112 protein-coding genes, 2 pseudogenes and 1 riboswitch (2 of these 115 running past the window's edge) are annotated in these 112514 nt (G+C 68.7%); of the genes and pseudogenes, 65 read left to right on the forward strand and 49 right to left on the reverse strand.

Annotated features, from left to right (window positions below; all coding sequences use genetic code 11):
* From NDR87_RS11830 to NDR87_RS11850, 5 genes are all read left to right on the forward strand, one after another.
* Positions 1-157: the final stretch of a CYTH domain-containing protein gene (locus tag NDR87_RS11830; protein ID WP_251911630.1), read on the forward strand. The gene continues 695 nt to the left of window position 1, outside the view; only the last 157 of its 852 coding nucleotides appear in the window; its start codon lies off the left edge, out of view; its stop codon occupies positions 155-157.
* Positions 158-274: 117 nt separating this feature from the next.
* Positions 275-451, forward strand: a complete 177-nt coding sequence (locus NDR87_RS11835; RefSeq protein WP_251911631.1) for a hypothetical protein — start codon at positions 275-277, stop codon at positions 449-451.
* Positions 452-729: 278 nt separating this feature from the next.
* Complete coding sequence (locus tag NDR87_RS11840) at positions 730-1917, forward strand: PP2C family protein-serine/threonine phosphatase (protein ID WP_251911846.1); 1188 nt, start codon at positions 730-732, stop codon at positions 1915-1917.
* Positions 1918-1985: 68 nt separating this feature from the next.
* Positions 1986-3527: a CHASE3 domain-containing protein gene (locus NDR87_RS11845; protein ID WP_251911847.1), complete on the forward strand. Its 1542-nt coding sequence runs from the start codon at positions 1986-1988 to the stop codon at positions 3525-3527.
* The gene (locus tag NDR87_RS11850; protein WP_251911632.1) at positions 3524-3979 is read left to right on the forward strand and encodes a response regulator; all 456 of its coding nucleotides are present in this window, start codon (positions 3524-3526) and stop codon (positions 3977-3979) included. Before NDR87_RS11845 ends, NDR87_RS11850 begins: the two co-directional genes overlap by 4 nt.
* A 60-nt stretch (positions 3980-4039) precedes the next feature.
* Here the strand turns inward: NDR87_RS11850 and NDR87_RS11855 are convergent, their stop codons facing one another.
* Positions 4040-4405, reverse strand: coding sequence for an STAS domain-containing protein (locus NDR87_RS11855; RefSeq protein ID WP_251911634.1), 366 nt, complete (start codon positions 4403-4405; stop codon positions 4040-4042).
* 337 nt (positions 4406-4742) lie between these two features.
* Between NDR87_RS11855 and NDR87_RS11860 the strand changes: the two genes are divergently transcribed.
* Both NDR87_RS11860 and NDR87_RS11865 read left to right on the forward strand, forming a co-directional pair.
* The gene (locus NDR87_RS11860) at positions 4743-5183 is read left to right on the forward strand and encodes an ATP-binding protein (protein ID WP_251911636.1); all 441 of its coding nucleotides are present in this window, start codon (positions 4743-4745) and stop codon (positions 5181-5183) included.
* 53 nt (positions 5184-5236) lie between these two features.
* Complete coding sequence (locus NDR87_RS11865; protein ID WP_251911637.1) at positions 5237-5947, forward strand: PIG-L deacetylase family protein; 711 nt, start codon at positions 5237-5239, stop codon at positions 5945-5947.
* On the opposite strand, the gene NDR87_RS11870 is transcribed toward NDR87_RS11865, so the two are convergent.
* On the reverse strand, positions 5932-6507 hold the full coding sequence (locus tag NDR87_RS11870; RefSeq protein ID WP_251911639.1) for an HD domain-containing protein: 576 nt from the start codon (positions 6505-6507) through the stop codon (positions 5932-5934). The genes NDR87_RS11865 and NDR87_RS11870 overlap by 16 nt on opposite strands.
* Before the next feature lie 84 nt (positions 6508-6591).
* On the opposite strand from NDR87_RS11870, the gene NDR87_RS11875 reads away from it, so the two are divergent.
* From NDR87_RS11875 to NDR87_RS11885, 3 genes are all read left to right on the forward strand, one after another.
* Positions 6592-7755, forward strand: coding sequence for a glycosyltransferase (locus NDR87_RS11875; protein ID WP_251911640.1), 1164 nt, complete (start codon positions 6592-6594; stop codon positions 7753-7755).
* Between the two features lie 125 nt (positions 7756-7880).
* Positions 7881-8075 (forward strand): DUF3046 domain-containing protein, encoded by a 195-nt coding sequence (locus NDR87_RS11880; protein WP_251911641.1) that lies wholly within the window; start codon positions 7881-7883, stop codon positions 8073-8075.
* Positions 8072-8794 (forward strand): aminoglycoside 3'-phosphotransferase, encoded by a 723-nt coding sequence (locus NDR87_RS11885; RefSeq protein WP_251911642.1) that lies wholly within the window; start codon positions 8072-8074, stop codon positions 8792-8794. The genes NDR87_RS11880 and NDR87_RS11885 overlap by 4 nt, the downstream gene beginning before the upstream one ends.
* On the opposite strand, the gene NDR87_RS11890 is transcribed toward NDR87_RS11885, so the two are convergent.
* A complete protein-coding gene (locus tag NDR87_RS11890; RefSeq protein ID WP_251911644.1) occupies positions 8767-10299 on the reverse strand; it encodes an MFS transporter in 1533 nt (510 codons plus the stop codon). The genes NDR87_RS11885 and NDR87_RS11890 overlap by 28 nt on opposite strands.
* A 34-nt stretch (positions 10300-10333) precedes the next feature.
* Between NDR87_RS11890 and NDR87_RS11895 the strand changes: the two genes are divergently transcribed.
* The 5 genes and pseudogenes from NDR87_RS11895 to NDR87_RS11915 all read left to right on the forward strand — a co-directional run bounded on the left by NDR87_RS11895 (position 10334) and on the right by NDR87_RS11915 (position 15188).
* Positions 10334-11368 carry an Lrp/AsnC family transcriptional regulator gene (locus NDR87_RS11895; RefSeq protein WP_251911647.1) on the forward strand — a complete coding sequence of 345 codons (1035 nt, stop codon included), beginning with the start codon at positions 10334-10336 and terminating at the stop codon, positions 11366-11368.
* Positions 11369-11525: 157 nt separating this feature from the next.
* Positions 11526-12569 carry a recombinase RecA gene (recA, locus tag NDR87_RS11900; protein ID WP_251911648.1) on the forward strand — a complete coding sequence of 348 codons (1044 nt, stop codon included), beginning with the start codon at positions 11526-11528 and terminating at the stop codon, positions 12567-12569.
* Positions 12570-12572: 3 nt separating this feature from the next.
* Positions 12573-12977 (forward strand): annotated as a pseudogene (locus tag NDR87_RS37865) (hypothetical protein); the annotation flags it as partial.
* Between the two features lie 462 nt (positions 12978-13439).
* Positions 13440-14009 (forward strand): annotated as a pseudogene (gene recX / locus NDR87_RS11905) (recombination regulator RecX); the annotation flags it as partial.
* 297 nt (positions 14010-14306) lie between these two features.
* On the forward strand, positions 14307-15188 hold the full coding sequence (locus NDR87_RS11915; RefSeq protein ID WP_251911650.1) for a hypothetical protein: 882 nt from the start codon (positions 14307-14309) through the stop codon (positions 15186-15188).
* A gap of 1 nt (position 15189) precedes the next feature.
* Here NDR87_RS11915 and NDR87_RS11920 read toward each other — a convergent pair whose 3' ends face one another.
* Entirely contained in the window at positions 15190-15834 is a 645-nt protein-coding gene (locus NDR87_RS11920) for a TetR/AcrR family transcriptional regulator (protein ID WP_251911651.1), read from the reverse strand.
* Between the two features lie 134 nt (positions 15835-15968).
* Here NDR87_RS11920 and NDR87_RS11925 point away from each other — a divergent pair, with 134 nt between their 5' ends.
* On the forward strand, positions 15969-16850 hold the full coding sequence (locus NDR87_RS11925; RefSeq protein ID WP_251911652.1) for an alpha/beta fold hydrolase: 882 nt from the start codon (positions 15969-15971) through the stop codon (positions 16848-16850).
* A gap of 3 nt (positions 16851-16853) precedes the next feature.
* Here the strand turns inward: NDR87_RS11925 and NDR87_RS11930 are convergent, their stop codons facing one another.
* Positions 16854-18050 (reverse strand): DUF3089 domain-containing protein, encoded by a 1197-nt coding sequence (locus NDR87_RS11930; protein WP_251911654.1) that lies wholly within the window; start codon positions 18048-18050, stop codon positions 16854-16856.
* An 85-nt stretch (positions 18051-18135) separates the two neighbouring features.
* Here NDR87_RS11930 and NDR87_RS11935 point away from each other — a divergent pair, with 85 nt between their 5' ends.
* Positions 18136-19395, forward strand: coding sequence for a hypothetical protein (locus NDR87_RS11935; RefSeq protein ID WP_251911656.1), 1260 nt, complete (start codon positions 18136-18138; stop codon positions 19393-19395).
* 15 nt (positions 19396-19410) lie between these two features.
* Here NDR87_RS11935 and NDR87_RS11940 read toward each other — a convergent pair whose 3' ends face one another.
* The 5 genes from NDR87_RS11940 to NDR87_RS11960 form a co-directional block, all read right to left on the reverse strand.
* The gene (locus NDR87_RS11940; protein ID WP_251911657.1) at positions 19411-19614 is read right to left on the reverse strand and encodes a hypothetical protein; all 204 of its coding nucleotides are present in this window, start codon (positions 19612-19614) and stop codon (positions 19411-19413) included.
* Positions 19615-19810: 196 nt separating this feature from the next.
* Positions 19811-20704: an amino acid ABC transporter permease gene (locus tag NDR87_RS11945; RefSeq protein WP_251911659.1), complete on the reverse strand. Its 894-nt coding sequence runs from the start codon at positions 20702-20704 to the stop codon at positions 19811-19813.
* The gene (locus NDR87_RS11950; RefSeq protein WP_251911848.1) at positions 20701-21327 is read right to left on the reverse strand and encodes an amino acid ABC transporter permease; all 627 of its coding nucleotides are present in this window, start codon (positions 21325-21327) and stop codon (positions 20701-20703) included. The genes NDR87_RS11945 and NDR87_RS11950 overlap by 4 nt, the downstream gene beginning before the upstream one ends.
* A 104-nt stretch (positions 21328-21431) precedes the next feature.
* Entirely contained in the window at positions 21432-22259 is an 828-nt protein-coding gene (locus NDR87_RS11955; protein ID WP_251911660.1) for a glutamate ABC transporter substrate-binding protein, read from the reverse strand.
* 45 nt (positions 22260-22304) lie between these two features.
* Positions 22305-23033 carry an amino acid ABC transporter ATP-binding protein gene (locus NDR87_RS11960; protein ID WP_251911849.1) on the reverse strand — a complete coding sequence of 243 codons (729 nt, stop codon included), beginning with the start codon at positions 23031-23033 and terminating at the stop codon, positions 22305-22307.
* Positions 23034-23285: 252 nt separating this feature from the next.
* Here NDR87_RS11960 and miaB point away from each other — a divergent pair, with 252 nt between their 5' ends.
* Together miaB and NDR87_RS11970 are read left to right on the forward strand one after the other, a co-directional pair.
* Positions 23286-24824 carry a tRNA (N6-isopentenyl adenosine(37)-C2)-methylthiotransferase MiaB gene (gene miaB, locus NDR87_RS11965; RefSeq protein WP_251911850.1) on the forward strand — a complete coding sequence of 513 codons (1539 nt, stop codon included), beginning with the start codon at positions 23286-23288 and terminating at the stop codon, positions 24822-24824.
* 121 nt (positions 24825-24945) lie between these two features.
* Positions 24946-25530 (forward strand): hypothetical protein, encoded by a 585-nt coding sequence (locus NDR87_RS11970; RefSeq protein ID WP_251911851.1) that lies wholly within the window; start codon positions 24946-24948, stop codon positions 25528-25530.
* A 90-nt stretch (positions 25531-25620) separates the two neighbouring features.
* Here the strand turns inward: NDR87_RS11970 and NDR87_RS11975 are convergent, their stop codons facing one another.
* Positions 25621-27057 (reverse strand): DUF349 domain-containing protein, encoded by a 1437-nt coding sequence (locus NDR87_RS11975; RefSeq protein WP_251911661.1) that lies wholly within the window; start codon positions 27055-27057, stop codon positions 25621-25623.
* A gap of 559 nt (positions 27058-27616) precedes the next feature.
* Between NDR87_RS11975 and NDR87_RS11980 the strand changes: the two genes are divergently transcribed.
* From NDR87_RS11980 to NDR87_RS12010, 7 genes are all read left to right on the forward strand, one after another.
* Positions 27617-28402: a hypothetical protein gene (locus tag NDR87_RS11980; protein WP_251911663.1), complete on the forward strand. Its 786-nt coding sequence runs from the start codon at positions 27617-27619 to the stop codon at positions 28400-28402.
* Positions 28399-29337: a tRNA (adenosine(37)-N6)-dimethylallyltransferase MiaA gene (gene miaA, locus NDR87_RS11985; protein WP_251911665.1), complete on the forward strand. Its 939-nt coding sequence runs from the start codon at positions 28399-28401 to the stop codon at positions 29335-29337. The genes NDR87_RS11980 and miaA overlap by 4 nt, the downstream gene beginning before the upstream one ends.
* A complete protein-coding gene (locus NDR87_RS11990; protein WP_251911667.1) occupies positions 29334-30158 on the forward strand; it encodes an RNA methyltransferase in 825 nt (274 codons plus the stop codon). Before miaA ends, NDR87_RS11990 begins: the two co-directional genes overlap by 4 nt.
* A gap of 14 nt (positions 30159-30172) precedes the next feature.
* Positions 30173-31060 (forward strand): diaminopimelate epimerase, encoded by an 888-nt coding sequence (dapF, locus tag NDR87_RS11995; protein ID WP_251911852.1) that lies wholly within the window; start codon positions 30173-30175, stop codon positions 31058-31060.
* Between the two features lie 43 nt (positions 31061-31103).
* Entirely contained in the window at positions 31104-32609 is a 1506-nt protein-coding gene (hflX, locus tag NDR87_RS12000; RefSeq protein ID WP_251911669.1) for a GTPase HflX, read from the forward strand.
* Between the two features lie 64 nt (positions 32610-32673).
* Complete coding sequence (locus tag NDR87_RS12005; protein WP_251911671.1) at positions 32674-33534, forward strand: lysophospholipid acyltransferase family protein; 861 nt, start codon at positions 32674-32676, stop codon at positions 33532-33534.
* A 151-nt stretch (positions 33535-33685) separates the two neighbouring features.
* A complete protein-coding gene (locus tag NDR87_RS12010) occupies positions 33686-34831 on the forward strand; it encodes an acyl-CoA dehydrogenase family protein (RefSeq protein ID WP_251911672.1) in 1146 nt (381 codons plus the stop codon).
* Positions 34832-34833: 2 nt separating this feature from the next.
* Here NDR87_RS12010 and NDR87_RS12015 read toward each other — a convergent pair whose 3' ends face one another.
* Positions 34834-35793: a hypothetical protein gene (locus NDR87_RS12015; RefSeq protein ID WP_251911673.1), complete on the reverse strand. Its 960-nt coding sequence runs from the start codon at positions 35791-35793 to the stop codon at positions 34834-34836.
* An 84-nt stretch (positions 35794-35877) separates the two neighbouring features.
* Here NDR87_RS12015 and NDR87_RS12020 point away from each other — a divergent pair, with 84 nt between their 5' ends.
* From NDR87_RS12020 to NDR87_RS12040, 5 genes are all read left to right on the forward strand, one after another.
* On the forward strand, positions 35878-36198 hold the full coding sequence (locus NDR87_RS12020) for a DUF6412 domain-containing protein (RefSeq protein ID WP_251911675.1): 321 nt from the start codon (positions 35878-35880) through the stop codon (positions 36196-36198).
* A 103-nt stretch (positions 36199-36301) separates the two neighbouring features.
* Positions 36302-37252, forward strand: coding sequence for a membrane protein insertase YidC (gene yidC / locus NDR87_RS12025; RefSeq protein WP_251911677.1), 951 nt, complete (start codon positions 36302-36304; stop codon positions 37250-37252).
* Positions 37253-37429: 177 nt separating this feature from the next.
* Positions 37430-37852, forward strand: a complete 423-nt coding sequence (locus tag NDR87_RS12030) for a hypothetical protein (RefSeq protein WP_251911678.1) — start codon at positions 37430-37432, stop codon at positions 37850-37852.
* Between the two features lie 81 nt (positions 37853-37933).
* Positions 37934-39022, forward strand: coding sequence for a PLP-dependent cysteine synthase family protein (locus NDR87_RS12035; protein ID WP_251911679.1), 1089 nt, complete (start codon positions 37934-37936; stop codon positions 39020-39022).
* Positions 39019-40284 (forward strand): MFS transporter, encoded by a 1266-nt coding sequence (locus NDR87_RS12040; protein WP_251911681.1) that lies wholly within the window; start codon positions 39019-39021, stop codon positions 40282-40284. The genes NDR87_RS12035 and NDR87_RS12040 overlap by 4 nt, the downstream gene beginning before the upstream one ends.
* A gap of 57 nt (positions 40285-40341) precedes the next feature.
* Here NDR87_RS12040 and NDR87_RS12045 read toward each other — a convergent pair whose 3' ends face one another.
* The 5 genes from NDR87_RS12045 to NDR87_RS12065 are packed head-to-tail and all read right to left on the reverse strand — an operon-like array spanning position 40342 to position 45778.
* Complete coding sequence (locus NDR87_RS12045; protein WP_251911682.1) at positions 40342-41235, reverse strand: 3-hydroxyacyl-CoA dehydrogenase family protein; 894 nt, start codon at positions 41233-41235, stop codon at positions 40342-40344.
* 1 nt (position 41236) lies between these two features.
* The gene (locus NDR87_RS12050; RefSeq protein ID WP_251911684.1) at positions 41237-42145 is read right to left on the reverse strand and encodes a hypothetical protein; all 909 of its coding nucleotides are present in this window, start codon (positions 42143-42145) and stop codon (positions 41237-41239) included.
* A 26-nt stretch (positions 42146-42171) separates the two neighbouring features.
* Positions 42172-43347: an acyl-CoA dehydrogenase family protein gene (locus NDR87_RS12055; RefSeq protein WP_251911687.1), complete on the reverse strand. Its 1176-nt coding sequence runs from the start codon at positions 43345-43347 to the stop codon at positions 42172-42174.
* 11 nt (positions 43348-43358) lie between these two features.
* On the reverse strand, positions 43359-44537 hold the full coding sequence (locus NDR87_RS12060; protein WP_251911688.1) for an acyl-CoA dehydrogenase family protein: 1179 nt from the start codon (positions 44535-44537) through the stop codon (positions 43359-43361).
* A 14-nt stretch (positions 44538-44551) separates the two neighbouring features.
* Complete coding sequence (locus tag NDR87_RS12065; RefSeq protein ID WP_251911689.1) at positions 44552-45778, reverse strand: CaiB/BaiF CoA-transferase family protein; 1227 nt, start codon at positions 45776-45778, stop codon at positions 44552-44554.
* 137 nt (positions 45779-45915) lie between these two features.
* Between NDR87_RS12065 and NDR87_RS12075 the strand changes: the two genes are divergently transcribed.
* The gene (locus tag NDR87_RS12075; protein WP_286013365.1) at positions 45916-46788 is read left to right on the forward strand and encodes a LysR family transcriptional regulator; all 873 of its coding nucleotides are present in this window, start codon (positions 45916-45918) and stop codon (positions 46786-46788) included.
* On the opposite strand, the gene NDR87_RS12080 is transcribed toward NDR87_RS12075, so the two are convergent.
* Positions 46769-47551, reverse strand: a complete 783-nt coding sequence (locus NDR87_RS12080; RefSeq protein ID WP_251911691.1) for an AAC(3) family N-acetyltransferase — start codon at positions 47549-47551, stop codon at positions 46769-46771. The genes NDR87_RS12075 and NDR87_RS12080 overlap by 20 nt on opposite strands.
* A gap of 268 nt (positions 47552-47819) precedes the next feature.
* Between NDR87_RS12080 and NDR87_RS12085 the strand changes: the two genes are divergently transcribed.
* From NDR87_RS12085 to NDR87_RS12095, 3 genes are all read left to right on the forward strand, one after another.
* Positions 47820-48788, forward strand: coding sequence for a class A beta-lactamase-related serine hydrolase (locus NDR87_RS12085; RefSeq protein ID WP_251911693.1), 969 nt, complete (start codon positions 47820-47822; stop codon positions 48786-48788).
* A 185-nt stretch (positions 48789-48973) separates the two neighbouring features.
* A complete protein-coding gene (locus tag NDR87_RS12090; protein ID WP_286013451.1) occupies positions 48974-49510 on the forward strand; it encodes a sugar O-acetyltransferase in 537 nt (178 codons plus the stop codon).
* 189 nt (positions 49511-49699) lie between these two features.
* Positions 49700-49888 carry a hypothetical protein gene (locus NDR87_RS12095; protein ID WP_251911695.1) on the forward strand — a complete coding sequence of 63 codons (189 nt, stop codon included), beginning with the start codon at positions 49700-49702 and terminating at the stop codon, positions 49886-49888.
* Here the strand turns inward: NDR87_RS12095 and NDR87_RS12100 are convergent.
* On the reverse strand, positions 49885-50364 hold the full coding sequence (locus NDR87_RS12100; protein ID WP_251911697.1) for a DUF1579 domain-containing protein: 480 nt from the start codon (positions 50362-50364) through the stop codon (positions 49885-49887). The genes NDR87_RS12095 and NDR87_RS12100 overlap by 4 nt on opposite strands.
* A gap of 99 nt (positions 50365-50463) precedes the next feature.
* The gene (locus NDR87_RS12105) at positions 50464-50895 is read right to left on the reverse strand and encodes a pyridoxamine 5'-phosphate oxidase family protein (RefSeq protein ID WP_251911699.1); all 432 of its coding nucleotides are present in this window, start codon (positions 50893-50895) and stop codon (positions 50464-50466) included.
* An 85-nt stretch (positions 50896-50980) separates the two neighbouring features.
* On the opposite strand from NDR87_RS12105, the gene NDR87_RS12110 reads away from it, so the two are divergent.
* Entirely contained in the window at positions 50981-52000 is a 1020-nt protein-coding gene (locus NDR87_RS12110) for an NADP-dependent oxidoreductase (RefSeq protein ID WP_251911700.1), read from the forward strand.
* Here the strand turns inward: NDR87_RS12110 and NDR87_RS12115 are convergent.
* Complete coding sequence (locus tag NDR87_RS12115) at positions 51984-52628, reverse strand: class I SAM-dependent methyltransferase (protein ID WP_251911702.1); 645 nt, start codon at positions 52626-52628, stop codon at positions 51984-51986. The two genes, NDR87_RS12110 and NDR87_RS12115, sit on opposite strands and share 17 nt — an antisense overlap.
* A 160-nt stretch (positions 52629-52788) precedes the next feature.
* Here NDR87_RS12115 and NDR87_RS12120 point away from each other — a divergent pair, with 160 nt between their 5' ends.
* The 6 genes from NDR87_RS12120 to NDR87_RS12145 all read left to right on the forward strand — a co-directional run bounded on the left by NDR87_RS12120 (position 52789) and on the right by NDR87_RS12145 (position 56963).
* Positions 52789-53607, forward strand: a complete 819-nt coding sequence (locus NDR87_RS12120; RefSeq protein ID WP_251911704.1) for an alpha/beta fold hydrolase — start codon at positions 52789-52791, stop codon at positions 53605-53607.
* 77 nt (positions 53608-53684) lie between these two features.
* A complete protein-coding gene (locus NDR87_RS12125) occupies positions 53685-54695 on the forward strand; it encodes an iron-containing redox enzyme family protein (RefSeq protein ID WP_251911706.1) in 1011 nt (336 codons plus the stop codon).
* 28 nt (positions 54696-54723) lie between these two features.
* Positions 54724-55380, forward strand: coding sequence for a HemK2/MTQ2 family protein methyltransferase (locus tag NDR87_RS12130; protein ID WP_251911708.1), 657 nt, complete (start codon positions 54724-54726; stop codon positions 55378-55380).
* Positions 55358-55564 (forward strand): CDGSH iron-sulfur domain-containing protein, encoded by a 207-nt coding sequence (locus NDR87_RS12135; RefSeq protein ID WP_251911709.1) that lies wholly within the window; start codon positions 55358-55360, stop codon positions 55562-55564. The genes NDR87_RS12130 and NDR87_RS12135 overlap by 23 nt, the downstream gene beginning before the upstream one ends.
* 92 nt (positions 55565-55656) lie before the next feature.
* Positions 55657-56118, forward strand: a complete 462-nt coding sequence (locus NDR87_RS12140) for a GNAT family N-acetyltransferase (protein WP_251911710.1) — start codon at positions 55657-55659, stop codon at positions 56116-56118.
* A 23-nt stretch (positions 56119-56141) separates the two neighbouring features.
* Positions 56142-56963, forward strand: a complete 822-nt coding sequence (locus NDR87_RS12145; protein ID WP_251911711.1) for a hypothetical protein — start codon at positions 56142-56144, stop codon at positions 56961-56963.
* Here the strand turns inward: NDR87_RS12145 and NDR87_RS12150 are convergent, their stop codons facing one another.
* From NDR87_RS12150 to NDR87_RS12185, 8 genes are all read right to left on the reverse strand, one after another.
* Positions 56964-57935 carry an SCO2521 family protein gene (locus NDR87_RS12150; RefSeq protein ID WP_251911713.1) on the reverse strand — a complete coding sequence of 324 codons (972 nt, stop codon included), beginning with the start codon at positions 57933-57935 and terminating at the stop codon, positions 56964-56966. It lies immediately after the preceding gene.
* Between the two features lie 2 nt (positions 57936-57937).
* Positions 57938-58948, reverse strand: a complete 1011-nt coding sequence (locus tag NDR87_RS12155; protein WP_251911715.1) for an SCO2522 family protein — start codon at positions 58946-58948, stop codon at positions 57938-57940.
* Positions 58948-59874: an SCO2523 family variant P-loop protein gene (locus tag NDR87_RS12160; RefSeq protein WP_251911716.1), complete on the reverse strand. Its 927-nt coding sequence runs from the start codon at positions 59872-59874 to the stop codon at positions 58948-58950. Before NDR87_RS12160 ends, NDR87_RS12155 begins: the two co-directional genes overlap by 1 nt.
* Entirely contained in the window at positions 59874-61736 is a 1863-nt protein-coding gene (locus tag NDR87_RS12165; protein ID WP_251911718.1) for an SCO2524 family protein, read from the reverse strand. Before NDR87_RS12165 ends, NDR87_RS12160 begins: the two co-directional genes overlap by 1 nt.
* A 296-nt stretch (positions 61737-62032) precedes the next feature.
* A complete protein-coding gene (locus NDR87_RS12170; RefSeq protein ID WP_251911719.1) occupies positions 62033-64093 on the reverse strand; it encodes an acyltransferase family protein in 2061 nt (686 codons plus the stop codon).
* A 195-nt stretch (positions 64094-64288) separates the two neighbouring features.
* Complete coding sequence (locus NDR87_RS12175; RefSeq protein ID WP_251911720.1) at positions 64289-64699, reverse strand: hypothetical protein; 411 nt, start codon at positions 64697-64699, stop codon at positions 64289-64291.
* Positions 64700-64767: 68 nt separating this feature from the next.
* Positions 64768-65589 carry an SAM-dependent methyltransferase gene (locus tag NDR87_RS12180; protein ID WP_251911722.1) on the reverse strand — a complete coding sequence of 274 codons (822 nt, stop codon included), beginning with the start codon at positions 65587-65589 and terminating at the stop codon, positions 64768-64770.
* 43 nt (positions 65590-65632) lie between these two features.
* Complete coding sequence (locus NDR87_RS12185) at positions 65633-66475, reverse strand: helix-turn-helix transcriptional regulator (protein WP_251911723.1); 843 nt, start codon at positions 66473-66475, stop codon at positions 65633-65635.
* 275 nt (positions 66476-66750) lie between these two features.
* On the opposite strand from NDR87_RS12185, the gene NDR87_RS12190 reads away from it, so the two are divergent.
* Together NDR87_RS12190 and NDR87_RS12195 are read left to right on the forward strand one after the other, a co-directional pair.
* Positions 66751-66888 carry a hypothetical protein gene (locus NDR87_RS12190; protein WP_251911725.1) on the forward strand — a complete coding sequence of 46 codons (138 nt, stop codon included), beginning with the start codon at positions 66751-66753 and terminating at the stop codon, positions 66886-66888.
* 2 nt (positions 66889-66890) lie between these two features.
* Positions 66891-67109, forward strand: a complete 219-nt coding sequence (locus tag NDR87_RS12195; protein ID WP_251911727.1) for a hypothetical protein — start codon at positions 66891-66893, stop codon at positions 67107-67109.
* Here the strand turns inward: NDR87_RS12195 and NDR87_RS12200 are convergent, their stop codons facing one another.
* The 4 genes from NDR87_RS12200 to NDR87_RS12215 form a co-directional block, all read right to left on the reverse strand.
* A complete protein-coding gene (locus NDR87_RS12200) occupies positions 67110-68381 on the reverse strand; it encodes a CdaR family transcriptional regulator (RefSeq protein WP_251911729.1) in 1272 nt (423 codons plus the stop codon).
* Positions 68382-68739: 358 nt separating this feature from the next.
* Positions 68740-69099: a hypothetical protein gene (locus tag NDR87_RS12205; RefSeq protein WP_251911731.1), complete on the reverse strand. Its 360-nt coding sequence runs from the start codon at positions 69097-69099 to the stop codon at positions 68740-68742.
* Between the two features lie 73 nt (positions 69100-69172).
* Positions 69173-70066 carry an aromatic prenyltransferase gene (locus NDR87_RS12210; RefSeq protein WP_251911732.1) on the reverse strand — a complete coding sequence of 298 codons (894 nt, stop codon included), beginning with the start codon at positions 70064-70066 and terminating at the stop codon, positions 69173-69175.
* Positions 70067-70130: 64 nt separating this feature from the next.
* Entirely contained in the window at positions 70131-71156 is a 1026-nt protein-coding gene (locus NDR87_RS12215; RefSeq protein ID WP_251911734.1) for an alpha/beta fold hydrolase, read from the reverse strand.
* A 223-nt stretch (positions 71157-71379) separates the two neighbouring features.
* On the opposite strand from NDR87_RS12215, the gene NDR87_RS12220 reads away from it, so the two are divergent.
* Positions 71380-72429: a hypothetical protein gene (locus tag NDR87_RS12220; protein ID WP_251911736.1), complete on the forward strand. Its 1050-nt coding sequence runs from the start codon at positions 71380-71382 to the stop codon at positions 72427-72429.
* Positions 72430-72462: 33 nt separating this feature from the next.
* On the opposite strand, the gene NDR87_RS12225 is transcribed toward NDR87_RS12220, so the two are convergent.
* The 3 genes from NDR87_RS12225 to NDR87_RS12235 all read right to left on the reverse strand — a co-directional run bounded on the left by NDR87_RS12225 (position 72463) and on the right by NDR87_RS12235 (position 75361).
* The gene (locus NDR87_RS12225) at positions 72463-73254 is read right to left on the reverse strand and encodes an SAM-dependent methyltransferase (protein ID WP_251911738.1); all 792 of its coding nucleotides are present in this window, start codon (positions 73252-73254) and stop codon (positions 72463-72465) included.
* 150 nt (positions 73255-73404) lie between these two features.
* Complete coding sequence (locus NDR87_RS12230; RefSeq protein ID WP_251911739.1) at positions 73405-74703, reverse strand: sensor domain-containing diguanylate cyclase; 1299 nt, start codon at positions 74701-74703, stop codon at positions 73405-73407.
* A gap of 322 nt (positions 74704-75025) precedes the next feature.
* Entirely contained in the window at positions 75026-75361 is a 336-nt protein-coding gene (locus tag NDR87_RS12235) for an Lsr2 family protein (RefSeq protein ID WP_251911741.1), read from the reverse strand.
* A 204-nt stretch (positions 75362-75565) separates the two neighbouring features.
* Here NDR87_RS12235 and NDR87_RS12240 point away from each other — a divergent pair, with 204 nt between their 5' ends.
* Together NDR87_RS12240 and NDR87_RS12245 are read left to right on the forward strand one after the other, a co-directional pair.
* Positions 75566-76246 carry a PAS and ANTAR domain-containing protein gene (locus tag NDR87_RS12240; protein ID WP_251911743.1) on the forward strand — a complete coding sequence of 227 codons (681 nt, stop codon included), beginning with the start codon at positions 75566-75568 and terminating at the stop codon, positions 76244-76246.
* Between the two features lie 114 nt (positions 76247-76360).
* A complete protein-coding gene (locus tag NDR87_RS12245) occupies positions 76361-76654 on the forward strand; it encodes a hypothetical protein (RefSeq protein ID WP_251911744.1) in 294 nt (97 codons plus the stop codon).
* 32 nt (positions 76655-76686) lie between these two features.
* On the opposite strand, the gene NDR87_RS12250 is transcribed toward NDR87_RS12245, so the two are convergent.
* Both NDR87_RS12250 and NDR87_RS12255 read right to left on the reverse strand, forming a co-directional pair.
* Entirely contained in the window at positions 76687-78426 is a 1740-nt protein-coding gene (locus NDR87_RS12250; protein WP_251911746.1) for an NRAMP family divalent metal transporter, read from the reverse strand.
* A gap of 220 nt (positions 78427-78646) precedes the next feature.
* Complete coding sequence (locus NDR87_RS12255; protein WP_251911748.1) at positions 78647-78808, reverse strand: hypothetical protein; 162 nt, start codon at positions 78806-78808, stop codon at positions 78647-78649.
* 272 nt (positions 78809-79080) lie between these two features.
* A riboswitch (M-box (ykoK) riboswitch) is annotated at positions 79081-79249 on the reverse strand.
* A 200-nt stretch (positions 79250-79449) separates the two neighbouring features.
* Between NDR87_RS12255 and NDR87_RS12260 the strand changes: the two genes are divergently transcribed.
* Entirely contained in the window at positions 79450-80430 is a 981-nt protein-coding gene (locus NDR87_RS12260; RefSeq protein WP_251911749.1) for a cation diffusion facilitator family transporter, read from the forward strand.
* Positions 80431-80524: 94 nt separating this feature from the next.
* Positions 80525-81469, forward strand: a complete 945-nt coding sequence (locus tag NDR87_RS12265; RefSeq protein WP_251911855.1) for a cytochrome c oxidase assembly protein — start codon at positions 80525-80527, stop codon at positions 81467-81469.
* 113 nt (positions 81470-81582) lie between these two features.
* Here the strand turns inward: NDR87_RS12265 and lexA are convergent, their stop codons facing one another.
* Entirely contained in the window at positions 81583-82332 is a 750-nt protein-coding gene (lexA, locus tag NDR87_RS12270) for a transcriptional repressor LexA (protein ID WP_372494143.1), read from the reverse strand.
* 290 nt (positions 82333-82622) lie between these two features.
* On the opposite strand from lexA, the gene NDR87_RS12275 reads away from it, so the two are divergent.
* The 4 genes from NDR87_RS12275 to NDR87_RS12290 all read left to right on the forward strand — a co-directional run bounded on the left by NDR87_RS12275 (position 82623) and on the right by NDR87_RS12290 (position 86222).
* The gene (locus NDR87_RS12275; protein ID WP_251911750.1) at positions 82623-83135 is read left to right on the forward strand and encodes a LysM peptidoglycan-binding domain-containing protein; all 513 of its coding nucleotides are present in this window, start codon (positions 82623-82625) and stop codon (positions 83133-83135) included.
* 130 nt (positions 83136-83265) lie between these two features.
* Positions 83266-84522: a hypothetical protein gene (locus NDR87_RS12280; RefSeq protein WP_251911751.1), complete on the forward strand. Its 1257-nt coding sequence runs from the start codon at positions 83266-83268 to the stop codon at positions 84520-84522.
* A gap of 158 nt (positions 84523-84680) precedes the next feature.
* The gene (nrdR, locus tag NDR87_RS12285) at positions 84681-85157 is read left to right on the forward strand and encodes a transcriptional regulator NrdR (RefSeq protein ID WP_251911753.1); all 477 of its coding nucleotides are present in this window, start codon (positions 84681-84683) and stop codon (positions 85155-85157) included.
* Between the two features lie 306 nt (positions 85158-85463).
* The gene (locus NDR87_RS12290; protein ID WP_251911755.1) at positions 85464-86222 is read left to right on the forward strand and encodes a class I SAM-dependent methyltransferase; all 759 of its coding nucleotides are present in this window, start codon (positions 85464-85466) and stop codon (positions 86220-86222) included.
* Positions 86223-86231: 9 nt separating this feature from the next.
* Here NDR87_RS12290 and hrpA read toward each other — a convergent pair whose 3' ends face one another.
* A complete protein-coding gene (hrpA, locus tag NDR87_RS12295; RefSeq protein ID WP_251911757.1) occupies positions 86232-90341 on the reverse strand; it encodes an ATP-dependent RNA helicase HrpA in 4110 nt (1369 codons plus the stop codon).
* 93 nt (positions 90342-90434) lie between these two features.
* On the opposite strand from hrpA, the gene NDR87_RS12300 reads away from it, so the two are divergent.
* From NDR87_RS12300 to NDR87_RS12310, 3 genes are all read left to right on the forward strand, one after another.
* The gene (locus NDR87_RS12300; RefSeq protein ID WP_251911759.1) at positions 90435-90641 is read left to right on the forward strand and encodes a hypothetical protein; all 207 of its coding nucleotides are present in this window, start codon (positions 90435-90437) and stop codon (positions 90639-90641) included.
* Between the two features lie 172 nt (positions 90642-90813).
* Entirely contained in the window at positions 90814-91440 is a 627-nt protein-coding gene (locus NDR87_RS12305; protein ID WP_251911760.1) for a Pr6Pr family membrane protein, read from the forward strand.
* A gap of 92 nt (positions 91441-91532) precedes the next feature.
* Positions 91533-92756: an aspartate aminotransferase family protein gene (locus NDR87_RS12310; RefSeq protein WP_251911762.1), complete on the forward strand. Its 1224-nt coding sequence runs from the start codon at positions 91533-91535 to the stop codon at positions 92754-92756.
* A gap of 150 nt (positions 92757-92906) precedes the next feature.
* Here NDR87_RS12310 and NDR87_RS12315 read toward each other — a convergent pair whose 3' ends face one another.
* A complete protein-coding gene (locus tag NDR87_RS12315) occupies positions 92907-93362 on the reverse strand; it encodes a GNAT family N-acetyltransferase (protein ID WP_251911764.1) in 456 nt (151 codons plus the stop codon).
* Positions 93363-93492: 130 nt separating this feature from the next.
* Here NDR87_RS12315 and NDR87_RS12320 point away from each other — a divergent pair, with 130 nt between their 5' ends.
* Positions 93493-94068 carry a DUF5134 domain-containing protein gene (locus NDR87_RS12320; RefSeq protein ID WP_251911766.1) on the forward strand — a complete coding sequence of 192 codons (576 nt, stop codon included), beginning with the start codon at positions 93493-93495 and terminating at the stop codon, positions 94066-94068.
* A gap of 18 nt (positions 94069-94086) precedes the next feature.
* Here the strand turns inward: NDR87_RS12320 and NDR87_RS12325 are convergent, their stop codons facing one another.
* Entirely contained in the window at positions 94087-95028 is a 942-nt protein-coding gene (locus NDR87_RS12325) for a GlxA family transcriptional regulator (RefSeq protein ID WP_251911768.1), read from the reverse strand.
* 130 nt (positions 95029-95158) lie between these two features.
* Here NDR87_RS12325 and NDR87_RS12330 point away from each other — a divergent pair, with 130 nt between their 5' ends.
* Positions 95159-95620, forward strand: a complete 462-nt coding sequence (locus NDR87_RS12330; protein ID WP_251911770.1) for a nuclear transport factor 2 family protein — start codon at positions 95159-95161, stop codon at positions 95618-95620.
* Between the two features lie 3 nt (positions 95621-95623).
* Here NDR87_RS12330 and NDR87_RS12335 read toward each other — a convergent pair whose 3' ends face one another.
* The 3 genes from NDR87_RS12335 to NDR87_RS12345 all read right to left on the reverse strand — a co-directional run bounded on the left by NDR87_RS12335 (position 95624) and on the right by NDR87_RS12345 (position 97564).
* The gene (locus NDR87_RS12335; protein WP_251911771.1) at positions 95624-96319 is read right to left on the reverse strand and encodes a PhzF family phenazine biosynthesis protein; all 696 of its coding nucleotides are present in this window, start codon (positions 96317-96319) and stop codon (positions 95624-95626) included.
* Between the two features lie 102 nt (positions 96320-96421).
* Positions 96422-96961, reverse strand: a complete 540-nt coding sequence (locus NDR87_RS12340) for a carboxymuconolactone decarboxylase family protein (protein WP_251911773.1) — start codon at positions 96959-96961, stop codon at positions 96422-96424.
* Between the two features lie 15 nt (positions 96962-96976).
* A complete protein-coding gene (locus NDR87_RS12345; RefSeq protein ID WP_251911775.1) occupies positions 96977-97564 on the reverse strand; it encodes a peroxiredoxin in 588 nt (195 codons plus the stop codon).
* A 107-nt stretch (positions 97565-97671) separates the two neighbouring features.
* On the opposite strand from NDR87_RS12345, the gene NDR87_RS12350 reads away from it, so the two are divergent.
* From NDR87_RS12350 to NDR87_RS12365, 4 genes are all read left to right on the forward strand, one after another.
* Positions 97672-98580, forward strand: a complete 909-nt coding sequence (locus tag NDR87_RS12350; RefSeq protein ID WP_251911777.1) for a hydrogen peroxide-inducible genes activator — start codon at positions 97672-97674, stop codon at positions 98578-98580.
* Positions 98581-98647: 67 nt separating this feature from the next.
* Positions 98648-99442 (forward strand): MBL fold metallo-hydrolase, encoded by a 795-nt coding sequence (locus NDR87_RS12355; RefSeq protein ID WP_251911779.1) that lies wholly within the window; start codon positions 98648-98650, stop codon positions 99440-99442.
* A gap of 127 nt (positions 99443-99569) precedes the next feature.
* Positions 99570-100073, forward strand: coding sequence for a gamma-glutamylcyclotransferase family protein (locus NDR87_RS12360; protein WP_251911781.1), 504 nt, complete (start codon positions 99570-99572; stop codon positions 100071-100073).
* 219 nt (positions 100074-100292) lie between these two features.
* Complete coding sequence (locus tag NDR87_RS12365) at positions 100293-103766, forward strand: indolepyruvate ferredoxin oxidoreductase family protein (protein WP_251911783.1); 3474 nt, start codon at positions 100293-100295, stop codon at positions 103764-103766.
* Between the two features lie 192 nt (positions 103767-103958).
* Here NDR87_RS12365 and speD read toward each other — a convergent pair whose 3' ends face one another.
* From speD to NDR87_RS12385, 4 genes are all read right to left on the reverse strand, one after another.
* Positions 103959-105176: an adenosylmethionine decarboxylase gene (gene speD / locus NDR87_RS12370; RefSeq protein WP_251911785.1), complete on the reverse strand. Its 1218-nt coding sequence runs from the start codon at positions 105174-105176 to the stop codon at positions 103959-103961.
* Between the two features lie 8 nt (positions 105177-105184).
* Positions 105185-106300, reverse strand: a complete 1116-nt coding sequence (locus NDR87_RS12375; protein ID WP_251911787.1) for a type III PLP-dependent enzyme — start codon at positions 106298-106300, stop codon at positions 105185-105187.
* Positions 106301-106567: 267 nt separating this feature from the next.
* Positions 106568-109075 carry a DEAD/DEAH box helicase gene (locus NDR87_RS12380; protein ID WP_251911789.1) on the reverse strand — a complete coding sequence of 836 codons (2508 nt, stop codon included), beginning with the start codon at positions 109073-109075 and terminating at the stop codon, positions 106568-106570.
* Between the two features lie 58 nt (positions 109076-109133).
* Positions 109134-110075, reverse strand: coding sequence for a proteasome assembly chaperone family protein (locus tag NDR87_RS12385; RefSeq protein ID WP_251911791.1), 942 nt, complete (start codon positions 110073-110075; stop codon positions 109134-109136).
* 196 nt (positions 110076-110271) lie between these two features.
* Here NDR87_RS12385 and NDR87_RS12390 point away from each other — a divergent pair, with 196 nt between their 5' ends.
* The 3 genes from NDR87_RS12390 to NDR87_RS12400 all read left to right on the forward strand — a co-directional run.
* Positions 110272-110979: a DUF5642 family protein gene (locus NDR87_RS12390; protein ID WP_251911793.1), complete on the forward strand. Its 708-nt coding sequence runs from the start codon at positions 110272-110274 to the stop codon at positions 110977-110979.
* Positions 110980-111019: 40 nt separating this feature from the next.
* Positions 111020-111952 carry an aldo/keto reductase gene (locus NDR87_RS12395; RefSeq protein ID WP_251911795.1) on the forward strand — a complete coding sequence of 311 codons (933 nt, stop codon included), beginning with the start codon at positions 111020-111022 and terminating at the stop codon, positions 111950-111952.
* A gap of 105 nt (positions 111953-112057) precedes the next feature.
* Positions 112058-112514, forward strand: partial view of a DUF4192 family protein gene (locus NDR87_RS12400; RefSeq protein ID WP_251911797.1) — the 5' portion only. Its footprint extends 848 nt past the window's final position; only the first 457 of its 1305 coding nucleotides appear in the window; its start codon is at positions 112058-112060; the stop codon falls past the right edge of the window.

The raw sequence follows: 112514 nt of genomic DNA on the forward strand, positions 1-112514 counted from the left end.
GCCGGGCACCGAGACGATCATCGAACTGTCCTTCAAGACCGACACCCTCGACGCGGCGAGACCGTTGCGCGACAAGGCCATCGACACGCTCCGCGCGAATGCTTGGCTCGCCCCCGCCGCCGTGCTGAAGACCGACCTCGTCCTGACCCGGTACTGAGGACCCACCGCCCCTCCGGGACAACCCTGATCTTTCCCCGATATCGCCGCTGACCAGGTGATTTTCCGTCGGTGGGCTGACAGTATCGAGGTGTCGGAGAATTCGGGAGGAATGGACATGTTCTGGAAGATCCTCGGCGTCGTCGCGCTCGCGTGGCTGGCGCTGATCGTGGTCGGGGCGCTGATCAAGGCGCTGTTCCCGATCCTGATGATCAGCCTCGTGGTGTTCGGGCTGTACCTGCTGTACAAGGCGGTGTCGGGATCGAACAACAAGTCGACGGTGGGCAAGATCTAGCCACCTTCGCGCACACGGGCCGTTCGGTAACCTATACCGAACGGCCCGTGCGCATTTCGCTGTCCGGGTACCGCGGTGGTTCGGTCGGTCGGCAAGATCGGCTAGCATCACTGCTGCCTCTCGGTCCAGAAACCGGCCGTGGAGTCAGTCGGCGTGCGCTCGCGCCGCCCACCTATGCGATCGGAGGCCGCGGGATTTGGTCTGTCCGCACGAAGTCGGTGTCGCGCCCTACGGTGGTGGCCGTGCGGCGTGAGAGTTTCGGCGAGCCGAGTCTCGGTATGGACCCTCGCTGGGCCTGGCAGGAGCCCTGGATGCTGCTGGTCGAGGATGACGCCGGTGACGCCCTGCTGGTGCAGGAATTGGTCACCGACGGCGCCCCCGGCCTGCGGTTGGACTGGGTGCGCTCGCTGGCCGAGGCCGGACCACGGCTCGAGACCGAGTCGCCGGACTGTGTCCTGCTGGATCTGCATCTGCCCGACGCGCACGGCCTGGAGGCGCTGGCCCGCATCCGCGAATACACCGATGCCGCCGTGGTGGTGATGACCGGCCTCGACGAACAGGAGACCGGCCTGGCCGCGGTCGCGGCGGGCGCACAGGACTATCTGGTCAAGGGCCGCGTCGAACCGGAGCTGTTCGGTCGCGCCATCCGCTATGCCATCCAGCGCAAACAGGTCGAGCGCACGGCCGCGGCGCTGCAGGCCAGCCAGCTGCGCGCGCAGGAGAACGCCCGCCTCGAGCGCGGCCTGCTCCCGACCCCGCTGCTGCCCGCGGACAGCGGTGTCTCGGTGCAGTCGCGGTATCGGCCCGGCCGGGCGCACGCGCTGCTGGGCGGCGACTTCTATGACGTGGTCCAGGACGGTGACGGCACGGTGCACGCGGTGATCGGCGATGTGTCCGGCCACGGCCCGGACGCCGCGGCCACCGGGGTCGCGCTGCGATTGGCCTGGCGCACATTGGTTTTGAGCGGCGTCACTGGCGCCCGGCAGCTGCGCGTGCTGGAGCAGGTGCTGCTGGCCGAGCGCACCGATCGGCAGACCTTCGCCACCGCGACCAGCCTGATCCTGGAGCCGGATACGCGCACCGTGCGGGTTCAGCGGGCGGGGCATCCGGGTATGGTGCTGCGCTCGGGCACCGAACTGAAGTGGGTCGAGGTGCCCGGCGGCCCGGCCCTGGGCTTCCTGCCCGATTACGCCGAGTGGCCCATCCAGGAACTGAAGCTGCCGATCGACAGCGCCCTGATGCTGTTCACCGACGGCCTGTTCGAGGGCTGTACGGGTGCGGAACGGGAACGACTCGGCGAGGAGGGCATGCTCGACATCGCCCGGGCGGTGGCCACCGAGCAACCGGAGACCTTCATCGACGAATTGATCGGGCGCATCGAGGAATTGGCCGGTGCGGCCGGCGGATTGGACGACGACTTGGCGATTCTGTATCTACGCTGGCGCGACGGGGAGTGGATTCGGTGAGCCCCGCCGATTCGCGCGTGGTCGGCCGGTTGACCGTGCAGTCGTGGTTCCAGATCGTGCTCGCCTCGATGGTTTTGGTGGTGATCATCGGCGCGGTCGCGGGCGCGCAGGTGATCGCGAATACGACCACCATCAGCGACCGCCTGCTCGATCGCACGCTGCCCGCCTCCGCCGAGGCGTATCGGTTGCAGAGCGCCCTGGTCGATCAGGAGACCGGTGTGCGCGGCTACGCCATCACCGCCGATCCCGACTTCCTGCGGCCCTATACCGACGGCCGCCAACTGGAACAGCAGGCCGCGGTCCGGCTGCGCGAACTGCTGTCGGACCGGCCGGAACTGCTGGCCGACCTGGACGCCGTCGAGCAGGCGGCCGAACGTTGGCGGCGCGGCTACGCCGAACCGCTGACCTCGATTCAGGCTCCGGCGCAGGCTCGGATCGCGGGCACCGCGACCGCGGATCGAGGTAAGAACATCTTCGACGAGGTGCGCGCCCAGTTCGGCCCCCAGAACGACGGTCTGTCGGCGGCACTGGCCGCCGACAACGACGCCCTGAATCACGCCCGCACCGTGCGCAACGCGGTGTTGATCGGGCTACTGGTGATCTTCCTGCTGGCCGGAGTGACCTTCACCGTGCTGGTGCGCAGGCTGGTCGCGCGGCCGCTGCGCTCGCTGGCCGACTCCTCGCTGCGGGTCGCCGGCGGTGAATTCGATCACCGGATCACCCCGCACGGACCCGCCGATCTGGCGGCGGTGGCCGAGGCCGTGGAGGATATGCGCCAACGCATCGTCTCCCGGCTGGACTCCTCGCGCGCGCAGGAGGCGGTGCTGCAGGAGCAGCGCGACGTGCTCGACGCCCAAGCGGTCGAATTGCGGCGCTCCAACGCCGAATTGGAGCAATTCGCCTACGTCGCCTCGCACGATCTGCAGGAACCGCTGCGCAAGGTGGCCTCGTTCTGTCAGCTGCTGGAGAAACGCTATGGCGATCAGCTCGACGAGCGCGGTAAGCAGTACATCGATTTCGCCGTCGACGGCGCCAAGCGCATGCAGGTGCTGATCAACGATCTGCTCACCTTCTCCCGGGTGGGCCGAATCACCGGCGACAGCAAGCCGGTCACGCTGACCGACCCGCTGGAGAAGGCCCTCAACAATCTGTCCGTGGCGATCGAGGACACCGGCGCCCGGGTGGAGCGGCCCGACGAACTGCCCGAGATCATCGGCGAGCCGGTGCTACTGACCATGCTGTGGCAGAACCTGATCGGCAACGCGATCAAGTTTCGCCGTCCCGATCAGCCGCCCGAGATCCGCCTCACCTGCGATCCGGATCCCGAGGGCGGCTGGCTGTTCACGCTGTCGGACAACGGAATCGGCATCGCGCCCGAATTCGCCGAGAAGGTGTTCGTCATCTTCCAGCGGCTGCACACCCGCGACGAATACTCCGGAACCGGCATCGGGCTGGCGGTCTGCAAGAAGATCGTGGAATTCCACGGCGGCAGGATTTGGATCGATACCGACTACACCGAGGGCACCCGGTTCTGCTTCACCCTGCTCGGCACCGAAATCGCCAGCCGCAGCGCCGAACTCGCATCCGCAACCCAAGGAGCCACATCATGATCACCCCCGGCCGCCCGATCGACATCCTGCTGGTCGAGGACGATCCCGCCGATGAGCTGATGACGCGGGAAGCGTTCGAGGACAACAAGATCGGCAATACGCTGCACGTGGCCCACGATGGCCAGGAGGCGCTGGACTTCCTCTACCGGCAGGGCGAATTCGCCAACGCGCCACGCCCCGACCTGATCCTGCTGGATCTGAACCTGCCGAAATACGATGGGCGCGAGGTGCTGGGCAAGGTGAAGGCCGATCCGGCCCTGGCCCACATCCCGGTCGTGGTGCTGACCACCTCCGCGGCCGAGGAGGACATCCTGCGCAGCTACCAGCTGCACGCCAACGCCTATGTGACCAAGCCGGTCGATCTGGATCAGTTCATCGCGGCCATCAAGCAGATCGACGAGTTCTTCGTCCAGGTGGTCCGCCTGCCGTCGTATCAGCAGCAGCAGCAGTAGAGCTCGCGCACAAAAATCCCCGCCCCGAACGCTTCTTCCGGGGCGGGGAATTTCCGTATCTCAGTTCGTCGCGCCCAACCCGTCGGCCGCGAGCGCGTCGTCGAGCGTCGGGAACATCGCCAGCAACTTGTCCAAGCCCGTCACCTCGATCGGCCTGCGCACCGCGTCCGACGCCACCACCCGCAGTCGCTGCGGCTTGGCGGCCTCCGAGGCGACCATCAGCGCGCTGAGTCCGGCCGAACCCATGAACCCCACATTGGTCATGTCCACCACCAGGGGGCTGCCATCCTGTCGGCTCTCCTCCAACGCGGACTGCAGATGTGGCACCGACGCGATGTCGATCTCTCCGCTGACGGTGATCACGGTCACGGTGCCCTCGTTGCGCACCTTGACGTCCAGCATCCGAGACGTGCCTTCACCGCTCACAGACCGGCCCTCCGTATACACCACGTTCCACCTCTGGAAGCATCGAAACTTCCGCCGCGCACGCCGCGGCGCCAGGGGACTGTCTCCCTGACTCTACTTACCCGGTGCGCGCGTGGGTAATCATCACCTCGGGCGCGAATCTGCGGTATTCGCCATAGTGTCGAATAGCCCACGGGTCACTGGGTATGGCTATCACCGAGCGTACGAGATCGGCCCACGTCGCGGTCTTGTACCGGAAGACAGGAAGCCAGCGGCAGCGCGATGAGAAGTGGAGCACCCGCCCGGGTGTGTCGCACTCCATTGCCGACCGCGTCGCACAGGAGGAAGGCAGTACAAGGTGACCACCCTTCGCCGGCCCGATCTCGGCAGTACGCCGGATCCGCTCGACCTGAGTTTTCCGGCCATGCCCGACCGGCTCGCCGACGTCCGTCGCCGCCTGCGGGAGTGGTTGCTGCGTTGCGGGATCGACTCCGATCGAGCCTACGACATCGTGCTGGCGGTCAGCGAGGCGTGCAGCAACTCGGTCGAGCACGGCTACCGCGGCGAGGGCGGGCTGGTGCGGCTGCACGCGAGCGCGTCGGCGACCGACTTGCGGATCACCGTCACCGATCGGGGCTCGTGGAAGCCGCGCGACACGCCCTCGGATCCCTGGCGAGGCCGCGGGCTGGAGCTCATCCGCGCCCTGGTTCCGGGTGCCTCGCTCACCCCCGGACCGGACGGAACCGAGGTCGAATTCCGGATCCCGATTGCTGTCCAGCCGCCTCCAGCAACCGTCTAGCGATCAAACTCGGCATTGGCCGCCAGCGCTCCGGCGGATGTTCAATGGGACCCATGGAGCAGGTACCCGAGGACTGGGAGCGCGGCCTGGTGATCGTCGCTCACCCCGACGACATCGAATACGGCGCGGCCGCGGCCGTGGCGCGCTGGACCAAGCAGGGCAAGGATATTCGCTATGTGCTCGTGACCAGCGGTGAGGCCGGGATCGCCGGTCTGCCGCCCGCCCAGGCCGGGCCGCTGCGGGAGGCCGAGGAGATCGCCGCCGCCGCGGTGGTCGGCGTGCGCGAGGTGGAATTTCTCGGATATCCGGACGGCCGCATCCAGGAGGGCCTGGCCCTGCGGCGCGATCTGGCCCGGGTCATCCGTCGGCATCGTCCCGAACTCGTCGTGCTGTCCAATTTCGGCGACACCTGGGGGCCCGGTTACGCCAACAGTGCCGATCATCGCGCGGTGGGCCGGGCCGGTCTGGATGCCATTTCCGACGCGGGCAACGAGTGGATCTTCCCCGAACTGGCCGACCTACCGATCTGGTCGCCGCGCTGGGCCGCGGTGATCGGTCCCACCGCCACCCACGCGGTCGATGTCACCGCCGCCGTCGATGTGGCGCTGGAATCGCTGCTGGCGCACGGTCGCTATCTGGCCGCCCTGAGCCCGGAGCCCATCGCCGACCAGGCCCGCGCCATCGTCGACCGCGCCACCGCCCCGCGGCCCGGCTTCCCGGCCGAGCGGGCCGTGGGTTTCGAGCTGTACTACTTCGCGGGCTGATCCGATCGCGCCGCGGCCACGCGCTCGACGACCGGCCGCCAGCTTTCCAGCGGGGCGACCGCGAGCCCGACGACCTTGCCCGCGTCGTCGGCGCGGCGCAGCGCGACGGCCGCGGCGAAATCGGGATCGGCCTCGAAGGCGGCGATCTCCGCGGCGGTCATCGGGCCGCCCTGGGCGAGCAGGGTGCGCTTGCTGGAGGCGGACAGGTTGTGTGCGTGTATCGAATCCGTCGCCGCCAGATAGCGTTTCGCGACAACGTGCAGTTCGACCAGCCGGGCCACCCGCGGCCCGAGCAACTCGCGCACCGCGGCCGCGCCGTGCCTGCCGTGCCCCGCGTCGTCACCCGGCGCCAGGGTGTGGCCGATATCGTGCACCAGCCCCGCCACCTGCAGCTCCTCATCGTCGGGATGTTCGCGGCGCAACAGCTGCGCGCACTGGCGATCGTGGTCGAGAATGTCGACCGGATCGCCGGTGCGATCGGGGGTGTCCCAGACATCGGCACAGTTCGCCAGCAGGGCCATCAACTCGTCCACCGATGCGAGCGGTCGCGAAATCCTCACGCGGCGACGCTAACCGTCCTCGGTGAACATCCGGTTGAATCCGCTGCGCCGGGCGCGCGGCACGCATATGGCAGGCTGTTCGGCATGCGAGTGGCTGTTGTCGCGGGACCGGATCCGGGGCATGCGTTCCCGGCCATCGCGTTGTGCCTGCGCCTGCTCGCCGCCGGTGACGAGCCCGTGCTGTTCACCGCGCCGCGCTGGTTCGAGGCGGCGCGCGCGGCCGGAATCGGGGTGCGGCGGCTCAAGGGGTTGGCGCCGCGGCCGCAGGACGACGATCGCGATGCCGGGCAGCGCATCCACGAGCGGGCGGCCCACATCTCGACCGAGATCCTGCCCGAGCTGAGCGCCATGCTGCCGGAACTGGTGGTCTCCGATGTGCTGACCGCCGGTGGCGGCATGGCGGCCGAACGGCTCGGCGTGCCGTGGGTGGAGCTGTCGCCGCATCCGCTGTATCTGCCGTCGAAGGCGTTGCCGCCGATCGGCAGCGGGCTGGCGCCGGGCGAGGGCCTGCGCGGCCGGGCCCGCGACGCCGTGCTGCGCGGTATGACCGCCCGCGCCATCGGGCGTGGCGAACGCCAGCGCGCCGCCGCCCGCGCGAGTGTCGGCCTGCCCGAGCGGGATCCGGGACCCGACGCCCGTCTCATCGCGACCCTGCCCGCCCTCGAGCTCCCGCGCCCGGACTGGCCCGCCGCCACCCACCTGGTCGGACCGCTGCTGTGGGAGCCCACCGCCGATGTGCTCCCACTGCCTCCGGGCGATGCGCCGCTGATCATGATCGCGCCCTCGACCGCGCACACCGGTGTATCGGGCATGGCCGAGGATGTCATCGCCGCGCTCGACGGCGCGGGCGTGCGGGTGGCGGTGTCGATGCTCGACACACCCCCGGCCGACCTGCCGTCCTGGGCCACCGCCGGTCTGGGGCGCCAGGACGAACTGCTCCGCCACACGGCCGTGGTGATCGGCGGCGGCGGTCACGGCCTGCTCGCCAAGGCACTGCTGGCCGGGGTGCCGATCGTGACCGTCCCCGGCGGTGGCGACCAGTGGGAACTGGCCAATCGTGCCGCCCGCCAAGGTAGTTCGATCGTCGTGCGGCCGTTCACCGCCGCTGCCGTTCGTGCCGCGGTGGGGCGCATGCTCGACGATCCGTCCTACCGCGCCGCCGCCGAGCAGGCGGCGTCCGGCGCGGCGGAGGTCGCCGATCCGGTCGAGATCTGCCATCGCGTGCTCGATGCCGCGCGGGCGCGCTGATCGGCGCGGGAGTGCACCGGTCGAGCGGGCCTCGGTTCCGAGCGCTGGCGCGCCTGTCCGCGCGACCGTCGCCGGTGGCGGCCCCCTGCGCACCCGGGCGGTAGCGCCCCGGTAGCCTGGGTGTGGTGCGATTGACTGACTTCCGAGAGCTGTTGCACGGCGAGTTCGGGGTGGCTCGCGGAGACGCCCTGCTCAACGACCACACGCTGCCCGCACTGGGCGGCCGGACGGGTGCGCAGGCGATCGAGGCGGGGGTGGATCCACGTGATGTCTGGCGCGCGCTGTGCGCCGAATTCGACGTACCTCGGAGCCGCTGGTGACGCGCGATACCGTTCCGCTGCCCCCGAAAGTGGCCGCGCTGCTGGGTGATTCGCCCACCCGATCGAACGAGCACGAGGGGCTCAGCGGGGGCGTGGAATTCGTCAACGGGGCCTACTGGATGAAGCGGGGCCCCGAGGCGGTGGCGGAATATCAGCGGCTGATCTGGCTGGGCGAGCAGGGCATTCGGGTACCGGCCGTCGCGGTGTTCGAGGACGACGTCCTGGTGCTCGAGGACGCCGGGTCGCCCAGCCTGAGCGAACATCCCGCGCCCGGTGAGTTGCTGGGCCGGGTGCTGCGCCGATTGCACGAGATCCCCATCGCGGCATGTCCGTTCGACGGACGGCTCGAGGTGACGCTGGAGCAGGCCCGGCGCAATGTCGCCGAGGGCCGGGTCGACGCCGAGGATTTCGACGACGACCACGCGACGCTGACCCCCGACCAGGTGCTCCAACGACTGCACGCCCGGCGGCCCCGAACCGAGGATCTTGTTGTCACCCACGGCGATTACACCCCGCCCAATGTGCTGGTCGGCGGAATCGTGATCGACGTCGGCCGGCTGGGTGTGGCCGACCGCCACCGCGATCTCGCCCTGGCCCAGCGTGATCTGCTCGACGATCACGGCCCGGACGAGGTCGACGCCTTCTTCGCCGCGTACGGACGCGCCGATCCCGACCCCGAACTGCTCGAGTACTACCGGACGCTCGACGAATTGTTCTGAGCAGCGGCTTCTTTCGCTGACTGGCTCCGGGGCCGGACCGCCAGCGCGCGATCCTCGGCGACCGCGGAATCCGCGGCGTGCGAGCGCCGGTGGAACAGCGCGAAGGCCAGCAGCCCAAGGATGATGCCGACGCCACCGGCCACCGCGGCCAGGGCGTCGAGCCCGCGCACGAAATCCGGCAGCGCGCTGCGCTGCTCGGCACCGGCCGCGTGGCGAAAGACCGTGCCCAGCACCGCGACTCCCAGGGCCAGCCCGAGCTGTCGCCCGGTATTGACCGCACCGGCGGCGGTCCCGCTCTGCCGCGGTGACACCGCCGCCATCCCCACCGCCACCAGCGACGGCCCCAGCACGCCCACGCCCAGGCCGATCACGACGAAGCCGGGCAGCAGTGCGCGCCAGGACGATTCGGTATCGATGATGGTGAGCAGGGCCGTACCGATCCCGATCACCACCAGCCCACCGCCGATCGTCCACTTCGGCGCCAGATCGTGCGCGAACCGCCCGAACAGCCCCGACGCCACGAATGCCGTGGCCGCCATCGGCAACATGGCCAGCCCCGCCCGCAACGGGGACAGTTGCAGCGGCTGCTGCAACCACAGCGACAGGAACGGACTGCTCGCGAAGGCCGCGAAATTCATCCCCGCCGCCGCGATCAGCGTCGCCCCGAATTCCCGGTTACGCAGCAGTGTCAGCGGGAACATCGGCGCGGCGCCGCGCGATTCGACGATCGCGAACGCCGCCACCGCGGTCACGCCAACGAGCGCCGCGATCAGCGCCCGCGGATCGCTCCAGCCGTGCTCGCCGCCGCGAATGATGCCGTAGGTGAGCGCCGTCGCGGCCGCCGCGAACGCGACCATCCCCGCGGCATCCACCCCGCGCCCCGTCTGCCGCGGCGAGGCGCGAAAGACCCACGCCGACAACGCTGTCGCCACCACCGCGACCGGCAGGTTGACCAGGAAGATCCACCGCCACGACAGCAGTTCGGTCAGTACGCCGCCGACCACCACGCCGATACCGGCCGCCGCGCCCGCCACCGCACCCCACGCGCCGAAGGCGACCCCGCGATCGCGGCCGGTATAGGTGGCGTGCAGCAGCGACAGCGTGGTCGCGAACATGGCCGCGCCGCCGACACCCTGCAGCGCCCGCGCCGCCACCAGTACCGAAACCGACTGCGCCGCACCACAGATCAGCGAGGCCAGCGCGAACACCACCAGCCCGGCCAGATAGGTGGGCTTGGCGCCGATCCGGTCGGCCAGCGATCCCAGGACCAGCAGCAGCGCCGCCAGCGCGAGCGCGTATCCGTCGACGACCCACTGCAAGCCGGACAACCCGGTGCCGAGATCGGTGGCGATGTCGGGCAGCGCCACATTGACGATGGTGACGTCGATGAGCAGCATCAGCGTGCCCAGACACGCCGCGAACAAGGGGAGCCATTTCCGCACGGCGACCTCCGAAAGCGAGTAAAAGATTTCGACGCCCAGCGTGGTGGATGCTTGAATATCCACCTAGCCGTCCCTCGATCAGCGTTGGATTCCCACTATGTCGCGCGAACAGCCTGCCGATTCCTCCATCCTGGATCTGCTGGACAAGCAGATCGTGCACGCGCTGGTCACCGATGCGCGCATTCCGTTCGCCAAGCTCGGCGCGATCCTCGGAGTCTCCGAACAGACCGTGGCGCGGCGCTATCGGTCGATGCGCGAGCGCGGCATCGTTCACGTCTCGGGCCTGGTCAACGCCGTGCCGCTCGGGCACACCCGCTGGCTGCTGCGGCTGCGCTCGACACCGGACAAGGCCCTGCGGCTGGCCGAATCGCTGGCCCGCTTTCCGGATGTGAGCTGGGTGTCGCTGCTGTCGACCGGTTCGGAGGTGAGCTGTGTGAGCCGACCGCAGTCCACCGAACGACGGGATGCGCTACTGCTGCACACCCTTCCGCGCGCGGCGCAGGTGACCGAGATCCGCGCGTACGAGGTGATGCACCGCTTCCCGCTGGAATCGGAGTGGCCGCATTTCGGCGCGCTGCTCACCGCCGAGCAGCGGCGCGCCCTGGGGGAGCGGCGGCCGGTCCGCGACGACGGCCCCGGACACCCCGTGGACCTGTCGGCGGCCGACGAGATCATGCTGACGCTGCTGGCCCGCGACGCGCGTGTCTCCTACGCCCGCATCGCCGAGGAGACCGGTTGGAGCCCAACGCGAGTCGCCCGCCGCATGGACGAGCTGGCCGAGGCCGGGGTGCTGTACTTCGATGTGGATTACGCGATCGAGCGCATGGGCTACGCCGCGCGCGGATTGCTGTGGCTGCGTACCCGTCCCGCCGATCTGCACGCGGTGGGCAGTGTCATCGCGACGCATCCGGAGATCGCCTACGTCGCCGCCACCACGGGGCCCACCAATCTGGTCGCCTCGTTCGCCTGCCACGACACCGCGCACCTGTATCGCTACGTCACCGAGCAACTGGGTCCGCTCGGCGGCATCACCGATATCGAGGTCACCCCGGCGCTGCGCGTGCTGAAACAGGCGCAGGCGCTGATGGGAAACGATCGCGTCACCCTGATTCCGGAGCCGAATCGCAGGTAGCCGGATCGCCGCCGACGGCTTTCGCGTGTCGTGGGGCGCGTCGCTTGCCTCGAACACGTGTTCGTCTAAGCTGGCCGTCGGAACTTGTCGGTGCCGCCCTCTAACGTGGGCGTCAACCACACAACGAGACCCACCCGTCGAGAAGGGGAACCAGACGATGGCACCACAGGCTTACGACCGCGACAAGGCGCTGGAGCTCGCGCTCGCGCAGGTCGAGAAGAGCTTCGGCAAGGGCGCGGTGATGCGCCTGGGGGAGGAGGCACGCCAGCCCATCTCGGTGATCCCGACGGGTTCCATCGCGCTGGACGTCGCCCTGGGCCTGGGCGGCCTGCCGCGCGGCCGCATTGTGGAGATCTACGGTCCGGAGTCCTCCGGTAAGACCACCGTCGCCCTGCACGCCATCGCCAACGCGCAGGCCAACGGCGGCGTGGCGGCGTTCATCGATGCCGAGCACGCGCTGGATCCGGACTACGCCCGCAAGCTCGGCGTCGACACCGACGCGCTGCTGGTCTCCCAGCCCGACACCGGTGAGCAGGCGCTCGAAATCGCCGATATGCTGGTGCGCTCCGGTGCGCTGGACATCATCGTCATCGACTCGGTGGCCGCGCTGGTACCGCGCGCCGAGATCGAGGGCGAGATGGGCGACAGCCATGTCGGTCTGCAGGCCCGACTGATGAGCCAGGCGCTGCGCAAGATGACCAGCGCCCTCAACAACTCCGGCACCACCGCCATCTTCATCAACCAGCTGCGCGAGAAGATCGGCGTGATGTTCGGCTCGCCCGAGACCACCACCGGTGGTAAGGCGCTGAAGTTCTACGCCTCGGTCCGCCTCGATGTGCGCCGGATCGAGACCCTCAAGGACGGCAGCGACGCGGTCGGCAACCGCACTCGCGTCAAGGTCGTCAAGAACAAGGTCTCGCCGCCGTTCAAGCAGGCCGAATTCGACATCCTGTACGGCGTGGGCATCTCCAAGGAGGGCTCGATCATCGATATGGGCGTCGAGCAGGGCTTCATCCGCAAGTCCGGCTCCTGGTTCACCTACGAGGGCGACCAGCTCGGCCAGGGCAAGGAGAACGCGCGCAAGTTCCTCCGGGAGAACACCGACGTGCGCGACGAGATCGAGAAGAAGATCAAGGAAAAGCTCGGCATCGGCGCCGACGTCACCGCAGACGCGGGTGCCGAGGCACCCGTCGACTTCTAGCCGATGCCGCCCCGGGAAGCGTCGGGGCCCATAACCCAGGGCCCCGGCGCGACTCGGCTCGACGCGGTCGACCGTCTCCGCCGCCAACTATCCGAAACGGAAAGCGGTCCCACCGCCCGCCCGCGACGGATCCGCCCGGCGGCGAAACCCGCAGGCCCCAAGGGCAATCCGACCGGCCTGTGGCGCTCCGACGACGGCCCGGTCGACGCCACCTCCGAGGACTCGTACCAGGGAGACGCGGGGTTCCCTGGTACGAGCCCCGAGCAATCGGCGAACTCCTCCGACCGCACCGAAACCCAAGCCAAGAACCTGTGCCTACGGTTACTGAGCAACCGCACGCACAGCCGCTCGGAGCTACTCGACCAGCTGGCGACCGCAGGCTTCACCCTCGAGGTATCCGAACGCGCACTGCACCAGCTCGAGCGGGCCGGTCTACTCGACGGCACCGTTCCCGGCACCCGCCGCGAACCGCCAAGGAGCACAAGTCGATCCGGTTCATCGTCGGCCGAACCTACGCGCGGGCGTTCGAGCCGATCCGGGTCGGCGACGACGAGCCCTCCGTGCAGCGAAGGGTCGGAAGCCGAGGGCGACAGCGGTCGCCGCCGTGGCACACGCCGCGGTGTCGATGTAGGTACCGGCGGCGAATCGCTGGCCGGCGGGACCGAGGCGCAGGCCAAGGATCTGTGTCTGCGGTGGATGAGCGAGCGGCGGTGCTGTCGGTCCGAACTCGCGGACAGGCTGAATGCCGTGGGTTTCGCCCCCGAGATCGTCGAACGGGCGCTGCATCAGCTCGGGCGGCTCGGACTGCTCAGCCGTACGGAAGCCGGCTCGCACCGTGAGATGGCAAGGGGCACAAGTAGCTTCGACACCATGCCACCCGATCTCGCAGAGCCGGAATCGGCGGCGACCGGCCCGGGTCGAGGACGGCGAGGTGCGCGTCGCCGCGCCGACGCGGGGGAAGAGTCACCCGGCGGTGGGACCGAGGCGCAGGCCAAGGATATTTGTTTGCGGTTGCTCACCGATCGGGCGCGCAGTCGGGCCGAGTTGGCGGACAAGTTGGCGGCCAAGGGGTTTGCCGCCGAGGTTGCCGAGCGGGCCCTGGACCGCCTGGCCCAGGTCGGGCTCATCGACGATGCGGCGTTCGCCGAGCAGTGGGTGCATTCCCGCCATACCTATTCGGGTAAGGGGCGTCGTGCGCTGGCCGAAGAACTCCGTCGCAAGGGCGTTGCCCCGGCCGATGCCGAACCGGCCCTCGCCACCGTCACCGGCGCGGACGAACACGCCCGCGCCACCGACCTGGTGCGCCGCAAACTGCAGAGCCTTCCGCGAGATCTGGACCGCGACAAGGCGATCCGCCGCCTGGTGGGCATGCTCGCCCGCCGTGGCTACGATCCCTCGACCGCGCACGCGGTCGTCCTCGCGGAGGTGACAGCGGCCGGTTTCCAGAGCGAGCGAGCGCGGCAATCCGCATCCCCGCGCACCGAACCGTCCCCACCATCGCCTCCCGACGAATCCGCCGCTGCCGACCTGATCCGCCGCAAACTCCGCTCCATCCCACCGAACCTCGACCGCGACAAGACAATCCGCCGCCTGGTGGCCATGCTCGCCCGCCGCGGCTACCACCAATCCGCCGCCTACGCCATCGTGAAGGCCGAACTCGCAGCGGCCGATGAGAGCTGAATTTGCCGTATTCATCACCTTCATCCGTTAAGGTGCGATCCCTCTGAGAGGGAGTAGATGAATACCTGGCGTGACCTGGATCGTGCCACCCGGAAGGCGCTGCTGCGTGGTGAGCCCGCCGCGAATCCCGAGATCGATCGAATCGCGCGGGTTCATGCGGAGAAGACTCTGAAGCGGTTTGATCTCTGGATCTGCGTGCTCCTTGTCGTCGGCGGTGTGATCACAGGGGTGCCGCTGGGGTATTTCTCTGTCAAGGCGGACCTGTCCCCCGGCGCCTTCGGCTCCATTCTGCTGATCGTCATGCTCGGGTGTGCGGTTGTCTGCACTCGTCGCAAGCTGCGACTTGTTCGCCTGCTCAACGCGAGCCAGGGCATGCCTCGGCGGCCGGTCCCGCCGGGCGAGGCGGAGCGCCTGGAGATCAGAACATCAACCTGGGGTGTGCTGCGATTGATGGGGTTCTACCTTTGCGTCGTCGTGCTGCTGTCGGTCACGGGTGCGGTGTGGTCGAGTTGGTGGCTGATCGGCCTCGCCGTGGTCTCGGGCGTCCCGATCGTCGCGTATACCGGCTACCTGCTGTACTCCTCCCTGTCCGGCCATCCGCTGGTGCTCGACGCCGACGGCGTGCATGCACCGCACGGCCGACTGCGACTCGGCTGGGAATCCGTCCGCGAGATCAGGGTCTTTCCGCTCCGCGCGACGGCCAAGGACACCCGGCAGGTAATCGCCTTCCTGTTTCACGACAACCAGACTTACCTCGGCCAGCTCCCGCGCTGGGAGTCCTACCTCGTCCGCTGCGGCGCGAAGACGTTCCTCTCCCCGATGGCCATCATGGACGGCTTGGCGGACAAGCCGGTCGACCAGATCGCCGCGACGGCGGCGGCTCTGTCCGGAATCCCCGTAACGAGATCGCCACACCCGTCCCGGCGAGCCGAGCCGTAGTTCAGGATTCGGCTCGGCGCGGCCGATTCGACTGGCCCTCGGCCGCTTTCCCCAGCACGCGGTCGAGGAGGTGATCCAGAAGTTGGATGGCCGCTTCGGCGGTGGCGTAGCCGGTGAGCATGCCCTGGGCGAGTCCGCCGACGGCCGCGCCGATCAGTTTGGCGTCGAGGTCGGGCTCGGGGGAGGGGGTCGGTTCGTTGCGGTGACGGGCTTTTCGGAGTTGATCGGCGACGAGGGCGACCAGAGCGTTCGGTGCGGTCAGGGTTTCCGCGGCGGTGATGCCCTGACCGCTGATCGCCGCGGTGTTGAAGGCGCCGAGGATGATGGTTTCCTCGCGGCGCTGTTCGTCGAGCGGGAGCACCTCCAATAGCACCGCTCGAATCGCTTCGCGAGGGGTGGCGTCGTCCCCGAGGGCGGTCCACCGTTTCAGGAATCGGTTACCGGCGTCGTCCATCACCGAGCGGTGGGTGGCCAGCAGGAATTCCCGCTTGGTCCCGAAGTAGTACTGGACGAGCCGCACCGAGACCCCGGCCTCCGCGGCCACCGATTGAAAGGTGACGGCGGCCAGGCCGCCGGTGACGATGACACGGCGCACGGCGCCGATGATCTGCTGCCGCCGCACCTCGTGGTCCACCAGCCGTGGCACCTGACCAGCCGCCTCTCTACCGAATCACCGTCACCGAGCTTTTCGATGGTACGCGCATACCGCATTTGTGATACGGTCATATCGCATTAAGCGATACGGACATACCGTAAAGATTTCTGGGAGGGAGGGGGATCGTGCCGAAGATCGGGCGATTCACCAACAAGGAGGCCCAGGCCGCGTTCCTGCGTGCCTACGACACGATTGCCGCGCGCTGGCCGGTCCCGTCGACGCTGCTCGATATCGAAACTTCGTTCGGCACAACGCGAGTGCGCAAATCCGGCAGCGGCGAGGGTGCGCCGATCGTGTTGCTGCCGGGCATCGGGGGCAATGGTCAGGCGTGGTGGCGAATCATCGAGGCCCTGGCGCGCGAACGCGTGGTGTACACGCCCGACGTCATCGGCTGGGCGGGGCGGTGTGTGCAGACCGCACCTTTGCGCGATGCGTCAGACGTTGCGAAGTGGGTGGTCGAGACGTTCGACGGGCTCGGTGCGGGTCGCGTTCATCTGGCGGGAAACTCGCTGGGCGCCTGGATGTCCGGCGCTACCGGGGTATATCACTCCGATCGCCTGGCGAGCCTGACGATGTTCGAACCGAGCGCGGCGACATTCGCCAAGCCGAGCTGGGGGCTGCTGTTCAAATTCCTGAAGGCGGGTATGCGGCCGACTCCCGAGCGGATGCGGAAGTTCAACAAGTGGCTGCTGCCCGGTTTCGAGCTCGACGATGAGGAGTTCGCGCTGGCCATGGCGGCCTTGAAATTCCGGATGGCGATGCCGTGGGACCGGCAGTTCACCGATGACCAACTGGCCCACATCACTACACCGACGCTGGTGCTGTTCGGCGCCGAAACGATCGCCGGCGACCCCGAAATCGCGGCGGCTCGCGCCCGCGAGCACATCCCGTCGGTCGAGACCGAGATCTACCCCGGCATCGGTCACGACCTACTCTGGGCGAATCCGGATCAGGTCATCCCGCGCTTCCTGGATTTCGTTGCCAGTCACGATCCGGTGCGGGCCTGACCCTCACCGGCTGGCCGCCCAGGCGCGCACCTGCTGCGCCGCGATGTCGACCAACCGTTCGTAACCGAGATTGATATCGAGGTAATGGCTTGCCGCATAGGGCAGTTCATTGAAGTGCGGTCCGCCCGGGTCGGCCGGTCGGTAGCGGTAGAAATGGTAGCCGTGCTGCGACTCGCACTGGCCCTGCCAGCGTTGTGCGCTGGTGGTCCAGGTGGACGGGGACTTCGGCATGCCGTGGGGGAAGGTCGTGTACTCGTAGGCCAGGGCCGTCGCCCCCGCCGCGAAGGGGGCGGTGGGGACCGTCAGCCCGACCGGGGCCGGGTCGCCGCTGAGCGGTGCGGGGTCGGTGCAGGCGACCTCGTAGGCCGGTCCGCTCGGCGCGCCGATCATGGGCGACAACGGGTCCAGCAGAGAATTGCCGTAGATCGACAGCGCCAGCAGTGGATCGATTGCCGCCGTGGAATAGGCGATGACACAACCGAATTCGCCGCGCGCGGTGCAGAGCGGAATGGTGTCGAAGTCGCCGCCGATCGCGCTGCCGCGTGCGGTCAGCACGTTCCCGCCCAGCAGGAAAGCCCCGACCAGCCGCGAGCGCACCCGCGGATCGTGATCGACGCGTTCACGAATCAGCTTGCGTAACAAAAGACTTCCCTGCGAATGGCCGATCAGCACGACGCCGCGGCCGTTGTTGTCCTGCGCCAGATACCGATCCCAGGCGGCGAGCACGTCGTCGTAGGAACGCTGGATCAGCGGCAGGCCGGTCAGCAGTTGCAGGGATAGGCCCGGCGGGGTGGTGAGCTGGCGGTAGAGCGGCGCGAATATCCGGCAGTGCGGGGCGAATCGGGCCGCCTGCATGGTGGCGATGGACGCCACCGAGGGCTCGTAGGGTGGGTCGGCGTAGACGGCGGGACGGGTGCTGACGGTGGGGTAGACGTAGAAGCAGTCCACCGGCTTGTCCTGCTCGGCAGGGACGAGCGACGCGGTGGCGGTCCCGGTGCGCAGGTCGGTGATGTCCAGCGGAACGTCACACGGGTCGGTCGCCAGCGCGGGACCGCACAGCCATTCGATCGGTGTCGCCTGCGCCGCGGCCTGCGGTCCCGCCGTCACACCGCAGCAGACGAGGGCGAGTACCGTCACGAATCGCCAGATACCCATCCCGCCCCCCGTCTCCGCTCCCAGATCGTCTCTGTATAGCAGCACCCCGGACAACGGTGACCCGATCCGTGCGAAAAATTCCGTTCGAATCGCTTGCGATGCTTGCGGCCCTGTCGCGACGATCGATGAGGTGACCACCGCGTTGGAGCAGGTTTGGCAACTATTGGACGATGGCGAGATGGCCGCCGCCTTCCTGGCGCTGCGTCGGGTGGCCGAGGAATGCGAGCTGATCGACGTCATGCGCGTGATCGAACGTTCCGCGCGCATGATGGATTTCGAGGATCTGGCCGCCACGGCACAGGCCGCCCGGCTCGAGCCCGAAAATCCCGTCGCACTCTATGAATTCGGCATCGGCTGTAGGCAGCATGGCGTCGCCTACGCCGCGATTCCCGCCCTGCGGGAGTGCGTGCGAATCGCGCCCGGTCAGCCCGCGCCGCTGGCCGCGCTGATCGACGCGCTGGAGTTGGAGTACCACCATGGCGAGGCGGTGGCCCAACTGCGCGCCCAACCCGCTGTGCTCGGCTGGTGGGGAGAGTTCCTGCTGGCCCACAATCTGCTGCTCACCGGCGATATCGATACCGCGCGTAGCGAATTCGAGGCGATGGCGCGTCCGGTGGAATCGAATGCCGAGTGGGCGCACGGCCGATTGCGTAGGATGCTGGCCCGTGCCGAACTCGCCACGCCCGGCGAACGGGATCTGCGGGGCTGGCATTTCGTCCTGCAGGGTGGCTACCTCACCTATCTCTCTCCGCACGGTTTCGACGAGGGCATGAACGGTCGTTTCGCCTACACCCAGGGATCGAACCAGCAGGTGCGGCTGGGCCTGCGGCGGCTGGCCATGATCCTCGAACTCACCGGCCACCGCCCCACTTCGGTTTCCGCGCTGCCAGGTCGACATTCGGCCGTGCTCGGACACGCGGCCGCCGCGTTCCTCGACCTCCCCCTCGAACCGTTCCGCCCGGACCGGACCGACACCGTCCTCGTGGCCTACGACCTCACCGAGTTCGAGCAGGAATTGGTGGGTGCGCTCCGCGAACGGGCAACGGGTCAAATACTTTTCGAGCACGCCACCTGCTGGGTCGGTGGGCCCGCCGTACCCGCGGACATATCGACCTGTCTGGTGCAGTTGAATGTCCCACCCTGGGCGGGACGCAACAGAGTAGTCGACGGCGAACTCGTGCAGGACCCCGCCGACGACCGGCCCGCCGCCGAAATCGCCGCAGATATCCTCGCCGGGGCCGACCCCGGCGAATCGAATATCGAGGCGGATCCGCATGATTCGGAAGCCGACCTGCGGAATTTCGTTGTCGCCACCGCCGCTCGCTGGGGCTGCGACCCGCGCGATTTTCTGGACTCACCGGGCCCGGTGCGAAGCTCGCGCTTCGGATGATCGCCCTCGCAGCGACTACCCCTCGGGCGGCGGTATCAGTTCCAGATGTTCAGCGGGCGCCGCCGCGCTCGCGCAGGCACTGCGCGCGGCCACCACGCTCACCCCGCCCCGATGCGCCACCAGCCACCGCCCGCACACGCAGCGCAAGTACCGAACGGAGCCGTGCGCCGAGACGACCATCGGCGATGACCAGGAGCAGGCGGGACAGGTGGCAGACATAGCAGCCAAGCCTGAAGACCCATCGGTGCGATTGCAATCACCGCGACGGCGTGGCGACCAGATCGTTGGACAACCGCCCCCGGCCGCCGGTAGTGGCGAGACCGGCGACCGGGAGCAGTGCCCGATCAGAATGCCCCAATCCCCGTGCTGTTCACGAGGGTTGGACTCACGGCGATACAAAGGCCTTGTGCTGCGTTTACCGCGCCCCGGTGAGATCCATGCCGGGTGCCGCGTCGGTGAGCGCGGTGTCCGCGGTGATCACTGTCCGGCCGCGGCGGCGAGAGCGGAGGCGTCGCTCCAGCCAGGTCGCGAAGCGCGTCAGCATCCAGTTCAGCGCGATCATGATGGCCGCGATGACGATCAGGGCTGGCACCGAGTTGCCCTGAGCCGCGCCGAGTTGCTGGCCCTGACGCACGATCTCCTGATAGGTGATCTGGTAGCCCAGCGCCGAATCCTTCAGGGCCACCACCATCTGCGAGACGATGGCGGGCAGCATGGCGGTGATCGCCTGCGGTAGCAGAATGATCCGCATCAACTGGCCCTTGCGCATGCCCAGCGCGGTCGCGGCCTCGGTCTGCCCCTTGGGCAGGGCGCGGATGCCCGAGCGCACGATTTCGGCGATGACCGATCCGTTGTAGATGGTCAGTGCGATCACGACCGCGGCGAGCGCCAGCTGGTCCGAGGGGAACAGCGATTCCTGCGCGAAGAGCTGGAACAGGAAGATCATCATCACCAGTACGGGGATGGCGCGGGCGAATTCGACGATCACACCCGCGACCACTCGAACCGAGCGATGGTCGGACAGTCGCGCGACGCCGAAGATCATGCCGAGTACGAGCGCGAACACGATCGACAACACCGCGGCCTGGATTGTTCCCTGCAGGCCGGGCAACAAGTATGTCTGCCAAACCTCGGAATCGAGGAAAGGTTTCCACTTCTCGGCGGTGAGCTGCCCCTTACTCTCGAAACCGCGATACACGAACCAGAGAGCGGCTGCGGCCAGGACCGCCACCACCACCGAGTAGACGTTGTGCCGCACCCGGGCCTTCGGGCCCGGTGCGTCGTAGAGGACCGAAGGCTCCGTACTCATCGAGCCACCTCGAATCGCTTGGCCAGCCAACCGAACAGCAGGCCGGTCGGCAGGGTGAGAAGGACGAAGCCGAACGCGAAGATCGCGCCGATCACCAGAAGTTGCGCCTCGGATTCGATCATTTCCGACATCAAGAACGAGGCCTCGTGTACGCCGATGGCCGACGCGATCGTCGAATTCTTGGTCAGCGCGATCAGCACGCTGCCCAGCGGGGCGATGACCGATCGGAACGCCTGCGGCAGCACGATCAACCGCAGATTCGCGCCGAAGGTGAGGCCCAGCGAGCGCCCCGCTTCGGACTGGCCCAGCGGGACGGTGTTGATGCCCGAGCGCAGCGATTCGCAGACGAAGGCGCCCGTGTAGATGCTCAGGCCGATCACCGCCCAGCGAAAGGCGTTGTCGGGCAGCGAGTTCTGGCCGTGCGCCAGCTCGATGCGCATCGTGTTGAGCAGGCCGATCGAGCAAAACACCAGGATGAGGGTGAGTGGGGTGTTGCGGAAGACGGTCACGTACGCCGTGCCGACCCAGCGTGCCACCGGCACCGGTGACACCCGCATGGCGGCGACGATGGTGCCGAGGACCAGCGCACCGATCGCCGACAGCACCGTCAGTTTGATTGTCATCCAGAACGCGTCGAGTAGTTGGGAGTCGTATCTGGAAATCAGGTCGAACACGGCGGACGTGCTCCTCGCGGTATCAGGAAACGGAAGTCGAACTCACCACCGGCTCAGTACCGGTCGACGGCCGGGGGCTGCGGCACCTGGAAACCGGTTCCGGCGAAGTTCTTCTCCAGGGCCGTCTTCCAGGTCCCGTCGCTGATCATTGCCTCGATGGCGTCGTTGATCTTGTCGCGGGTCTCCTTGTCGCCCTTCTTGACTCCGATGCCGTACTTTTCCGTGGTGAAGGGCTTGTTGACCAGCTTGAGCTGACCCGGGGACTGCGAGGCGTAACCGGCGAGGATAGCGTTGTCAGTCGTCACGGCGTCCATCGCGCCCGATTTGAGCGCCTCGACGCACAGCGAATACGTGTCGTAGGTCTGCAGTTGCGCTTCCTTGTAGTTCTTGTCGATGTTCTGCGCCGGTGTCGAACCCTTCACCGAGCACACCTTCTTGCCCTTCAGCGCATCCGGGCCGGTGATGTCGGTGTTGTCCGCGCGCACCAGCAGGTCCTGGCCCGCGACGTAGTACGGGCCCGCGAAGTCGACCTTCTCCTTGCGCTGGTCGGTGATCGAGTAGGTGCCGACCACGTAATCGACCTGCCCGTTCTGAATCAGCGTCTCGCGCTGCGCCGTCGGCGCCTCCTTCCAGGTGATGTTCTCCGGCTTCACGCCCAGCTTGCCCGCCACGTAGGTGGCGACATCGACGTCGAACCCCGAGAACGACCCGTCCTTGTTGCGCAGCCCCAGCCCCGGCTGGTCGTACTTGATGCCGACGGTCAGCTTGCCGTCCGCGGCGTTCTGGGCCGCGGTCTTCGAGCCGCCGCCGCCGCAGCCGCTGGCTACCGCCGCGATGGCCAGGGCGCCTATGCCGAAGCGCAGTGCACGAGTGATCCTCATCGAATTCCTTCTCTCTGGTGAGGTGTGGGTGGTGATTGTCACCGTTCAGTGGCTCAAGATCTTGCCCAAGAAATCCTTGGCACGGTCGGATCTCGGTGCGGTGAAGAAGGTTTCGGGATCGGTGTCCTCGACGATCTGACCGTCGGCCATGAACAGCACCCGGTCGCCCGCGCGGCGGGCGAAGCCCATCTCGTGGGTGACCACGAGCATGGTCATGCCGTCCTTGGCCAGCTGGACCATCACCTCGAGAACCTCGTTGACCATCTCCGGGTCCAGCGCGGAGGTGGGCTCGTCGAACAGCATGACCTTCGGATTCATCGCCAGCGCCCGCGCGATCGCCACGCGCTGCTGCTGGCCGCCGGACAGCTGGGCCGGATACTTCTCGGCCTGGTCGGCGATGCCGACGCGCTCCAGCAGCTTCATCGCGGTCTCGCGCGCCTGCTTCTTGTCGATGCGGCGCACCTTGACCGGCGCCAGCATGACGTTCTCCACGATCGTCTTGTGCGCGAACAGGTTGAACTGCTGAAACACCATGCCCACATCGGCGCGCAGCTTGGCCAGCGCCCGACCCTCGGCGGGCAATTGCACGCCGTCGATCGCGATATCGCCGGAGTCGATCGGCTCGAGGCGGTTGATGGTGCGGCAGAGCGTCGATTTGCCCGAACCGGAGGGACCCAGGACGATCACCACCTGCCCCTTGGGCACCTCGAGGTTGATGTCCCGCAATACATGCAGAGCGCCGAAGTGCTTGTCCACCTTGCGCATCGCGATCATGGGCGGGGCGGCGGCGGTCGTGTTCGGGTCGGTTGCAGTGCCGGGTGTTGCTTCGGCAGCGTCGGTCATGGCTCAGACCTTAAGTTGAAATTGCGGGAAATGCGCAACTTTGCGAAACGCGTCGATGCTGCTCGGATCACGATCAACCGAATCGTGATATCGGTGATCGGTATCACCCCTGCTCGCGGGGTGGGCAGGCGGGGTGGGTAAGGGCGCGGGGCCAACCGATACCCTGGACGGGTGAATTCGTCGATGCAGCTCGAGGCAGGTTCGGTGGCGGCTACGGAGCCGTCGCGAACCTATGAGGTCCGTACCTACGGCTGTCAGATGAACGTCCACGACTCCGAGCGCCTGTCGGGCCTGCTCGAGGACGCCGGTTACGTGAGGGCCGCGCCCGGCGCGACCGCCGATCTGGTCGTGTTCAACACCTGCGCGGTGCGCGAGAACGCCGACAACAAGCTCTACGGGACGCTGGGGCATCTGGCCCCCGTCAAGGCCGAGCGGCCGGGTATGCAGATCGCCGTCGGCGGCTGCCTGGCGCAGAAGGACCGCGACACCGTCGTGCGCCGCGCGCCGTGGGTGGACGTGGTATTCGGGACGCACAACATCGGCTCGCTGCCGGTGCTGCTCGAGCGCGCCCGGCACAACGAGCAGGCGCAGGTGGAGATCCTCGAATCGCTCGAGGCCTTCCCCTCCACGCTGCCCGCCCGGCGCGAATCCTCGTATGCCAGCTGGGTGTCGATCTCGGTGGGCTGCAACAACACCTGCACCTTCTGCATCGTGCCGTCGCTGCGCGGCAAGGAGATCGACCGCCGCCCCGGCGATGTGCTGGCCGAGGTGCAGGCGCTGGTCGATCAGGGGGTGTTGGAGGTGACGCTGCTCGGGCAGAACGTCAACTCCTACGGCGTGAACTTCGCCGATCCCGGCGAGGCCCGCGATCGCAGCGCCTTCGCCAAACTGCTGCGCGCCTGCGGCGGGATCGAGGGGCTGGAGCGGGTGCGGTTCACCTCGCCGCATCCGGCCGAGTTCACCGACGACGTGATCGAGGCGATGGCCGAGACGCCGAATGTGTGCCCGCAGCTGCACATGCCGCTGCAGTCCGGTTCGGATCGGGTCCTCAAGGCGATGCGCCGGTCCTATCGCAAGGCCCGCTACCTGGGCATCATCGAAAAGGTGCGGGCGGCGATGCCGCATGCGGCCATCACCACCGACATCATCGTCGGCTTTCCGGGCGAGACCGAGGAGGACTTCCAGGAGACCCTCGACGTCGTGCGGCAGGCGCGGTTCACCAGCGCGTTCACCTTCCAGTACTCGATTCGGCCCGGCACGCCGGCCGCGACCATGGCCGATCAGGTGCCCAAGGCGGTCGTGCGGGAGCGCTACGACCGGCTCATCGCGCTACAGGAGCAGATCTCGCTGGAGGGCAATCGGGCGCTGCTGGGCAGTGAGGTGGAGCTGCTGGTCGCCGAGGGCGCGGGCAAGAAGAACGCGGCGACCGCGCGGATGAGCGGGCGGGCGCGCGACGGGCGGCTCGTGCACTTCCGGCCGACGGCCGAGGCGGCGATCCGGCCCGGCGATATCGTGACCGTCGAGATCACCGATGCCGCCCCGCACCACCTGATCGCCGACGGCCCGATCCGCGCCCATCGCCGCACCCGCGCGGGGGACGCGCACGAGCGCGGCGTGACGCCCAAGACCGCGCCCATCGGTGTGGGACTGGGCATTCCGCGCATCGGCGCGCCGGAACCGGTGCCCGCGGCGGCGGGCTGCGGCAGCGGCTGCGGCGCATGATCGCGACGACCGATACGACGAGGCGGTGACGGCTGTGGCCGATCGGGACAACGACCAAGGGGCGCAGGACGATCCGACACCGCCGGACAACCAGCGGGCGGGCCAGCCAGACGAGGAGAATATGAATCCGGCCGAGGCCAAGACGTTCGAGCAGTACCACGACGAGCTCGAGGAGGTCGAACGCAAGATCGCCGGGGAGATCGATCCGGGCACCCGGGCGATGGTGGTGGCGACGGCGGTGTTCGTGCTGCTGCTGTCGCTGGTGCTACCGCACGCCGGATCCGCGCGCGGGCTGGACGTGGTGCTGTTCGACCACACCGCGCAGGTCGAGCACATCGGGCTGCCGTCGCGGGTGTTCGAGTGGTTCGTGGTGATCTTCGGGATCGGGTTCTCCTCGCTGGCGCTGGTCACCCGCCGGTGGGCGCTGGCGTGGATCGCGGTCGCCGGTTCGGCCGTCGGCAGCGTCTTCGGTGTGCTGTCGATCTGGCACCGGCAGACGCCGGGCCTCGGCGACTATCGCGGCGCCGGACCGGGCATCGGCCTGATTTTGGCGACGCTGGCGATCATCGTGCTCACCTTCCACTGGATCAGGGTGGTGTGGAGCCGCACCGCCATGCAGCTCGAGGCCGAGGAGCGCCGCCGGGCCGCCGCGGCCCAGCAGGAGGAGCAACACCGCCGCTGGCTGCTCGGCGACGACCAGCCCTAGCGGACCTTCGCACCGTTTCCCGCGCTTCGCACTCGCTGTGTATGGCCGCAGGGGGTGCGAAGCGCGGGAAACGGTGCGGCGCCGGAGGTGTCAGCGCTGGCTGACGGCCCCCTCGGCGGCCTCGGCCCATTCGCGCCACTGCTTGGCCTGTTCGAGGGCCTTTTCGGCGTCGCGGGTGCGGCCCGCGGCCTGGGCCTTGGCGGCCTGTTCCTCGAACTGGGCGACGCGTTCGCGGAATTGGGCCGCGCGGGCCATGGCCTCGGGGTCGGTGCGGCGCCACTGGGCGTCGACAGCCTCGCGGACCCGCTTCTCGATCGTGCGCAGGCGGCCCTCGAGTTCCTGCAGGCGCTCGCGGGGGACCTTGCCGATGGCGTCCCACTTCTCCTGCAGTTCGCGCAGTGCGGCGCGGGCGGCGTCGAGGCCCGCGGCCGGGTCGATTCGGTCCTCGTAGGTGCGCAGCAGCTCCTCCTTGGCCGCGGCGTTGTGCTCGAATTCGGCATCGCGCTCCGAGGCCGCGGCATTGCGGGCGGCGAAGAACACGTCCTGCGCGCTCTTGAACCGCCGCCACAGCTGCTCGTCGGCCTCGCGCGGAGCGCGTCCAGCGGCCTTCCACTCGGCCAGCATGTCGCGGAAGATCGCGGCGGTGCCGACCCAGTCGGTCGAACTCGACAGCTCCTCCGCGCGCACGCACAGCTCCTCCTTGCGCGCCTTGGCGGCCGCGCGCTCGCGGTCCAGCTCGGCGAAGTGCGCGCCGCGGCGGCGATTGAACGATTCGCGGGCCTTGGAGAAGCGCCGCCACAGCGCGTCGTCGACCTTGCGGTCCACCCCGCGAATGGTCTTCCACTCGTCGAGGATCTCGCGCAGCCGATCGCCCGCGGCCTTCCATTGCGTGGATTCGGCCGCGATCTGCTCGGCCTCCGCGCAGAGCGCCTCCTTGCGCTCGGTCTGCTCGTGGCGGGTGCGCTCCTTCTCCTCCCTGGCATGTGCCGCGGCCTCGTCGGAGTGCTCGATGATGGCCTGCAGCCGCTTGGCCAGACCGTCGATATCGCCGATCACCGCGGCGGTCGGCAGCGATTCGGCCAGGGCGGTGGCGGTGGCCTTGGTCTTGCGGGCATCGGTCCCGGCGGCCAGCCGAGCCTCGAGCAGCGCGACCTCGGTGGCCAGATCGTCGAAGCGCCGCCCGAAGTGGGCCAGCCCCTCGGCGGCGTCACCGGCCTGCCAGGATCCCACCATCCGCTCGCCGTCGGCGGTCCTGACCCAGGCGGTGCCGTCCTCGTCGACGCGGCCCCACTTGCTCGGATCGCTCACGGTCGGCACGACGACCGGATGCGGATGTTCCGGGGCCGCACCGGGAACGGGCTTGATCGCATGCGGCTTGGGGGATTCCGGTTTACGGGCACCCGGTTTCGGGGTACCGGGCTTGAGGGCATCGGCGGGCGTGGGTGGGGTCGCGGCGGAGTTGCTGGACCGCTGTGCCGTGCCGGTGTCCGAATGGGTGGCCTTCTCGGTTCCGCTGTTCTCGGTCATCGCTCCTCGTCCCTGCCGCGCGTCACGGCTGCCTGGTTACGCCCTAGCTCATCCCATTCAACCAGCCAAGAGGCAGATTTGCCGTGTCTTGTTGCCGGTGCCGCCGGGGTCGAGGTTGCCGGGAGGTGCGAATAGGGGTCCCAAGTGCGATGTTCGAGGTTGCCGGTACAACGGTCGGCGGACCCTTCCGGCCGGGTTCGGCCCGGGTCGCGGCCGGGGAAAACTGATCGGTTGACCATCTTGCTGGGCGCGCGGCGGCGGGTTTGCCGAACTGTTACCGGAATTGTTGCCGAGGGGTGTCCGAAATGCCGATCCCGGCCCGGCCAATTGGCGATGCGTTCGGTGAGGAGCGATTTTTCGAGGGCTAACCACCGCGTTGCCTCTCGGTCGTTCGGTCGCCGATTCCGCTCGATCATCCGCCGCGCACGCCAATCTCCCGAACCCTCCGCGTCGGGGCTGCGGTCGCGTTGCTCGCACCGGCCGCGGCCGCCCGCGAGCTCGCCGGCTGCCCGCCAGCTGAGCGTCCGGCCCGTCCGGCCCGCCAGCTACGGTTGAGCCTGTGTTTCGTGTCGCCGTGCTGATCCCGTCGCCGCCCGTGCTGGTACCCGAATTGTGTGGTGGGCGGCCGCTGGTGGATGCGGCGCATCCGGCCGCGCGGGTGCCCGCGCTGCGGGAGGCCGTGCTGGCGGCCGGACGCGCGCTGGCCGAGCGGGCCGGGCGATGGGTCGTGATCGGGGTGGGTGAACGGCCGCGGCAGGTCGGGCCCGAGGCCGCGGGCACCTTCCGCGGATTCGGGGCCGATGTGCGGGTCGGGCTGTCCGATGCCGCGTCGAGCGGCGAGGTCGCCGACGCCAATCTGCCGCTGGCCGTGCTGGGCGGCCGCGCCGCCGATCCGATGCTGCCGCTGCCCGCGCTGATCGGCGGCTGGCTGCGCGGGCAGGTCGCGCCCGCGGCGGTGGCCGAGGCCCGAATCGTGGCGGCCGACGCGCCCGCCGCGCGGTGTCTGGAGCTTGGCGCGAAGCTGCGGGCGGAGCTGGACGAGCGCGAGGGGGCGGACGGGGTGCTGGTCGTCGCCGACGGTGCGGCCACGCTGTCGGTCGCCGCGCCCGGATATCTGGACCCGCGGGCCGCGCAGGTCCAGGACGGCCTCGATCGGGCACTGGCGGCGGGGGATCGGGAGGCGTTGGCGCGCTTGGACTCCGGATTGTGCGCCGAGCTCGAGGTGTCCGGCCGGGCCGCCTTCCAGGTGCTCGCGGGACTGTTCGACACCGCACCCGAGGTCGAAACCCATTATCGGGACGCACCCTTCGGGGTCGGCTATCAGGTCAGCGTGTGGCTGCCGTGAGGACCCCGATCGCGGTCATCGGGCCCACCGCCACCGGGAAATCCGATTTGGCGCTGGAATTGGCGCGGCGGCTGGACGGCGAGATCGTGAACATCGACGCCATGCAGCTGTACCGGGGCATGGACATCGGCACCGCGAAGCTGCCGGTCGCCGAGCGGCGCGGCATCGCGCACCATCAGCTCGACGTCCTCGAGGTCACCGAGACCGCCACCGTCGCCGCGTATCAGACCGCGGCCCGCGCGGACGTCGAGGACATCATGGCGCGCGGGCGCACCCCGGTGATCGTCGGCGGCTCGATGATGTATGTCCAAGCGCTGCTGGACGATTGGGATTTTCCGGCCACCGATCCCCAGGTGCGCGCGAAATGGGAGACGGTGCTGGCCGAAAGCGGTGTCGAGGCCGTGCACGCGGCCCTGCGCGCGGCCGATCCGGTGGCCGCCGACACCATCCTGCCCACCGACGGCCGCCGCATGGTCCGCGCGCTCGAGGTGGTGGAGCTGACCGGCCGCCCGTTCGCCGCCTCGCAGCCGCGGATCGGCGAACCCCGCTGGGGCACATTGATTCTCGGCGTCGATCGGGAGACCGCCGAGCTCGACGCCCGGATCGAGGCGCGCACCGCGAAGATGTTCGCCGACGGACTCGTCGACGAGGTGCGCGGACTGCTCGACCGCGGACTGCGCGCGGGCCAGACCGCGCGCCGCGCCATCGGTTATGCACAAGTCCTCGCCTACCTGGACAACGAATACGACCTGAGACATGCGCAGGAGCGCACCCTCATCGGCACCCGCCGGTACGTGCGGCGGCAGCGCTCGTGGTTTCGCCGCGATCCGCGGGTGCGATGGGTCGACGGCGCCGATCCGCGGCTGGTGGAGACGGCGTTGGCGCGGGTGCGCGCCCACGCGCCCGGCGACGATCAGGAACGAGTTCGGCAGTGACCACCCGTAACGCCGCGGTCGGTGAATGGCAGGCCTACCTCACCAATCGCGCCAAACGCCACCGCGACGGCCGCTTCCTCGTACACGGCCGCGCCGCGCTCACCGCGGCCGTGACGCACCACTGGCCGCTCGAGACCCTGCTGTATCGGCTCGGTCCGCCCGAACTACCGGAGTGGGCGCGGCGGCTGCTCGACACCAGCGGCGCGCCGAGTACGGGGCTGGTTCCCGAGTTGATGACCGAGCTGTCCGAAACCGACACGGGCGCACCGGAACTGGTGGCGGTGGCCAAGACGCGCGATCCCAGCCTGGCGGATTTCGCGCCCGGTGCGGCGGGCGATCGCGAGTCGCCCGTGGTTGTGGTGATCGAACAGCCCCGGTCCGCGTTGCGGCTGGGCAGCGTGATCCGCACGGCGCACGGTTTCGGGGCCGCCGCGGTGGTGATCAGCGGCGCCGGGGCCGATCACTACGACCCGCAGTGCGTGCGGGCCTCGGACGGCTCGCTGTTCGCGCTACCGGTGTTCCGCGTGCCCGGTGCGGGGCCCGTGCACGACTTCTGCGATCGGCAGGCCGGGCGCGACATCGCGACCTGGATCGTCGGCGTCGTCCCGCACCACGCGGGCGGGCAGACGCGGGCGGTGTACGAGCAGGACTTCCGGGATGCGACGATCGTGGTGATCGGCGACGAGGCCGAGGATCTGGGCCCGGCCTGGCGCGAGGGCTGCGACGAGCTGGTCTCGATTCCGGTGGCGGGAGCGGTCGCGGCCCCGTGTGCGGCGTCGATCGCCCTGTACGAAATCTTCCGGCAGCGCCGGACGTTCTAGTGGGAGATATGGATATCGAATTCACCAAGGGCCACGGCACCCAGAACGACTTCGTGGTGCTGCCCGATCAGGACGCCGCGCTGGAGCTGAGCGCGGATCGCGTTGCGGCGCTGTGTGATCGGCGGCGCGGCATCGGGGCCGACGGGGTGCTACGGGTGGCGCGCGCCGGTGCGCTGCGCACGGCCGGTGTGCTCGCGACGCTGCCGGAGGGCGTGGACGAAGGCGACTGGTTCATGGACTACCGCAATGCCGACGGCTCCGTCGCCGAGATGTGCGGCAACGGCGTGCGGGTGTTCGCCCACTATCTGGTGGCGAACGGACTGGAGCAGCGCGACGAATTCGTCGTCGGCAGCCGCGCCGGGGCCCGGCCAGTGGTCGTACACGGCTACGACGGCGTGGTCGGTGATGTGACGGTCGCCATGGGCCGGGTGCGCGACCTGGGTGAATCCACCGCGACGATCGGCGGCCGCGCACTGTCCGGCCTCGGCATCGACGTCGGCAATCCGCATCTGGCCTGTGTCGATCCCGAGCTGAGCGCCGACACGCTGGCCGCGCTGGATCTGGCCGTGCCGCCCGGCTACGACCCGAAGCTGTTCCCGCAGGGGGTGAACATCGAGATCCTCACCGCCCTCGACGACGCCGGTTCGGTGGATATGCGTGTCTACGAGCGCGGCGTGGGCGAAACCCGTTCCTGCGGAACGGGAACCGTGGCCGCGGCCGCCGCCGCGCTGGTCCGGGAGGGCTTCGAGCTCGCGGCCGACAGCGGTGCGGTCCGGGTGCGCATCCCGGGCGGCGAGGTGACTGTCGGCATCGAGGCGGGACAGGCGACGCTGCGCGGACCCTCGGTGCTGGTCGCCTCGGGCCGCCTCGCCGGTGCGTGGTGGGCGGGGTCGCTGAAATAAGTCGGGTGCGCCCCGTCGTTGAGTCGTGGGACCATGGAGGCGTATGAGAAAACCAGAAACCTACGAGTTCACCCCCGTCGAGCAGCTCGAGTCCGAGCAGGGCGGTAACGGCTGGGAGCCGGAGCCGACCGTCGGCGAGCTACAGCTCGACGAGCGCAGTGCGCTGCGTCGCGTCGCGGGGCTGTCCACCGAACTCGCCGATATCACCGAGGTCGAATACCGCCAGCTGCGCCTGGAGCGCGTCGTGCTGGTCGGGGTGTGGACCGAGGGCAGCGCGGCGCAGGCCGAGGCCAGCATGGCCGAACTCGCCGCACTCGCCGAGACCGCGGGCTCGCAGGTGCTCGACGCGCTGATCCAGCGCCGCGACAAGCCGGATCCGGCCACCTACATCGGCTCGGGCAAGGCCGACGAGCTGCGCGCCGTCGTCCTCGAGACCGGAGCCGACACCGTGATCTGTGACGGTGAGCTCACCCCCGCGCAGCTGACCGCGCTGGAGAAGGTCGTCAAGGTCAAGGTCATCGACCGCACGGCGCTGATTTTGGACATCTTCGCCCAGCACGCCACCTCCCGCGAGGGTAAGGCCCAGGTCTCGCTCGCCCAGATGGAATACATGCTGCCCCGCCTGCGCGGCTGGGGTGAGTCGATGTCGCGGCAGGCCGGTGGTCGCGCCGGTGGCAGCGGCGGCGGTGTGGGTCTGCGCGGTCCCGGTGAGACCAAGATCGAAACCGATCGCCGCCGCATTCGCGAGCGAATGGCCAAGCTGCGCCGCGAGATCAAGGAGATGAAGACCGCGCGCGACACCAAGCGGGCCCGCCGCGACGCCAGCGGCATCCCCTCGGTCGCGATCGTCGGCTACACCAACGCGGGTAAGTCCAGCCTGATGAACGCGCTCACCGGCGCGGGCATCCTGGTACAGGACGCGCTGTTCGCGACCCTGGACCCGACCACCCGCCGGGCCGCCCTCGAGGACGGGCGCGAGCTGGTGTTCACCGATACCGTCGGCTTCGTCCGGCACCTGCCGACCCAGCTGGTCGAGGCGTTCCGCTCCACCCTGGAGGAGGTCACCGGCGCGGATCTGCTGCTGCACGTGGTGGACGGCTCGGACGCGCTGCCCGATCAGCAGATCAAGGCCGTGCGCGAGGTGATCACCGACGTGCTGCGCGAGTCGGGGACCCCCGCGCCGCCGGAACTGCTGGTGGTCAACAAGATCGACGCGCTGGATCCCACCGAACTGTCGCATCTGCGGGCCCAGCTGCCCGGTGCGGTATTCGTCTCCGCGCGCACCGGGCGCGGGCTCGACGAGCTGCGCGATCGGCTCGGCGAATTCCTCAGCAAGCTCGATGTGGAGGTCAGCGTGCTGCTGCCCTACACCCGCGGTGACCTGCTCGCTCGCGTGCACTCCGACGGCCGGATTCTGGAGTCCAGCCACGAGGAGGGCGGCACCCGCGTGCGGGCCCGGGTACCGCGGGCGCTGGTCGGCGCACTGTCGCCGTACGCGTACGCGAGCACCAATGGCGCCGCGAGGGTTTCGGAGGCGAACCTGCCATAATCGCTGTCTCCCTGCCGTTGTCGTTACGATGGCGTTATTGAAAACGACTGCAGGGAGGGCGCTTTTGTCTGGAAACGATGCCACCGCAACGCCACTCAGCGACGGGGCGCCGTTGCACATGTCCTGGGGGGAGATCGATCGGCTGATCGCCGATTCGATCACCGCGCCCGTGCGAGCCTGGACCAGTCCGCGCTTCTACGGGCTGGACAATATCCCCGACGAGGGGCCGGTGCTGCTGGTCGGCAACCACACCCTGCTCGGCGGCGTCGACGCCCCGCTGCTGGTGCACGAGATCCTGGTCCGGCGGGGCCGATTGGTGCGCGGGCTGGCGGAGAACGTGCTGATGCGCGTGCCGCCGGTGCGCGATCTGGTGCATCGGATGGGTAGTGTGCGCGGCACCCGCGCCAACTGCCGCACGCTGCTGGCCAACGGCGAGGCGGTCATCGTCTTCCCGGGCGGGGGCCGGGAAGCCATGCGTCGCAAGGGCGAGAAGTACGTGCTCAAGTGGGAGGGGCGCACCGGTTTCGCCCGCATGGCCATCGAGGCGGGCGCGCCGATCCTGCCGGTGGCGATGATCGGCGCGGACGATGTCTTCGATGTCGTCTTCGACGGTGATCATCCGGTCATGTGGCCGCTGCGCCGCACCGTCGAGGCGCTGGGTATCCGCCGCGAGCTCACCCCGCCGCTCATGCGCGGGTTGGGCCCCACCTGGATTCCGCGGCCGGAGCGGTTCTACTACTCGGTCGGCTCGCCCATCGAGACCGGGTCGTGGCGCGACGACGACGATCTGGACGCCGCCGCCGCGGATCTGCAGGTGGTGGTGCGCAAGGCGCTCGAGGAGGAGATCAAGTTCCTGCTCGACGAGCGCGAACGCGACTCCGGTCGCACGCTGTGGGGTCGGATGCGCTCGGCCGTGGGGTTTTAGGTTTACCGGTGTTCAGGTCGCCAACGCCGTCGGCCTCACCCTCGCCTCGCCAGGTGAGGGTATTTTTTTGATATCCGAAGTGAACGACGATTCGACTTCCGGGTACCGTATGGGCAAGGCGGAGTGCCGATGTGGTCACTAGGAGGTTGGCGTGGAGCGCACCCTTTTCGAACCCGAACACGAGCTGTTCCGGGAGTCGTTCCGAAAGTTTCTCGATCAGCATGTGGCGCCCAATCACGCGAAGTGGGAAGAGCAGGGCATCGTCGACCGCGAGGTCTGGCTGGAGGCCGGTAAGCAGGGGTTCCTGGGGATGGCCGTGCCCGAGGAGTACGGCGGCGGGGGTGTACAGGACTTCCGCTACAACGCCATCGTCACCGAGGAGGTGACCCGCGGGCAGTTCTCCGGCCTGGGTTTCGGGCTGCACAACGACGTCATCGCGCCGTATCTGCTGGAGCTGGCCAATGCGGAGCAGAAGCGGCGCTGGCTGCCCGGCTTCTGTTCCGGTGAGATCATCACCGCCATCGCCATGACCGAGCCGGGCACCGGATCGGATCTGCAGGGCATCAAGACCCGTGCCGTCAAGGACGGTGACGACTGGGTCCTCAACGGCGCCAAGACCTTCATCACCAACGGCATCAACTCCGATATCGTCATCGTCGTCGCCCAGACCGATCCGGAGAAGGGCGCGCTGGGCTTCTCGCTGCTGGTCGTCGAGCGCGGCATGCCCGGTTTCGAGCGCGGCCGCAATCTGGACAAGATCGGGCTGAAGGCGCAGGACACCGCCGAACTCAGCTTCACTGACGTGCGGGTGCCCGCCGAGAACCTGCTCGGCACCGAGGGCCAGGGCTTCATCCACCTCATGCAGAACCTGCCCCAGGAGCGGCTGTCCATCGCCGTCATGGCCGCCGCCGCCATGGAGGGCTGTCTGGACTCCACGATCCAGTACGTCCGCGACCGCAAGGCCTTCGGCAAGCCCATCGGCGCCCAGCAGAACACCCGCTTCGTCCTCGCCGAACTGGCCACCAAGACCACCGCCGTCCGCGTCTTCGTCGACCGCTGCATCGAACTGCTCAACCAGCAGAAGCTGACCGCCGAGGAGGCCGCCATGGCGAAATGGTGGAGCACCGAGGAACAACTCGACCTCATCACCAAATGCCTCCAACTCCACGGCGGCTACGGCTACATGCGCGAATACCCCATCGCCAAGGCCTATATGGACGCTCGAGTCCAAACCATCTACGGCGGCACCACCGAAATCATGAAGGAAATCATCGGCCGCAGCTTGAAACTGTCCTGAAGTCAAGACCTCTCGTCGTCGGGCCGGAAGCAGTCGATGTCGAGCTTTCGGCCGATGGCGGCGATGGCGTCCACCAGGGAGCGGTTGCCCAGTTGGGGGAGGCCGGTGCCGTGGGTGCCGAGTAGTTGGGTCCATTCGGCTCGGATGCGGGCGGCGGCGTCGCGGGGCAGGGGGGTGCGGGTGGGGCGAGGGCCGGGGTGGAAGCCGGGGATGTCGAGGGCCTGGCCGATGGCGGCCACGGCGTCGACCAGGGTGTGGTTGCCCAGTTGAGGCCAGCCCTGGCCGCCGGGGCCCATGAATTGAATCCACATGTCTGCCAGGGGATCCAGGGCCGCCGCGCCGACCCCGCAGTCGGCGGCGAAGGCCTCGGGGGTGTAGCCGTTGGCGGCGTTCATATCGCAGTTGCCGAATGGTGGGGCGCCCTCGGGGAGGCCGCCGCCCCAGCCGCTGCCGTCGGTGTACTGGTGGGCGATCTGGCCGGGGAGGTTGGGGTTGCGGCCGTAGCCCGCGCCGATCACCCGCAGGCCCTCGGGGCGAACCGGCCACATGGTGAAGAAGTCGTGGCGGTTGGCGTAACCGATGACCCGCAGGGTGGAGCCGAGCCAGTCTGCCATACCCCAGTAGGCGCGGTTGATGCCGTCGGACTGGTCGCCGCTCGGATTGCCGCTACCCGATTCCACATCGACCATCGAGATCATCTTCGGATGCGGGCCGCCCGCGTCGGCGATCATGGCGCGATGAGTGTTGATGGTGTCGAGCCAGTTCGGCCGCCAGTAGAAGTAGACGATGAAACACGCCAGCCGCCCCGAATCGGCGGCGGCCGCGGACCACGCGTAGTTCTGGAAGAAGTTGTGGTCGCGATAGGTGCCGTCGTTGGAGCGTAGCGAGAAGATCTGATACGGGTAGGAGTCGTCGACCGGTACCTGGTATTCGGATACGTCGGCGAAGAGCGAGTCGACCATTGCTGCCTCATCAATGGAAATCGGCCCCGGAGCGAGCTGGTTTGCGAAACCCCTCCCCCTGATCTCCACGGTACTCTGCTTTGTATGACACGGTTCCGGCTCGCCCCGCGAAGTGCGGCGGCGCTGCTGCCCGCGTGGGTCACCGTGTTGTTGCTGGCGATCACCGCGACCGTCCTGGTGGACGGCGCCTCGGCGATGATCGGCGCGGGTGTCGCGCTGGCCCTGCTGCTCGCCGCCGTGGCCTGCGGTTCCCGGCCTCCGCTGCGGCTGCTGGCCAGGCGGCGTTGCGCCGAACCCCGCGAAGAGCGACGCCTGCGGGGCGCGTTCCGCCGCCAGAGCGCCCCCGATACACCCGGCCGCCCTCGCCTGCCTCGGGCACCCGGACGGGTCCCGGCCGCCGCGTAGCCGATTTCGGTAGCGGCATCCGACCGTCCCCATTCATTTCGCCCCATTCCGTGGTGGCGCTTTCCCGGCATGAGGAATTCCCGCATGCCGTCCGAGGTGTTCGATGCTCGATTTCATCTATTACCCCGTCTCCGCCATACTCTGGTTCTGGCACAGGATCTTCGGGTTCGTCCTCGGCCCGGACAGCGGTTTGGCCTGGGCCCTGGCCGTGGTGTTCCTGGTCTTCACCCTGCGTGCCCTGCTGGTGCGGCCCGCGCTGCGGCAGCTCCGCACGGCCCGGCAGCTGCAGGAGCTGCAACCGCGCATCCGGGCGCTGCGCAAGCGCTTTCCGGACGATCTGCAGCGCCAGGCCGTCGAAATGCGAAAAATACAGCGGGAGAACGGTTTCAACCCGTTCCTGGCCTTCCTGCCCGCCCTCGTGCAGGCCCCGGTGTTCATCGGACTGCTGCACGTGCTGAAGTCGTTCAATCGCACCGGCACCGGCTTCGGTGGGCTCGGTATGAGTCCCGAGACGAACGCCCACACCCCGAACTACGTCTTCGGCGTGGGCGACGTGCAGTCCTTCCTCGGCGCTCGGCTGTTCGGCGCGCCGATCTCGGCGGCCATCACCACCCCGCACCCCACCCTCGCCTCGTTCGCGCAGTTCGGCGGGATCCCGTCGACGACAACCATTGCCGCGGTGGCGATTCCGCTGATGCTCCTCGCCGCGCTCGCCACCCATTTCAACGCGCGGGCCTCGATCGCGCGGCAGCGCCGGGCGGCCGAGCCGAATCCGCAGGCGGAGCTGATGAACCGGCTGCTGCTGTGGGTGTTCCCGCTCGGTGCGCTGCTGGCCGGGCCGGTGCTGATGATCGCGGTGCTGCTGTACTGGGTGGGCAACAATCTGTGGACCTACGGCCAGCAGCACCTGATCTACGCCCGACTCGACCGCGAGGACATCGCGAAACAGGTCGCGGCCGCCGAACGCCGGGCCGCCGCCGCGCCGAAACCCGGCGCCCGCCCGGCGGCTCGGCGGCAATCGGGCCGCCGCCGCGGGAAGGCCGGGCGAGGCTGACCTCCCGGTGCCGTCGGGCGGCGTAGCGAAGGGCTTGCGGACCGCGCCCAACCTTGTATGGTGGTGGCGTGGCAACCCCTCAGGGGTACTATACCCCTGTAGGGTAGTAGTTCGAAGCACTTGTAACACGTTGCGTTTCCTGATGATTCGACGACGGGAGGGTGCGAGGTGGGCGGGGTGGCGGTACGCCCTGCCGGTCGGCGGCGCTGGGGCGGCTGGGCGCTGTTGCTGGCGCTCGCGGTGCTGACGCCGGTCTTCGACTGTTCGTGGGCCGGGCAGCTGACCCATCGCCATGCGGGCAATTCCGTGGCGGCCCGGGTCGCCGTCGCGCCGCACGAACCGTCGCACTGTCTCACCCACCATCCCGCCGATTCGCGCTGTCCCGTGCATCTGGGACGTCATCTGCCCGATTCGGTGCTGCCCGCCGAACCGGGAAAGGCGCTGCCGCCGCGGCTTCTCGCGCTGCTCGCGGTGATCGTGCTCGTGGCGGCGTCCGTCGCAGCGGCCTGCGCCATCGACTCGCGCGGGCCGCCCGTCGCCGCCGGTGCTCCGCTGGACGGCCGCGCCATCCTCACCCAGATCTGTATCGCCCGACGCTGATCGGTCAGCGCCAGGCCGACCCGCCATGCCGGGTCGGCCGGTGTCCGCCGTCCGCGCAATTCGATACAGAAGGTGGCAGTGATGGACAAGGTTGTGCTCGACTCGCCCGCCGCGGCCCGGCGGCCGCACGCCCTCGTGGGCAATACGCCGGTGCTGTGGATCGGCGCCCCGCTGGCCCCGGCGGGCCGCGGATTCTGGGCAAAGCTGGAGGGATTCAACCCCGGCGGGATGAAGGATCGCCCCGCGCTGCACATGGTGGACCGCGCGCGACAGCGCGGCGATCTCGTGCCCGGCGCCCGGATCATCGAATCGACCAGCGGCACATTGGGTTTGGGACTGGCGCTGGCCGGGCTGGTCTTCGATCATCCGGTGACGGTGGTGACCGACACCGGGATGGAGCCGCTCGTGGCCCGCATGCTCGCCGCCTACGGCGCGCGGGTGGAGTTGGTCACCGAGCCGCATCCGGTCGGCGGCTGGCAGGAGGCCCGGCGCGTCCGCGTGGCCGATCTGCTCGCGCGCGACCGCACCGCCTGGTGCCCCGATCAGTACAGCAACCCGGACAATGTGGCGGGCTACGAATCCCTGGCGCTCGAGCTCATCGATCAGCTGGGCAGGGTGGACGTGCTGGTGTGCGCGGTGGGCACCGGCGGCCATTCGGCCGGGGTGGCGCGGGTGCTGCGCCGGTTCGTCCCGGATATGAAATTGATCGGCGTCGACACCGTCGCCTCGACCATCTTCGGGCAACCCGCCGGTCCGCGCCTGATGCGCGGACTCGGCTCGAGTATCCATCCGCGCAATGTCGACTACGCCGCATTCGACGAAATCCATTGGGTCGCACCGGCGGAGGCGGTCTGGGCCTGCCGGGCCCTGGCCGGGGCCTATCACGCCAGCGGCGGCTGGAGTGTCGGGGCGGTGGCGCTGGTCGCCGGGTGGGCGGCGCGCGCACACGACGCCGGGACGCGCATCGCCGCGGTGTTCCCGGACGGGCCGCACCGCTATTTCGACACCGTCTACAACGACGACTACTGCCGCGAACACGGGCTGCTGGGCATCGAACCGCCCGTCGGGCCCGATACGATCGGCCATCCGTGCGAGCGGGTCGTGGGGTCGTGGACCCGGTGCACCACCGTGGTGGATCCGGCCACCGTCGTCGATCGGGAGGTCCGGTGAACGCACTGTCGGGATTTCGTAGCTTCGATCCGGCCGCCCGGCTGCTGATGATCAACCAGTTCGGCATCAACCTCGGCTTCTACATGCTGATGCCGTATCTGGCCGGATATCTGTCCGGCCCACTTGGTTTGGCGGCCTGGGCGGTGGGCCTGGTGCTCGGGGTGCGCAACTTCTCCCAGCAGGGCATGTTTCTGATCGGTGGGACGCTGGCCGATCGGCTCGGCTACAAGCCGCTGATCGTGGCTGGATGCCTGTTGCGCACCGGCGGTTTCGCGCTGCTGATCTACGCCACCTCGCTGCCGGGCCTGCTGATCGCCTCGGCGGCAACGGGTTTCGCCGGGGCGCTGTTCAATCCCGCGGTGCGCGCGTATCTGGCCGCCGACGCGGGGGAGCGCCGGGTGGCGGCGTTCGCGCTGTTCAACATCTTCTACCAGGCCGGGATTCTGGCCGGACCGCTGGTCGGTTTGGCCCTGGTGGCGTTGGACTTCCGAGTGACGGCGGCCGTGGCGGCGGTGGTGTTCGCGGTGCTGACGGTGGCGCAGCTGTGCGCGCTTCCGGCCCGCCGGGCGAGCGAGCCCGCCGCGCCCACCTCGGTGCTCGAGGATTGGCGGACGGTGGTGTCCAATCGCCGGTTCGTGGCCTTTGCCGCGGCGATGATCGGATCGTATGTGCTGTCGTTCCAGGTGTATCTGGCCCTGCCGTTGCAGGCCGAATACGTCGCCGGGGCACATGCGCAAGCGGTGACCTCGGCGCTGTTCGTGGTGTCGGGGCTGATCGCGGTCGCCGGGCAGCTGCGGATCACGGCGTGGTTGCGCGCTCGCTGGGGCAGCGGCCGCAGTCTGGTGGTCGGCCTGACGGTGCTGGCGGCGGCATTCCTGCCCTTGCTGGCGATCCCCGGGCCGCACCGATTCGGAACCACGACCGCCGTTGCGGCGCTGCTGCTCTCGGCGGCGCTGCTGGCCATCGGCACCGCGGCGGTGTTCCCGTTCGAAATGGACACCGTGGTCGAGCTGTCCGGGGGGCGCCTGGTTGCCACCCACTACGGCTTCTACAACACCGTGGTGGGTGTCGGCATCCTGATCGGCAACCTGGCGACGGGTGCGGTGCTCGGCGCTGCGCGCGACCACGGCATCGACTGGGCGGTATGGGGCGGGTTGACCGTCATCGGAGCGGTGGCGGCCCTAGCGCTGCACCGCCTCGATCGCCACCCCGCGTCGGCGGCCGCAATCCCCGTCGCGGCAACAGGTTCCGGCGGTCGGTGAGGTCGCGGGCGGGCGGCCGCGGGGACCGTCCGCCCGGGACCTGCTCGTTGCTGTCGATCAGCGCCCGCTGTCGTCGCCGTCGGCCGTGCGCAGGGCGGCGAGCACCGCGCGGGTGCGGGTGTCGCGCTGGCGGCGTAGGCGGTCGAAGGCTTCGGTGCCGGTGCCGTAGGTCTGCTCGACCTGGCTGATCACCTTTTCCATCTGGTCGGGATCGGTTGCCGGGGAGCCGAATTCGATTTTCGAGGTTTCCGCACCGACGCCCGCGTACAGGTGGCGGATGCCGCCGGGGCCGCCGCCGAGGACATTGCCCTCGAACGGGCCGATGGTGGCCCAGCGCAGGCCCAGCGAATTGCGCATGATCACATCGAGATCGGCCGGGGAGACCACGCCCTGCTGTACGAGGTAGACGGCCTCGCGGGACAGCGCGCCCTGGAGCCGGTTGGCCACGAAGCCGGGCATCTCCCGGTGAATGACCACGGGAACCCGGCCGAGACGCTCGTACAGTTCGACCGCGCGCTTGGTGGCCTCGTCGTCGGTGTCGCGGCCGGGCACCACCTCGACCAGCGGCATGAGCTCGGGCGGATTGAACGGGTGCCCGACCAGCACCCGGGAGGCGTGCTCGAGCCCGGCGGTGATCAGCGTGGCCGTGATCGAAGAACTCGAGGTCGCCAGTACGGCATCGGGCCGGGCGTGGGCGATGACGCGGGCGAACAGATCCTGTTTGATCGGCAGCCGTTCGGGTCCGTTCTCCTGCACCAGATCCGCCTCGGCCACCGCCGCCGCGATGTCGGCGACCACCCGCACCCGCGGATCGTCGCCCAGTTCGGCGGCCACCACATCGGCGATATCGTCGCGCGGATCATAGATCGTGACGTCCCAGTCGTGCTCGCGGGCGAGCCGGGCCCAGGACAGGCCGATCACGCCCGCGCCGATGACGGCGAGTGTGCTCATATCAGATACCTGCGATTCCTGTCAGCGGTCGCCCGGGAAAACGGGCGACGACGAATTCCGTTGCGCCGGAGGAGGGATCGAGTGGCACCGCGCGCACCGTCCCCGCCAGATCGGTGACGTAGGCCAGTCCCGCGTCGGTGTCCACGGCCAGCCCGATGGCCTCCTCGAACCCGCGCGCCAGAATCTCCGGATGCGCGCCGACCTCGTTCTTGCCCGGAAGCGGCGCGCGGTTCAACGTATTTCCCCACGGCTCGGCGCCGCGATCGGTCCAGTACAGGACGCCGGCCGCCGGATCGATATGCAGATCGATCGGTTCGGGCAGTCCGTCCCAGAGGATTTCGATATCCGACCGGTGCGCGGCGGTTTCACCCAGCGGGATGTCCAGCCCGGCCCGCAGGATCGCCCCGCGCCCACCCTTGGCGGGACCCTTCTGCGTCCAGTACAGATATCCGGCGTCGGGATCGACCGCCACACCGACGCATTCGGCGGTCTTGTCCGCGGTGGGCGCGTTCACGACCAGATCGATCCGGCCGGTCCCGTCGGTGTCGACGCGGCTGACTCGGCAGCCCTCGCGATCGGACCAGTACAGTCGCTGCGCCGCGAGGTCGGCGGTGAGCTGCTTGCCGGTCGTGAGCGCGCCGACCGGCACCACCTCGCGCCGGTCGGACCCGTCCAGCCGGGCCGACCACAGCGAGCCGTTGGGTTGGGAGAAGTCCGGCTCCCCGCCGCCGGATACCGCGCGCGGCAATCCCATGGTCGTCCAGTACATACGATCGGCACCCGGATCGACGACCAGGCCGTCCGGGGCGGGCCCGGTGTCGTCGACAATGGTGCGAACGCTGTTGTCCGACAGGTCGATTCGCTCGATCGTGCCGGAGGCGATGCCGAGCACCAGCAGGGACGTGAACATGCGGGACTCCTCGGGTGAGCGGGTGGTTACGCCGGAAGCAGCGCCCGATCGGCATTGCGCAGGGCACTGGGCGGGATGAGCGGTGACGGCGAGTTCAGCGCGCGGCGACGGGCCGCGGTACTGCCGCCGAAGGACTGCCCGATCGCGGTGAGCCGGGCCGCGTAGTGGCTGACCGCCGTCTCGAAGGTCATGCCGATGCCGCCGTGCAGCTGCACGGCCTCCTCGGCCACCAGCCGCGCGGTCTCGGCCACGAAGACGAACCCGTCGTCGGCCGCGGCCGCCGCGGCCGCCGCGTCGTCCGACGCCTCCAGCGTGGCGGTCGCCCACAGCGCGATCGAGCGGGCCAGCTCGATCTGCGCGTACAGATCCGCCGCGCGGTGCACCAGCGCCTGGAACGCCGAGAGCGGCACACCGAATTGCTTGCGGGACTTCAGATATTCCACGGTCTGGCCCAGCGCCGATTCCATCAGTCCGACCGCCTCACCGAGCAGCGCGACGCGGGCGCGGGCGAAGGCGAGATCGACCGCCTGCGCGGCCACCCGTCCGGGCTGCCCCAGCGCGGTGGCCGGGGTGCGATCGAAGCTCATCCGGGACGCGTGGGTCCAATCGGTGGTCCGGCCATCGCCGCGGGTGATGCCCGGGGCGTCGGCGGCGACCAGATAGACGCCGAGGACGCCCGCCGTGTCGGTGGCGGTGACGAGGAAGAACGTCGCCCGATCCGCCCGCGCCACCGGCGATTTCACGCCGGACAGCCACACCGGACCGCCCAGTTCGGACCGTTCGGCGGTCACCGCGGGCAGGGCGTCCCATTCCCGGCCGGGTTCGGCAACCGCGACCGCGCCGATCGCGGTCCCGTTGGCCAGCGTGGGCAGCAACTCGTCGCGCTGCTCGTCCGAGCCGAGCGCGGCGATCAGCCAGGAGGGCAGATAGACGCCGTCCAGCAGCGGCTCCACCGCCGCATGCCTGCCGATCGCCTGCTGCACCACATACACCTCCGCGGGACCCGCCGCGGCGCCGCCGAATTCGTCGTCGATGGTGAGGGTGGTCAGGCCCAGTTCGGTGCTCGCCTGCCAGACCGCATCGCTCCAGCCGGTCGCCGAGGCGACGGCGGTGGCTCGGAAGCCGGGCTTGTAGTGCCGCGCGAACATTGCATCGGCGCTGTCCAGTAGCAGTTTCTGGTCGTCGTTGGGTTCGAGTTGCATTGCTGTTCTCCTCACAGCCCGAGAATGGTCTTGGCGATGACGCCGCGCTGGATCTCGTTGGAGCCGCCGAAGATCGACAGCTTGCGCAGGTTCAGGTAGTGCTCGCTCGCGAGCGCGCTGGCGGCGGGAATCGCCGGATCCAGCGCCGACTCGTCGTCGGCTACCAGCAGCGCGTCGGATCCGGCGGCCTGCAGGCGCAGCGCCGACAGTTCCTGCAGGGCCCGGGTGCCCTCCAGTTTCAGCAGTGACGAGGCGGGGCTGGGCTGACCGTTCTCGGACGCCCCCGTGACGCGCAGTTCGGTGGCCTCGAGCGCCAGCAGGCGCAGCTTCACCGCGTACAGCCGGGACCGGAAGTCCGGATCGTCGGCCAGCGCCGCCACCCCGACGTGCCGGGATTCGGCGTAGCGCACGAGGTCGGCGAACAACCGCTGGGCCGTGCCGGTCTGGGCGATGCTGTTGCGCTCGTTGCCGAGCAGGAACTTCGCATACGTCCAGCCCTTGTTCTCCGCGCCGACCAGGTTCTGCGCGGGCACGCGGACGTTGTCGAAGAAGAATTCGTTGACCTCGTAGCCGCCGTCGATGAGCCGGATCGGGCGGCGCTCGATGCCGGGGGTGTCCAGATCGAGCAGCAGGAACGAGATGCCCTGCTGTTTGCGGGCCTCCGGATCGGTGCGGGCGAGCAGGAACATCCAGTCGCCGTACTGGCCCAGGGTGGTCCAGGTCTTCTGACCGTTGACGATGTAGTCGTCGCCGTCGCGGCGGGCGGTGGTCTTCAGCCCGGCCAGATCCGAGCCCGCCTCGGGTTCGGAAAAGCCCTGCGACCACCAGATATCCAGATTCGCGGTGGCGGGCAGAAACTTCTTCTTCTGTTCCTCGCTGCCGAATTCGGCGATGATCGGGCCGACCATGCTCACGTTGAAGGCCAGCGGCGGCGGGACCGCGGCGCGCTGCAGTTCGGTGGTGTAGATGTGGGATTGGGTCGGCGTCCAATCCTTGCCGCCCCAGGCGACCGGCCAGTGCGGGACCGCGAGGCCGTGCTCGTTCAGGATCCGCTGCGTGGTCACGATGTCCTCGCGCGTGGTCCGGCCCAGGGCCGAACGGGTGCGCACGTCTTCGGGGATCTTGCCCAGGAACACCTCGCGCAGCTCGTCGCGGAATTCGATGTCCTGCGGGCTCAATTCGAGATTCATGATGCCTTTCTTGCTCAGTTCGAATGGGCCGCGGCCGCGCGGCGCAACCCGGCGAGGACCTCGTCGGTGCTCTGGCCCGGACGTTCGGCGTGCCTGCGGATGTCGACCGGTGTCTCGGAAAAGCGCAGGGGATTGGCGATCATCCGGATCCGGCCCTCGGTGGGGTGCTCGGCCTCGACGATCAGGCCCCGCTCCTGGACATAGGGGTCGTCGGGCAGCTCCGCGATATCGACGACGACGCCGTAGGGAATGTCGTTGGCCTGCAGATAGGCCTCCCATTCGGCCGTGGTCTTCGTCGCCGAATGTTCGAAGACCGCCCGCAGTCCGGCCACGAAGGTCGCGGTGTCGATCTCGGTGCTGTCCCAGCGCGGGTCGGCCGCGAGATCGTCGCATCCCGCGCCGATGAGCAGGCGTTTGATGTCGTGATAGGTGTAGGCGACCGCGGCGATCGCGCCGTCCTTGGTGCGCATCGCGGCGTGCTCGCCGATCAGGCTCAGCGGGTTGCCCGCCGGGGCGGTCGCCGGCCGGTAGGTGGTGCCTGCCAGATGTTCCACCGCGGTCCAGGAGATGAGCGCATCGGCCATCGGCAGCTCGATGCGCTGGCCCGTGCCGGTCGCGCGGCGGTGGTACAGCGCGGCCACCACGCCGATGGCCAGATACAGCGAGGCCACCTTGTCCCCGACGAAGGTCGGCAGGTACTGCAGCGTGCCGTGGGCGCGTTCCTGCAGATTCACCAGGCCGCTCACGGCCTGGATCACCTCGTCGTAGGCCGGGCGGGCGCCGCGCGAGGATGCCGAATGGAAGCCCTGGGCGTGCGCGTAGATCAGCGTCGGGAACCGCTCGTGGATCTGCTCGTAGTCCAGGCCGAGCCGGGTCAGCGCCTGCAGGCGCATATTGGTGACGAAGACGTCGGCGGTCTCGAGCAATTCCTCGAGCGTGGCGCGATCGTCGTCGCTCTTCAAATTCAATGCGATACTGCGCTTGTTTCTGTTGACATTCAGGAAAAGCGGAGCCATACCCGAGGTGCGGCCGATATCGCCCGGGGAATAACGGGCGTTGTCGTACGGCGGCTCGATTCTGATCACATCCGCGCCCAGATCGCCGAGGAGCTGAGTTGCGAACGGGCCCATGACAACCGTCGAGAGGTCGACGATCCTTACACCGGCGAGCGGGCCGGTGGGCGCGCCGCCGAAATTCAGGGCGGCGGAGTTCTGGGCGAGATCGAGATCTGCGGCAGGCATTGCGTGAGCTCTTTCATCCGATCCGACTTTTCCGCTCCCGACATTAGGCAGGACCCGCCCTCGAAGGAATGACCGTTTTTATCGGCAACGGTATGACCACAGCGATAACACCGCCCGGCGTGGTTAATATGCCAGGCATGGAGATCCGGCACCTGCGCTACTTTCTCGCCGTCGCCCGCGAGCTGAACTTCACCAAGGCGGCCGAGACGCTGCGCATGTCGGTGCCGCCGCTCAGTCAGCGGATCAAGGCGCTGGAGAAGGAGCTGGGCAGGCCCCTGTTCGACCGGTCCACCCACCACACCCGGCTGACCCCCGCGGGCGAGGCGCTGCTGCCGGTGGCCACTCGGCTCGTCGCCGAGTTCGACGCGCTGCCGTCGGTGGTCCGCATGCCGGCGGCCGTGACTCGCGTCCGGATCGCCATTCCCGACGCGCTCAATCCGCGCCATCGCACCCAGATCGCCGCGGTGATCCGCGAACTCGGACCCGAGCATCGCGTCGAGGTGCGTCAGATGCCGTCGCTGAGCATGGAGGCGGAGTTGCTGGCGCGGAACACCGATATCGTCTTCTCGCATGTGCCCGCCGTGCACAGCGCGCTGAACACCACGCTGCTCTACACCGAGTCGCTGGCGGCGGTGCTCGACGCGAGCCACTTTCCGGATCGAAAGTCGTTGCGGCTGGCGGATTTACGCGGTTTCACGCATCTGCTGGGCCCCAAGCACTGGGAGCTGTCGCAGCTCAATCGGCACAATCTGGTCGATTTGGGCATCATCACCGATTCGGCGCTGCGCTTCTCCGACAGTGGCGGTATGCATCTGCTGCTGGCGAACGAGAAGCGGTTCGTGATCGTGCCCCTCGAATCGGATCTCGCGTGCGAGGCCGAGCGCCGCGGATTCGCGGTGTTGCCGTTCACCGGCGTCGAGCTGAGCCTGACCACCTATCTCGTGCGCCGTTCGGAGGACACGTCGCTGAGCCCGATCGTCGACGCCTTTCTCACCGTGTCGGGGGAGTGAGGCGGGTGTGCGCGCTGGCGTGAGCCTCGTCGCATTCGCCGCACCCGGTGTTCGGCGCGCACAGCAGCATCAGGGGATCGGCCCGCAGGCGGGGGACGACGGTGTCGATGAGATCGCGGGCGGCGAACAGCCTCGCGTGTGCGGTGCCGATTGTTCCCTCGCGCTGGGCGTTTCGTTGGCGCAGCCAGTGGTCGGCGATCACGAAACCTCGGCAGCAGTGGTTGGGTTCTTCGATGGTGACGGTGCGGCCGTCCGCGGTGGTCGCGGTGTCGGTGGAGCGGTATGGCACCTCGGCCAGATCCTCCGCGAGGTGCATCGTGGTGTTCTCGCTGTGCCCGACGCCGAGCAGCAGCACCGAGCCGTTCAGCTCGTAGGCTCGGCCGACGGGACTGTCCAATCCGTGTGGCGGTGACAATGGTTGTGGCGCGGTCAGTTTCGATGCGTGGCGTCCGGCTGCCGCGAAGGTGGAGGTCGGATGATCGCCGCGCAGCACGCCCGGTAGCCGCCAAAACGTCTCGGCCACAATGCCCATGCCGTCGGTGGGTGTTCGGGCCGGATCGTACGGCTGCGTGCCGCCGCCCGTCATGGACGGCATGACGAGTGTGCCCCGCTCGCCGAGGACGGCGCGCAGCGCATCGATCAGCCCGTGCGGTCCGCCCTCGACCGGTCCGACCGCACGGAAGGAGATGTGCACGATCAGCACGGCCCCGGCCGCCACGCCCAGCGTTCGAAGCTGCCGCTCGAGTTCGTCGCGTGAGATCATCCGCCCAAGCAACCACAGGATTTGTTCGGCGGCATCTGTTTTCCGGTCGGTTCGGCGCCCCGAACACCCCGCGCAACCGGGGCCCGTTGCGTTTGCTCGACGTATGCTTGCCGTTTCCAGTATTGTAATATGCACTGCCACAACGGGATTGGCGATCTTGGCGGCTCGACGCTAGGGTGCTGCAGCGACCCCGACGCAGCTGGCGTCGGCTTGATCCAAGGAGAAAAAGTTGTTCTGTGCGGTGGCTACTCGATTCGGGCGAGGGGCGGTGTCGTCGACATCGGCCAGGCTGGCCACGGCGCTGTTCGCGGTTGCCGCGCTGACGGGCATCGGTGCGCAACCGGTCGCCGCCGATCCGGTGGCGGACGCGATACCGGCCGGGGTGGAGGCCAGTTTCCTGGTCTTCGATCGCGCGACCGGCGACTCGGGTGTGCAGTTCGGCGCGCACAAGCAGTACCGGTCCGCCTCGGTGGTCAAACTGCTGATCGCGCTGGACTATCTGGAATCGCACGATCCGCAGTCCATACCCGCCGACGACCTGGCTCGGCTGCAGGCGATGCTGCGCTCCAGCGACGACGACGCCGCGAGCTATCTGTGGGTCGTGGGCGGATGGGACGAGATCGTGAAGCGGACGGCCGCGAAGCTCGGCCTCGCCGATACCGCGCCGCCCGCCTCGCGCGGCATGTGGGGCTACACCGCCATCAGCGCCGCGGATGTGGTGACCGTCTACCGCTACATTCTCGACAAGGCCAATCCCGCGGTGCGCCAGTTCATCATGAGCAACCTGCACGAGGCGACGAAATGCGCCCAGGACGGGTTCGATCAGTACTTCGGCATCCCGCGCGCCTTCGACCGGCCGTGGGCGGTGAAACAGGGCTGGTCCGGCTTCGGCGACGCCCCCGACGGGGCCTGCACCCCGGAAGCCCCGTCGCCGCGCATTCCCCACGACGTGATCCGCAGATCCACCGACGGACCGTTCACCCTGAGCCCCGACGGCATCGTCGAGTCCGCCCCCACTCGCCGCTCCGCCCCGGGCGACGCCCCCGCGATCGACCTGAAGAAGCGGGCCATGCACACCACCGGCACCGTCGGCATACAGGACAAGAAGATCGTCGTCGTCCTGACCCTCGAACCGACGGACACCAGCTGGGAGGTCTCGGCCCAGCGAATCACCCTGCTGACCAAGGCCGTCGGCCACGCCGCCCCGGACGCGCGGTCCGGAACGGGCAACCGTTAGGTCACGGGCCGGCGGTGACCGGTTGGGAGGGGTCGGCCGAGTTGGCCACGGCGTAGTCGGCCGACCCCTCGCCCGAGGTGACCGCGGGACAGGAGGAGCCCCGCGCCTTCCACGCCCCGGGAGCGGCCGAACGTCGGTGTGGCCGTTCGGGCAAGATCGTTGTGGTGGTGACGCAGAAGGAGCGCATGCTGCGCGGGGAGCTCTATCGGGACAGCGATCCGGAACTGGTTGCGGAGCGTCGTGCCTGTCAGGAGCTGTTGGACCGGTTCAACGCAACCCGGTCGGGTGAGGATGCCGAACGTCGCGAGGTCCTCGAGAAGCTGCTCGGCGCGATCGGCGAGGGCTCGTGGATCATGCCGCGGTTCCAATGCGACTACGGCTATCTGATCAGGTTGGGCCGCAACAGTTTTCTGAACTACGACGCGATCGTGATGGACTGCGCCCCGGTGATCATCGGCGACGACGTATCCATCGGGCCGCGGGTCCAGCTGCTGACGGCCCTGCATCCGATGGATGACCATGAGCTGCGCCGCCAGCGTTGGGAGACGGCAGCGCCCATCACCATCGGCGACAACGTGTGGATGGGCGGTGGGGTCATCGTCTGCCCCGGCGTCACGATCGGCGCGAACACCGTTGTCGGTGCGGGGAGCGTGGTCACGAAGAACCTACCGGAGCGGGTGTTCGCCGCGGGCAATCCGTGCCGGATCATCCGACATCTATAGCGGAAATCTCTAGCGGTCGGTGGTATTCCGGCGGATCAAGTATCGAACAGCTGAATGTGGACGAAGCGGCTCGACGGGTCCCGCTCGTCCACTATGACGATCCGATTGACCGACTTCCCGTCCGGGCGCCGAAAGACATCCTCACCCTGCAGGATCGACGGCGAGGTCTCGAATGGTGGACCCGCGACGGTGGTCTCGGCCACCCGGAAAACCGCGGAGGCCGCCGACGCGGTGCTGGACCTGACGGGAGGCGACCTCAACGAGGAACTACTGCGGGTGCGCGACACGGTCTTTCGGGTCACCGGTGCACCGGCGCGACCGTTTCGCCGATGGGTGGAGGAGAATGCCGCGGCCTTCGGCGCGGCGTCGATGGACTAGGCGTTCGCGGCGGCCCGCTCGTAACGAGTTTCCACGAACTGGGTCCAGGTGCCGTCCGCGCCGAGCATTTGGGAGCGCAGCACCCAGTGGTCGTCGTCGACCAGTTCGATGATGTCCTGGTAGCGGGCAGTCCTGTTCTCCTCCGTCATGGAGGGGCCCTCGCAGTCGAGGGTCAGGACGTTGCCGGTGGCGTCGCGGGTGCCCTCGTAGACGAACATGTGGGGGCTCATCGAGCCGATCCAGGTGCCGATGTATTTCTCCTGGCGCGGGTCGTAGGTAAGGGTGAGGCTCCACCGCGAGAGCGTCCCGTCCTGACCCAGACCCTGGCCCTCGGACCGGATCCAGAAGTCGCCGAAGGATTCGACGCCCTCGGTTCCGGTGAAGGGCTCCGATTGCTCCATCCGGCTTTCGAAGGTCCACTCGCCGATGAGCCGGTGCAACCACTCGTGCTCCGCCTGCGGCTTGGCCTCTTGCATGTCGTCCTCCCGAGCGCTGAAACATTGAATGCCTTGCCGGTGTTCATCTTCCAACGCCGGGACGGCACGCGGACGGAAATGCCGGGATGATCTAGCAGGTCAGAGCTCGTCCGAATAGTCGGCGGTGAACCAGCGGTCGGGACGGATGGTGAACAGCACGCTGGCGCTGCCGTCGATGCGTTCGGCGAAGGCGCGGCCCTGCTCGGGACCGAGATAGCGGGCGGCGATGGCGGCGCGGACCTCGAAAGGTGAGGGAGTGGTGGCATCGACGACGGTGCCCTCGACGATGACGTACTGATAGGGCAGCTCCTCCCGGTGCACCGCCAGGGTGACCGCACCCGCCTCGCGGATGAGCCGGGCCTTGCGGCGTTGCGCGCCGGTGTTGACGCGGATGTTTCCGCCGGGCTCGTAGTCGTACCAGATCGGGACGCTCGCCGGCGGGCGGCCGTCGTCGGCGGCGACGGACAGGATGCCCACATGCTTGTCGGCGAGGAATTTCTGGCGCTCGTCCTCGGTGAAAGGTCTCGGCATGCAGGGCGCAACACCGGTGGCTACGGGAGATATTCCGACCGTGGCAGACTGGCCGGAGATTCGTCGAGACGAAAGGCGGTAGTCGATGGTGCAGACGACGCGGATCGTGCTCGCCGCGCGGCCGAGCGGAATGCCGACCGAGGAGAATTTCCGGACCGAGACCGTCGAACTCGACGGTCCGGGAGCGGGGGAGGCGCTGCTGGAAACCCGCTATCTGTCGCTGGACCCGTACATGCGCGGGCGAATGAGCGATGCGCCTTCCTATGCGCCGCCGGTGCAGATCGGGCAGACCATGGTCGGCGCGACGGTGTCGCGGGTGCTGGAATCGAACGACGACGCGGTGAAACCCGGCGACGTCGTGCTGGGGTATGGCGGGTGGCAGAGCCACTCGGTGGAAAAGGTGAGGCACCTGCGGCGGCTGGACCCCGCGGTCGCGCCGGTCACCACCGCGCTCGGCGTGCTCGGAATGCCCGGATTCACGGCCTACTCCGGATTGCTGACCATCGGTCGTCCGCGGCCGGGTGAGACCCTGGTCGTCGCCGCGGCCACCGGACCGGTCGGCTCGGCCGTCGGGCAGCTCGGCAAGATCAAGGGCGCGCGCACGGTCGGTATCGCGGGCGGGCCGAAAAAGGTCGCGCTGCTGAAGGATCGGTTCGGCTTCGATGTCGCGCTCGACCATCGTGCCGAGGATTTCGCCGAGCAGCTCGCCGACGCTACCCCGGACGGCATCGACGTCTACTTCGAGAATGTCGGCGGTGCGGTCTTCGACGCCGTGCTGCCCCGCCTCAATCCGTTCGCCCGAATTCCGGTGTGCGGCTTGATCGCCGGTTACAACGCCACCGAACCGCCGCCCGGCCCCGACCGTTTGGGCCTGCTCATGTCGACGATCCTGCGCAAGAGCCTGACCGTGCGCGGTTTCATCCAGACCGAATTCGTCGCCGACCAATACCCGGACTTCCTGTCGGAGATGGGCGGCTGGGTGCACGACGGCCGCGTGCGATACCTCGAGGACATCGTCGAGGGCCTGGACCACGCCGTCGAGGCGTTCCAGGGCCTGCTGACCGGCAAGAACCTCGGCAAGCTGATCGTCAAGGTCGCCGACTGACCTGGGTCACCCGCCACAGCCGACGGGGCAGCTCCCCCTCCTCGAAGGGATGGACCTCCCGCAGGTCCCAGCCCTCGGCCAGGTCGTCGACGAGCGCCCGGGAGAAGAAGTGCACGGCGAAGCCGCCGTGTTCGAAGATGTCGTCGCCCAGCGCCACGCCGGTGCCGTAGTGCGCGTCGCCGGTGTGGCGGACGGTGTAGACCAGGGTGCCGCCCGGTCGCAGCACGCGCCGGATCTCGCCCATCAGATCCCGGATCTGGGTGGTGGACAACGCCATACACAGCAGCATGTGGGCGAACACCGCGTCGATGCTGCCGTCCGGCAGTGGAATCGGTTCGCGCACATCGTGTTCCAGGGCGGCCACCCGATCGCCGAGCCCCCGGGCCATCGCGCCCGCGCGCAGCTGTTCCAGTGCGACGGAGCTGAAATCGGTTGCGGTGACGTGGAATCCGGAGTCGGCAAGATACAGCGCATCGCGCCCGTGGCCGCTGCCCAGTTCGAGCACTCGCCGCGCACCCGCCACCCGGAACACCGCCGCGGCGTGCCGCGCCGCCGCCGACGGCTGCGCACCGTACATCCCCGGATGGTCCCGGTAGGTCAGTTCCCAGTGCGCGTGCTGATCGCCCATGTCCACAATCCCGTTCCGCATTCGCTGTGCTCGCGACCAAACCGTCGTGCCCACCTTGCGCGTACCGACCATGGCGGCGCACCGGCCACCGGGTCATTCTGGAGGATACGAGAGACGATTCTGGCGATCGTCTCGCACTGCCATCGAGGGAGCTGGCGCGATGACCGAATGGAATCGTATCGATCGCGGTACGGGCCGACCGCTGGTGCTGCTGCACGGGGCGGGCGGCACGGCGCGCAACTGGTTGCCGGTCATCGACCGCCTTGCCGAGCATCGACGCGTAATCGCCTTGGATTTCCCGGGTTTCGGCCGCACGCCCTTCCCCGACGACCCCGAGTTCACGATGGACTGGGTGATGGATCAGCTGGCCGCGGAGTTCGCCCGGCTCGGGCTCGACGGTCCGGTGGATCTGGCGGGGAATTCGATGGGCGGGTGGTTCGCGCTGGAAGCCGCCAAGCGGGGCATGGCGGCCTCGGTGGTGGCCATCGCGCCCGCGGGGCTGTGGCGCGGCGCGGGCATGCCGGGGCTGCTGTACGCGCAGTTTCAGACCGCGCTGCTGTTCGGGCTGTGCACCCGCGGCGTCGGGGGTCTGGCGCTGCATCTCGCGCCCGTCCGGCTGGCCGGGCTGGCGCTGGTGGCCGCGCATCCCGAACGCATTCCCAAGCGCGCCGGAATCGGCATGATTCGCGATCTGGACCGTTCGCACCGGGCGCTGCGGCTGGCCGTACACCATGCCCGCTCGCTGCGCTTCGAGGGCGGCCGGGAGCTGGAGGTCCCCATCACCGTGGCGTTCGGCACCCGCGATCTGATGCTGTTACCCGCCGTGAGCCAGTGCCGCGATCAGCTTCCGGCCCACACCCGCTGGATCACGCTGCCGGGCTGCGGTCACGTGCCCATGTCGGACGAGCCGGAATTGGTCGCCCGCGTCATCCTCGACGGCAGCTCCGTCGGCGAGCGGGTACGCGAGATCGGCGCGTAGCGATTCGACCGCAACTATCCGGGTAGTGCCGTCCTGGGTGGGTGTCGCCTGCCCGGAGGTCCTTTCGGAGGTGTTCGATGACGGTCGATGTCCAACCGGTGACCCTCGCGCTGCCGCGACCGCGCGGTGAGCTGTCCGCCGCGGTCGTGGCGCTGTTGCGCGGGGAAACCGATCGGCTGGAGGTGTCCCCGGCACCGGCGGATCCATACGGCGAGGACCTGCAGCTGGCCCTGCACACCTGCTACGAGCTGCACTACCAGGGCTTCACCGGGGTGGACCCGGAGCTGGAATGGGATCCGCGACTGCTGAGCTGGCGTGCCGGTCTGGAAAACCGGTTCCTGGCGGCGCTGCGCGCGGACGTCGCGGGCGGGACCGACCTCGACGCCGAACTGGAGCAACTGCTCGTCGAACCGGTCGAGGCCACCGGCATCGGCGCGTTCCTGCGCGCGGAGGGCGAGTGGTGGCATATGCGCGAATATTTCGCCCACCGCTCGATCTATCACCTCAAGGAGGCCGACCCGTACGCCTGGGCCATCCCGCGACTGCGCGGTCAGGCCAAGGCCGCGCTGGTCGCGGTCGAATTCGACGAGTTCGGCGGCGGGCGCGGCGACCGGGTGCACGCCCAGCTGTTCGCCGATCTGCTCGACGGCGCGGGCCTGAACTCGGGGTATCTGCACTATCTGGACGTCGTGCCCGCGCCCATGCTGGCCCTGGTGAACATGATGTCGCTGTTCGGCCTGCACCGGCGTTGGCGCGGCGCCCTCGTCGGGCACTTCGCGACGGTGGAGATCACCTCCCCGCCGGCGGCCCGGCGGATGGCCGAGGCGCTGACCCGGCTCGCGGCCGATCCGGCCTGCGTGTTCTTCTACACCGAGCACGTCGAGGCCGACGCCGTCCACGAACAGGTCATGCGCCGCGACGTGATCGCGGACCTGATCGCCCGCGAACCCGACCTCACCGAGTCGGTGGTGCTTGGCATCCAGGTCACCAATCTGCTGGAGAGCCGCATCGAGCGGCATGTGCTGCAGGACAGCTGGCGTGCCGGTCGTAGCTCCCTACTGGCACCGGGATTGCAGTCGCAGGGATAACTTCCGGCATTCCGGTTATCCGGGCGATGTGATCATCTTTCGCCCACCCGGCGTCTATCGACCACAGGCGGACACCGAACTGCTGATTCGGGCCATGCGGACCGCGCCCGTCCCGCGCGACGGCACGGTGCTCGAGGTCTGCACCGGCACCGGAGCCGTCGCGATCGCGGCCGCCCGGGCGGGTGCCCGGCGGGTGGTGGCCGTGGACCTCGCGCGCCGGGCGGTGTTCGCCGCCCGCTGCAACGCCCGGCTCAACCGCGCCCGAATCGAGTTGCGGCGCGGCGATTTCGCCGACGTGGTGACCGAGGACGGCTTCGATATGGTGCTGGCCAACCCACCCTATGTGCCCTCGCCGCACGGATTGCCCGCCGCGGGCCCCGAACTGGCCTGGGACGCCGGGGCCGACGGCCGGATCGTGCTGGACCGGCTGTGCCTGATGATGCCGCGCCTGCTCCGTCGCCGGGGCGTGGGGATGATCGTGCACTCCGATATCTGCGATCCCGACCTGACGCTGAACCTGCTGCGCGCGAGCGGACTCAAGGCCGCGGTCGTGGCCCGGGCGACGGTCCCGTTCGGGCCGGTGCTGCGCGGCCGGGCCCGCTGGCTGGAGGCGGCCGGGCTGATCGAGCCCGGGCGCCGACACGAGGAATTGGTGGTGATCCGTGCCGACCGAACCCAGGCGTGAGCGCCGTCGCGTCGTCGTCACCAAGAACGGCCCCGCGCTGATCGAGGGACCGGTGGAACTGGTGAGCGACGACGGGACCGTCGTCGTCTCCGACCGCTTCGTGGTCGCCCTGTGTCAGTGCCGCCGCTCCAAGACCTTCCCGCTGTGCGACACCAGCCACCGCAAACGTCGCCGACCCGACTGACACCCACTCGTGAGGTGTCTAAACTGACTCGGTTGGTGTGGGGAAGTCTAGGCTGGACAACGAACGGCTTATGCCCTGGCGCTAGGGAGCACATGGAGAGCACGCAGGTTCCGCAGCCGGTCTACCGGCAGGCTCGCTTCACCGATCTCGACGACATCGCGGCCATCGAGGACGAGGTCTTCGGCGAACCGTACAGGTACCTCATGCTGCGGCAACTGTTCGATCTGCACGGATCCGATTGGCTGGTCGCCGAACTGGGCGGCGCGGTGATCGGCTACGCGTTGACGCTGGAGAAGGGCGGGCGGGCGCTGCTGTTCACCTTCGCGGTGGCCAAACAGTTCCAATGCCGTGGCTACGGTCGGGCATTGCTCGAGCACACCCTCGAACGCAGCCGGGCGATCGGCGCCGAGGTCGAGTACCTGACCGTGCGACCGGACAATCTGCCCGCCTCCAACCTGTTCAAGCAGGCCGGTTTCGTCTTCGTGGCGCACGACGAGCGGTACTTCGGTCCCGGCGAGCCGCGCGACCTGTACGAATATCGCCTGCACCCGTAGCCGATTCGAAGTACCGCACGCCCATGGCCGAGCTCTCCCCGTTCGTGGCCTCGGTCAGCACGCGCATCGCCCGCCGCGCGGCCGATTACGCCGCCGAGATCGATCGCGGCGGACATCCCGAACGGGACCTGCTCGACATCTTCAACACCCATGTGGAAGCCGTACTGGCCGAATACAATCCGCCGGGCGTGCGGCGCGCCGTCGAGGGTTTGGTGTTCGATCACCTGTACACGGCCGCGCGGCATCCGGCGCGCGACGAGGAGGGCTGGCGGGTGCCCAGCGCACTGCTCGCCGCGCTGGTGGCGGCCGAGGTGGAGTTCCGTGGACCGTTGCGGCTCAGCGCGATTCAGAGCACCGTGCTGGCCGAGGTGTACGAGCGGCTCGGTCCTCGGCTCTCGCGCGCCAAGCTGCCATCGCACGCCGTGCTGTGCTATCGCCGCGCGATGGCGCTGTACCGGATGAACGAGGATGTGGACGGGGAGGACCGGTGCGGACTGGAATTGGCGCGCGCCCGCACCCGCACCCATCCGCGCGGGCCGCGGCGCTGGGCCGGGCATATCTCGGATGTGCTGTGCGGGTACGGATATCGGCCGTTCTGGCTGCTCGGCTGGGTCGCCGCGCAGCTGGTGATCTTCACCGCGACCGGACTGCTGCTGGCGGGCAACGCCTCCACGGCCGAGACCGTCTACATGTGCGTGACCAGCTTCCTGAATCCGCTGGGCCCCGGCGACACCCAGAATCTGCATGCCGCGGCCCGGCCGCTGTTCGCGGTGGAGTCGTGGGCCGGGACGGTATCGATGTCGGTGTTCTTCGCGCTGCTGGTGCGCAAGTGGTTCCGAATGTGATCACCATTCGGTGTCGAACGCCTTGTGCCGCAACGCGTCCAGCATCGCCACCGAGACGTTGTCGCGCAGCCGATCGGTGAGCGTGCTCCACTGCCGGGAGAAGCCGGGCTCGGTCTGGATCTCCTTCCACAGCGCGCGCAGTGACGGCGGGGTATGCGCCCCGGGCATCCACAGACCGGTGATGTGCTGCAGCAGCGGGGCCAGGATGTCCAGGCGTTCGCGACTGGACGCGGCGAATCGGTCGGCCTCCTCGAAGGCGGCGGCGGTGATGGTCAGCAGCCAGTCGTGCGCGGCCAGATCTTCGCAGAACCGTTGCGCCGCGGCCAGATGCGCCTCCTCGCGCACGGTGACCCGCACCGACCGGGTGACGTCGTCGTCCACGTGGAACCGCACCGTCTGACCCGCCCGGCGGCCGATGCGCGCGGTCCAGCGCAGCCGCGTCGTACCCGCCTGCATCGGCGGCGCCTGATCCAGCCGCGCGTCGGCGCGGATGCGGGCCAGCAGCCGTTCGCTGATCGAGGCCAGGTCCAGGGTGCCCGGGCGCTGACCGTCGGCGAGATAGCCCTCGGCCAGGGCGATTTCGGTGGCCTCGCGATCGGAAATGCGGTTGATCACCTCGGTCACCCCCTTCTGGCTGAGGTAGTGCGACCAGGTCTGGCGGCGGCGCTCGGCCGCGCGCACCACCTGGGTGTGGGCCGAGGACTGCAGCACCCGGCCGCCCACCAGCGTCACCCGCGTCGCCACCGTGCCGACGATTCGCGCCGCGCCCGCGTCCAGCGGCAGGTCGCAATCGACCCCGACCGCGCTGGTCGGCGAAATCGCCAGCGTCCCAGGCCGTTCCCGCCACCGCACCGCCCGGCCCGGCATCAGCGTCAGCAATTCGCGCGCCTCGTCGCGGCTCAGCGCGGCGGCCGAGGGCAACAGACAGGTACGCACCTCGCCGAGCACGACCAGGGGCGTGGCGGACACCATGGCTAGGATCCATCCAGTAACAGATGCGACAGTCGTTCGGAAACTCTGCGCGGCACCGCGAACGGCGCCTCGTCCTGGGCGCCCTGGGCGATGATCCCGTCGACCACATCGTCGTCGAGGTCCAGATGATCGAGGATGACCCGCACGGCGTGCTCGATCGCGATATAGCGCTTGGGCAGCATCGACAGCGTCTGATACGCCGCGAACGGCGGCGCGTCCGGATCGAGCCGCACCACCGGCGGCACGTCGTGCCAGCGCCGCGGCCACGGATCATCCGGCCGCCACGGATACGGATCCACCACGGCCGCACCGTGATAGCGCAGCATGCCCAGCCGCAGCAGATGCCACACCGCGGCCAGGAACGGGCACGACCAGCGGGTCACGCTCTGCCCGTCGATCATATGCGTGCTCCACAGCTGCACGTCCAGGAAGATCGAGTGCTCGCGGCGGCCGAACTCCTCGGGCGGCTGGAACTCGATGCCGTGCATCGCCTGTGCGGGTTCGTATTCGGAGGAGCGGCGGCCGTTGCACAGCCAGCCCGATTCGGCGGTGGGCGGGCGGCTGCCGGTGTCCGGCGGCGCGGGTTCGGCGACGATGCGCGCGGCCACCAGCTCGGCCACCGGGATCGGCTCGCCCAGCGGCACCCCGTCGGCGAAGCCCGAACTGCGCCAGCAGCCTGATTCGCGGGCCAGATAGTCGATGCCGAGTCCGGCCGCGTCGGCCGCGGCCAGCAGCCGGGCGATGGTCTCGGCGGCATCGGTGTCGGGCTGGAAGTAGTCGTCGAGCAGGTAGCAGGTGCTGACCCGGGCGTTGCGTCCGAACCGCAGGCGTGCCGATTCGACGAAGGCCGTCACCAGCGGAACCATCCGGCGGAACTCCGATTTCAGATGTTCCGGATCGCCCAGGATGTCGTTGAGGTAGAAGTGCCCGACCTCGATGGACAGATGCGACATCGGCACCGGCTCGATCCACGGCTGCTCGGTGGACTCGGTGTAGGTCTGCGTCGGACGCATCAGAGCCTTTCCCAGGTGGCATTGTCGACCAGGCGCCGGGCCAGTTCCGCATAGGCCGCCGCGGTCTCCTCGTTGGCGATCTTGGCGTTGACATCGGTGTCGAGCACGACCTGCTCGCGCCACTGCAGGACCGGCTCGATGGGGGTTTCGCCCAGCACCGCGGTCGCGCCGAGGTGGTTGGCCGAGGCCAGCCGGGTGAGCGCGGCGTTCTGCTCCTGCAGCCAGGCGGCCTGGGCGGGACGTTCGGCGGTGCGATAGGAATCGGCGGCGGCCCGGGCCGTGCGCACATAGCGGATCGAGCCGAGCAGCTCCTCCCGGTTGTGCCCGCACGCGCTGCCGGTGTCGAGCAGCCCGTGCGGACCGCGCACCAGCCCCGCGGCGGCCAGGATGTGCTGGCGGGTCCAGCGGTGGAAGATGAGCCAGCGCACGGTGCGCCGACGCAGCTGCGGCATGGCGGTGGCCCGCAGCGCGATCTCGAGCGCGGCGGAGCGGCCCGCGCTGAGATCGACCACGACCACCTTGAACTCCTGTTCCAGCGCCACCAGCAGTTCGGTGCAGCGCTGCACCACGGCGTTGTCGAGGGAGAGGAATTCCGCGCCGCCCTCGTCGCCGGGCAGCAGCACCAGCCGACCCGCGCGCGACCCGATGCGCCGCAGCTCGATGCGATCGGTCGCCGAGCCGACGTCCACCCGGGCCGCGGTTCCACTGCGGCCCAGCAGATATCGGTGCACCCCGCCCGGCTTCCGATCCTTGGGCACGCCGCGCTCGACGGCGCTGATCTCGAAAAGCGCGCCCGCGGTGGGCGATCCGAAGTCGAAGTCGACGTAGGCGACATTGCGCCCGCCCAGGCACAGCCGGTAGGCGATATTGCAGCTGGTCACCGAGCGACCGGTGCCGCCCTTGTCGGATGTGGCGAAGACCAGCACTACAGCGCCCCCATCCGTTGCGCGTCCTGGCGGGCGTAGGCCAGCTCGTCGAGCTGCACCAGGGCCTGGGTGGCGAGGCTGAACGCGGTGCCCGGCCGCTCGCCCAACTGGGCGCGGGCGCGGTCGAGCGATTGCGCGATCCGGTTCAGCGTCACCCATTTCGGGGACAGATAGTCGTCGCTGACCAGCAGTCGCTCCTGGTTGTGCAGATGTTCGGCCTCACTGAGCAGTTCGACCGCGCGCTGGATCATCGACTGCGGGGCCAGCGGGGGCTGGCGGAAGGTGTCGTAGGCGACCACGAGGCATTCCATGATGCGCTCGGTCATGAACCAGGACGGCTGCTCGGCGGCCATCCCGGCCGGGCCGAGCACGCCGCTGGTGTCGTCCCACAGGCCCGCGGCCGGGCCGTGCCGCAGCATGCGCCGGTCCAGATGCTCCATGGCCGATTCGGCCAGGGCCATCAGCTGGTCGCGGGTGGCGACGTCGGTGCGCAGCCGCGCGGCCTGCAGGGTGCGCTTGAGCAGCATCGTCACGAAATCCGGGACGTACCAGAGCAGTTGCGGCCCACCCGCGATCTCCTCGCTGCCCGCCAGCCGCAGCCGCACGCCCGGATGGTGCAGGGTCGCCGCCGGATCGTGGGCGGTCAACCGGCTGATCACGCGGCCGCGTCGGGCCAGCTGGTCGAATACCGCGACCGTGCGGGCCAGATCGTCGGTGCTCTCGCGCACCACCAGATCCTGAATCAGCATGGCCGCCACGGCCAGGCTGAAGTAGTCGGACTCCTCGCCGTCGGAGGTGCGCCAGGGGATGTCCTCCAAAGGCCAACGGCCGGTGCCGAAGCGGGCGACCGTCGACCAGTACTTCTCGGTGAGCTCGAGGCGCAGCTGCAGCGCGTCGGCCAGATAGCGCTGGGTCTCGTCGAGCAGGTCCAGCTCCCGAATGCGCTGGGAGGTCAGATCCCTGATGCCGTCCAGGGCGACCGCGGTGAAATACAGATACGGGCGGGACTCGGCGTGCCCGGCGGTCTCGGCGACGTGGCTGTGCACCATCTCGATCGGTTCGGCCTTGCGGAAAACGCCCCAGCTCCAACCGCATTCGAACAGTCGCAGATCGTCGGCCACATCGACCTCGCCCGCCTGGGCCAGCCGCACCTCGTTGGCGGCCTGTACGCGCAGTCGTTCCAGCCGCGCCGACAGCCCCGCGATCATCTCCTCGGCGGGCAGGCCGCCCTGATTGATCATGTGCAGGATGGCCTGTCCGGCATCGGATTTCGGCTCGGGGGTGTGGATGACGAAACTGCGCACCAGTCCGGTCATGGCGGCGGTCAACCGGGTGCGGATCAGTTTCTCGACGGCGTCGATGCGCGGTTCGAGTTCCCTTGCCTCGCGGCGCACCTCGCCGGAGACGAAGCGACGGAACCCGCGCAGGAAGCGCAGCGCGGCGATGCACAGGCTCAGCGACATCGAATACGCGTCGACGACCTCGACGCCCAGCTGGGCCTCGGTGGGTTCGGCGTCGTCCTCGGCGCGCAGATAGCCGCGCGCACCGAAGTCCGGCTCACCGTCCGGGCCGGTGTAGCGGTCCAGATACTCCTCGATCAGCCCGACCAGGACGCCGCCGATGCGGGTGCGTTCCCCGAAGGGGGCCAGCGCCAGTTCCACATCGGTGGCCATATCGTCGGGGCGGTCCAGCGCGAACGCCTCGATCTCGGTGGCCGGGTACAGCAGACACAGCAGCTGCTCGGCGTCACTGATGGAATTGGAGCCGTCGCGGCCGCCCCAATTCCAGCCATTCTCGCGGTAGCAGCAGTCCAACAGGGCCCGCCACAGGTCCAACAACTGCTGCCGTGGCCGAATCCTCATTGTTCATTCCTCGCCCCCGCATTCGGCGCTCGCCGAATGTCGACACCTAAAGTGTGCCCCCAGTGTGCCCGCTGGGCCAGCAAGTTTACGATCTCGGAGCCTAGCAGGCCGGGCGCACCGCGCCTCGGCCTTGCCGAGAACATCGGAATTACATCGACCCGAGAATGCAATTACATCTGTTGCTTACATTTCGGGCGCGCGAAACGCGAACATTTGGCCACGGTTCGCGAATATTCGGCCAGGGTTGCGAAAATGATGGGCGCGGTTGCGAAGTTTGCGCCAACCGCGCCCGCGGATCACCACCAGCCCAGGATCGGTCGCAGGCGGCGGTCCAGCTCCGGTGCGAGCGTACGAGAGTAGCTCGCGGTGAGATGGTGCTCGTCGTGGTAGACCAGCACATTGCCGATCACCACCGGACACACCTCGCGATCGCAAAAGGCATCGCTGAGGTCGAGCGGGAAGACGTTGGGGAACGCTGCCGCGGGCGCGGCGGCCGGGTCGACCGGCGCGAGCGCGTCGGCGCGGCGCATACCGCAGCCGACCGGGGTGCCGCCGTCGGCCAGGCAGTCGATGCCGCGATAACGAATGCCGTTGCGCCGCAACCACGGAGTGTCGCGCACGGCGATCACGTTGAGCCCGCGCTGGGACAGCGCCGACCACACGTCGACATAATCGGCCGGGGTCTCGTCCCCGCCGCCGTCGGCGGGCCGGGTGGCCGTGGTGAACACCCAGTCCGGCCGTTCCTCGGCGAGCAGATCGATGACCTCTCGGGACCAGTCCCGGCAGTCCGGATTCGGCTCGCCCTTGTAGCTGACCTCCTCGGCGAGGGTCAGCGGGCAGCCCATCTTCAGATGCACCAGCAGGCGGAAGTGATGCCGTTCGGCGAGCACCTGCAGTGCGGGCATCCAGTGTTCGGCATGGGAATTGCCGACCACGGCGAGCGTGCGACCGGCGGCGGCGTCACCGTAGACACAGGTGACCACCGAGCGGGTGTTCCAGTCGGCGATGCAGCCGTCGCGGGTGGGTGCGGGCAGTTCGGCCCGGGCGTCGTAGACCGACGGGCGCACCGGGGCCTCCAGGGGCGCCACGCCGTCGGTGAGCGCCTGCGCGCCGGGATAGCGCAGCGGGTCCAGATCGACCACGGGGCGTGGGGGATTGGCCTGCAGCACCGCGTGCCAGGCGACGACCGAGCCGATGATGGTGATGCCGGTGGTCGTGATCAGCACGCCGACCGTGCGCCGATAGCGCATCGCGGCGCGGCGGATGACGAGCTCGCGCAGCGGTTGTTCCACCAGTCGATGGGTGAGCAGGGCCAGCGCGAGCGAGACCGCGAGCACCCCGACGCCGGTGGACAGTCCGGCCCGCGGGGCGCCCGCCTCGGCGAGGACGAAGACCAGAATCGGCCAGTGCCAGAGATACAGGGCATAGGCGAGCTCGCCGAGCGCCACCGGCACCGGCGCCGCGAGCAGCCGATTGGGCAGCGGCAGCCGCCGCGGATCCACATTGGCCCCGGCCACGATCAGGGCGGCCGCCGCGCCGACCGGCAGCAGCGCCGCGGGCCCGGGGAACCGATGCACCCCGTCGACGAGCCAGCCGCACAGCAGCACGCCCGCCAGCCCCGCCGCCGCGAGCAGCGCGCGCAGCGCCCGCGACGGCGACAGATGCGGAACGATCAGCGCCAGCCCCGCACCTGCCAGCAATTCCCAAGCGCGCGCGGCACTGTCGTAGTAGTTCCAGCCCTGCTGCGCCGAAACGCCGTGGGCGGCATAGCCGAACGAGGTCGCCGCACCCGCGACGATCAGCGCGGCGAGCAGCGGCCGAATCGCGCTGGGCTGGCGCAGCATTCGGCACAGCCCCGCCGTGGCCGCGATCGCCAGCAGCGCGGCCAGATAGAACTGCCCCTGCACCGACATCGACCACAGGTGCTGCAGCGGGCTCACCGACGGATCGGCCGCCAAATAGTCCGACCAGGTCAGCGCCAGCTGCCAGTTCTGGTAGTACAGCAGCGAGGCCAGGGTCTGCTGGGCCAGATCGGCCCACTGGGTCACCGGGCGCAGCAGCAGCGTCGCGGCCGCGACCGCCGCCAGCACCACCACCATGGCGGGCAGCAGTCGCCGTGCCAGCCGCCGCAGCCTGGTCGCGACCCCGACGGACTCGACCCGCCGCAGCAGCGATCCGGTGAAGAAGAAGCCCGACAGCACCAGGAATACGTCCACGCCCCCGGACACCCGCCCGACCCAGATGTGGAACACCACGACCAGCGCGATGGCGATGCCGCGCAACCCGTCCAGATCGCGACGGTGGCCGCCGGTCCGCGCGCCGGCGGCGGTCTCGATCGTCGTCGTTGCGGTCACCATCGCGGCGGCGTCACACGGCGACCGTGGCACGAATCGGCGACCGGCAGGTGAACGACGAGTTGATGCGGCACGTCATTTCTTTATCACGCAGCCGGTGATTCCGGCCCGTCGACGCCCCGTATCCCCCCAACTCCCGGATCCGAGCCGTCGTGCCGGTAAATTCACCGATCGGCTGCGCAGAGACCGCTGTGGGGCCTAAAGTTGTTGACCGACAACGACGTTGGCATCGAATTCGCGATGACGTACCCCGTCGAGGAAGGCGTCGAGCTCGTCCTGGTCGAAGACGAGCTCGACATCGGGCACGGGTTGCGTTGTGGCAGCACGGAACACATACATACCGTCGGCGCGGCGGGTGACCGTCAGCGGGGCGGCCTCCACCCGGTTCTCCCGCACGCTGGCCTGATAGGCGTCGAACTGTTCGTCGGTGAACAGCAGCAGCTCACCGGCGGGCAGCACGGTGACAGGGGTGATGCGATCGGTGGCGCGCTTGTCGTCCCAAACCGCGGTCCAGCCGTCCTTGCGCGCGACGCGCACGCAGTTCTGGTTGGGTGAGCTGGCACGTGCCTTGCGGAACTCGCCCGCGGTGAAGGTCGGTAGCAGCGTCATTGATGTTGCCTTTCTACGGAGTAAAGCCCAGGCGCGCGGGAACGGACGCCCACGCGCCTGCGTGTCGCCTATGGCTTGTAGCCGACGGCGGCGAAATTACACGGCCGTGCCGGATCCTGGGAATCCACCGATTCAGTGGGCCGCCAGTCGGGCGCGTGCACCAGGCCGGGTTCGACCAGCTCGAAACCGTCGAAGAAGGCGGCGAATTCGTCGCGGGTGCGGTAGGTCCCCGGGTCCGAGGTCTGTTTGTACAGCTCGCGCAGGGCTCGTATCCGCTCCTTGACCTCCGGGGCGGCGTCGTCGATCGAACCGTGACTCATCGCCACATAGCTTCCGGCGGGTAGCCGGTCGCGCAACTGCGCCATGAGCTCATACGGGCGATCGCTGTCGGGCACGAACGGCCAGACGCTGACAATGAGCAGACCCAGCGGCCGGTCGAAGTCGATGAGGCGACGGGTATCGGGATGTCCGAGGATCAGATCGGGACAGCGCAGATCGGCCTCGATCACGGCGGTGGTGTCGAGTGCGTGCTGCTGCTCGAGCAGTTCGTGCGAGCGGGCCACCGCCTCCAGATCGTTGTCGACGTAGACCACCCGCGCCTCCGGCGCGATCTCGCGGGCGACCTCGTGGGTGTTGCCGACCGTGGGTAAGCCCGAGCCGATGTCGAGGAACTGCCGAATGCCCTGGGAGACCATGAATGTGGTGGCGCGCTGCAGGAAACCACGGTTGTGGTGCGCCCAGACGTCGGCATACGGGAAGATCTGGAAGATCTTTTCGCCGAACATCCGGTCGACGTCGAAGACCGCCTCGCCGGACAGGTAGTAGTGATACATGCGCGCGGCCGACGGGCGGCTCGCGTCGATCTCGCGCGACTGGAAGTCGTTGCTCATGTCCCCTGACCCCTTTTTCGTTGTGTGCCGAACGGGTGTGAGATCACCCGGCGGTGAACGTCTTGCGGCGAATCGCGCGCGCGACGTGTTCGATGAAGGCCCGCGAGTCCTCGGCGCTGAGCGCCGCGGCCGACAGCCGCGACCACACCGTCTCGCGAGCGGTGACGGCCGGTTTGTCGTCGATGTAGCGGATATCGCCCTGACTCTCCACGATGGCCATGTCCAGATCGCCCGCCGCGCCGGGCGAGGGCACCCGCACCAGCGTGAACCGGTCCTCCATGCCCGCGCCGTGGGTGGTGACGGTGAACGGCAGCACCTGGATCATGATGTTGCCGCGCCGGGAGAGGGTGAGTAGATGCTGGAGCTGTTCGAGCATGACCGCCCGGCCGCCGTACTCGCGGCGCAGGCAGGATTCGGACAGGATCGCGCGGAACTGCGGCGGCGACGGCTTGGTGAGGATCTCCTGGCGGGCCAGCCGCGCCCGCACCGAATCCTCCACGGCCTGTTCGGCCTCGGGATCGTCGGGATGTTCGGGCTCGTGCAGGGCGCGGATATAGGACTCGCACTGCAGCAGGCCGGGCATGATCTCGGCCTCGGTGACGCGCAGCAGGCTGGCGTAGTCCTCCAGATCGACCAGCAGGCGCAGATCCTCGAGGTAGGCGCGCCGGTAACCGGTGTTCCAGAAGCCCCGCCTGTGGTTGTCGCGGCGCAGCTCCTCGAGGGTCTCGAGGTAGCCGGGATCGGTGAAACCGAGCTGGGTGGCCAGGCGCTCGAGATCGCCGACGGTGATCGAGCTCGCGCCGTTGACCAGCATGGCGATCCGGCTCTGACTGGTATCGATGATCTTGGCGGCCTCGCTCTGACTGACGCCGGCGGCGGTGATCATATGTTCGATCTCGCGGCCTAACAAAAGTTTTCGCGCCGTGCGCAGTCGCGTACCCATGGTGAGCGGCGGACCCCCTTCCGGCCGGTGCGCCTGAATCCCCTTCTGCCCCAACCTCTTTCGCTCGCGTGATAATCACGCTAGCATTTATCACGTCCAGAATATCACAATTTCAGATGTGCGACGGGTCGGGCGGGGACCTCAGGGCGTCTGGTGGGAGGGGAGTCGGAATGGCGACTACCACGCAAATGTGTTCTGCGCCTTGCCTTTTGGGCGGCGTGAAACATTGTGACGGGGCGGACGGCCCGCTGACCGAGGCGGAGGCGCGCCGAATTCTCGTTGCGGAGCACGCCTTCTCGTGTCCGCGCTGGCTGGCGGCAGTGGCCTATCTGTCCGCCGGACTCGACGACGATTGACCATGGTGCCGGAGGATGTCGTGACCGGATTCCAGTCCTCGATCTGGCCGCACGGATGGCCGCACGAGGCGCCGGAGCAGCCGTTGTCGGTGAGCGAGGCACATCGGACCATGCAGCGCCATCGCGGCTGTCTGCGGGAGGAATGTCCGCGCAAGCAGGCGGCGTATCAGACCCTGGTGGAGGCGGGCCGGATTCGGCCCGACTCCAGCCGGGCCCCCTGATCAGCCGCGATAGGTCCGCGCCACGAGCGCGGAGCGCAGGTACCACAGGCCGCTGGCCTGGGTGGGATCGAAGCCGGTGAGCTGGCCGATGCGCTTGAGCCGGTAGTCGACGGTGTTGGTGTGCACATGCAGCAGCCGGGCCGTGCGCTGGCGGTTGAGATTGTGTGCGATGTGGGTCCGCAGCGTCTCGAGCAGTTCCGGATGGGCGTCGAGCGGATCGAGCAGTGACCCGAGGTATTCGCGGCCGGGGCCCGGCCGGGTGAGCTGGTACTCCAGCGCCAGATCGTCGAACCGGTAGAGCCCGGGTGCGGACTGCAACCTGCCCACCATGTCGAGCAGTTCGTGGGCCTGATCGGCGGCGGTCGGAACGGTGTCGGTCGCGGCGGTGACCACGGTGGCGGTGACGGGCACCCGCGCGGCGCGCGAGAGCCGGTCGGTCAGCTCGTCGAGGGCCTCGTCGGTGATCTCGGCCGCGGGAATCAGCAGCGTGCCGCCGTCGACGCTCAGCAGCGACAGCGTCGACTCCCCGCAGCGGGTGGCCAATTCGGCCTGTACGCGGCGTAATTTGCGACGCGCCACCACCTTCGCGTCCAGCATGGGATTGGCCTCGTCGGGATGCGGCGGAACCGCCAGCGCGAGGACGCGATAGCGCTCGGCGATCTCGATGCCGCATTCGCGGGCCATGGTGGAGGTCGGATGCCCGCCCAGCAGCGCCGAGGTCAGGGTGTGCACCGCGGTGTGGTGCTCGCTGACCACCGCGCGCAGCTCGCGCACATACGCCATCGACACCGCCGAGGTCATGGTGTCGAGCATCTCCACCACGAGTTTGGCGCCGCCGAGCAGGTTCTCGTAGTCGGCGAGGCTGAGGGTGAGCATGGTGTCGTGATCGCTCGACCCGGCCTGGCGGTGCCGGTTGGCGGCATGGCTGACCACGAGATCGAAACCGATCTTGAAACCCTCGTGGATGGCGTGGTGGATGGTATCGATCGGCACGCCCTCGCGCGCCCACTGGGCGGCCGCCGCGGACAGCCGCTCGGTCTTCTCCGGAATGTCCTGGCCGTCGAGCATGCTGACCGCCAGCTCGAGGCAGATCCGGGTGATGGTGGTGACGTCGCCGGTGATGGCCTCGCCGGGCAGGGTGCCGCAGGGCGCGACATTTTCCACGAAGTGGCCGACCATCTGCCGCGACAGCGCCCATACATCCTTCAGCGCGGTCGACATGGGTCGTCCCGACACCGTCAGGCCCGGTCGGTCCGGAGTGGCAACAGACATCGACACTCTCCTAGATAGGCACTGACAGCAACGTAACCGTCTCGAGATCGGCCGGAAACCGTTTCGGTGATCGATCGTGACAGCTGGGTAGCGGCCGGACGGACGGTTTCGTGATCGCTCACAACGAACCCTCGCAAACCGACCGCCCGCCCATCCGGATGCGGGGGCCGCGCCGAATCACACGGTAGAACGGCCAGATCTCTGCTCGCAGAGAATATTCCGAAAGGAAGGGTTGGATATGATTCCGCATTTCATCCAGAGCCTGATGGGCGCGGTCTCCGATTTCCTCGGTAGGTTGCTCGTCGCCTGAGTCGGGCCGACGGCCGGATTCACCCGGATGCGGTCCCGGGTCCGGCCGTCACACCGGGCGCAGCGGCGGACGGCCGCCGCGGAAATCGTCCTCGTCCTCGTCGTCGACGTCGAAATCACAGCGGGCGTGCAGTGCGGCCTCGCGATCGAATTCGTCGTCATCGATCCGGAACTCCGCCGCGGCGCGGCGGATCTCGTCCATCTCCCGATCGGTGTAGCGGCCCAGCACCTGCACCGTCCGCTCGTCGATGCCGCGATTGAGCGCCTCGGCCGCGGCGATCAGCTTCTGCTCGACGATCTCCTTGTAGGTCGGGTCGTCGGCGGTCAGCTGCTGCAGCACGGTCTGCCAGCGCGACAGCCGACCCAGAAAGGCCAGCCCCGAATTCTCCTCGAGCGATTCACGAGCCATCACCGACTCCTTCTCCACGCGACCTTCGGGCTCACGTTACCCCGGCCCGGTACCGCGCGAGACAGATAACGGCTCATCTCATCTGCGGAACCGTGCCGCCGGGGAAGGTCGCCAGCCGCGGCGAGGTGTAATCGGCCTGCACCTTGTAGTACCTGCCGGTCGGTCCGTAGGCGGTGTAGAACACGAATCCGCGCGGCCCGCCGATGGCACAGGGCGCCCCGGCGACGAAGCGATCCAGCAGCGGATGGATCTTCGGAAAGCTCTGGGCGTCACAGCGATAGGGAAGGCAGATGCGCCGCATGCGGGGCGAGTCCCAGGCGAAGGTGCGGTAGACATTGAAGGTGTGCCCGAGCACCGCCAGTTCCTCGTCGGCGGGCGGGACGAAATCGAGCTCGCGCAGCATGGTGACGATATCGCCCGCGGTGAGCCGACCGGGCGGGAAGACCTGGGAGTACCAGTTCATGGTGCGGCTCGCGAAATCCAGTGCCAGCATGCCGATTTCGCCGCCGTAGCGGGAAAGGTGATCGGCGTGGCCACGGGCCGCCGCGGGGATTCCGGTGAATCCGAGCATCCGTTCGACGGAGATCAATTCGGGCAGTACCAGCCAGATCTTCTGCACCCCGCTCGCCAGCGCGAGGTCCACGCCCCAGCGCACCGGTACCGCGGCCGACACCTCGGCCAGGAGCCGCTCCATCGGATGCCCGGTGAAGCTCAGCAAACCGGCCGCCCGCAGCGTCCCCACCGGATCGGCTAACTCGTCGGAGGTGATCAGCCGGGCGTTGACCCCGCGCTGTCCGACCGGAAGCGTGGTGGTGCGCACGCCGATCCAGGAACTGGTCCACAGCTCGGCCAGGGCGTCGAGCACCGGATCCACCTGTGCGGGTTCGTAGCGGGCCTCGGCCAGTCGGGCGAATTCACGGAGATCCCGACGCAATTGGTCCAGGGTTGAAACGACAGACGTGCCCATCGGTCACCTCGATTATGCGGCGTGGTATCCCAACACGACCTTTCCGTTCAGAATAGCCGGTCGGTCACCGCCGGACATAGGTGTTGACCCAGTCGATCACGGCCGCCTGGTATTCGCGGGTATTGCGGGCGAGATTCACCGAATGTCCGCTACCGGGGAGCACGAATGTTCGCAACTTCGCGGCGGGGGAGAAGTAGGGTGCCTCCGCATTGCGCAGGGTTTCGGAATCGGCGCAGATCGAGTAGTTCTCGCCGCAGGACAGCCGGTCCCTGCTGCCGTTGACGATGAGCACGGGCGCGGTGATATGACTCGACATGCCCGGCACGGTGGAGGTCAGGGCGTCGGGATACTCGGTCAGCGAGAACAACTCCTTGTTCCGCTCATCTATCGCGAGCACCTCCGGATCCACGTTTGCGGGATCGAAGAAGGAGTACAGCCGGGTGCCCGGGCGGGTGACCAGATAACCGGGATCGGTTGTCCGCCCGGCGGTTACGGGATCGTCGACCGCCCGGTGATAGGTCGCGATCACGCTGACCACCTGCGGGATGTTCAGCGCGTGCGAGTAGCCGGTGAGGACCAGTCCGTCGACGTCGTGGTGGCTGGTGGCCTCGACGACCGCGGTGCCCGAGGTGAGCGAATGGCCGACGGGCACCACCTTCGCGAACGGCGGTGCGCCCGCGAGCCCGCGGCGCAGCGCGCCGACGATGTCGTGCAGGGCGTTGGTGGTGGCGGTCGCGGTGAGGCTGAGCGCCGGCGGGTGGGTGCTGGCGCCGTTGCCGAGCCGGTCCACGACGAGCGTGGCGAGGCCCGCGGCATTCATCGCGCGGCGGAAACTGTATGTCTCCGGCGCGTATTCGAAATCCCAGTAGGTGCCGTTGTAGCTGGAGCCCGACATCAGCACCAGAACCGTATCGGACGGCCCGGATAAGGGCTGACACAGCGTCGAGGCGAGTTGCCCCTGCGGCACCGGGAAGAAGAAGGATCGGCAATCGCCCTGCGTTGACGCGTCATCGGCCCGGGTGACCCCCGGTGTCGAACAGAGCAGGGCTGCCGCAACGGCTGCGGCGAATGTCTTGACCGAGGTCCGCACGCGAAGCGCTCCCTAGGGTGAGATCCGAAGACCGCATGTCCGACACCCATATTCGGGCATCGATGAGGCAGGCTATAGGGCAAGATGGTCCTCACGCAAGGCTCGGGCAAACCACGCGAAGTGGAACGTTCGCCTTTCGTACCCGTTGCGGCACTGGGCGTCTCGGCAGAGCTCGCCCGGACGATCGAGATGAGAACAGGAGCACGGGACTTTGCCTTCGGATATGCGTGATACCAGCTCGCGCGCGGTCCATTTCGTAGGTAGCTTCCCGGCCGAGAGCACCGAGGACGCCATGCGCACCATGCTGGGCGGCGCGGGCGAGCGGCTGCGCACTCTGCCGACGGGGGAGGTGCGGCGCTACGAGTTCTATATCCAGCCCATCATCGCGGACCTGGTGGCCCAGGGGGTGCTGGAGGTGCGCTCGGTGGGCAGCTGGGAGACCAGCCGCGATCGCACCATCCATCGCGTGCCGCGGGGTAAGCAACTGCGCGGGGAGGCAATGGATCTCGGCTATCTGGCCGAGGCTCGGGAGGCGCTGCCGCTGTTTCGCGAGCTGCGTCGCGAGCGAGGCCTGCCAGAACTCTCGTTGCAGATCGGCATGCCCACCGCCTTCACGCTGGCGTTCATCGCGATGGGTGTGAATGGGGTGCGCAAGCACAAACAGGCGTTCGTCGATGCGAGCGTGCGGGATATCGCGGCCGTGCGGGAGCTCGCCGGCGACGATGTCGTCATCCAGCTGGAGGCCACCGCCGAATTGCTGCTGATGGCGAAAACCCTGCCGTTCCACCGGCTCGCCGATCGCGCGCTGGGGTTGGCGAAGGGGATCGCCGCCATGGCCGCGGCCGCGCCCGCGGGAACGCGCTTCGGCGTGCATCTGTGCCTCGGCAGCCTGCGCAACAGGGCCGGTGCGCGGCCGCGCGACGCCCGGCCACTGGTGGCGCTGGCGAATTCGGTGGCACGGCACTGGCCCGCGGGTCGTCCGCTGGAATATGTGCACGGCCCGCTGGCCGCCGGGGATATTCCGCCCTCGATGAAGCCGAGCTTCTATGTGCCGCTGCGGGATCTGGACCTGGGCCCCGACACCGCGTTCTACGCGGGTCTCGTGCACGAGATTCCATCGGTGGAACAGCAGGTGCAGACGCTGCACACCGTCGAGGCGGCCCTGGGCCGCCGGGTCGACGGGGTGGCCAGCGCCTGCGGTCTGGGGCGGCGTCCGCGGGTGGTGGCCGACGCCATGGTGGCGCGGGCGGCCGAGGTTGCCGACGCGCCCTGAATACTCGAATCGCCGGTGCCGGAGGAGATTCGGCTATGGCTTGCGGCAGACCCCGCCGAGCAGGACGAGCTCTGTCGACGGCAGGTCGCCGCCCAGCCACTCCTGCAGGGGCACCACGCCGGGTTCGAGGATCTCGAAGCCGTCGAACATGGCGGCCACCTGCGCGCGCGAGCGGTACACGACCTGGGAGGGGCTACCGGCGGTATCGCGCGACGACCGTTCGATGAAGTCCCGGTTGGACTCGTCACCACCGTGGGTGAAGCCGAAGTAGCTGCCCGGAGCCAAGGCGTCCCGGTAACGGGCGACGATGTCGGCGGGGCCCTCCGCATCCATGATGAAGTGCAGCACGCCGACCATGAGAACCCCGACCGGTTCGTCGAAATCGATCAGCCCTTCGGACCGCACCTGTTCGATGATGTGCTCGGGATCGCGTGCGTCGGCCAGTATCGGTGTTATCCCGGGCGCGCCCGCCAGCAGGGCGTTGGCGTGGGCGAAGACGACCGGATCGTAATCGACCGCGACCACCCGCGCCGTCGGCTCGATCTTCTGTGCCACCTCGTGCACGGTCGGTTCGGTCGGAATGCCCGAACCGAGATCGAGGAACTGCCGGACCCCCGCCTCGGCCGCGATCTGGGTTGCGCGCAGCAGGAACTGACGGCTGAACCAGGCCAGTGGGCGAGTGTCGGGCGCAACCTCGAGCATCCGCTGGGCGACCTTGCGGTCCACCTCGTAGTTGTCCTTGCCGCCCAGCATATAGTCGTAGATCCGAGCCGAGTTCGGCTTGGTTGGGTCGACGCCCTCCGGCGTGCGCCTGTCCTCCGACACCCTACCTCCCTCCACTTCGACAATCGTACAAGCCGAGCAGGCACATGTACGCCGAACGTGTCCCGAATTCGGCCTTGCCGCACAGCCGGTTTCGAGTGTCGCGCGATACCACATCGTAAATGATTGCGGTACTTCGTATCACAGGCGGAGTCAGGCGGTGGGAAAGGCCGCGGCCGTGACATCGATGCTGTGCAGTACCCAGCGATTCGGCCCGGCCGCCTTCGCGCGATACAGACCCGCGTCGGCGGCGTCGAGCAATCGCTCGGCATCGGCATCGGCAACCGGGGTGACCACCGCGCCGATACAGGCGGTGATCCGCAGCAGATGGTCGTCGACCGGAATGGGATCGGCCAGCGCGCCGAGCATCGCCTCCACGATTCCCGCCACCCGCACCGAATCGCAGGGCGGTGCGAACAGCACCACGAATTCGTCGCCGCCGACCCGGGCCAGCATGGCGCCGACGGAGTGCGCGGCCAGCCGGTTGGCCACCGCGGTCAGCAGCCGGTCGCCCACGCCATGGCCGTAGGTGTCGTTGATGGTCTTGAATCCGTCCAGATCGACGAAGCCCAGCCCGACTCGGTCGTCCGGTTGCGCCTCGGCGATGATCCGGGCCAGGGTGTCGACCAGGTGGCGGCGGTTGGGCAGTCCGGTCAGCGGATCATGGCGGGCCTGGCGGTGCAGTTCGGCCTGCAGCGCCCGGCGCTGGGTGGTGTCCTCGCCGACCACGAGCAGATAGGCCGAGCGACCGCCGGTCTCGGGGACCAGCGTGATGGCCCAGGCGGCCCAGCCGCCGCCCCCGTCGGGACGCCGGTAGCGCAGCTCGAGCCGGACGGTGCCCGATCCCGCCGCGAGCAACTCCTCGAACACCCGCGACTCCATCTGCGCCCGGTCGTCGGGATGAACCAGATCCGATACCGGCCGTCCGCGCAGCCGCGGGACCGGGATGCCGAGCATGGTGGCGAGGGTGGGGTTGACGTCGACCACCCGGCCGTTGGTGTCGCCGATGCCGATGGCCACGGCGGCGTTGTCGAACATGACCCGGAACCGGATCTCGGCGGCGTGACGGGCGTCGGCCATCGCCGTATGCAGCATCTCCTGATCGCGGGCGCGAGCGGTCAGCAGCGTCTCGGTGTAGCCGCGGGCCAGCTCGCCGAATACCGCGACCATGCGATCGCCGTGCGGCGCAACCAGTTCGGTGAGCGGGGTGAGCGCGTACGCGGAGCGGGTGAGCACCCGCGGGTCGGTCAGATTCGCCCGCACCAGCTCCGCGCCCACCGCGGCCGCGTCGGACGGATCGAACGGTTCGGTGGCCGCCGCGGCGGCGATCCGCTCCAGCAGTCGCAGCAGCAGCCGATCGAGTTCCAGCATCGACATGGGGACGAATCCGGTCTCGGCGACCGAGATTCGCCATTGCCGCGCCAGTGCCGCGATTTCGCTCCTGCGTGTCATGCAAACCCACCCCCGCCCAAATCCGACCTGCACTCAGCGACTTGCGGGAACGGCGTGGTGCCGAACCAGAGCACCAGGCTACCGCGCCCACGGCCGTGTTTCGCGGCGGCATGCTTCCGGTTGGTGCGATCGTCACCGATCCGAGTCCCGCGGCACGTCGGGCGGGTGGCCGTGGGGCGCGGGCGAACGGGTCCGTCACTCGAATCCGCTTGTGTGTGCGGCGGTCTCGCGGCGGCGGAGCCGGAACCCGGTGCGCCGCGCGGGCGACGACCGGACGGCCGTCGCGAACGCCACCCCTACTGCCCCGACCCCCGAAATCGGATTACTTGTTGGCTTTGTGATAGGCCGAGACGACCTCGGAGGAAATTCGGCCACGCGCCGAGACGTTGTAACCGTGTTTCTTGGCCCATTCCCGGATGGCCACGGTTTGCTCACGGTCGGCGGCGGTCTTGGGGCGGGCGGTGCCGCCCGCCTTGAGGCGGCCCACCTTGCGGGCCTTTTCCGTCCAGGGCTCGAGCGCCCCCCGCAGCTTGCCGGCATTCAGCGTGGACAGGTCGATTTCATAGGCCACACCGTCGATCGAGAACTGCACGGTCTCATCCGCTTTGGACTTCCCGTCGTAATCGTCGACAAGCGTGACGGTGACCTTCTTGGCCATGAGCGAGCCCCTTCGCAAGACATGGAACAACTGGGATTCTGTATACCGTACCGCAACGCTCGCGCGCACACCGAATCCGGCGCAATTTCGGCGTTTCCTGTGAGCAATGCCGAAAGCCGAAAACAATCCGCGCCCGCAACAATTCCGGCCGATATGTGAATGGCCCGCCTCGCACCGGGGCCGGCGGCGGCGGATACTGGGACGGTGGCCACGGATGGGGAACTGTCTGACGAGGATGCCGAAACGCTGGAGCGGGTGATCGGATCGGGCGCCCCGGCGGGGATCGGGACGTTCCGCTACCTGTTCGCCGACCAGCGCTGGGAGTGGTCCCCGGAGGTGGCCCGGATGCACGGCTACGAGCCCGGCGCCGTGCGGCCGACCACCGAACTGCTGTTGTCGCACAAACATCCGGAGGACCGCGACCGGGTGCGGGCGCTGATCACCTCGGTCGAGGACGGCGCACCGTTCTCCAGCAGCCATCGCATCATCGATACCGCCGGGCGCGTGCACCATGTGACCGTGCTGTCGTATCCGCTTTACGACGCGTCCGGCGACCGGGTGGGCACGGGCGGCTATTACATCGATCTGACCGCCGCGGTCGATGCCGAACAGCGCCGCGTGATCGACGACCGGCTGCCGCAATGGGTCGCCGCGGGCGCCGAAATCGAGCAGGCCAAGGGCGCGCTCATGCTCGTCTACGGAATACCCGGCGATCAGGCCACGCGGCTGCTGCTGTGGCGGGCGCGGGAGACCGGTACGCCGCTGCGCGCGCTGTGCATCCGGCTGACCGCTGAACTGACCGATTTCGCGCGCGCGGACTCGGATCTGCGCCGTAAATTCGATCACATCCTGCTGACCGTGCACGAACGGGTCGAATCGGACTGATCCGGCGGGAATATGTGTTTGGGGTCACATTCCCTTCCCATTCGCCACCGCGGCCGCGACCATCGAGTCATTGTTTGCTGATTATTCGCTGGCCGGGGGATCGGAGTAATAATCGTGACAATCGAGCGACCCCCGCCGCACGTGAATCCACCGCCGGAGTTCGGCGCCGCGGCCGGGCCGCTGGGTATCCCGGCGGCCGTGCTCGGCCTCGTGCTGTTTCTCGGTGAGGTGGTCGCGCTGCCCCGGCTGGCGCACTGGGCCGCCGAATACGGGGCCGTGCTGGTCTATCTCGCCTTCGGAATCTACACCGCCGTCGTGGGCACGCTCGTTTGGTGGGGTGTGGACACCGAGGCCGATCGGCGCGCCCGGGCCGGGCGGAAACGGGCCGCCGCGCGATCCCGTCGCTGACGACGGTCTCGCGCGGCCGCGCGGTGGTTCGGTCAGCCGATGATGGACTGGCCGATCTTGACTCCGACCAGGATCACCGCGAGGACGAGATAGGCCCGCAGCGCGAGCATTCCGGCCGTGCGAAGCGGTGAGAACGCCGGTCGCGCCAGCGTTTCCAGCGCCGGGGTGCGCCAGGAGTCGCGATCCTGCTCGAGAATCGCCCGGCGTTCGGTCCGCGACAGCGGCGTCGAATCCAGCTCCTCGATCTGGCCGGGGTCCAGGCCGCCGAGTTCGGCCGCCGTGCGTTCGGCCGCGCGCCGCTCGGCCCGGCGCCGGGCCAGGGCGATCGCGCCGCCGCCGAGCAGTCCGACCAGCGCGCCCATCGCGAAGAATGTCCGCAGGGCGGCGGTGGACAGTTCGGGGAAGAACGTGGCGGCGGTCAACGCCAGGGACAGCAGCACCAGCGCCCAGACGATCGCGCCCGCGACGATGTTCTGCCGGGTGGTGTTCACCCACGGCCCGAGCACGGCTCGGTCGTTGCACAGCAGTACCAGAAACACCGTCGCCGAGGGCAGCAGCACCCCGGCCAGCGCCTGCACCCCCTGGGTGAGCAGGCCCAGCACGTGATCGGGGCTGAACGAGACCGCGGCGGCGACGGCCAGCAGCAGCGCGTAGCCGAGGTAGAACACCGGCGCCTCGCTGATCTTCCAGTGCAGCGAATGCCGCTTGCCGAGGGTGTCGCCGAGCGCGTAGGTGGTGGCCAGGCCGACGGCATTGGCCCCGATCAGCGAGGCATCCAGCAGCAGGATGGCGAACAGCGCGCCGACCGTCTCGCCCAGGTGGTCGTGCAGGGCCTGGGCGACCGCGCCCGCGTCGGTGAAGTTCCCGACCGCCTCGGTACCGGCCAGCCCGAAGGCCGCCGCGGCCATGATCGCCACCGCGCCGAGCATGACCACCACGATGCCGACCCACAGATCGATGCGTTCGTAGCGGATCCAGCGCGGGGTGATCCGCTTGTCGACGATGTTGGACTGCTGGAAGAACAGCTGCCAGGGCGCGACGGTGGTCCCCACGATCGCGACGATGAGTAGCAGCAGGGTGGAATTCAACCCGCCCGGGAACGACGGCACCAGGCCCTTGGCGATCTCGGTGGCGCTGGGGTGTACCAGATACGCCAGCGGGAACATCACGATATTGACCGCGATGAGCCCGAACAGGAATCGTTCCCAGCGCCGGAACGATCCGCCCGCCACGACCGCGAACAGCAGCACGGCGGCCAGCGGCACCGAGATCGATTTGGGCAGTCCGAAATAGCCGAGGGCCATTGCCACGCCGATGAATTCGGTGACGATGGTCAGGGCGTTGACCACGAACAGATCGCCCACGCTGAACGCGCCCCAGAATTTGCCGAATCGCGCGAAGATCAGCCGCGCATGGCCGACGCCCGCGACCGCGCCGAGCCGCACGACCATCTCCTGATTGACATAGAGCACCGGAATCAACAGCAGCAGCGTCCAGACCAGCGCCATGCCGTAGTTCTGTCCGGCCTGGGCGTAGGTGGCCACGCCGCCCGCATCGTTGTCCCCGACCATGACGATCAATCCGGGGCCGATCACGACCAGCAGCATCTTGAATCGCTGCCAGCGGCTGCGCCCCGCGGCCGTATCGTCGCGCCGGATGGTTCCCAGCGCGCCGACGATATCGCCGACATGCGCGCTGTCCATGACCGCGCCGGTCGGCTGTTCGGCGACGGTGGTGTCGCGACGCGAGGCGCCGCCGGAGAAGAAGGCCATGGCCGTTCTCCCTTTCTTGCGTGCGATGTGGACGCCGAGCCGGTGGACCGGTCGCCCGCGCGCACCGCCGTTCCGGCCGCGTGCGCACGGCCGGAACGACGGAGATGACGGGGCTTCGACGGTGGCGGGCGGGCAACCGAGATCACCGGCACCCCGGCCACATCGATGGGTGATTCCTGAAACAGGCAGCGGCACAGTCGATTACGTGCCGTTTCGGATCCTACCGGTGGTACGGGTGAGCGCCGAGCGAGGCGCTGACGACCGCCAGCGGGGTCTGGGCGGCCCGCAGGTTGTGCCGCTCCTGCGGGGTGAGCTGGTAGCGCGCCCGGACGCGGCGGGCGGCGCTGAGCAGGGTCAGGCGGGGGAAAGTGGTGAAGGTCATGATGGACTCCTCATGGGAAAGTCCAGCCGCCACAACGGTTTTCGCGCACGCCGAGGCACGCGGAAACGCTCGGTCTCCGCGCGGATCAGACTGCGGGAAATGTGCGGCAGGCTGGTAACGGAACAGAATGTCGACCCGGACTCGGATACGGACCATCGCCGGATTTCATCTCGTCCCTCACCTCCTTGCCGCCGGGACGCACGCGCGCGTCATCGAATCGAATGTCAGAACCGGCGCACACGCCGGGGGATTGCGCCCGCCGAACCGCGGGATGCGCACCCCTCTCGTCAGAGCTTCGGCACTGCACGACGTATCCCGCGTGGGAAGCCACTTCGGATCACCCCTTAATCCGGGAAGATCTGTCCTAACCCTGGGCGTCTCTCGACGTCGTCGGATCAGTGGCCTGTGTTCGTACAGGAGCCTCGCCTAGCGAGGTGCTGACCCGGCAATGGTGAACCCATCAGCCGCGACAAGTCAAGTCGAATGGGCCGTGTAGTGAAATCTTCTGCGGGGTAGGCCCTTTCATGACGCATTCCTTCGCGTGAGCGTGTGGCGCAGCTCACTGTGTCAAGACTCTTTGCATACATAGTGATGTATGCATATGATCGCAGTCGGCTCGTACGACTGAAAGGGGACACCCGATGGGCGCCGGACACGCGCACAACCATCAGCACGCACATGCCACGCCCGACAGCGATCGGCGCTGGCTCGCCGGGGCGCTCGCGGTGATCGTGGTCTTCCTGATCGGTGAGGTAACCGTTGGTGTGCTGGCCGGATCGCTGGCACTGCTGTCCGACGCCGCGCACATGCTCACCGACGCCGCCTCGATCGTGCTCGCGCTCGGCGCGATCCGGCTGGCCGCGCGTCCGGCCGCCGGGCGGATGACCTTCGGCTGGAAGCGGGTGGAAATCCTGTCCGCCCAGGCCAATGGGCTCACCCTGCTGTTGCTGGCGGCCTGGCTCGGGTACGAGGCGATCCGCCGCCTGATCGATCCGCCCGAGGTCACCGGTTCGCTGGTGCTGATCACCGCCCTGGTGGGCGTGGTGGTCAATGTGCTCGCGACGTGGATGATTTCGCGCGCCAACCGATCGAGCCTGAATGTCGAGGGCGCCTATCAGCACATCCTCAACGACCTGTTCGCCTTCATCGCCACGGCGGTGGGCGGGGCGATCATCCTGCTCACCGGATTCCAACGCGCCGATGCCATCGCGACCCTGGTGGTGGTCGCGCTCATGATCAAGGCGGGTGTGGAGCTGGTCCGGGCGTCGAGCCGGATCTTCCTGGAAGCGGCCCCCGCCGATCTGGATCCCACCGAGATCGGCCAGGCCATGGCCGCCCGCGACGGCGTGGTCGAGGTGCACGATCTGCACATCTGGGAGATCACTTCCGGATCGCCTGCCCTCTCGGCACACGTGCTGGTCGATCCGGGCCGCGACTGCCATGCCGTGCGCGAGGATCTCGCGCACTGGCTGGATGAGGAACATCACATCGAACATGCCACCCTGCAGGTGGACCACGCCCTGCCGGAACTGCTCGAGATCGGCGGTCGCGCGGGTGCGCACTGCGAGGACGCGCACGGACCCACGCATCGGGCGCCCGCGCTGCGGCACGCGCATCCGTAATTCCTCCGCCCGAATTATCCGATCTGCGCAAATGCGCGCCGACCTGCGCTGAGTCGGCGCGCATTTCGCGTGGATACTTGCTGCCGTGGCATGGATCGACACACCGCTGACCCTCGGGTCGATCGTGACCTCATGGCGGTGGGATGCCGCGACGGTCGCGATCACCGCCGGGTTGGCGGTCGGATATTCGACGGCGCGGGCCCGGGGTGGGCGGGTCGCGGTACCGGTCGGTCGGGCGGCCTCCTTTCTGGGACTGGGGCTGGGGGTGTGGCTGCTCAGCGGGGTCGGTGTGATCGGGGTGTACTCCGGCAGCCTGTTCTGGGTGCGTGCGTTGCAAACGCTGCTGCTGTTGTATGTGGTCCCGTTCGGCCTGGCCGCCGGGCGGCCGGTCACCGTGCTGCGCGCGGCGCTGGGGCCGGTCGGGCAGGCGCGGCTGGATCGGGCGCTCGCCTCGCCGGGGGCGCGGGCGCTGACCTATCCGCTGGTGCCCTCGGCTGCCGTCCTCACCGCACCCTGGCTGCTGTTCCTCACGCCTTGGTACGAACTGGTGCTGCGGCACGGGTCCATCGATGCGCTGACGCGAATCCTGCTGGTGGCCATCGGTTTTCTGTACTTCTACTCGCGGCTGCAGACCGATCCGGTGCCGCGGCGGTTCAATCAGTCGGTCTCGCTGCTGATCACGGTGTTCGAGTCGATGGCCGATGGGATCCTGGGGCTGGTGCTGTGGTTCGGCCCGCTGGTCGCGGTCGGGTACTACACCGAGGTCGGCCGGAGCTGGGGTCCAGATCTGCGGATGGATCAGACCATCGCGGCCGGGGTCATCTGGGTGCTCGGTGATGTGCTGGGCCTGCCGTACCTGCTGGCGCTGATGCGGGCGTGGGCCTTCGACGAGCGGCGCAGGGCCGTGGAGGTGGATGCCGAAATCGATGCGACCGAAAAGGATTCGGTGCGGCCGGAGGCGGCGGAGACGGAGCTACCGCAGGGGAGTGGCCTGTGGTGGGAGCATGATCCGCAGCTTCGGGCCCGGTTTCGGCGCTGATCGCCGATGTCGGCCACGGGCCGCCCGAACCTCGGTCCGGGCGGGCCTGCCGCGGCGACATCACACACACCCGATCGGCCGCGGGCACCGAAATGGGCACCGGCCGAGCGGGTTCAGATCTTGCGGATGACCGTGACGACCTTGCCCAGGATCTGGGCGTCATTACCCGGGATCGGTTCGAACAGCGGGTTGTGCGGCAACAGCCAGACGTCCTTGCCGGTGCGCTTGAACGTCTTCACCGTCGCCTCGCCGTCGATCATGGCCGCGACGATATCGCCGTTGTCGGCCACATTCTGCTGTCGCACGACCACCCAGTCGCCGTCGCAGATGGCCGCATCGATCATCGATTGACCGACGACCTTGAGCAGGAACAGCGAACCCTCGCCGACCAATTCGCGCGGCAGCGGGAACACGTCCTCCACGGCCTGCTCGGCCAGGATCGGTCCACCGGCGGCGATACGGCCCAGCACCGGAACGTAGGTCGGGATCGGCTGATCGCCCGCGTCGGCGTCGGCGTCTACCGGGCGCAGGCTCGTCACCGGCGCGACCGCGCGCACCGCGGTCTCGTCCAGCCCGCGCACGTCCACCGCGCGCGGGCGGTTCGGATCGCGCCGCAGATAGCCCTTGCGTTCGAGGGCGCGCAGCTGATGGGCGACCGAGGAGGTCGACGTCAGGCCGACCGCGTCGCCGATCTCGCGGATGCTGGGCGGATAGCCGCGTTCGTTCACCGAGGTGCGGATGACCTCGAGCACCTTGCGCTGGCGGGCGGTGAGATCCGCTCCGGTGCCGGGTGATTCGGCGCTGTCGGATTCGGTGACAGGGTCGGCCAGGTCGTCGTGTCCGCCCACCGTTCGTTCGTTCACGGTCGCCGTCCTCCGTTCATGGGGGTGCTCGATCCTCCTCGCGCCGCGCGGGCCGGGGCCAGCGGGGTGCTCATCTGTGTCTCACCGGATTGCGTGTCTCGAATGTAGTCCGCTCGGGACCAGGTTTCAAACATCTGTTCGACGCATGTCGCGCAAAGCCGTGACTTTGTCGGTGGCCCGTGGTAGAAATCGAACACCAGTTCTTCGAACACATGATCGAAACAGCGATTCTCGGCTCACCGGATCAACCGCACACAGTTCCCGCCCACTTTCCTCTGGAGGTCTGTCCGATGCGCACCCCGATCAGCGAATTCGTTTCCGCCGACGCCGATCTCGGCTTCGATTCGATCCCGCGTGCCCAGCGTGCGTCCGTCGTCGCCCTGCCGTGTGCCGTCCGCACCGACCGCCGTCCCCGCCGCAGCCGCCCGGCGGGTGCGGCGATCCGGTACGACCGCATGCGGCTGCGCGCGGTGGCGGGCGAGCGTGACCGTGGACCGCATCCCATGCAGCGCGTCGAGCGGGCCAGGGTGGGTTTCGCGACGCTGGCGGTGGCGGCCCTGCTGAGCGCGGTCGCGGTGTGCGGACTCGTCGGCGCGGCCCACTTGCGTTCGGCGGGTACGGGTTCGGGCTCTACCACGGTGGTGCAGGTCCAGGAGGGGGAATCCCTGTCCGAGGTGGCCGCACGCGTGGCTCCCGAGGCCCCCGTCCGCGATACGGTCCGCAAAATCGTCGAACTCAACGGCCTGCGCGGCGCCGAGGTGGCCACCGGCCGGACCCTGATCGTGCCGACCAGCGCGGATTAGCGCCGAATAGGGTCCACGCGGTCACGCCGGGTGGCCGAATTTCTTGATCGCGGAGTGGAACTCGTTGCTACTGTGCTCGACACGTGACCCGGGCGACATTCGCCGCGATCGATCTCGAGGGCTTGGCAGCATGACACCACCCACCGCACGCGCGCGTTCGGCGCGACTGTTCGCCGGAATCGCCGGGCTGCTGGCGTCTTTCATGGTCGCGCTCACGGCCGCGCCGGCCGTGCACGCCCAACCCGGCTACGCGGCCTATCTGGATCTGACGCCGGTCAACGGTGACGGTTCCCGCGGTGGCGGACTCAATCCCGCCCTGCCGCTGGATGTCGCGACCCTGCGCGCGGCGGTCGACCAGGTCCGGGCCGACGGTGTCGCGCCGCGTCGCTACGCCACGCTGCTGCACCAGTATTGGCTCGCCGTCGCGGCCGCCAATGCCGATATCGATCTGACCGACTGGGATCCCGCGCGCGGCGTGGCCGCCAATTCCCGCACCTTCACCCAGGTGTACGTCAACTACCGGCGGCTGGCCACCACGCATCCCGAGTTCTACTGGGCGGGGCTGGCCGAGTTGGCGGGCGGCTCGTTCGCGTCCGGATTCTTCGATATGAACGACGTCGCCGCGGTCGTGAGCGTGCCGGGCGTCCATCAGCTGGGTAGTACGGTCGCCGATCTGCTCCGTCAGACCCCGGCCGCCCTGCTGGATCCGCTGCCCGCGGATCCGCGACTGCTCGCGACCGAGGGGGAGCGGCTCACCGCCGCGGATCTCGCGTGGTACCAGTCCCGGCTGATGGTCATGCAGCGGCACATCTTCCTCGACCAGGTCCCAATGCACGAGGCCTATGTGGCCGAGGGCCTGCCCGCGATCGAGGAGATGTTCCGGGCGGGGGTGCTCGACGAGAACGCGGTGGCGGCATGGCGATCCATCGAATCGGGCACCGAGGCGGGCTTCGTCGACGCCCTGGTGCGCATGACCGACCGGGAGCAGAACCAGATCATCGCTGACCAGTGGGACGCCACCTCGTGGGGCCGCGGCGCGATCGGGCGGGTGCTGACCTATGTGAGCACGGTCGCCGGTAAACCGGCGGTGCCCGGCGTGCGGGCTCCCGGAGTCTTCGCGCCCATCAGCGTTGCCGCCGATGTCGACGGCCGCCGCCTCGCCCTGCGGATGCCACTGCCGAACTTCAACTGGGCCGACCGCGACAGTCGCTGGACCTACATCACCGGCGACCTGCTGCCGCGCTATGTCGAACTGCAGTCGAACCGAGCGGCCGCCCAGGCCCTGCTCTCGGTGCCGTTCCCGGAGCAGCTCGCCCGGGGCCGACTGGTCGTCCGGCTGCCGGAACTCATCGCCGATCTGACCAGTCAGTGGCAGCTGACGGCCTGAATCGGCCCGCGTCCGTGCGTCCGGCCCGACCGGCCGGTCGGCAGTTCCATCGGGCGCGAGGGTATCCTCGACGGTGCTATGGACGTATAACACGTGCTCGCGCGTTATACGCTTGTGCCGGGAAGAGCCCTGTACACCCGTTCGCCGAAGGATCTCGGATGCATTGCCCGTTCTGTCGTCACCCGGATTCGCGTGTGGTCGACTCGCGTGAGGCCGAGGAAGGTACGGCCATCAGGCGCCGCCGCGCCTGCCCGCAATGTGGGCGACGCTTCTCCACCGTCGAGACCGCGATCCTGTCGGTGGTCAAGCGTAGCGGCGTCACCGAGCCGTTCAGCCGCGAGAAGGTGATTCGCGGCGTGCGTCGCGCCTGCCAGGGCCGCGAAGTCGACGACGACGCCCTGAACCTGCTCGCCCAGCAGGTCGAGGATGCGGTGCGAGCCAAGGGTTCCCCGGAGATCCCCAGCCACGAGGTCGGCCTGGCCATCCTCGGCCCCCTGCGCGACCTCGACGAGGTCGCCTACCTACGCTTCGCCTCGGTATACCGCTCGTTCAGCTCGGCGGAGGACTTCGAACACGAAATCGCCGAATTGCGCCGCCACCGCGCCGAACACGCGGTCGGCGCCAACGTCGACTGACCGAACCCCCACAGCGGCAACACCTTCGGCCCACGCTACCCATAGACGGCGCAGGCCACCCACCCTCGACACCACGCGGACTCATCCGGCTCCCGCGGTCGGTGTGAGCAAGATGCGTCGTACCCGCCCGCGGCCGGTCGTTCGCGCTCGCGGGCGGCGCTGGGTGCATGGCGGAGATCCGCTGTCCGCGCTGGTTGTTCACGCTCGGTGGCCTGTCCGAATCCGCTGGCCCGGGCCGGGTGCTTGCGGTTGGTGCTGGCCGAAACTCGGTGGCGGGGGCGGATTGTGCGTGCTTGACTGCCGCGCATGGAGTGGGTGCGGGAGTTCTATTCGACGACCGGGGTGTGGTGGGGTAAGGCGGATGCGCGGGTGGGCGAGCGCGATCTGCGGCGGGTGCGGTTGCTGCGGGAGCAGGGGGTGGCGGCGGGGCGGGTGCTGGAGTTGGGGTCGGGTTACGGCACGACCGCGGTGGCTGCCGCCCGCGCGGGGTATGCGGTGACCGCCGTCGAAATCAGTGATCGTGCGGATTTCACCGAGGAATTGGCGCGGGATCTGGATTCGGGTGCGCTCACCGTGCACAAGGGCGACTTCTACGACATCGAATTCGACCGCCGATTCGACGCCGTCTGCTACTGGAACGGCTTCGGCATCGGCTCGGACGCCGACCAGCGCCGCCTGCTGGAGCGGATCGCCGCCTGGTTGGAGCCGGGCGCGGTCGCACTCGTCGACGTGTTCAACCCCTTCGTCTGGGCGGGCTGGGACGGCGACGAGGAGCATCTGCTCCCGGATCCCGCCGCGGGCTACGACCGCGAACTGCGCCAGCGCATCAGCTTCGACCCGATCGCCTGCACCGCGACCGACACCTGGTGGGAACCCGCCGCACCCGAGCGCGTCTTCCGCCAGACGCTGCGCTGCTACACCCCCGCCGATCTCACGCTACTGCTCGACGGTACCGGCCTGTCGCTGACCGGAATCGTCGTCGGCGAGGCCGCGTCGGACGTCGCAGCGGCCGCGCTGCTGCGCCGGGAGTTCGAATACCTCGCGATCCTGCACCGCACGCCGTAGCCGAAGCGGTTACCGCGCACCGCTTTTGACGGGCGTGGCGCGCACCGCCGCGATCGCCTTCTCGATGCGCTTGGCCGACACCGGATACGGCGTGCCGAGCTGCTGGGCGAACAGGCTCACGCGCAATTCCTCGATCATCCACCAGATCTCGGTGACATCGGGTGCGGCGCGGCGCGGCTCCGGCAGCCCGTCGAGCAGTCGCTGATAGGCGGCGTGCGCGCGATCGAGCTCGGCCATGCCCTGCCGATCGCGATTGGCCGAGCCCGGCAGTGCCCGCAGGCGCAGCGTCGCGGCCTGCAGATAGCGCGGCAGTTCACGCAGCCGGGCGCTGCCGAACTCGGCGACGAAGCCGGGGAATACCAGCTCGTCGAGCTGATGGCGGACGTCGTCGGCGATATCGCGATCGGTGGTCTCGGCCAGGGCGGCCCGTACCCGATGCGCCTCGGCCAGCACCGGCACCACCAGGCGCACGATCCGGGCCACCGTGTCACCGAAGCGCGGGCGAATGCGTTCGAGCAGCGACCGGAACTGCTCCGGGCCGCGCACCGGGCCGCCGTTGGCCGCGATCAGTTCGTCGGCGGCGCAGGCGCGGCAGTCGTCGATCAACGCCTCCAGCGAACCGTACGGATTCTGGCTCAGCGCAAGGCGATCGGTGGGCGACAACCCCGCCGTCGCCGCCCGCACCGAGGCGGGCAGTTCGTTCAGTACCAGCGCTCGGGTGCCCGCGCGCATGGCGGCGGCCTGTTCGGCGGGGGAGGACAGCACCCGCACCGCGACACCCTCCCCCTCGGGAACCAGCGCGGGATAGCCGGTGATGGTCTGCCCGCCGACCTGGCGGCGCACCGTCGGCTCCAGCGTGCCCAGCGATTCGGAGGTCCACACCGTCGCGGGGGCGCGCTCGGCGGCCTTGGTGGCGCGTGCGACCGACTTCGAAACCTGTTCGGCCAGGCGGTTTTTCAGCGCGGGAAGGTTCTTGTCGCGGTCGACGATCGTGCCGTCGGGGGCGGTGGCCGCGAAGGTCATGCGCAGATGATCGGGCAGCGCCGCGGGCTCGAGATCGTTCGGGCCGATGGTGACCGAACCCAGCCGGGACAGCTCGCGCGCCAGCCCCACCCGCAGCGGCTCGGCGCGCGGGGTGAGCCGGGCCAGCGCCGCGCGGGCGAAGTCGGGGGCCGGAACCACGGTGCGGCGCAACTGCTTCGGCAGCGTCTTGATCAGCGCCGCGGTGAGCTCCTCGCGCATACCCGGCACCAGCCAGTCGAAGCCGACCGGCCGGACGTGCGCCAGCTGCGCGATCGGAATGTGCACGGTGACACCGTCGTCGGCCTGACCGGGCTCGAACTGATAGGTCAGGGCCAGGGTGAGCTCGCCCTGGCGCCACTGATCCGGAAAGGCCGTCGGATCCAGCAGCGCGGCATCGGAGTTGACCACCGTGGCGGTCGAGAAGTCCAGCAGCGCCGGATCTTTGCGCTGCGCCTTGCGCCACCAGCTGTCGAAGTGGCGGACCGAGACCACATCGGCCGGAATGCGCCGATCGTAGAACTCGAACAGCACCTGATCGTCGACGAGGATGTCGCGGCGGCGCGCCCGATTCTCCAGATCGGCCACGTCGTCGATCAATTCGCGATTGCGATGGAAGAACTCGTGACGGGTCTGCCACTCGCCCTGCACCAGGGCGTGCCGGATGAACAGCTCGCGCGACAGCTGCGGGTCGATGCGGCCGAAGTCGACGCGGCGCTGGGTGACCAGCGGAATGCCGTAGAGCGTGACCCGCTCGTAGGCCATCGCCGCGCCCCGGCGCGCGGACCAGTGCGGTTCGGAGTAGGTGCGTTTGACCAGTTCCCCGGCCAGCCGCTCGGCCCACTCCGGCTCGATGCGGGCGGCCATGCGGCCCCACAGCCGGGAGGTCTCCACCAGTTCGGCGGCCATCACCCAGCGCGGCGGCTTCTTGGCCAGCGACGAGCCGGGGAAGATCATGAACTTCGCATTGCGGGCCCCGAGGAACTCCCGACTCTCGGCCTCGCGCACGCCGATATGCGACAGCATGCCCGCCAGCAGCGACTGGTGAATCGCGGTGCCGTCCCAGGGCAGGGCGTCGGAATCCTCTGGCATCGCCGCGACCTGTCCGTCGCTCGACCATCCCAGCCCCTTGGTGATCGTGCGCAGCTGCCCGTGCAGGTCCTGCCACTCCCGAGTGCGCAGATAGTGTAGGAACTCGTCCCGACACTTCCGCCGGAACTGGTTGGACGACAGGGACTTCCGCTGCGCGCGCAGATAATCCCAGAGCCGCAGATACGCCAGGAAGTCCGACCCTTCGACCGTGAATCGGGCATGTTTGGCATCGGCCGCCTGCTGGAATTCGGCGGGGCGTTCCCGCACATCCTGGATCGACAGTGCCGCCACAATGACCAGCACCTCGGGCAGACAGCCATTCTTGTTGGCCTCCACCAGCATTCGCGCCATCCGGGGATCGACCGGAATCTGTGCCATCTCTCGGCCCACGGGGGTGAGCACCAGATCGCCGACCATCGCATCGTGGCGCCGCCGCGAATGTCCGCCCCCGCGTGGGCCTTCGGCGTCGCCGTCCTCGTCGCGGCCCGCCTCGGGGGCCGCCGGATTGGCATTCTGCTGCGTCGCGGCAGGTTTCGGTGTGGCCTTGCGGGCAAGCGCGCCCAGTTCCTCCAGCAGCCCGATGCCGTCGCGGATCGCGCGCCGGTCCGGGGGCTCGACGAAGGGGAAGTTCTCGATATCGCCCAGGCCGAGCGCGGTCATCTGGAGGATGACCGCGGCGAGGTTGGTGCGCAGGATCTCCGGTTCGGTGAAGGCGGGTCGGGCCTCGAAATCGTCCTCGGAGTAGAGCCGGATGCAGATGCCGTCGGCGACGCGGCCGCAACGCCCGGCGCGCTGGCGGGCCGAGGCCTGCGAGATGGGCTCGATCGGCAGGCGCTGGACCTTGGTGCGCATGGAATAGCGGGAGATGCGGGCGGTGCCCGGATCCACGACGTAGCGGATGCCGGGGACGGTCAGCGAGGTCTCGGCGACATTGGTGGCCAGCACGACTCTGCGGCCGGTGTGTGGCTCGAAGACCCGGTGCTGCTCGGCCGTGGACAGCCGCGCGTACAGCGGCAGGATCTCGGTGCGCGGCAGCTTCAAATCCCGCAGCGCGTCGGCGGCGTCGCGGATCTCGCGTTCGCCGGAGAGGAAGACCAGGACGTCGCCGTCGCCCTCGGCGAGCAGTTCGGTGACCGCGTCGCCGATGGCGTCGACCGGATCCCGGTCCACCACGCGGGGATCGGCGTCCTCGTCGTCCTCGCCGTCACCGGCCGGGGCCGGAAGTTCCAGGGCCAGTGGGCGATAGCGGATCTCCACCGGATACGAGCGGCCCGACACCTCGACGATCGGTGCGGGCGCGCCGGTTTCGTCGGCGAAATGCCGGGCGAACAGTTCCGGATCGATGGTCGCGGAGGTGATGATCACCTTGAGATCCGGGCGCCGGGGCAGCAGCTGCTTCAGATAGCCGAGCAGGAAGTCGATATTGAGGCTGCGCTCGTGTGCCTCGTCGATGATGATCGTGTCGTAGCGGCGCAGCAACCGGTCACGCTGGATCTCCGCGAGCAGGATGCCGTCGGTCATGAGTTTGATCAGGGTGCGCTCGGACGCCTGATCGGTGAAGCGGACGGTGTAGCCGACCACGTCGCCGAGTTCGGTGCCCAGCTCCTCGGCGATGCGCTCGGCGACCGTGCGCGCGGCCAGGCGGCGCGGCTGGGTGTGGCCGATGGTGCCGCGGATGCCGCGCCCCAGCTCGAGGCAGATCTTCGGGATCTGGGTCGTCTTGCCCGAGCCGGTCTCGCCCGCGATGACCACCACCTGATGAGCGGCGATGGCCGCGGCGATATCGTCGCGGCGCGCGGAGACGGGCAGTTGTTCCGGATAGCCGATCTGCGGTACGGCCGCGCGGCGCGCCTGGACGCGCTCCTCGGCGGCCACGATCTCGGACTCGAGGTCGGCGATGTCGCCGCGGGTCCGATCGAGCCGGCGGCGCAGGCGATATTCGTCGCGGATCGTGAGATCGGCCAGGCGGGTGCGCAGCGCGCGAGATGTGGCGGCGGTCCTGGTCATTGCACGGACCAGCGTAGCGAAACCACGACGACGCGGCGCACACCCCTGCTGATCTTGCTCCAAAGCGCCTGTCCGGTATGTCACCATCGAGACATGACCGCTGGTTCGGGAACGCCGATGTGGGTCCGCGCCCTGCGACTGGTCTCCCTGCTGCTGGGCATCGCCGCGCTGATCCGGGATGAGCTGCGCGCTCTCGCCACGACGCTGATACTCGCAGCACGTCGCGAGGCCAACCACCTGCCCCACGACGGGACCCGCGAACCCCGCCCCGGGGCGATCGCGACTTCCCCGCGGCGATAGGACGTGCACCCATAGGCGCGGGCCGTATGCGACCCGCGCAACTGTCGGTGTGCGGACCGTCGCGACGTGCGGGGTCCCGGGGTGAACGGCAGCGTGCGTGGGCGGGGATTGCCGATGGTGTGCCGGATGGTTTCTACCGCGTCGGGTCGTGGGGCTGTGCGAGGATCGGATCATGATCACCAATGCGGGGACGCCGGTGTGGGGGCGGGTGGCTCGGGTCGGCTTCGCGGTGCTGGGAATCGTTGCGCTGCTGTGGATTCCGGTGCGGAGCGTGGGGGTGAGCGGGTTCTCGCTGGGGAACTATCTCAGCTACTTCACCATCGAGTCGAACATACTCGGCGTGGTGGTGCTGCTGGTTGGTGGCCTGTGCGAGCCGCAGGGGCGGCGGTGGCAGGTGGTGCGTGGGGCGGCCGCGCTGTATCTGCTGATCACCGGGGTGGTGTACGCGGTGCTGCTGGCGCATATCGATGTCATGCTCAGTGATCGCTGGATCAACGACGTCCTGCACCGCATCCTGCCGATCGTGCTGGTCGCCGATTGGTTGCTGTTTCCGGCACGACTGGGTGTGACGGCGCGGCTGGTGGGCGGGTGGCTGATCTACCCGGCGCTCTACGGGGTCTACACGCTGATCCGGGGCGCGGTCGTGGACTGGTATCCGTACCCGTTTCTCGACCCACGCGGACAGGGGTACCTGTCGTTGCTGATCGGGATGGTCGTCCTGGCCCTCGTCTTCGCCTGCCTGGCCACCGGTGTCGCCTGGCTGAGCACGCTGCGCGCAACGCCGACCGCCGTACCGTAGCCCGCGCCCGCGGGTCGAGGGCGGAGTTGTACCCGCGGGTAGGCTTGGGCGCGGCCGGGAACGGCCGGGTTGGGTGCGAGAGGAGTTTGGACATGGGTGCGCTGTGGCACGGATTCGCCGATATGGGTGCGGTGGAGCGCGACGGCGCGTTCGTGGTGGCGCGGGGTGAGGGCGCCTACATCTGGGATGCGGGCGGGACCCGATATCTCGATGCCACGGGCGGGCTCTGGTTCACCAATGTCGGGCACGGCCGCCGCGAGATCGCCGAGGCGGTCGCGGCGCAGCTGTCGACGCTGGCCCACTACAGCAACTTCGGCGACCTCACCGCCCCGGTGACCCAGCGGCTGGCCGAGCGGCTGTCCGAGCTCGCCCCGGTGCCGGGTAGCAAGATCATGTTCACCTCGGGCGGGTCTGATTCCGTCGACACCGCCGCCAAGCTCGCCCGCCGCTACTGGCACGAACAGGGCCGACCGGAGAAGACGCTGATCGTCGGCCGCCGCCTGGCCTATCACGGCATGCACGTGGCCGGGACCGCGCTGGGCGGCATCGCGCCCAACCGCGAGGGCTACGGCGAGCTCATGCCCGACGCCCGGACCGTCGAATGGAACGACGCGCGGGCGCTGCGTGCCCTCGTCGACGAGGTCGGCGCCGAGCGGATCGCGGCCTTCTTCTGCGAGCCGATCATCGGTGCGGGCGGGGTGTACCTGCCGCCGGAGGGTTATCTCGCCGAGGTCCGCCAATTGTGCCGAGACCACGACATCCTGTTCGTCGCGGACGAGGTCGTCACCGGCTTCGGCCGCATCGGCGGATCCTGGTTCGCCTCCACCCGTTTCGGCCTCGAGCCCGACCTGATGACCACGGCCAAGGGGCTCACCTCCGGATATCTGCCGATGGGTGCGGTCTTCGTCGCCCCGCGGGTGGCCGAGCCCTTCTACTCCGGCGGCGTCTGGTTCCGCCATGGCTACACCTACGGCGGTCACGCCGGTTCGGCCGCCGCGGCCATGGCCAACCTCGACATCATCGAGCGCGAGCACCTGCTCGAGGCCAGCAAGAATCTGGAATCGCTGCTGCACGAACACCTCGCGCCGCTGGCCGACCATCCGCGCGTCGCCGAGGTCCGCAGCGGCCTGGGCGCGGTCGCGGCGGTCCAGCTGGCCGATGCCGCCGAGGGACCCGCCATGGTCAAGGCCCTTCGCGCCCAGGGCATCTCGGGCCGCGCCGCGGGCCAGGGCGCCCTGCAGGTCTCCCCGTCCTTCGTCATCACCGAGGAGCAGGTCGCCGACCTCGCGGCCGGATTCGCCCGCGCCCTGGGCTGATCCGGATCGCGCACCCGACCCCGCCACCTCCCGATCGGCAGAGCCACAAAGCCGCACCCTTTCCCGCGCTTCGCACCCTTTGCGGGCGCCCGGAACGAGTGCGAAGCGCGAGAAAGGGTGCGGCTGTTGGGCTTCTCTCGGACTCGTGGCCTACAGGGGGAGGGTCATGAAGACGCTGTACGGGTCCTCGGTGTAGTCGGCGAAGGGTGGGCAGGGCTGGAAGCCGTGGCGGGTGTAGAGGCGGCGGGCGGGTGAGAAGAACTCCGGTGTACCGGTTTCCAGGCTGAGCCGGGTGTAGCCGCGGGTGCGGGCCTCGCCGATGAGGTGGTTCAGCACGAGCGCGCCCACGCCGCGACGCTGGAAGGCCGGGACCGTGCGCATCGACTTGATCTCGCCGTGGGTCGGGTCCAGCTCCTTCAGGGCACCGCATCCGGCCAGGGTGTCGCCGTCCCACACCGACCACACCGTGACATCGGGCTTGCGCAGGGCGTCGAGGTCGAGGGCATGCACGCTGTCCTCGGGGGAGTGCTCGTGCATCTCGGCCAGATGGCTGCTCAGCAGGTCGATCAGTTCGGCACCGGTGACCTCGTCCACGACGATTCGCATGCGGACACCCTACTGGGGACCGGTCGGTCGGCAGGATATCGAATCGGTCGAAGAGGGCGCCCTCACCCGGACGGAGTGCGAGCATGGAGGAAGGGCAGCGGAGGGGCGGACGCTGGAAAGGTGGTCTGGCGTGGCCGGATTCGTGCTGGAGTACGGGTGGTTGCGGTGGGCGGCGGTGATCGCGTTCGCGGTGGCCGGGACGATCGTGGCGGGGCGCGTGATCGCGGGTTCGGTCACCGGCGATGGGGGACAGCGGGTTTCACCGGCGATCGACTACGAGTCCGATGCCGCGCATCTGCTGATGTGCCTGGTCATGGGGGTGATGCTGATCTTTCCGGCCGCGGCCAGCCCGCAGGCGCTGGACGGGGTGCTGACGGCCATGGTGGTGGTCTACGCGGCACTGCTGGTGGAACGAATCACCCAGTGGCGCAAGAGCTCCGGAATGGCCATCGCATATCACCTGGTGGCCGCGGCGGCCATGCTGTACGCCATGTCGGCCCATATGACTCCGGGACGCCACGCACCCGTGCTGGTGGCGCTCGCGGCCGTCTTCGCCCTCGACGCCGTGGTGACGCTGCTACCGGCGCGACTGTCACTGTGGCACCGGATCGCGCACCCGTCCGGGCCGGTCGGCCCGATCGCGCGTATTCCGCATGTGGTGATGGACCTCGGCACCGCCTACATGATGATCGCGGCGCTGGGCTGATTCGGTGCGAGGGCCGATTCAGCGAAAGGCCTTGCGGTAGGCCAGCGGTGCGACCCCGACCTTGCGCCCGAAGTGGTGGCGCAGCGTGACCGCCGAACCGAATCCGCACTCCTCGGCGATCTGCTCGATGGACAGATCCGTGCTCTCCAGCAGCTGCCGGGCGCGATCGATGCGCGCCCGCAGCAGCCACTGCAGGGCGGTGGTGCCCAACTGCTCCTGGAAGTGGCGCTGCAGCGTGCGCACCGAAACCCCGGCCGCGCGGGCGATATCGGTCTGGCTGAGCGGTTTGTCCAGATGCCGCTCGATCCACTCCAGCACCGGCTGCAGGGCCGTGCGCTCACTGGGATCGACGGTGTGGGCGATGAACTGCGACTGGCCACCGTCGCGCTGCAGGGGCATGACGATCGTGCGGGCGGTCTCGGCGGCCACCTGCGCACCGTAGTCGCGCCGCACCATATGCAGGCACATATCGAGTCCGGCCGAATATCCCGCCGAGGTGAGCACCGAGCCGTTGTCGACGAACAGCACATTCGCATCGACCCGCACGTCTGGATAGCGGCGGGCCAGCTCGGCGCACTGAATCCAGTGCGTGGTCGCCCGCTGCCCGTCCAGCAGTCCCGCCTCGGCCAGCAGGAACGCCCCGGTGCACACCGACGCGATCCGAACCCCGGCCGCCGCGGCGCGCCGGATCGCCTCCACCAGCTCGGGATCGCTGTCCCAGGGCGGCTGAAATCCCGGAACCACCAGGGTGTCGGCCCGCTCGACCTCCGCCAGCGGCCAGGGTGCCCGCATCGCGAACAACCGCTGGCCGAACGACATCGCCTCGGTCGCCCGGCCGCAGACCCGCACTTCATAGCCAAAGCCGATATCCGGAATGACCGTTGTGGCAAAAACATGGCAACCGACGATCAGGTCGTATACCTCCACCCGATCCGGAACCAATGCCGCAACGACGTGCATGTCGCGATCCTAGCGAAATCCTGACAACCTTGCCGTTGCGCTCTCACTGCGGCCTGGATCACTATGAGAAAGAGGGATAGCTCACATCCAGTTACTTCCCATTGGAAGATATTCGAGAAGGAGTGCCCGCATGATGACCACCGACTCCGATCGGGCCGGGCTGGACGCGCGGCGGCGACGCGAACGCATGACCGTGCTGGAGAGTTTCGAGCGGCAGTCGGCGCGCGATCTCGACGGGTACCTCGCCACCCTCACCGACGACGCGCGCATTCTGCTGCCCTGGCAGCCGCCGGGATTCCCACGGGAGTTGGTCGGGCACGAGGAGATCGGCGCCGCCTTCACCGCGCTCGACATGTACGGCCGCCACACTCTCGAGGTCACCTCGATGCGGCCGTTCCTCGATCCGGGACGGTGGCTGGTGGAGGTCGACGCGGGCGATGCCGCGGCCGAGGCCGACGCTTCCTATGCCGATCACATGGTCGTGCTGATCCGGATGCGGGAGGGCAAGATCGCCGACGTGGTCAGCTACCACAACCCGCTGACGACGATCACGGCCATGCGCAAGGCGCTGCCCGTGCCGGGTCGCTGCTGAGCGCTAGATGATCACCGGATAGTCGGGCACGACCCGCCCGCCGAGCCGGACCCAGCCGTCGGAATCCCATTCGGTGAAGATCTGCGAGCCGCGGCCCTGGGTGATGATCAGGCCGCGGCGCAGCAGGCCGGTGATGGCGACCGCCGCGGCGCCGGTGGCCTCGTCCTCGGCAATGCCCATGGCGGGGGCGAACATTCGCGAACGGATACTGCCGCGCTGCTCGTCGATCCAGGCCCACACATAGTGCTGACCCTCCGGAAAATCGACCGGTTGCAGGGTGAGTAGATCGTCGAGGCTCGCGAATTGGGCAACGGTGAAATTGGGTGTCCACTCGGCGCGGGCGCGGATCCAGGTCAGCCCGTTGGCCTGCGCCTCGACCTCGACCGGCCCCGCGGGCACCTCGATGACCTTGACCGGATGTCCGATGCTGGACAGCCACCAGGCCGCCCCGACGGACGGATGCCCAGCGAAGGGTAACTCCTTGGTGGGGGTGTAGATCCGCATCCGGGTGCGCCCGTCGGCGGGCTTGTCCACCACGATCGTCTCGCTGTACCCCGCGCGCGCCGCCAGCGCCTGATGATCGGCGCCGACCACCTCGTCGGCCCGGGCGATGCCCAGCGGGTTGCCGAACCGCCCCGCCGCATCGGTGAAGACCCGGACCACCTCGATCTGCGTGCTGTCGCTCTCGGCTGCGCCCATGATCGCAGCGTACCGCCGGGTACCGACGCATCCGGCCGTGCCGGACGCGGACACGAAAATGCCGTGTCCCGGAAGGACTCCGGGACACGGCATTCGGTCGAATCAGACGTTCGCCGCGGCGAGAGCCTCGGTGGCCTGCACGGCCTGACCGACACCCGCGACGATCGCGGCCACCCGCAGCGCCTCGAAGATCACCTCACGCGAGACACCGGCCTCGCGCAGCGTGTGCTCGTGCGCCTCCAGGCAGTGCTGGCAGCCGTTGATGGACGACACCGCGAACGACCACAGCTCGAAGTCGGCCTTGTCGACCCCCGGGTTGCCGATGATCTGCATGCGCAGCCCGGCCCGCAGGTCGTCGTAGCGGCCGCCCAGAAACGCCTTACCCCGATAGAACACGTTGTTCATGCCCATGATCGAGGCGGCGCCGAGGGCGGCGTTGTACGCCTCGGCCGACAGCGTGTCGGCCGCCTCCTCGGCGATCTCGCGCAGTGTGGCGGCCGAACGGGTGGCCGCCGCCGACGCGAGCAGGGTGCCCCACAGCTGCTGTTCGTTCAGCACGGTCGACCGCGCGATGGACGACAGGTTGAGCTTGAGGTCCTTGGCGTACTCGGGTAGCGAGTTCTTGAGGTTCTCTACTGACACTTGGTGACTCCTCGATCAGACGCTGGCGGCCAGGAGCTCACCCGCGTCGATGGTCGGGTCGCCCTTCTTCCAGTTGCACGCGCACAGCTCGTCGGACTGCAGCGCGTCCAGCACGCGCAGCACCTCGTCGACGTTGCGGCCGACCGAACCGGCGGTCACCGACACGAACTGGATCTCGTTGTTCGGGTCGACGATGAAGGTCGCGCGGTCCGCCACACCCTCGGCGTTGAGAACGCCGGTGGCCGCGGACAGTTCGCGCTTGAGGTCCGACAGCATCGGGAAGGGCAGGGTCTTGAGGTCCTCGTGCTGAGCCCGCCACTGGAAGTGGACGAACTCGTTGTCGACCGACACACCCAGCACCTGGGCGTCGCGGTCGGCGAACTCGTCGTTCAGCTTGCCGAACGCCGCGATCTCGGTCGGGCAGACGAAGGTGAAGTCCTTCGGCCAGAAGAAGACGATGCGCCACTTGCCGGCGTGGTCGTCGCTCGAGATCTGGGTGAAGTAATCGTCGGGCTGCTGCGCATTCACCTTCGACAGGTCACCGCCGATGACCGCCTTGAGGTTGTAGGCGGGGAACTGGTCGCCGATGGTCAGCAGAGCCATGCTTTCTCCTTCTTCGTTGTCGGGATTGCCGTGCGAAGTGTTCAGGTGTGATCTTGCCCAAACGGAAGTAAAAGGTAAAGGTGATCAGTCGCACTACACTGATAGGTGTGACTGATCAGACTTATCAGCCCACCCTGTCACAGCTGCGTGCGTTCGTGGCGATTGCCGAATATCGGCATTTCGGCACCGCGGCCGCGCGGCTGAATGTGAGCCAACCAACGTTATCGCAGGCCCTGGCATCATTGGAAAACGGACTGGGGCTGCAACTGATCGAGCGCAGCACCCGCCGCGTCCTGGTCACGGCCGCGGGCAAGCGGCTGCTGCCGCAGGCGATGGCGACCCTCGAGGCCGCCGACCGCTTCGTCGCCTCGGCGGCGGGTGACGGGCTGGGCGGCACCCTGCGCCTGGGCATCATCCCGACGGTCGCGCCGTACGTGCTGCCGGGTCTGCTGCCCGAATTGCGCGCGCAACTGCCGACCCTGGTGCCGCATGTCATCGAGGACCAGACCGCGCGGCTGCTGGACGGCCTGCGCACCGGCGTGCTCGACGTGGCGCTGCTGGCCCTGCCCGCCGAGGCAACCGGCATGCTCGAGATTCCGCTCTACACCGAGGAGTTCGTACTGGTCACCCCGCGCGGGCACGAACTGGCCGGGCGCACCGGCGTGGCCCCGGAGGCGCTGGATCGGCTGCCGCTGTTGCTGCTGGACGAGGGGCACTGCCTGCGCGATCAGACCCTCGAGCTGTGCCGGGCGCGCGAGGTGCGGCCCGGACCGGTCGGCGACACCCGCGCGGCCTCGCTGGCGACCGTGGTGCAGTGCGTGGCGGGCGGTCTGGGCGTGACGCTCATCCCGGAGATGGCGGTCCCGGCCGAAACCGCCCGGGGCACGCTGGAGATCGCCCGCTTCGCCGCACCCGCCCCCGGCCGGACGCTGGGCCTGGTCTTTCGCGGTTCGACCGCGCGCATCGAGGATTATGAACGCCTCGCCGAGATCATCCGCGCGCAGCGGCCGCGGTGAACCGCCTCGGCTCCGCTTCGCGCGCACCGCGATTGACCGGTAGGTGAGGGTCTGACACGCTCGGGCCGTGCGGATTCATCATCTCAACTGCGGCAGCATGGCCATGGGGACGATCGCTCACTGTCTGCTCATCGAGACCAGGTCCGGGCTGGTACTGGTCGACACCGGCTACGGGCTCGACTGTGTGCGCGATCCCGGGAAGCTGCTCGGCCCGAGCCGCTTCCTGGTCGGCGCCCGTCCGGCCGAGCACGAGACCGCCGTCCGCCAGATTCAGGGCCTGGGGTACGACCCCGCCGACGTGCGCCACATCGTTCTCACCCATCTCGACTTCGACCACGCCGGTGGGCTTTCCGACTTTCCCGACGCGGTGGTGCACGTGCACGGGCCGGAGTTCCGGGCGGCGACCGCGAGCCGCACGTTCTCCGAACGCATCCGCTACCGCGCCGTGGAGTGGGCGCACGGGCCGAAGTGGATGGTGAACGAGATCGATGGCGGGGAACAGTGGTTCGGGTTCCGCGCCGTGCGCGACCTACCGGGGTTGCCGCCGGAGATCCTGGTGATTCCGCTGCACGGACATACCCGCGGCCATGTCGGCGTCGCGGTGGACACCGGTTCGGGTTGGCTGCTGCACGCCGGGGACGCCTTCTTCACGGCGAGTGAGGTCGATCCGGTGCAACCGCATACGCCGTGGAAATGGCGGCTGTACGAACTGAGCGCGATCTCGCTGGGGCTGTACCGGGAGAATCGGCGACGGCTGGTCGAACTGAACCGCGAGCACGGCGGCGAGATTACGATCTTCTGCTCGCACGACGCGCAGGCCTTCGCGCGGATGACGGGGGCGGCGGTGCGTCCGGCTCGCTGATCGGCAATCGGCCAGCACATCGAAGCCGTGCTCGCAGAGCTCGTCGGCCGCGAGCGTGACCGAGGTCACTCGCCTGTGTCTTCGGCCCTTCCGGACGAATTGGGCAGAGTGGTCCCATGGGACCGATGTGCATGATCGAATTCTCGACCGGTCGTTCGGCAACGATCCGGCGATCCCCGCGGCGGTGGTCGGCATGAGCAGGCTGCCGGGCGTGGGCGAGCGGCTGTTCGTCTACGGCACCCTGCAGTTCGGCCCCGTGCTCGAGGAGTTGATCGGCCGCACGCCGGATTGCGAGGTCGCGGTGGTGCGCGACTGGCGGGTGGCCACGCTGCCCGGCCGGTTGTATCCGGGCCTGGTGGCCGCGCCCGGTCGGATGGCCGCGGGGCTGGTGCTCGAGGGCCTCACCCCGGCCGAATGGGAGGTCCTCGACGCGTTCGAGGACGAGGAGTACGAGCTGCGTGCCATCGAGGTGATCGGTCGCACCGATCCCGTGCCGACCTACGTCTGGACCGCCGAGGTCGGCCGAAACGATTGGGTGCCAGAGGTTTTCGCGGCCGACCATCTGGACCGGTTCGTGGAGCGGTCCGCGCGCTGGCGGCGCGAGGCCGCCCATCGGACCGCCGGACAGTAGTCCGGACCACAGCCCGGGCGATTCTACGCCGATCTCCGGAGATCGTGTCACGGGTCACACTCTGCACAGCCCGTGCCCACTTCGAAAGTGTCTGATTGCGCACACTGCGCAATTTCTGATCCATCTGTTGTTCATTCAGCGTCATGCGGACAGGATGACGGCGACGAATGCTCAACTTCGAGAGGCGTCCACAAGGCGCCGAACGGACGGGTGGAACTGATGACCGAGCTCGCCGACCGCGAACTGCTCCCAGCGCCGTACGACCTCGCCGACCGCTATCGGGTCGGCGGCGGCACCGTCGTGCTGACCGGTGTCCAGGCCATCGCGCGCCAGCTGGTGGAACAGCATGTGCGCGATCTGCGGGCCGGAAGACGGGTGGGCACCTTCGTCTCCGGCTATCAGGGTTCGCCGCTCGGCGGTGTCGACCGGATGCTCGCGGGCATGCCGGAAGTGCTGTCCGAGCACGATATTCGCTTCGTCCCGGGCCTGAACGAGGAATTGGCCGCCACCGCGGTGTGGGGCAGTCAGGGTGAATTGCCCGACGGCGCCGCCCTCACCCACGACGGCGTGGTGGGCGTCTGGTACGGCAAGGGGCCGGGCCTGGATCGCTCCACCGACGCCCTGCGGCACGCGAACATGTACGGCGCCAACCCCAATGGCGGCGTGCTGCTGCTGGTCGGCGACGATCCGGCGTCGAAGTCCTCCACGGTTCCGGCCGTCTCGGAGCGCTCCCTGGCCGCGATGAACATCCCGGTGTTGTTCCCGCGCAATGCCCGCGAGATCATCACCATGGGCCTGCACGGCGTGGCGCTCTCGCGGGTGTCCGGCTGCTTGGTGGCGCTGAAGATCGTGGCCGATGTGGCCGACGGCGCGTGGACGGTCGACGGATCGGTCGGCGACATCGATATCGTCGTGCCCGAGATCCAGTGGGAGGGCAGGCCGTTCACCTATCGCCAACGCCCGATGGCCGCCCCGACCGACAGCGTGATCGCCGAGGCCGATCTGTACGGTCCGCGCTGGGAACTGGTCAAGGCCTACAGCACACTCAACGATCTGGACGTCATCGAGATCGATCCGCCGCACGCGCGCATCGGGATCGCCGCCACCGGAACAACTTTCGATGCCGTCCGACAGGCCCTGATCGATCTGGGCGTGGACGACGAGGCACTGCACCGCGCGGGCGTGCGGCTGCTGCGTATCGGCATGCCGTTCCCGGTGGCGCCGCAGCGGGTGCTCGAATTCGCCCGGGGCCTGGAGCGTTTGATCGTGGTCGAGGACAAGACCGCCTTCATCGAGACCCAGATCCGCGAGATCCTCTACGGCACCCCCGACGCGCCGCAGATCGTCGGCAAGCGCGACGGCCAGGGCCGTCCGCTGTTCGATCAGGACGGCGAGTTGACCGCCGGGCGGATCGCCAAGCCGCTGCGTCGCGTGCTCGACGGGCACCTCGAGATGAAACGTCCCCTGCCGCAACCGCTCTCACTGGCCGTGCTGCCGAGCAAGCGCGCCGCCTACTTCTGCAGCGGCTGCCCGCACAACCGCTCCACCGCGGTACCGGAGGGCTCGCTGGCCGGGGGCGGTATCGGCTGCCACACCATGGTCACCATGTCCGGCCGCGACGACTCCAAGGTGCTGGGCCTGACCCAGATGGGCGGTGAGGGCGCGCAGTGGATCGGATTGGCGCCGTTCACCGAGGTGCCCCACCTGTTCCAGAACATCGGCGACGGCACGTATTTCCACTCCGGTCAGCTGGCGGTGCAGGCGTGCATCGCGGCCGGGGTGAACATCACCTACAAGCTGCTCTACAACGACGTCGTCGCGATGACCGGCGCGCAGGACGCGGAGGGCGCGCTGGCCGTGCCGAGGCTGACCCACAAGCTCGCGATCGAGGGCGTCAAGCAGATCATCGTCTGCGCCGACGAGCCGAAGAAGTACCGCAAGCGCGACCTCGCCCCGGGAACCCTGCTGTGGCACCGGGATCGGCTCGACGAGGCGCAGCGCGCGCTGCGCGAGATTCCGGGGGTGACCGTGTTGATCTACGATCAGCACTGCGCCGCCGACGCCCGCCGTCAGCGCAAGCGCGGCACGCTGCCCACCCGCAACACCCGCGTGGTCATCAACGAGGCGGTGTGCGAGGGCTGTGGCGACTGCGGGGTGAAGAGCAACTGCCTGTCGGTGCAGCCGGTGGAGACCGAATTCGGCCGCAAGACCCGCATCGATCAGACCTCCTGCAATACCGACTACAGCTGCCTGGACGGCGACTGCCCGTCGTTCGTCACCGTGGAGCTGCCCGATCCGGCGAAGGCCAAGGCCCGCAAGCGAACCCGGCCCGAACCGCCCGCGCTGCCCGACCTCGAGCTCGCCGCCCCGACCACCACCCAGAACGTCTTCCTGGCGGGTATCGGCGGCACCGGCATCGTGACGGTCAACCAGGTGCTGGCGACCGCGGCCATGCGCGCGGGCTACGAGGTGGCCAGCCTGGATCAGATCGGGCTGAGCCAGAAGGCCGGTCCGGTGGTCTCGCATCTGCGTTTCGCCCCGGGGGAATTGGAGCCGTCCAACCGGCTGACCCCGGCCAGTGCCGACTGCATTGTGGCCTTCGACCTGCTCGCCGCGACCGACAACAAGAACCTGGCCTACGGATCGAAGCAGACCACGCTGTCGGTGGCCTCGACCAGCAAGACCCCCACGGGGGAGATGGTCTACGACAAGTCGGTGACCTATCCGGAGACCGCACTGCTGCTTTCGCGGCTGGAGAACGTCTCGCGCACGGTGCACTCCTTCGACGCGCTGGCCGCCGCCGAGGAGCTGTTCGGCAACACCACCGCCGCCAACTTCCTGCTGGTCGGCGCGGCCTATCAGCTGGGCGGACTGCGCCTGCCCGCCGCCGCGATCGAGGAGGCCATCGAGATCAACGGCGTGGCCGTCGCGGCGAATATCGCGGCGTTCCGCTGGGGTCGGGCCGCGGTCGCGCGGCCGGCGGAATTCGCGGCCGCCACTACGCGCCCGCAGCCCGAGCGCACCGAGATCGCGGTCCCCGCAGACCTTTTCGACGGCCTCACCGCCACCGGGGAGACCAGGAGACTGGTCGAGCTGCGCGCGGTGGAGCTGATCGGCTTCCAGGGGGCGCGGGTGGCCCGCGAGTACGTCGCCACCGTGCAGCGCATCTGGGCGGCCCAGCGGGCGGTCACCGACCGCACCGAATTCAGCGAGCAGGTCGCGCGCGGACTGTACAAGTTCACCGCCTACAAGGACGAGTACGAGGTAGCGCGGCGGCTGGTCGATCCGGCCTTCCTGGAGGAGGTTTCGGCCCAGGTGCCCGAGGGGGCGAACCTGACCTACAAGCTGCACCCGCCGATCCTGCGCGCGCTGGGTCGCAAGAAGAAGATCGGCTTCGGCCCGCGCGGCCACGTCGCACTGAAGGTGCTGGCCAAGGGTAAGCGACTGCGCGGCACCAAGTTCGACCCGTTCGGCTATATGCACGTGCGCAAGGTCGAGCGCGCCCTGCTCGCCCACTACACCGACATGGTCACCGCCCTGGCCGACACCCTGGCCACCGACTACAACCGCGCCGTGCGGGCCGCGGCGCTGGCCGATGTGGTCCGCGGCTACGAGGACGTCAAGCTCGCCTCGGTCGAGACCTACCGAAACAGCCTGCGGGAGCTCGGGATCGAGCCGCCGGCGCTGCCGTGAACCAGCGGGCGGTGCGGTTCATATGAGGGGCCGCACCGCCCACCCGCCTGAGCGCGGGACGGGACCCGTTACGACCCGCAGACCGTAGCGGTTCCCGTCCCGCGCTCAGTCGTTTTCGCGCCCCGATGCGGCGAAGGCCCACCCGGATCTCCTCGTCCGGGTGAGCCTTCGCGTATTCGCGTTGTGCGGCAGTCAGCCGACGGTGACACCCACGCGCAGGGCATGCGGCTCGATCGCGCCGCGGACCAGGGCCCGCTCGTCGATCGTCTCGGCCTTGTAGGGCAGGGTCGCCAGGGTGTCGGTCATCTTCGCCACCGGGTCCGCGTAGGTGGCCGAGGTGCCGAAGATGAACGTCCACTCGTGCTCGTCGCTGACGTAGGGGACGACGGTGTCGAACAGGTTGTGGAAACGGGTCCACGAGCGCTTCAGGGTTTCGTTGCGCCACATGGTCTGACAGCCCGCCTGCGCGGCGAGGACGCCGCCCTCGGCAAGCAGTGCTTTACATCGGAGCAGGAACTCGTCCTCGTACAGCCGGTTGTGCTGGGCATCCTCGACGCGCTCGTCGGGCAGGTCGATCACGATCATGTCGTAGCGGGTGCCCGCCGCCTCGGCCTGGGCCAGGAAGTCCCAGCCGTCGGCGTAGTGCATCTTGATCGGGCCGGTCTGGGCGACCGCCTCGGCCAGATCGGCCTCGGTGTAGCCGTAGGGGAGGTGCTTGGCGCACAGCTCCACCTCCAGCTGGTCGATGTCGACGTGGTCGACCAGCGACGCGCCCGCCGCGACCGACATCTGCGAGGCCACGCCCTCACCGGAGCCGATGATCAGCACCTTGTCCAGCTTCGCGGCCAGCGCGTAGCCGGGCACCAGCATGGCCTCGTGGTAGGTCAGCTGGGAGAACTCGGTGGACTGGCGGTCGTCGTCGGAGAACAGGGAGACGCCCTGCTCGGTCTTGGCGATCACCATGTGCTGGAACGGGGTGTTGGTGTCCACGATGACCTCGGACATGTTCCACACCCGGGTCAGGCCCTCGCCCACCGGCTCGTGAATGCGCCGCGCCGCGTGGCCGCGCTGGATGACCTCCATGTTGACCGATCCGGGCGACAGCTCCGCCTGCAGCAGTTCGACCGCCTTGGTGGCACCCGAACCGATACTGCCGCACGTGAATACGTCGACGAAGATATCGCCCGACTCCGGATAGGTGTGAATGGAGGCGTGCGACTCCGACAGCAATGCCAAAATGGTGACGCCCTGCGGCTCGAACTTCTTGTGCACCACATCGCAAATGGTCACCCCCGCGGCGACCAACGATTTTCGGAGCGCGGTCTCGAGTCGTTCGAGGTCGTCGCACAGCTGCGGGTCGACACCACCGAACTCGGCCAGCACATGCCAGCCGGTGAATTCTGCCGTCATAAGCGAACTCACTCTCGCTCAGCGCCGATGACATGAACAGTCAAAGGCGGAAAACCGTTGAAGGACACCGACGAATAGCTCGCCGTATAAGCGCCGGTATCGAGGATCCGAACGGGATCACCGGCTCGCAGCGTGGTAGGCACGAGGACACGCGTGCGTTGATACAGTACATCGTCTCCGTCACAGGTCGGACCGGCAATCACCGCCTCGTCGGTGGGGTCGCCGTCGCGTCCGGTTTCGATCCGGTAGGCGATGTACTCGTTCTCGGTTTCGGCCATTCCGTTGTAGCGGCCGATATCGAGGTATATCCAGCGCCGCCCGTCCGGCGCGATGCGCACATTCACGACCTCGGCGTGGATCACACCGGCATTGCCCACCAGGGCGCGGCCGGGTTCCACCACCAGATCGGTGTGCTCCGGGAGATGGTGCGATGCCGCCTCGGCGATCACCGCACCCAGATCGGACAGCGTCGGCGCGGGGTCGACATACGAAATCGGCAGTCCACCACCAATATTCACGGTGCGCACCGGAATGTCCTTGACCGCAAGGGCTTCCGCGATCGCACCGGCCTGCTCGATGCCGATTCGCCAGGCCGCCGGATCCAATTGCTGTGAGCCCACATGGAAATACGGTCCGATCACCCGCAGGCCCAGATCGCGCGCCCGCACCAGTAGCCGCACCGCCTCACCGGGCGCGCAGCCGAACTTGGTGCCGAACGGCGTCTGCGACTGCGGCGCCGAGGCCAGGAACCGGCATTCCACCTCCGAGCCCGGGGCGTGCTCGGCAATGCGCTCGAGATCGTCCTCGGTGTCGAAGGCGTAGCGCCGCACACCCGCGGCGTAGGCCGCGGCGATATGGCTGGCCTTCTTGATCGGATTGCCGTAGCAGAGTGCGGCCGGGTCGACGCCCAGGCTCAGGCACTGCTCGATCTCGCCGATGCTGGCGACGTCGAATTCAGCGCCTTCGGACCAGAGCAGCCGGATGATCTCCGGCATCGGAGAGGCCTTGACCGCGAACCGGATTCGCGCCGTAGGTAGGGCGGACCGCAGTGCGCGGTAGTTGTCGCGCACCCGGGCGAGATCGATGACGAGACAGGGCGACTCGGGCGCGTTTGAGATCGACAATCTAAGGGAACTCTCTTTCTTCTGGGCAGCTTCCGGCTGCAGGCACGGAGCGAGACAGTATCAGCAGGATGCCGTGGATTACGAACCGGATCGACGTCGTCTCGAGCACACGTCGGCGGTTCCATACGCCGTGGTGGCGGCGCTGCTCGGGGCAGCGCGACATCGCCACTCGTCAGTGAGCGGCGCTACCACCCATGATCCCGGCGGGTGCCGGGATCTGTTTTCGGCGCAGGATCAGAGCGCTGACAGGTGCGCGGCGGGAAATATTCATCCGGCCGTCACCGTCATCTCGTCGAAGACCACCTCACCGGCGGCATCGGATTCGGCGAGATCGACCACGGCGTCGATGGACCAGCCGTGATCGCCCGCCGGGTCGTCGAGCACCTGGCGCACGCGCCAGAAACCCGGTCTGGGCTCGATCTGGAAAAGCCGCGGCCCGCGGGCGTTCGGGCCGGTGCCGATGGATTCGTATTCGGCGAAGTAGGGCTCGAGCTCGGACTCCCAGTCCGGTCCGTCGTCCAGCTCGTCGAGCCGGTCCCAGCGGCCCAGCGCCGCCAGCTCGACGCGGCGGAACATGGCGTTGCGCACCATGACCCGGAAGGCGCGCTCATTGGCCGTGATCGGCCGCACCGTCTCCGCACCGAAGGCCAGCTGATCGTCGTCGTTCTCCGCGCCGGGATTGGTGAGCTGCTCCCACTCGTCGAGCAGGCTCGAATCCACCTGGCGCACAAGTTCACCCAGCCATTCGGTGATGTCGTCGAGCTCCTCGGTGCGCGCCGACTCCGGAACCGTGCGCCGCAGCGCCCGATAGGCATCGGCCAGATAGCGCAGCACCAGGCCCTCCGAGCGGGCCAGTTCATACTCGCTGACCAGTTCGGCGAAGGTCAGCGAGCGCTCGATCATCTCGCGCACCACCGATTTGGGGGAGGGGCTGAACTCCGATACCCAGGGGTGCCCGGCGCGATAGGTCTCGAACGCGGGCTCGATCAGCTCGGCCAGCGGCTTGGGCCAGGTGATCTCCTCGAGCAGCTCCATGCGCTCGTCGTAGTCGATGCCATCGGCCTTCATCTCGCCGATGGCGATACCGCGCGCCTTGTGCTGCTGGGCCAACAGCAGCTGGCGCGGATCCTCCAGCGTGGACTCGATGACGGACACCACATCCAGTGTGTAGGTCGGGGCGTCGCTGTCAAGTAGCTCGAGTGCGGCGAGGGCGAACGGGGACAGCGGCTGGTCGAGGGCGAAGTCGCGCTGCAGGTCCACCGTCAGGCGGGCGCGGCGGCCGTATTCGTCGGGCTCGTCGAGCTGCTGCACCACCCCTGCGTCGCGCAGGGCCCGGTAGAGCCGGATTGCCTTCAGGATGTGCTTGCGCTGTGCCGGGCGCGGCTCGTGATTGTCCTCGAGCAGGTGGCGCATGGCGTCGAAGCAGTTGCCGCGGCGCGCGATCACGTTGAGCAGCAGTGAGTTCGTGACCCGGAAACGTGAGACCATCGGTTCGGGCTCGGCGGCGACCAGGCGATTGAAGGTGTCCTCGGACCAGGACACGAAGCCCTCGGGCGGCTTGCGGCGCTGCACCTTGCGCTGCTTCTTCGGATCGTCACCGGCCTTGGCCAGCAGCCGGGCGTTTTCGATCTCGTGTTCGGGGGCCTGGACGACCACCGTGCCCATGGTGTCGTAACCGGCGCGCCCGGCCCGCCCGGCGATCTGGTGGAATTCGCGGGCCTTGAGGCGGCGGGTGCGCACCCCGTCGAATTTGGTGAGCCCGGTCAGCAGCACGGTGCGGATCGGGACGTTGATGCCGACACCGAGGGTGTCGGTACCGCACACCACCTTCAGCAGGCCCTCCTGGGCGAGGCGTTCCACCAGGCGGCGGTATTTGGGCAGCATGCCCGCGTGGTGCACGCCGATGCCGTGGCGGATCAGCCGCGACAGCGTCTTGCCGAAACCGCTGGAGAAGCGGAAGCTGCCGATCGCCTCGGCGATGGCGTCCTTCTCCGCCTTCGACGCGAAGTTGACGCTGGTGAGCGCCTGGGCGCGTTCCAGGGCGGCGGCCTGGGTGAAATGCACGACGTAGACCGGGGATTGGTTGGTCGAGACCAATTCCTCGAGCGTCTCGGTGATCGGCGTGCGCACGTAGGAGAACATCAGCGGCACCGGGCGCTGCGAGCCGGTGACGATCGCGGTGGAGCGGCCGGTGCGGCGCTCGAGATCCTTGGCGAAGAAGTCGACCTCGCCGAGAGTGGCCGACATCAACAGGAATTGGGCCTTCGGCAGTTCCAGCAGCGGCACCTGCCAGGCCCAGCCGCGATCGGGATCGGCGTAGAAGTGGAACTCGTCCATCACGACCTGACCCACCTCGGCGTCCGCGCCCTCGCGCAGCGCCAGATTGGCCAGGATCTCCGCGGTCGCGCAAATGATCGGCGCGGTCGGATTCACCGCGGCGTCGCCGGTGACCATGCCGACCTTGTCCGCACCGAAGACCTCGCACAGCGCGAAGAACTTCTCGCTCACCAGCGCCTTGATCGGCGCGGTGTAGTAGCTGCGCTGCCCGCGATTGATCGCCGCGAAGTGCGCGCCGACCGCGACCATCGACTTACCCGACCCGGTCGGCGTCGCGAGAATGACATTCGCCCCGGTCATCAGCTCCAGCAGCGCCTCTTCCTGCGCCGGATACAGCGTCAGGCCCTGCTCGAGGGTCCAGTCGGCGAAGCTCTCGTACAGCCAGTCGGGATCCACGTCGGGCACGGCACGATCGGGGATCAGTTCGGACAGCTGCACGTAGCTCTACGTTACCGGCAACTGTCACGCGCTTTTTCGCGCCCTGCCCGCACCGGAGCTAGCGCTGGTCGTCCTCGTCGTCGCCGAGGCCGGTCTGCTCGGCCAGGAAGCGCTCGAACTCCGCGCCCAGCTCCTCGCCGGTGGGCAGGTCGGCCTCGCCCGCGAGCAGGCTGGACTGGCGCTCCTGGGCGGTGACGAAGCTGTCGTACTGGCGTTCCAGCGCGTGCACGACCGTCTCCACCTCGGCATTGCCAGCGATGTGCTCGTTGACCTGTTCGCGCACGCGGGCCGCGGCCTCGCCGAGGGCGGCCAGCGGCAGTTGCAGACCGGCGTTGTCGGCGACGTTCTCGAGCAGGGTCTGGGCGGCCTCCGGATAGGCGGTCTGGGCGAGGTAGTGCGGCACGTGTACGGAGAAGCCGATCGACTCGTGACCGTGCTGGGCCATCCGGAACTCCAGTAGCGAGGAGGCGCTGCCCGGCACCTGCAGCTCACCGGGCCAGCGCTGGTGGTCGCCGATCAGATCACGGTCGCTGGCGTGGGCGGTGACTCCCAGTGGGCGGGTGTGCGGAATCGCCATGGGGATCGCGCTGAGTCCAATGGTCCGGCGCACGCCGAGCTGCTCGGCCAGCAGCCGCACCGCGGTCACGAACTTCTCCCAGCGCAGATCCGGCTCCAGGCCCGCCAGCAGCAGGAACGGTGTGCCCGCGGTGTCCTTGAGCGCCCACAGATTCAGCTCGGGGTCGGCATAGTCGGTGAAGTGGTCGGTCTTGAACGTCATCAGTGGCCGTCGCGAGCGGTAGTCGAGCAGCTCGTCCACGTCGAACGAGGCGACCAGTTCCGATTCGAGGCTTTCGCGCAGATGGGTGGTGGCCAGGCGGACCGCGTGACCGGCGTCGGTGAAACCCTCCAGACCGTGCACCAGCACCGGACCCGCGCCGTCGGCGGACGACAGCTGCGGAGCGGGGAACTCCAGCTCGTACATTCGCGACTCGTAGTCCATCGCGTCACTCCTTCCTGCGGTGGTCCACCACGACGCGGGATCGCCGACCACCTTCATTGTCTCTCATGTGCTTCGGAGACCGCGCCGGGTGGGGTGGACCGCACCCGCACAACAACGAGTAACCACTCGGCATTCCCGCACGCGCGTACCGGCGTGGCAGCGTGGGGCGGGCGCGCGGTTTCGGCATAGTGAACGCGTGATCGTGCCGGATTCGCCGGGCTCGCGCCGTCTGCGCGCGCTCGGCCGCGCCCTCGGTTGCGCGGCGCTGGGGTGGTTGCTGGCGGCGTGCGGTTCGACGGTGTCCGGACATCCCGAACCCGCGCGCGACGGGCAGGTGCGCGGTGCGTTGACTCGGCTGCTGCCGGGTCAGGACCAGTTCCCGGCATCGTATTCGACCGTGGTGCTCTCGCCCGATCGGGCGCGCGAGGCGGCCGGGGACATCACCGGAATTCCCGACGGCGCGCAGGTCGATCCGGCCGACTGCGGTACACCGGCGCGGTCGTTCGAGCCGGATCGGGCCGCGGTCGTGGTGGGCACCGACAACCGCACGCGCGCCACCCTCACCGTCGAGCTGACCCGCGCCGACGGGCCGCTGGCCCGGGAGCGGGAGCGGGTGCGACGCTGCGGAAGTATGCGCGTCAGCCGCGGGCCGACCACGAATACCGTTGTCACGCGGCTGGATCCGCCGCCGCCCGGCAATGTCGACGATGCGCTGGCGCTACGGCGCACGGTGACCGGGCCGGTGGCTGGTCCGGGGCTCACGCGGTCGCTGCAGACCCTGCTCGGCCAGGTCGGCGACGTCCGGATCGCGGTCACCTACATGAGTTACGGGGACGAGCGGCCCGATTCGGCCGGACTGGACCAGGTGTTCACCGCCGCGGTGCGCGACGTCCGCCGGAATTGACGGCAGGCCGCCGCCGTGGCGGCGGAGTACGTTCGAGGTCATGGCGAAACTTGGTACAACCGACCTGGATGTCTTTCCCCTGTGTCTCGGGGGCAATGTGTTCGGCTGGACCGCGAATCGGGAAGAGTCCTTCGAGGTGCTGGACGCCTTCGTCGCCGGGGGCGGGAACTTCGTCGACACCGCCGACTCCTATTCCACCTGGGCGCCGGGCAACAGCGGCGGTGAGTCGGAGACGATCATCGGCGAGTGGCTCGCGGCGCGCGGCAATCGCGACCGGGTGGTGATCGCCACCAAGTGCAGTCGGCTCGCGCCCAATCTGGGGTTGTCCGCCAAGGCGATTCACGGCGCGGCCGAGGCGTCGCTGCGGCGGCTGCGCACCGACCACATCGATCTCTACTACGCGCACTTCGACGATCTGGACACGCCGATCGAGGAGACGGTCGCGGCATTCGACGAGCTGGTCCGGGCGGGCAAGGTGCGCTATGTGGCCGCCTCCAACCTGTCGCCGGAGCGGATCCGCACCTCGCTGGCCTTCGCCGACCGCGAGGGCCTGGCCCGGTACGTGGCCATTCAGCCTCACTACAATCTGGTGGAGCGAGCGGAGTTCGAGCGCGAACTCCTTCCGCTGGCCGCGGCCGAGAATCTGGCCACCGTGCCGTATTACGCTCTGGCCAAAGGCTTTCTGACCGGCAAGTACCGTTCCGATACCGCCGTCGACAGCCCGCGCGCCCAGGCGGCCGCCGCCTACCGTGACGAGCGCGGGCTGCGGGTGCTCGACGCCCTGGACGCCGTCGCGGCCGCCCATCGGGTGCCCATGGCGGCCGTCTCGCTGGCCTGGCTGGCCGCCCAGCCGACCGTCGCGGCCCCGATCGCCAGCGCCCGCACGACCGCGCAGCTGGCCGATCTGCTGCCGGTCGGGCAGCTGCGGCTGACCGAGGCGGAGCTGGAGCTGCTGACCACGGCCTCGCGGTAGCGCTTCGGACCCGAATTCCTCCACAGCCGAACAGTTATCCACAGGTTTTCTGAAAGCCCAGGTCGCGGCGGATCGGTGCGGGCGCGCGGAGCGCAAGGTGGTGGCATGACAACGCCAGCCGAGCCCCGGCCCAACGACAACAGCTCGATCGAACTGCCCCGGCACGCACCGATCTGCCGCTCGCCCAAGGGCATGACCTGGGATCAGCGCCCGGTCCCGCCGCCGCGCGACGGCGTGCCGCCGTCCCCGCCCGCGGCATCCGGTGGCGTCGCCGATGGCCCGGCCGACCCGGATGAGCCGGTGTGCCCGAATCCGGAACTGCGAGTGGCGGATCCGGGCGAGTTCGTCGCGGCGGTCCCGGCGCTGCTGGGATTCTTCCCGCGGCGATCGCTGGTGGCCTGCCTGCTGCACGAGGCGCCCGATCGGCCCGATTCGCTGCGGCTGGGCTCGGTGGCGCGCCACGATCTGGACGTGCCCGGCCGCGCGGCGTGGGCGCGGCTGGCCGGTCAGCTGACCGTCATCTGCGCCCAGGAGCAGGCCCTGGCCGTGCTGATCCTGATCG

The sequence above is a fragment of the Nocardia sp. CDC159 genome (genome assembly GCF_023740735.1).
Taxonomy (GTDB): Bacteria; Actinomycetota; Actinomycetes; order Mycobacteriales; family Mycobacteriaceae; genus Nocardia; species Nocardia pulmonis.

What these genes read in the sequence shown, in the direction of transcription:
- NDR87_RS11835 (WP_251911631.1), top strand. Translation starts at nt 275, where the DNA reads ATGTTCTGGAAGATCCTCGGCGTCGTCGCGCTCGCGTGGCTGGCGCTG.
- NDR87_RS11840 (WP_251911846.1), top strand. Translation starts at nt 730, where the DNA reads ATGGACCCTCGCTGGGCCTGGCAGGAGCCCTGGATGCTGCTGGTCGAG.
- NDR87_RS11845 (WP_251911847.1), top strand. Translation starts at nt 1,986, where the DNA reads ATGGTTTTGGTGGTGATCATCGGCGCGGTCGCGGGCGCGCAGGTGATC.
- NDR87_RS11850 (WP_251911632.1), top strand. Translation starts at nt 3,524, where the DNA reads ATGATCACCCCCGGCCGCCCGATCGACATCCTGCTGGTCGAGGACGAT.
- NDR87_RS11865 (WP_251911637.1), top strand. Translation starts at nt 5,237, where the DNA reads ATGGAGCAGGTACCCGAGGACTGGGAGCGCGGCCTGGTGATCGTCGCT.
- NDR87_RS11875 (WP_251911640.1), top strand. Translation starts at nt 6,592, where the DNA reads ATGCGAGTGGCTGTTGTCGCGGGACCGGATCCGGGGCATGCGTTCCCG.
- NDR87_RS11895 (WP_251911647.1), top strand. Translation starts at nt 10,334, where the DNA reads ATGTCGCGCGAACAGCCTGCCGATTCCTCCATCCTGGATCTGCTGGAC.
- recA (WP_251911648.1), top strand. Translation starts at nt 11,526, where the DNA reads ATGGCACCACAGGCTTACGACCGCGACAAGGCGCTGGAGCTCGCGCTC.
- NDR87_RS11915 (WP_251911650.1), top strand. Translation starts at nt 14,307, where the DNA reads ATGAATACCTGGCGTGACCTGGATCGTGCCACCCGGAAGGCGCTGCTG.
- NDR87_RS11940 (WP_251911657.1), bottom strand. Translation starts at nt 19,614, where the DNA reads ATGTCTGCCACCTGTCCCGCCTGCTCCTGGTCATCGCCGATGGTCGTC.
- NDR87_RS11945 (WP_251911659.1), bottom strand. Translation starts at nt 20,704, where the DNA reads ATGAGTACGGAGCCTTCGGTCCTCTACGACGCACCGGGCCCGAAGGCC.
- NDR87_RS11950 (WP_251911848.1), bottom strand. Translation starts at nt 21,327, where the DNA reads ATGACAATCAAACTGACGGTGCTGTCGGCGATCGGTGCGCTGGTCCTC.
- NDR87_RS11955 (WP_251911660.1), bottom strand. Translation starts at nt 22,259, where the DNA reads ATGAGGATCACTCGTGCACTGCGCTTCGGCATAGGCGCCCTGGCCATC.
- NDR87_RS11960 (WP_251911849.1), bottom strand. Translation starts at nt 23,033, where the DNA reads ATGATCGCGATGCGCAAGGTGGACAAGCACTTCGGCGCTCTGCATGTA.
- miaB (WP_251911850.1), top strand. Translation starts at nt 23,286, where the DNA reads ATGCAGCTCGAGGCAGGTTCGGTGGCGGCTACGGAGCCGTCGCGAACC.
- NDR87_RS11970 (WP_251911851.1), top strand. Translation starts at nt 24,946, where the DNA reads ATGAATCCGGCCGAGGCCAAGACGTTCGAGCAGTACCACGACGAGCTC.
- NDR87_RS11975 (WP_251911661.1), bottom strand. Translation starts at nt 27,057, where the DNA reads ATGACCGAGAACAGCGGAACCGAGAAGGCCACCCATTCGGACACCGGC.
- hflX (WP_251911669.1), top strand. Translation starts at nt 31,104, where the DNA reads ATGAGAAAACCAGAAACCTACGAGTTCACCCCCGTCGAGCAGCTCGAG.
- NDR87_RS12015 (WP_251911673.1), bottom strand. Translation starts at nt 35,793, where the DNA reads ATGGTCGACTCGCTCTTCGCCGACGTATCCGAATACCAGGTACCGGTC.
- NDR87_RS12020 (WP_251911675.1), top strand. Translation starts at nt 35,878, where the DNA reads ATGACACGGTTCCGGCTCGCCCCGCGAAGTGCGGCGGCGCTGCTGCCC.
- yidC (WP_251911677.1), top strand. Translation starts at nt 36,302, where the DNA reads ATGCTCGATTTCATCTATTACCCCGTCTCCGCCATACTCTGGTTCTGG.
- NDR87_RS12035 (WP_251911679.1), top strand. Translation starts at nt 37,934, where the DNA reads ATGGACAAGGTTGTGCTCGACTCGCCCGCCGCGGCCCGGCGGCCGCAC.
- NDR87_RS12045 (WP_251911682.1), bottom strand. Translation starts at nt 41,235, where the DNA reads ATGAGCACACTCGCCGTCATCGGCGCGGGCGTGATCGGCCTGTCCTGG.
- NDR87_RS12050 (WP_251911684.1), bottom strand. Translation starts at nt 42,145, where the DNA reads ATGTTCACGTCCCTGCTGGTGCTCGGCATCGCCTCCGGCACGATCGAG.
- NDR87_RS12055 (WP_251911687.1), bottom strand. Translation starts at nt 43,347, where the DNA reads ATGCAACTCGAACCCAACGACGACCAGAAACTGCTACTGGACAGCGCC.
- NDR87_RS12060 (WP_251911688.1), bottom strand. Translation starts at nt 44,537, where the DNA reads ATGAATCTCGAATTGAGCCCGCAGGACATCGAATTCCGCGACGAGCTG.
- NDR87_RS12065 (WP_251911689.1), bottom strand. Translation starts at nt 45,778, where the DNA reads ATGCCTGCCGCAGATCTCGATCTCGCCCAGAACTCCGCCGCCCTGAAT.
- NDR87_RS12075 (WP_286013365.1), top strand. Translation starts at nt 45,916, where the DNA reads ATGGAGATCCGGCACCTGCGCTACTTTCTCGCCGTCGCCCGCGAGCTG.
- NDR87_RS12080 (WP_251911691.1), bottom strand. Translation starts at nt 47,551, where the DNA reads ATGATCTCACGCGACGAACTCGAGCGGCAGCTTCGAACGCTGGGCGTG.
- NDR87_RS12090 (WP_286013451.1), top strand. Translation starts at nt 48,974, where the DNA reads ATGCTGCGCGGGGAGCTCTATCGGGACAGCGATCCGGAACTGGTTGCG.
- NDR87_RS12100 (WP_251911697.1), bottom strand. Translation starts at nt 50,364, where the DNA reads ATGCAAGAGGCCAAGCCGCAGGCGGAGCACGAGTGGTTGCACCGGCTC.
- NDR87_RS12105 (WP_251911699.1), bottom strand. Translation starts at nt 50,895, where the DNA reads ATGCCGAGACCTTTCACCGAGGACGAGCGCCAGAAATTCCTCGCCGAC.
- NDR87_RS12110 (WP_251911700.1), top strand. Translation starts at nt 50,981, where the DNA reads ATGGTGCAGACGACGCGGATCGTGCTCGCCGCGCGGCCGAGCGGAATG.
- NDR87_RS12115 (WP_251911702.1), bottom strand. Translation starts at nt 52,628, where the DNA reads ATGGGCGATCAGCACGCGCACTGGGAACTGACCTACCGGGACCATCCG.
- NDR87_RS12120 (WP_251911704.1), top strand. Translation starts at nt 52,789, where the DNA reads ATGACCGAATGGAATCGTATCGATCGCGGTACGGGCCGACCGCTGGTG.
- NDR87_RS12125 (WP_251911706.1), top strand. Translation starts at nt 53,685, where the DNA reads ATGACGGTCGATGTCCAACCGGTGACCCTCGCGCTGCCGCGACCGCGC.
- NDR87_RS12140 (WP_251911710.1), top strand. Translation starts at nt 55,657, where the DNA reads ATGGAGAGCACGCAGGTTCCGCAGCCGGTCTACCGGCAGGCTCGCTTC.
- NDR87_RS12145 (WP_251911711.1), top strand. Translation starts at nt 56,142, where the DNA reads ATGGCCGAGCTCTCCCCGTTCGTGGCCTCGGTCAGCACGCGCATCGCC.
- NDR87_RS12150 (WP_251911713.1), bottom strand. Translation starts at nt 57,935, where the DNA reads ATGGTGTCCGCCACGCCCCTGGTCGTGCTCGGCGAGGTGCGTACCTGT.
- NDR87_RS12155 (WP_251911715.1), bottom strand. Translation starts at nt 58,948, where the DNA reads ATGCGTCCGACGCAGACCTACACCGAGTCCACCGAGCAGCCGTGGATC.
- NDR87_RS12165 (WP_251911718.1), bottom strand. Translation starts at nt 61,736, where the DNA reads ATGAGGATTCGGCCACGGCAGCAGTTGTTGGACCTGTGGCGGGCCCTG.
- NDR87_RS12170 (WP_251911719.1), bottom strand. Translation starts at nt 64,093, where the DNA reads ATGGTGACCGCAACGACGACGATCGAGACCGCCGCCGGCGCGCGGACC.
- NDR87_RS12175 (WP_251911720.1), bottom strand. Translation starts at nt 64,699, where the DNA reads ATGACGCTGCTACCGACCTTCACCGCGGGCGAGTTCCGCAAGGCACGT.
- NDR87_RS12180 (WP_251911722.1), bottom strand. Translation starts at nt 65,589, where the DNA reads ATGAGCAACGACTTCCAGTCGCGCGAGATCGACGCGAGCCGCCCGTCG.
- NDR87_RS12185 (WP_251911723.1), bottom strand. Translation starts at nt 66,475, where the DNA reads ATGATCACCGCCGCCGGCGTCAGTCAGAGCGAGGCCGCCAAGATCATC.
- NDR87_RS12195 (WP_251911727.1), top strand. Translation starts at nt 66,891, where the DNA reads ATGGTGCCGGAGGATGTCGTGACCGGATTCCAGTCCTCGATCTGGCCG.
- NDR87_RS12200 (WP_251911729.1), bottom strand. Translation starts at nt 68,381, where the DNA reads ATGTCTGTTGCCACTCCGGACCGACCGGGCCTGACGGTGTCGGGACGA.
- NDR87_RS12205 (WP_251911731.1), bottom strand. Translation starts at nt 69,099, where the DNA reads ATGGCTCGTGAATCGCTCGAGGAGAATTCGGGGCTGGCCTTTCTGGGT.
- NDR87_RS12210 (WP_251911732.1), bottom strand. Translation starts at nt 70,066, where the DNA reads ATGGGCACGTCTGTCGTTTCAACCCTGGACCAATTGCGTCGGGATCTC.
- NDR87_RS12220 (WP_251911736.1), top strand. Translation starts at nt 71,380, where the DNA reads ATGCGTGATACCAGCTCGCGCGCGGTCCATTTCGTAGGTAGCTTCCCG.
- NDR87_RS12230 (WP_251911739.1), bottom strand. Translation starts at nt 74,703, where the DNA reads ATGACACGCAGGAGCGAAATCGCGGCACTGGCGCGGCAATGGCGAATC.
- NDR87_RS12235 (WP_251911741.1), bottom strand. Translation starts at nt 75,361, where the DNA reads ATGGCCAAGAAGGTCACCGTCACGCTTGTCGACGATTACGACGGGAAG.
- NDR87_RS12250 (WP_251911746.1), bottom strand. Translation starts at nt 78,426, where the DNA reads ATGGCCTTCTTCTCCGGCGGCGCCTCGCGTCGCGACACCACCGTCGCC.
- NDR87_RS12255 (WP_251911748.1), bottom strand. Translation starts at nt 78,808, where the DNA reads ATGACCTTCACCACTTTCCCCCGCCTGACCCTGCTCAGCGCCGCCCGC.
- NDR87_RS12260 (WP_251911749.1), top strand. Translation starts at nt 79,450, where the DNA reads ATGGGCGCCGGACACGCGCACAACCATCAGCACGCACATGCCACGCCC.
- NDR87_RS12275 (WP_251911750.1), top strand. Translation starts at nt 82,623, where the DNA reads ATGCGCACCCCGATCAGCGAATTCGTTTCCGCCGACGCCGATCTCGGC.
- NDR87_RS12280 (WP_251911751.1), top strand. Translation starts at nt 83,266, where the DNA reads ATGACACCACCCACCGCACGCGCGCGTTCGGCGCGACTGTTCGCCGGA.
- nrdR (WP_251911753.1), top strand. Translation starts at nt 84,681, where the DNA reads ATGCATTGCCCGTTCTGTCGTCACCCGGATTCGCGTGTGGTCGACTCG.
- NDR87_RS12290 (WP_251911755.1), top strand. Translation starts at nt 85,464, where the DNA reads ATGGAGTGGGTGCGGGAGTTCTATTCGACGACCGGGGTGTGGTGGGGT.
- hrpA (WP_251911757.1), bottom strand. Translation starts at nt 90,341, where the DNA reads ATGACCAGGACCGCCGCCACATCTCGCGCGCTGCGCACCCGCCTGGCC.
- NDR87_RS12300 (WP_251911759.1), top strand. Translation starts at nt 90,435, where the DNA reads ATGACCGCTGGTTCGGGAACGCCGATGTGGGTCCGCGCCCTGCGACTG.
- NDR87_RS12305 (WP_251911760.1), top strand. Translation starts at nt 90,814, where the DNA reads ATGATCACCAATGCGGGGACGCCGGTGTGGGGGCGGGTGGCTCGGGTC.
- NDR87_RS12310 (WP_251911762.1), top strand. Translation starts at nt 91,533, where the DNA reads ATGGGTGCGCTGTGGCACGGATTCGCCGATATGGGTGCGGTGGAGCGC.
- NDR87_RS12315 (WP_251911764.1), bottom strand. Translation starts at nt 93,362, where the DNA reads ATGCGAATCGTCGTGGACGAGGTCACCGGTGCCGAACTGATCGACCTG.
- NDR87_RS12325 (WP_251911768.1), bottom strand. Translation starts at nt 95,028, where the DNA reads ATGCACGTCGTTGCGGCATTGGTTCCGGATCGGGTGGAGGTATACGAC.
- NDR87_RS12330 (WP_251911770.1), top strand. Translation starts at nt 95,159, where the DNA reads ATGATGACCACCGACTCCGATCGGGCCGGGCTGGACGCGCGGCGGCGA.
- NDR87_RS12335 (WP_251911771.1), bottom strand. Translation starts at nt 96,319, where the DNA reads ATGGGCGCAGCCGAGAGCGACAGCACGCAGATCGAGGTGGTCCGGGTC.
- NDR87_RS12345 (WP_251911775.1), bottom strand. Translation starts at nt 97,564, where the DNA reads ATGGCTCTGCTGACCATCGGCGACCAGTTCCCCGCCTACAACCTCAAG.
- NDR87_RS12365 (WP_251911783.1), top strand. Translation starts at nt 100,293, where the DNA reads ATGACCGAGCTCGCCGACCGCGAACTGCTCCCAGCGCCGTACGACCTC.
- speD (WP_251911785.1), bottom strand. Translation starts at nt 105,176, where the DNA reads ATGACGGCAGAATTCACCGGCTGGCATGTGCTGGCCGAGTTCGGTGGT.
- NDR87_RS12385 (WP_251911791.1), bottom strand. Translation starts at nt 110,075, where the DNA reads ATGGACTACGAGTCGCGAATGTACGAGCTGGAGTTCCCCGCTCCGCAG.
- NDR87_RS12395 (WP_251911795.1), top strand. Translation starts at nt 111,020, where the DNA reads ATGGCGAAACTTGGTACAACCGACCTGGATGTCTTTCCCCTGTGTCTC.